Origin of the sequence: Asaia astilbis JCM 15831, from assembly GCF_000613845.1 — a bacterium.
GTDB classification, from domain to species: Bacteria; Pseudomonadota; Alphaproteobacteria; order Acetobacterales; family Acetobacteraceae; genus Asaia; species Asaia astilbis.
Window position 1 is genome coordinate 57672 of record NZ_BAJT01000008.1, and the last position, 89321, is coordinate 146992.

Consider the following 89321-nt stretch of genomic DNA (forward strand, 5'->3'; position numbering starts at 1 on the left):
AAGGGCGGGCGGAGGCCGTCATGGTCTCGTCCTTGAACAAGAAGGAAAAACTGAGCGAAAGGGTATAGCGCGCCAGATAAGGGACCGTTTCACTCCTTGTTTGCCCTGTCGGCGAACGGAAATCGAGTCCTGTCTCACATTCTTGTCAGAAGCCCCGTTAAGCGCGTGTTAGATTTCGGATGTTAGCGTCCGGCGTTCGATCTGGAGAGGGCGTCTCGAAGCCTGTTCCAGGATGTTTCCGAAGAGTGCCGGAAACGATGGAGCAGGAGCACCAGACTTTGCCGTCACAAGAGCGGAGAACCTCACGTCCAGACAATTTCGTGTTGGACGGGGAGAACGCGCCTTTTGCCTTTCGGTTGCGTCGCTCACGCTTACAGTCCGGCTCTACGTCCTGCCGGAAGTCCCAGCCTTTGCAATGGACAGCGCGTTTTGCTTGTCGCTCAGGGCAGACGCGCGTGATCGGCTGGGAGGCGGAGCTGGATCTTGCCGCCTCGATCAAGCGTGGCCGACGGAGCTTGGGCAATTCGTCCCCCCCTGCTTCAGAGGCACGTGACATAAGCCTGTTGCGAGAGATCTGTCTTCAGGCAGCGTCCAGGATTGGCTCGCATTCGGTCACGATGACCCTGTCCGATCCGATGGCGCCCGGCGAGACCTTTATCGCGGCGTTGCAAGAAATTCTCGCTGAGACGGGCTTTCCGCCAACCGGGCTCAGGCTGACCCTGCATGAGCGACGTCTTGCAGATAACGATCGCGAGCAGGCCTTCGTACTGGCTGTTCTGATCGACTGGGGTGTTCAGATATGGGTCGCGAGATTCGGGCAGGACCCGTCCAGCCTGAGGCTTCTCAGAGAATGTGCGGCCTCGGGACTGATATCGGGAATTGGCCTCGATGCCATCCTGCTCAAAATACCAACCGGATCGTGGCGGCCTGTGGAAGAAGCTGGTCGGGAGACTGACGAGTTGCTGGATCCGGTCGCGTCGCGCTTTTACGCCGCCTCCTGCACGGCAATGCAGCGCTGGGTCTCAAGACTCACCTCAGCCGAATCACGAATTCCACACAATATGCTTTCGCGCTCTCGGCAGGTTTCGATGAACTGGGAGGGGGGTGCCGAGAACTCGAAAGTATTGCGTCCCTGGAGGCGCTGCCCTGCCCCTAACGCAGGGCTCAAGGATCGATCCCTTCTCGAGACATGGTTTTCGATTGAATTTCCCGACAGACAACCGCATCGATAACATCAGTTTAACTTGCTCTACGCCGCGTGAAGCTGTTTTGCGCTAGGTCCCGATGAGAAGGAAAGAATATGGCGCAGGTGGATGCGGTCTATGACCGGTATTTTCAGACAGCCCTCGATGGTCTCAAGGCAGATGGAAGCTATCGGCACTTTGCTGAGCTTGAGCGTCGTGCCGGGCAGTTTCCTCACGCTTATCATCATGGCCTGGAACGCGAAATTACGGTCTGGTGCTCGAACGATTATCTCGGGATGGGTCAGCATCCTGACGTCCTCAAGGCGATGCATGAAAGCCTTGACCGCAGCGGGGCCGGCGCGGGTGGCACGCGCAATATTTCCGGCACCAATCACGAGCACGTAGCGCTCGAGCGCGAACTGGCCGATCTGCACGGCAAGGAAGCGGCGCTCCTCTTCAATTCAGGCTACTTGTCGAACTGGGCGACGCTCGGGACGATCGCAGCAAGGCTGAAAGGCTGTGTCGTCCTCTCGGACGCAGCCAATCACGCGTCGATGATTGAAGGCATACGCCACTCCCGTGCCGAGAAGATGATTTTCGCTCATAACGACGTCGTCGATCTGGAAGAGAAGCTCAAGAGCCTTCCGCTCGAGACGCCCAAGATCATTGCTTTCGAGTCAGTGTACTCGATGGACGGCGATATTGCGCCAATCGAAGCCATTTGCGATCTGGCCGACCGCTACAATGCCCTGACCTATCTTGATGAGGTCCATGCCGTTGGCCTGTATGGCCATCAGGGCGGGGGCGTTGCAGAAGAGCGCGGCATTGCTCATCGACTCTCTGTAATCGAAGGCACGCTGGGTAAGGGGTTCGGTGTGGTCGGTGGCTATATCACCGGCACCGCAGCCTTGTGTGATTTTGTTCGCTCCTTTGCGTCGGGATTCATCTTTTCAACAGCGCTTCCGCCAATGGTTGCAGCTGGAGCGCTCGCAAGCATCCGTCACCTGCGCCAGAGCCAGGAAGAACGTCTGGCGCATCGTCAGGCTGTCGCCTGGCTGCGTGAGAGCCTCGACCGTGCCCACATCCCGCATCTCCCTAATCCGTCGCACATCGTCCCGGTCATGGTGGGGGATGCCGTGCAGTGCCGCGCGCTCTCCGATGCGCTGCTGAAGCGTTTCGGCCATTATATCCAGCCGATCAACTATCCGACTGTTCCACGGGGAATGGAGCGTCTGCGTATCACACCAGGACCTCTGCATAGCCGGGAAGACGTCGACTCCCTTGTCTCGGCATTAGCTGTTTTGTGGCGTGAACACCGTCTATCAGAAGCAGCCTGAAGTAACGGGGTGGCTTCGGCCACCCGAAAAATCGCCTGAACGACATCGTCTCTTTTACCTGAATCGGGTCCTGAGACAGTCCACTTCCTCGTTACGATATCAAGACTTTGGTGGGTTTGCCTCGTTCTGGCCACCGTTATAGGGAAGAGGTCAGAACGCCTCACTTTTACCCTGCAAGGAAGTCTTGAATGTTGTCCTGCTCTCGAGCGTTGCTGCGCTACGCCCGGTTTCCAGCGTTTTTAGTCCTCTTCTTGGGCCTTTTAACCTCTGGCTCCGCGCCCACTCATGCGCAGACTGCTCCGGTCAGTAACGCCCTTCCTCACATCACAAGCGAGCAGGCAAAGCAGCTTGCCTCGGTTCTGAACGATGACGCCAAGCGCCGCGAATTTCTCACAACCTTACAAAATCTGACTCGCGCCCAGCAGGGGGGCGGTCAGGATGGTGGCGCGCAGACCCAACCCAAGCTGAAGCCGGACGGGCTTGGTGCTGAACTGTTGGGGAGCGTCTCCGATTGGGGGCGGGTTGCTGGCAATCAGGCGCATACCTTGCTGCGCACCGTGGTCGATGTGCGGGCAATCGGGCCCTGGTGGCGCCATATGCGCACGAACCCGGCGGATCGTCAGGAATCTCTGAAGCTTCTCCTGCGCGCCATTCTGCTGGCCGGGATCAGCACCGGCCTCTTCTATGGGCTGCGTTTTCTGCTGAGAGGGCCGCGAGATCGGGTCGAGACCATGGCGCGGGTTCGGGGCCGTGTTAATCTTGTGAAGGGCGAAGACGATAGGCAGGCGGCCGAAGAAGCCGTCGATCGTGAGGCCACTTCCGATCCAGCGACCGAAACCGAGGAAGATCAGGACAAGGAACGTGAAACGCGCCTGCGTCACCAAGGGGCGCTTGCACGCCTGATGCTGGTGCTGAAGCGTCTTCCTTTCAGCGCGCTATGTCTTGTTCTGGACAGTTTGCCAGTGCTGGTCGTGCCAGCGGTCGCGCTGCTGATGATCGTGCTCGATCCTGATGCAGACGATAATACCACGGGATTGCTGCGTGTTCTGAGTATCACGGCGTTGATTGCCGGAGGCCTGATCGTCGCAGCTCGTACGGTTCTTGCGCCTCAGCGCCCATGGCTGCGTCTGGCGTTGCTCTCGGACTCCGCTTCAGCGTTTCTCTTTCACTGGTTCCGCCTCCTTGTCGTGACAACCGGCATTTCTGCTGCAGCGCTTGAGACCCTGAATGATTGCGGTTTGCCCGATCGCGTGATCGAGGCCCTTTTGAAGATCCTGACGCTCGTCCTGCATCTGATGGTGGCCGTGATGATCATGCGGAGCCGTCCGCGGGTCATGCGGTTCTGTGACCGGGGTGACAAACGTGGCTTTGGCGCCAACGCGCTCCATCTGTTCGGGCGAGTCTGGTGGATCGTGGCCTTGTTCTTCGATATGGGGCTCTGGCTCGTCTGGGCTGCCGAGATCCATCATGGTTATGCTGCGATCTGGAAAGTATTCCTTCGTAGCGCCGTCGCCCTTGTTCTAGCTCGTCTGGTAAGCATCGTGCTCTATGGGGTGCTGGAACGCCTCTTCCGAACGGCTCCGGACTGGGTCGCGCTCAACGAGGATACCCAGACCCGCTTCACCCGCTATTACGGGCCTGCCCAGCGGATCACCTCGGTGATCATCATCGCCCTGACGGTGCTTGCTCTGGCGAGTGCATGGGCGCGCCCTCAAGCCCTGTTCGGCGTTGGCGGGTTGGGTTATCGCCTGATCTCCTCGTCCATGACCGTCCTGATCGCGCTTTTGTTCGGGGTCATCGTCTGGGAAGCGAGCAACATCATGCTCGAGCGCTACGCCCGCAAGGTTGGCTCGCAGGCGGAGGGCGCTGCGCGCGTTGCCCGTGTCCGCACGCTGCAGCCCATGCTGAGGATTGTTCTGATGGTTGTTCTGGTGACTGTCATCGGCCTGACCATTCTGAGCGAGATCGGGGTCAATGTCGCACCGCTTCTGGCAGGGGCATCGATCTTTGGTGTTGCGCTCGGCTTTGGCTCGCAAAAGCTGGTGCAGGATTTCATCAACGGGATTTTCCTGTTGATGGAGAATGCTCTGACTGTCGGGGATGCGGTGACACTGAACGGCACATACGGTGTCGTCGAGCACCTGTCCTTGCGTACGGTGCATGTAAGAGCCAATGACGGCTCGATGAATATTTTTCCCTTCAGCTCTCTGGGTCAGATCATCAATTTCAATCGCGATTTTGCGCGCGCCATTATCGTTGCGGAAGTCGGCTATGAAACCGACACCGACGATGTTGTTGCGACGATCAACGAGATCACGGCGGAGATGCGGGCGGATGAGCGCTTCAAGACGTTTATCATCGACGACTTCCAGATGTGGGGTGTCGATGCTCTGAATCAGACCTCCGTCACCGTACGCGGCACGCTGCCGACGACGACAGCGGGACGTTGGCCTGTTCAGCGCGAATTCTATCGCCGTATGAAAAAGGCTTTCGAGGCACGTGGCATCCATCTGCCTTATCCGACACGCTTCGTTGAGGTGACAGGCCTGGCCGGGTTGCAGACCGGGCAAGAGCATGACCGATCTGTGCAAGCGCCTGAAACGGGTACCGAGCCTTCCTAGAAGTTTCTCGGGAAGCCTCAGAGCCGTCAGGCAGCTGACAGCGTGGCTCTGAGTTTCTCCTCGAAATGAGGCGTGGTGAAGGGCTTGGGGAGAATGTGAATTTTCTCCCCGGGCATCCCGCCGCTGAAGACAGCTTGCTCGGCATAGCCTGTGATGAAGAGGACCGGGAGACCGGGTCTGAGCTCGCGGGCAGCATCAGCGAGCTGGCGCCCGTTCAGGCCACCCGGGAGGCCGACATCGGTAACCATGATGTCGAAGAGCAGTTCCTGATGGTTGAGCAGGGCAAGGGCTGCCGTGCTATCGCCAGCTTCGTGAACGACCGCCCCCCAGTCTTCCATCGTTTCACGCATGGTAAAGCGCAGCGTTTCCTCATCGTCGACGAGCAGGACCCTCAAATGCCGCAGAGACACGCCGCTTTGCTCGCGCTCGGGGAGTGCGGGCGCGACCGGGAGCGTGGCCGTATGGCTGGGGAGCCAGATATGCACCGATGTGCCAGCAGCGGGGGTCGAGACGATACTCACCCGTCCGCCAGACTGGCGAGCAAACCCATAGATCATGCTCAGACCGAGCCCGGTGCCTTGGCCTATGGGCTTGGTGGTGAAAAACGGGTCGAATGCGCGTGCCATGACGTCGGTGCTCATGCCAACGCCTGTGTCTGTGACTGACAGGACCAGATAGGGGCCGGGGCGGAGTCCCCATTCTTCGGCCTGGAGCGAACCAAGTATTGCACGAGACGTGGCGATACGAAGGATGCCGCCTTCCGGCATGGCGTCGCGTGCATTGATCGAGAGATTGAGCAGGGCGTTTTCGAGCTGATTCATATCGACCAAAGCCGGGCCGATTGTCTCATTAAGTTGAAGGTCGAGCGTTATTCCCGGTCCGACGGTCCCGTCTAGCAAGTCATTCATGCTGAGAATGAGGGCGTTAACGTCCGCTGCCTGAGGGTCGAGAGTCTGCCTGCGCGAGAAGGCAAGCAGACGATGGGTCAGGGCCGCAGCGCGGTCAGTAGCGCCTCTTGCTGCGGTGATGTAGCGGTCCAGCCCTTCCGTGCGTCCCTGTTCCAGGCGACGCGTGAGAAGATCGAGCGCGCCGCCAATGCCTCCCAGAATATTGTTGAAATCATGAGCAAGGCCGCCGGTGAGCTGCCCGACCGCTTCCATTTTCTGGGACTGGCGGAGCTGGTCTTCAAGGGCGATACGATCCGTGACATCCCGCCCGGTCAGATAGATGTCATCGCCTTCGATCGAGCCGGACCAGTTGAAGGTGTGCCATGCTCCGTCATGGCGCTGAAAACGGAGATCGACCCCATGCTCAAGCCGGCCTTCGCGTAAAAGCGCGAGAGCGTCCACCGCGCGGGTCATATCCTCGGGATGGACGAGGTGCTCCAGTTTGCTGTCCAGCCAGTGACGCGCCTTGTCACCGAAACTGTTCTGCCAGCTCGGGTTGAGGTAGCGCAGGCGGCCTTCGCGATCCATCAGAGCGAGAAGATCCGAGCTGATCGCCCAGAGGCGATCGCGTTCCTTCGTGCGACGAACGACCTGATCTTCGAGTGTCTCATTCAGACGGCGCAGAGCATCCTGAGCTCGCATCTGCCTTATGGCTGCCCAGCTTCGATCGGCCACTGTCCGGACGAAAGAGAGCGTAATCTCGTCCCAGCAATGGGGGTGTCTGAACTGAACGATCACGACAGCCTGCAGGACGTCGTTTTCCATAATCGGGACGTTGAGCAGGGCGCAGATCTGAAGCGGAATAAACGAGTCTGCCTGGTCAACTGTGAGAGGGTGAGTCCTTACATCGTCAATCGCGACAACCTCTCCCTTTTTGAGGCGTTCGATATACGAGCCGAAGCTGCGGAAGGCATAAAGGCCGGAAATGTTTGTGATCGACGGGTCTCGGCGCCAGCAATCGGTGACTTGAGCCAATTCCCTTTCATGATCGACATCGGCAAATCCCGAGCGATCGGCTTCGATCGTGACGCCGAGCGTGCGTGATGTCAGATCGAGGACATCGCTTGTGCTGGAGAGCGTTCGCAGCTCATCACCGAAAACAACAAGCGCTTCGCGTTTGAGGGTCTGCCGTTTGGGGGCGTCGATGTCGAGAAGAATACCTGGAAAATGGCTTACATTGCCCTCCTCATCGTAAGTGCACGACCCGTTCGCCTCGACCCAGCGGCTGGTCCTGGTCCCGTCATCCCGTAATCTGAATTCGCAGCGAAAGCGTTTTTTATCGCGCAGAGCTTCATCAAGGGCGGCTGCGATTGCGGGGCGGTCTTCAGGGGTTACGCCCTCGAGAATACGCTCCAGAGTCACGCCCGCCGTGAGTTGGGCAGACGGAAGATCGAGCGTTGCTGCCATGCGCTTGTCGCCCGTGATCAGTCGACGTTCTGCATCCCACAGCCACATGCCGATGATCGTGCCCGCCTCAAGCGCCAATTCGAGACGTTCATGCTCCTGATTCGCCACAGACATCTCTCGCGAGACGCCGAGGATACGTTCAGGTTTACCGTCAGCGCCGAGAATAGGGGCGATAATCACATCCCAGAGCCGGGTCCGACCGTCCGATGTCTCGATATAGTCCTGGAAATGGCTGGTTCTGCCGGCGCCCGCCGCTTCGATGGCATCGAGCGCGAGGTTTCGTCCACGTTCCTGCCAGACATCGGGCCAGTAGAGACCGATCATTTCCGAGGCCGTGCACAGGTTCAGAACGCGTATCGCCCCATGATTGATGAAGGTGACGACCCCGCTGAGGTCCAGAATCTTGACACAGTCATTGGCGCTGACCAGCATCGAGTTGATGAAGGCCTGGCTGGTTCTCAGCGCCAGACGGTCTTCATGGGTGATGTCGATGATTGTGCCCGTGCAGTCCTTCCCATGCGGTTGAGCACTGATATGCACGCGGATCATCTCGCCGGTAGCCGAGAACAGTCGCACACCCTGTTCAGGTGCGGTGATCAACCAGTCGATGGGCGACTGATCGGGGGGAGGGCGGTCTTCCTGATGGATACGCGTGAGAAGATCCGACCACGTGATTCCATATTTGAGCGCCTCGTCTGTCAGCCCGCAGAGTGTCGCCATGCGCGGGTCCCCGGTCAGACGTGATGATGCTGCGCACCACATGAAAAAACCGAGATGAATTTGAGAACGCAGTTCTTGTGCGGAGCTTACGCTGACACGGTTGGAGACCGAGGCGCTTTCTTTGAGCATTTGGAGGGGGATAGCCCCGAGAAGACGGGCATGGGCATGGATGGCACGATCACGGTGATCTTCGAGCATTGTGCGTCGCGTATCGACTGCGATGGCACCGTGAGCCGGATTGCCGAAGGGGTAGAAAGACCATCCGAAGAGTGAATGCACACCTTCTGTCGGCTGCGCGGCGCTCCAGTCGTGATCGGCCCATTCGGAAAGGTCGGGGGAGCCGATCCGAGTGGGGTCGACATGAGAGGGTCGACCGTGATCGATGTGAAGGAGTGCGAACCCCAGATCAGGAAAGCTGGCACGAAGAGGCTCGAGCGCATGGTGATGAAGACTCTGCCCGCTGGCGGGCAGGTCGGGAACCCTTTGCTTGGTAAGCCTCATCTTGACCGCCACCCACTTTCTGGCATCCCGCTCGGCGAAGGAGGATGGCGTCTCGAACACAGCACGGATGAGGCCGCTCAACCAGCCTGATTCATAGCGTCAGAATCGTGAATGCGTAAATACTCATTTACCGCTATGTCAGACGGAGGCCGTCAAACCTCCATCAACGGTGAGTATGTGACCGTTAACGAAGCTCGAGGCATCCGATGACAGAAAGACGGCAGCCCCGATGAGTTCATCGCTCTTTCCCCAGCGCGCCGCGGGCGTGCGTTGGCAGAGCCAGGTTGAGAAATCCTGATTGGCGACGAGGGCCGCATTCATCTCGGTTTCGAAATACCCCGGTGCAAGCCCGTTGATTTGCAGACCATGACGCGCCCAGTCTGTGGCCATGCCTTTCGTCAACATCTTGACCGCCCCTTTTGTGGCCGCATAGGGCGCGATCCCCGGCCGGGCCAGCTCGCTCTGGACCGAGCAGATATTGACGATTTTGCCGCGATTGCGGGGGATCATATAGCGTGACACGGCCTGGGCCACGAAGAAGACCGAACTGAGATTGGTAGAGATCAGCCGGTCCCATTCGTGACGGGGAAACTGATCGAGCGGTGACCGGAACTGGATACCCGCATTGTTGATCAGGATATCGATCGGCCCTTCCTGCTCGATGGCTGCGATCCCCGCCTCGACCTGATCCTGATCCGTGACGTCGAAAACGCTGGTCCGCGTCGTGATGCCCTCGGCCTCCAGCTTGGCCTGAGCGGTTTCGAGGGCCGCAGCCTGCCGTCCGTTGAGGATGATGTCGGCTCCGAAAGCGCCAAGGCCCTGGGCAAGTGTGAAACCGATGCCGCGTGACGCGCCGGTGATCAGGGCGCGTCGACCCTTCAGGGAAAACAAGGCTGGGTTCGACATTGCGTCATCCTTTTCGTCGCAGCTCAATTTGTGGGACCGTAACAGGCTTGAGCGGGCTGCCCAGCCGACATTTTCGTGTGGTTTCTTACAGGCCGGGCTCTCTTGGCGATTACGAGGACGCAGGTCATACAGATAGTATGAAGAATGAAGCGACCTATCTCCCATTGCGATGCGTCTCGATGATGCGCGTGCCCTTCTGATCGGTGGCGGTCAGGTGGCTGCGAACAAGCTGCGTCTGCTTTTGGGGCGGTGTCACGATATTGCGGTTCTGGGCGCTATCAGCGATCCCGAAATCACGCAGGCGGTCGCGTCGGGGCGTGTCACGCATCTGGGCGATGCGATCGAGCTCGAGTCCGTCAGAACGCTTCTTCCGCAGATGCGGCTGGTATTCGCCGCAACGGATGAATTTGATTTGAACCGCGAGATTGCAGCCCTTGCGAGAGCGGCTGGTGTGGCGATCTGCGTTGTGGACGATCAGGAACCCTCAACATTCATCACGCCTGCCATCATCGATCGCACGCCCGTACAGATCGCGATTTCGACCAATGGTGCGGCGCCGGTTCTGGCAAGGCGTCTCAGAACGCAGATCGAAGCGCTTCTTCCTGACGGGCTCTCGCGGCTTGCCCGTTTCATGCAGGCCCAGAGAAGCTGGATCAAGAAAACGCAACCCGACACGTTGATCCGCCGTCGCGCCTGGGAGAATTTTGTCGACGGACGTGGTGCGGAGCAGGCCCTTCGTGGTGAGGAAGGAGCCGCTCGAAAGAGTCTGGAAGACGCGCTCAACGCCGTACCGAGGCAGGGGGAAGTCTGGCTTGTCGGCGCAGGCCCCGGCGACCCGGATCTGCTGACGCTTGCGGCTTTACGTTTGATGTCCAATGCAGATTCCGTGCTCTACGACCAGCTGATCCCTCCCGCGATCATGGATCGGGTGCGGCGGGATGCCGAGCGTGTATTCGTCGGCAAGAAGCGCAGTCACCACATTCTGCCACAAGACAACATCAATGAAGAACTGATCCGGCGCGCCAAGGCAGGGGAGCGCGTGCTCCGTCTGAAAGGAGGAGACCCCTTTATTTTCGGGCGTGGCGGTGAGGAGATGGAAGCGCTCGTCGATGCGGGTGTGACGGTGAGGGTGATCCCCGGCATCACGGCAGCAAGCGGGTGCGGTGCGGCGTCCGGTATTCCGCTGACTCATCGCGATTGTGCCCAGAGCTGCATCTTTGTGACGGGCCACGCACGAGCGGACGGCACCCTCAATCTCGACTGGCCGAGCCTTGCCAAAAAAGGTCAGACTCTGGCCATCTATATGGGGCTGTCACCGATGGCCGATCTCTGTGCCCAGCTTCAGGCCCATGGTCTGCCTGCTGACTGGCCTGCGGCGGTCATCGAGCACGGCACGAGAGCCGATCAGCGGGTGCATGTCGCGACACTCGGCACATTGCCCGCTCTGGTGGCTGAACGGGGCGTTGTCAGTCCGGCACTCACTCTGGTGGGAGAAGTTGTCAATCATCGACGAGAAATCCACCAATTTTGATCGTGAGATTTGTAGGTCACCCATTGCACGGTAGGGTCTGAGGTATTATGTCGAGCATGTCATCGCAATAAGCGATTTTTAATAGTGGATTTATTCAGTCATGGCCTTGACCCAGACAGAACGCCAGATCCTCGAACAAACCCCTGAAGACCGCCTTTTGGGGCGGGCGATGGAGGTGCTGCACGGCCGTCTCGCGCTCGTCTCGTCGTTTGGAGCCGAATCTGCTCTGCTCCTCGCGATGATTGCCGAGATAGACCCGGAGTTTCCGGTTTTTTTCCTGGAAACCAGACGCCATTTTCCCGAAACGCTGACTTATCGCGACGAGCTCGCTGAGTTTCTGGGGCTGACCGGACTGCGCTCCATCGGGCCGAGCGACAAGGCAATCCACGATCGTGATCCGCAGGATCAGCTCGCGGATTTCGACCCGGATGCCTGCTGCGCGCTGCGTAAGGTCGAGCCGATGGACGATGCTTTAAACGATTTTGACGCGTGGATAACGGGGCGCAAACGTGGGCAGGCCGCGACGCGTGCCGCCATGAAAGCTTTTGAGCCGCTTGAAGATGGTCGCGCCAAGATCAATCCTCTCGCCTCCTGGACCCATGAGCGGATCGACAGTGAGATGACGCGTCGCCGTCTTCCGCGCCATCCTTTGACCAGCCTCGGCTTCAAGTCGATCGGCTGTGCGCCCTGCACGCGTGCTGTGGCCGAAGGCGAAGACCCCAGAGCCGGACGCTGGGCCGGACAGACCAAAACCGAATGCGGCATTCACCTGCCTGCGCGATAACGGAGCATAACATGAGTTTGGCGTCCCCCACTCTGGCGACACCGCGCGCCATGGACGATCTCGATCAGCTCGAGGCGCAGAGCATTTTCGTTTTGCGCGAAGCCTATCGTAAGCTTCGTCCGCTTTCGCTTCTCTGGTCGCTGGGCAAGGACAGCAATGTCATGGTCTGGTTGGCCCGCAAGGCGTTCATGGGCCGCGTACCGTTCCCGGTCATGCATGTCGATACGGGAAAGAAATTCCCCGAGATGTATGCCTTTCGCGAAGAATACGCGAAGAAATGGAATCTCGATCTGATGCTGGGCGACTGCCCTCCGGTTGAGGAAATCGACCCTTCTCTGCCGCCGGCAGCCCGTTCGGCTGCGCGCAAGACGGCAGGGCTTGCCAGCCTGATCGAGAAGCACAAGCTGCGTGGCGTGATCGCCGGTATCCGTCGTGATGAGCAGGCAACCCGGGCCAAGGAGCGCGTCTTCAGCCCGCGTGGTGCCGGCCATCGCTGGGATGTGCGTAACCAGCCGCCCGAATTCTGGGACCAGTACGCCACGCCTTATGAAGACGGCATGCATATCCGTGTGCATCCGCTGCTCTCATGGCGTGAGATCGATATCTGGCGCTATATCGAGCGCGAGAACATTCCTCTCGTCGATCTGTATTTCGCCAAGAACGGCAAGCGCTATCGCTCGCTGGGCGATCAGGACATCACGAGCCCGATCGACAGCAATGCCTCGACCCTGGCCGAAGTGATTGCCGAGCTGGAAAACAGCAAGACCTCCGAGCGCGCTGGACGCGCCATGGACCATGAATCCGAAGATGCTTTCGAGCGTCTCCGTGTTGCGGGTTATCTCTGAGCAATGGGCGATATCATGACCACCAACGACCTTCCCGCCTCGTTGCGCGCCGCCGCGACACCCATCGTGATTGTCGGCCATGTCGATCATGGCAAATCGACCCTGATTGGCCGCCTGCTTTACGACACGGATAGTTTACAGGACGGCAAGCTGGCCCAGATTGTCGAGAGCAGCCGTAAACGCGGTCTGACTGTCGAGTGGAGCTTCCTCCTCGACTCCCTTCAGATCGAACGCGATCAGGGTGTCACGGTCGACTCTACGCGTATCCCGTTCCATCTGGCGGCCGTGAGTTCGTGATCGTCGATGCACCGGGTCATCGCCAGTTCCTGCGGAACATGATCACGGGCGCTGCCGATGCCGAAGCCGCCGTTCTGGTGGTCGACGCGCTCGAAGGCGCGCAGGAGCAGACACGGCGTCATGCCATGTTGCTGCGTCTGATCGGCATCCGTCACGTCATCGTGCTGCTTAACAAATCCGATCTGCTCGACTTCGATCAGGCCAAAATCGATCAGGCCGAAATCGATGTGCGCGATCTGCTTGGGCGTCTCGAAATCAACGTGGAGGCTTTCGTTCCGGCCTCTGCCCGCGACGGAGACAATATCGCCAGCCGATCCGAGCGCGCGCCCTGGTATCAGGGCCCGACACTGGTCGAAGCACTGGCCGCTGTTCCGGCTCCGGCCTCGCGTCTGGCGCTCGATTTCCGGATGCCGGTCGAGGATGTCTATCGCTTCGATGACGTGCGCTATGTCGCGGGGCGCATCGAGCGTGGAGTGGTGCGCGAAGGCGATCGTATCGTGATCGGTTCGCAGGGGCAGCAGGCTACAGTCGCCGAAATCTGCCGCTGGCACGCACCCGCGCACCCGGTTGCCGGGGCGGGCGAGTCGATTGCACTGCGTCTGGAACCAGACCTCGTGCCTGATCGTGGGGATCTGCTTTTCCCTGCTATTGAGACAGGCAGAGAGCCCGTCCGCTCAGCGCGCATCCGGACGCGTCTCTTCTGGCTGCGCGGTGAGCCCCTGCGCGTGGGGGAAAGCTTCACCCTGCGTCTGGCGACCGCCGAACACGATGTGACGGTCGCCTCCATCGACGCAGTGGTCAATCTCGAGGATCTGACACTGTCGCTTGGTGACGAGGTGCCGCCCGATGCTTTGCCGAAATTACGCTGGCGACGTCTCATGCGATCCTGTTCGATCCGTTCTCACCGGGTTACAGCGACGGTCGCGGCGTTCTGGTCGATCGTTTCCAGCGCATTGTCGGAGGCGCACCGCTTCTCGCGCGGCCGAACTGCCTGACGGGGCTCATGCCATCCATCCGACGGCCAGCAAGGTCTCGGCGGGTGAACGTCGCGCTCTTCAGGGGCATGAAGGAGCCGTTTTCTGGCTGACCGGGCTCCCCGGTTCCGGAAAAAGCACGATCGCTCGTGCGGCTGAGGCCGATCTCGTGGCGCAGGGTCTGCGTACAACCGTGCTCGATGGCGACACGTTGCGGGCGGGACTGTGCAGCGATTTGGGGTTCTCGGCGCAGGATCGTCGCGAAAATATTCGACGCGCTGCGCATGTTGCGCGCATCCTGGCTGAGAGCGGACAGGTCGTTATCGTAGCGCTCGTCTCTCCTCTGATCGAGGATCGCGCTTTGGCGGCGCAGATCATCGGGCAGGGTTTCCATGAAGTTCATGTGGATGCGACGATCGAAGTGTGCGAAACGCGCGATCCGAAGGGACTTTACGCGGCTGCCCGTGCGGGCAAGATCGCGGAATTTACCGGCATAAGCGCGCCTTACGAAGCACCGGAGAGTCCGGCACTTCGTCTGGAAACGACAGGTGCCGTCGACGGGACAGTGCAAGGCTTCCGTCGCTTCATTCAGGGCGTGGTTGCTGGCTGACAAAGGTCAGGGAGAGGGGGCGGCGGCGCGTGAGTGCCTACGTCCCCTTTTTTAGGTCAGACGACTTTGTTCAGAAATCGCTGAACGGGGAGTGGGCCGCGGCGTCCGCCTCAACAGCACACACCTTGGGATCGGGTTGGACATTCGCCTGCTGCATGGCCAGCAATTCGGCACGTGCTTCCGGCAGAAGATCCCGGATTGCCGGATCTTGCAGAATCGCGACGGCGAAAGCGCCAGCGGCCTGATAACCGGCAGCGACATCAGAGGCCCAGTGCACGCCGCACACGATACGGCTTTCACCCATCACACGTCCGCGCTGAAGAAGCTGTGCCGATCTCTCCGGAAGCAGGGCGGAGAGGACGAGTGCCGTCGAATAGCCCGCAATCGTATGACCCGAAGGATAGGACGGGCTTTTCGTAAGCTCGGGAGAGCGTGCCACACAAAGCGGGGCGTCATTACCGATGAAGGGGCGCAGTCGGTTCCAGTGGTGTTTCTCCTCTGACGTGCGCACCGTTTCCGCCTTTGCGGCCAGTGTCATGATCTGCGCGAGGTGGGGCGCCTTGGCGAGATCGAGGGTAAAGCCTGCGGCACAGGAGTAATGGCTCAGGAAAGCCTGCGGGTGCAGATCGGCATCGCTGGTCGCCAGCGCCCAGCGCGGTGTGCCTGCAAGCAGGCGCGTCGCCTTGAAGATGCGGTCGTCATCAGCCTGAGCCGCACTGCCCAGCGCCGGAGGAGCCGCAAGCGACAGGCGGGCATCGGGCAGTGTCGGAGGGGCTACCTTGCCGCTTTCGGGTGCCGAACAGGAGGCAAGTGCCAGAAAGAACGAAAAGGATGCGGCTTGTAGCGTGGTCGGGGAGAGCTGCACGGAGACATTCCTTCGTGAGGGGGGGGCGGCGGGAAGCGGGGAGAATTCCATAACAGCGCGGGCCCGTCATCTATAGTTCTGCGTCGATCAGGATCGCGGGTCTCCGTCTCGCAGTGTCATCCGTCATGCATCGGGTCCCAATGGATATGAGGCGCGGGTTCTAGTCGAGAAGGATGGATGCGAACTGGGCACCGACATGACTTGATGAGAATTCGGGCTCTCGCGCCATCTCGTTCTCTTGGGCTTGAAGAGAGAGGATTTTTTCTGCCCTGCGCTTTTCCTGCAGCGTTGCAAAGCCATAGGTGACTTCACGGGCTTCGCGGGTCGAGGCAATCATGCCGGCGCGCCTCAATTCCCCGAGCTGTTGAGATAGGGCCGGTTGCCCGATCTGCGTCGCGTGCTCGATCTCCGAGACAGAGCAGGGCTTCACGCAAAGGCAGGAAAGAATCATCAGGCGTTGCGGTTGATTATAGAGGCGCAACCGCTCCAGCAGGGGGGCAAGGCTCGCACGCATCTCGGATTTCAAGCTTTGTCCTCCTTCAGACGATAAAACCAAAGCGGTGAATCCTGCTCGGCGACGTCATCGGAGGTAAGGGCGGAGGGCTCGAAACTCGGTGCTCCAGCTTGCCAGCCCTCAGGGATGAGCCTGTTGCTTTTCACCGAATGTTGCAGTGCTTTGACCGTGCGAAGGATCTCGTTCACCGAGCGCCCGATCGAAAGAGGGTAATTCAGAATGCACTGGATGAGCCCCTCGGGATCGATGATGAAGCAGGCTCGGACGGTGCTGCTGTTCGCTGCCGTTTGATCGAGCATGCCATAGGCCTGTGCGATCGCCATGGAAGGATCTTCGATTACCGGAAATCGAATGCTCGTTCCCAGATCGCGTCTGATCGCGTCCAGCCACGCCAGGTGTGACGGCAGGCTGTCGACGGACAGACCAAGAAGCTGGCAGTTGAGCGCCTCGAAGGTTTCCTGCGCGTGCGCGAAGGCAATGAACTCGCTTGTGCAGACGGGCGTGAAATCGGCAGGGTGGGAGAAGAGAACGACCCAGCGGCCAAGGAAGTCGCTGAGCCTGGTCATTCCCAGCGTTGTGCGGGCCTGAAAATTCGGTGCCTTCGAGCCAAGGCGCGGGGGCATGACGGGCGTCGTTTCCTGCACGGGATGACCTCTCTTTAAGAAAGTGTTGCTTGACCGCGGCTTCTAGCACGATTACAAAAACGAAGAAACATCAATTACAAGATATATGTAATGACGAGGAGCGGAACAATGGTTGACGCCCAGATCGCACACGCCACACAGCAGATACGCGCGGCCCAAGGGGGGACATCACCCAGGCCCGTGATCGAGAGCTTCTTCGACGAGCCCACTTATACGGCGTCTCATGTCGTCTATGATCCTGTCAGCCGGGAGGCGGCGGTGATCGATAGCGTGCTCAATTATGACGCAGCATCGGGGCGCACCTCATCAGACAGCGCGCAGGCCATTCTCGATTTCATAAAAAATGAAAACCTGACAATTGTCTGGCAGCTCGAAACCCATGCTCATGCGGATCATCTCTCCGCAGCACCCTGGCTGCAGGAGCAGCTCGGTGGGAAGCTGGCAATCGGTGCGGAGATTGTTCGCGTTCAGGAGGTGTTCGGCAAGATCTTCAATGCCGGAACGCGTTTCGCACGGGACGGCTCTCAATTCGATCACCTCTTCAAGGATGGAGACAGTTTCAGAATTGGTGAAATCGAGGCAATCGCCCTGCATGTTCCCGGCCACACTCCGGCGGATATGGCCTTTGTGATCGGCGATGCGGCCTTCATCGGCGATACACTTTTCATGCCCGATTTCGGGACTGCCCGAGCCGATTTCCCCGGCGGGGATGCGCGGCAGCTTCATCGCTCGATCAAGCGTCTGCTCTCCCTGCCACGCGAGACACGTCTGTTTCTGTGTCACGATTACAAGGCGCCGGGCCGCGATCATTACGCCTGGGAGACCACGATCGGTGCCCAGAGAGACAGCAATCTTCATGTTCATGACGGGATCAGCGAGGATGATTTCGTGGCGATGCGCACGAAACGTGATGCGACTTTATCCTTGCCCAATCTCATCATGCCCTCGGTCCAGATCAATATGCGCGGCGGCCGCCTGCCGGAACCCGAGGAGAATGGGACGCGCTACATCAAGATACCGCTCGACACGCTCTAGGCCCTGACCATTCTGGCCCTCACGACAGACTGACAAGAGAAAGGTACCGCCCATGTCCCTTCGTTTTCTGACGGCGCATTTCGCCGTATCGCCCCAGATCCGGGTGGAGGATCTGCCTGCACTCAAGGAGCAGGGCATTACCGGCATCATCTCCACCGGCCGGATGGCGAGGAGAAAGATCAGCCAGCGTTGCCGATCTCGGCGTTGCGGCAGAGAAATGCGGTCTGGCGTTTGCCTATATCCCGGTGCGGATGGGAGCGACCCCTGACGCGCATAGCGTTTCGGTCATGCGCCGCACCCTGAACGAAATGACGGGGCCTGACGGGACAGGCAAGGTTCTGGCCTATTGCCGCTCCGGCCGCCGGGCATCGGATCTGTTCGAGCTCGCTTCGTCCCAGAAGGAAGAGGAGGCTCCCAAAAGTCAGCGTTTCGATGTTGTTGTGGTTGGCGGAGGTGCAGGTGGTCTTGCTTGCGCTGCCAGCCTGTTGCGTCGTCGGCCTGAGCTGCATGTGGCTGTCATCGAACCCTCGACAGAGCATTATTATCAGCCAGGATGGACCCTCGTCGGCGGCGGTGTCTTTGACGCCAAGAGCACGCGCCGCTCCGAAGTCGGTCTCATTCCGTCGCGCGCAAGCTGGATCCGTCAGGCGGTCACGGCTTTTCACCCCGAACAAAACCGGGTTGAACTCGGCGATGGCAGTCAGATTACCTATGAGTCGCTCATCGTTGCGACCGGTCTCAAGCTCGACTGGGCCGCTATTCCGGGTCTGACCGAGACGCTCGGCAAGAACGGGGTAACCTCGAATTACCGGTACGATCTGGCTCCCTATACCTGGGAGCTGGTGAGCAAGCTCAATGAGGGTGTGGCGCTCTTCACCCAGCCTCCGATGCCCATCAAATGTGCAGGCGCTCCGCAAAAGGCACTCTATCTGGCCTGTGACGAATGGCGACGCAGAGGGGTGCTCGGACGGGTTCAGGCTTCCTTCGATACCGCAACGCCAAGCCTCTTTGGCGTTGCCGATTTCGTTCCGCCGCTGATGGACTACATCAAGGGGTACAGCATCGATCTGACGCTGAAATCCCGCCTCGTTGCGGTCGATGGCGAGAAGAAGATCGCTACTTTCGAGCGCACGACGGAATCCGGTGTGGAGCGCGTCGAGCGCAAATTCGACATGCTGCATGTCGTACCGCCCCAGACCGCGCCGGACGTGATCAAGACGTCACCGCTTGCCGGGAAAGATGGCTTCGTTTCCGTTCATCCGGACACGTTGCAGCACACTCAGTTCGCGAATGTCTTTGCGATCGGTGATGTGGCGGGCACGAGCAATGCCAAGACGGCCGCAGCGGCCCGGAAACAGGCCCCGGTCGTCGTCGAGAACCTGATTGCCCAGCTTTCAGGGCGCAAGCTCGATTACGCTTATGACGGGTATGGCGGCTGCCCGCTGACTGTCGAGCGCGGCAAGATCGTGCTGGCCGAATTCGGCTATGGCGGCAAGCTTCTGCCAACCCTGCCGGGCTGGGTGTTGAACGGCAAAAAGCCCACGCGTCTGGCCTGGTTCCTGAAAGAAAAGGTCATGCCGCGTCTTTATTGGGACTTCATGCTGCGCGGACGAGAAGTCTTTGTGAAGCCGGGTAAAAAACACGAGGGCTGAGTCACGTCGATGGTTCTCGCTGCTGCTTTCCCCGCCCTGACCTCAGGGAGTCTGGTCGGACTCGTTCTTGGTCTGATCGGTGGGGGAGGCTCCATTCTCGCCGTACCGCTGCTGATCTATCTGGTCGGGGTACGCAACCCGCATATGGCGATCGGCACCAGTGCCTTTGCCGTTGCGATCAATGCGTTGGCCGGGCTGGTAACCCATGCGCGGGAGCAGACGGTCAAGTGGCGCTGTGCCGGTTTCTTTGCCCCGACCGGGATGGTTGGCGCGGCTCTCGGTGCCCAGCTTGGCAAAGCCATGGACGGGCAACGCCTTTTGCTGCTGTTCGCCTGTCTCATGGTGCTCGTTGGCATTGCATGATCCGGGGGCGGCATGATGAGGGCATACCCGGCGCCGCCTGTAATCGGGAGAATGTCTGGAAGGTCGGGCTGTTCGGGCTCTGCACCGGAGGGCTCTCCGGTTTTTTCGGTATCGGAGGCGGCTTTCTGATTGTTCCCGCTTTGATGGTGGCAACACATATGCCGGTGCTGAATGCGGTGGGAACGTCTCTGGTCGCTGTCGCCGCGTTTGGTGTGACCACGGCGGTCAGCTACGCGCTTTCCGGTCTTGTCGATTGGGCGCTTGCAGGCTGGTTCATCATGGGAGGCGTGCTTGGCTGTCTGCTCGGAACCCGTCTGGGCCGGGTGATGGGGCAGGGTTCAGGCGCGACGCTCAAACTGGTTTTTGCAGGTCTCATTTTTGTCGTGGCGGGCTATATCGTCTTTCAGACAATCTGAAAGAGATCTCTCATGAGCGCCCCGGAAACCAAACTCACGCAAGACGATATTCTCTCAGCCGTAGAGGGGCTCGTCGGCGCCGAGACGGATTTGATTGCCAATATGGCCAATATCGCGGCCGTCCTGTTCGAGGCGCTGCCTCGCATCAACTGGGCAGGGTTTTACCTTTTCAAGGATAATCAGCTTGTTCTTGGGCCGTTTCAGGGGCGCGTTGCCTGCACGCGGATTGCGATGGGGCGCGGTGTCTGCGGCACCGCAGCTGCAGAGCGTCGTATCCAGCGTGTCGACGACGTGCATAGCTTTCCCGGTCATATTGCCTGTGACGCTGCGTCGGCTTCGGAAATTGTTCTTCCGGTGATCCGCGAGGGCGCGTTGCTTAGTGTGCTCGATATCGATAGCCCGGATCCGTCGCGGTTCGGTCCGGAAGAAGAAGAAATGCTGGCGCGTGTTGTCGGCCTCCTCGTGAAGGCCTAACCGCGCGCCAACCTGCAAAAGAGCGCCTCCCGGCAGGACGCGCTCACTCGCGCGTTTTGTGCCAGGCGATGATCGAGATCGGGAAGAAAAAACGGATGCCATTGTCGGCATGCCAGGCCTCCATGCCAAGACGGTTCTGACCTTCGGCGATGTCCCGGGCGAAGAGGGCGTGGAGGGCTGCTTCGTCTTCCGGGGCGACCTGATCGCTCAGGCATGATTCGAGCCGATAGCTCTGGCACAGGACTGGGGTGAGGCCGAGCTGAGATCCAAGAGTCAGGAGCTGCTCTCGTGTCAGCGCGCTTGTATGGGATGGGTCACGCAGCGTCTCAGCTTCATCGTATCCTTGCTGGGATTTCGGCGTGGGCGTGGCATCGATGACGACGAGGCGCCCGTCAGGCCGACAGACACGCGCCATTTCAGCCAGGCATCGTTGCGGCTCTTTCATGTGATGGAAGCTGTATCGGGTCACGACCCGATCGAATTGACTATCCTCGAACGGCAGCTGGCAGGCATTTCCGCATCTGAAACTGGCCTCGACGCCTTCACGCGAGGCCAGAAGCTGCGCCTGAGCGATCATGGCCGGGGTCAGATCGATGCCGGTAACCTCGGCACCTTTCTTTGCCAATGCACAGGCGACAATGCCGGGGCCGCAGGCGACATCGAGCACGCGGGTTCCCCGAGTCACGTCACAGGCCGAGACCGTCTGTGCCATGCTTTGTTCTTCTGCATGGATCGGGAGGTGAGCAAAATTCTCGGCCCATTGTGTGAACTGCTTGATGATCGTTGTGTCGTGGCTGGATGGCATCGTCTTTCCTTTCTCGATCTGGGCAGGATAAGAAAGACGTTTGTGGCCGTCTGACGGGATGCGGCCAGAAATAGACGGAAACCGGCCAGATGAAGATCCTGACAGTCGAGGAGACCCAGGCGGTTCTCACCCAAAGCGGGATCAATGATCCGCTCTCTGCCAATGTCGCCATCACCGAGTCCACCGAAGCGCTTCTCTACGCCTGGCACGATCATCCGTATCACCAGATTCTCTTCGCTCGAAAAGGGACAACACAGGTGGAAGGACCGGATGGACGTTATCTTCTGCCGGCGGGTCATGCCTTGTGGATTCCAGCGCGAACACGTCATCGCACGATGATCCGCGATCTCGAAGGACTGTCACTTTTTCTCGAACCTGCCACGATGGCGTCATGCAGCCCATCCATTCGGGCGTTTCCCGTCTCCGCCGTCATGGAGGAGATGATGTTTCATGCGCTGCGCTGGCCGGACGGAGCGCAGCACCCCGGCCCTCTGGCGCAGAGTTTCTTTCAGACCCTGACCCTGCTCTGTCAGGACGCGATTCAAGGGGAGGGAAGCAGTGATTTCATCCTGCCTCGAGCGACGCATCCCGCGCTGGTTAGAGCGATGGATGCGGCGTTGATGGATCCGGGACGCGCCTCTCTTGGTGGCACCCTGAAAGAGGCGGGGATGTCAGAGCGGAGTTTCCGCCGCCATTTCGGCAGGGAAACCGGTATGAGCTGGCAGCAATGGATCACTCAGGCGCGTCTGTTCCACGCGGCAACCTTGCTGGCGCGTGGGCAACGCGTCACCGATGTCGCGGCCGAAACCGGGTACGCGTCGCTCAGTGCCTTTGCTCAGGCGTTTTCCAGATTGCTCGGCACTTCTCCCGGCGTTTTTCGAAACCGCTCGCAGTGAGATGCGGTCTCGGCAAGGCCTATCTCTTCCTTGCCGAGAGAAGGGGATCAGGACCGAACGCCCCTCATTTTTGCGCGGCAGGAATGAACTTCTCGTAGCGATCCCAGTGTGTTGCGAGTTCGCGCACCACGACGCTGCCGACCTGATAGGCGGCTTCGACCGACGGAATAAACGCCGAATAGCCCTTTTCATTGGCTTCGTCAGACAGGAGCTGAGCTGCACTCTGGCCGGGTGGGGGCATATCGAAATTGCTCGATGTACGCAGCACGAGGGCTCGGTTCGGATCGACGCGTCCGGCCTTGGCCTGAAGGGCCAGTGCCTGACAGAAAGCCACATCTTCTTCGGCTGTGGTGGCCATCACGCCTGGTTATCGGTCCAGTAGCGCACCCAGCGCTCTGCCCAGCGGTTCATCAGCTTGCCGACCCAGAAGGTCTCACCCGAGATAGTGTCGCCGATCATCACGGAGGGCGGTTTCTGGGCAGGAGCATAGCCATGGTAGCGGGCACGGCTCTTCTTCATGCCGTCGCTATCGGGCAGGGAGATGGTTTTTGTCAGGTCGTAGGCCCAGTGCGTCAGACCGGGGTTGAGGGTGTACATCATGTCACCCGAGAGCGAATGCAGAGGCGGGCGCGGCGTTTCGTTGGGGTGGCTGCTGAACGGGGGTAAAGCCGTCCGGCCAGTCCTTGGGGATTTCGCGCGGGTCGACCAGATGGGAGAGTCCACCATTGATAACGTGCGGTGCCCAGACGGCTGAGCCGATCGTGCCGAAATTGGGATCGATCCCGGCAATGCCTGCCAGAACGAAATAGCTGTGGCGCAGGTCGAATCTCGGATCGAGCATGAGCGCTGTCATGGCGGAAGCCATATGTTCCGGCCCTTCGCCACTGGCGATGGCGAGCACCTGCAACTCCGGATTGTAATGCATCACGTCATGATCGGTGCCTGGAGCGGGCAGGGTCTGGGAGAGAGGGAATTTCTCGATCCAGTTCTGATATTCGCCCGGCGTGTCGCCCGTGTCCTTCCCGATTTCGAACGTCGTCACCACCACGACGCGGATCGGGAGTTTCGCTGCCGCAGGCGCTGTTTCAGCCGCGCGGACAGGCCCGGTGCCCATGACCGTAACGCCGGAGAGAGAGAGCGCCGTGAGGGCGAGAAGACGTTTCATCATGGGCAGGGGCTCTTTACTGGAAAAGGGGTTCATGACTGATGGCGTTCTCGAACGCTGCGAAGTTCTGCTCCAGCTGTAGCTGAAGGCGTGCCTTCTGGCTTTTCTTCAGAAAATCGGCACAGGCAAAGCTCTGAGGCGCCTTGCAAAGCGTGATGACATGATCGCCATCCCAAAGGCTCATGCCCGGGATAAAGGCATAGGTCAGGCTATTGCGCGACAGGGATTTGAGATCGGCATAGCTGAGAGGGGTGGTCGAGACGGCCTTAAGATAGTCGAGCGTCAGATTGCTGCGTGACACACCTTCATCGTCGGTCGAGAGCACAACCGGAACATGGGCATGGCGATAGACATTCAGAGGATGAGCGCCGCCGCTGACACCCAGTATCTGTGCGTTGCTTGTCAGATTGATCTCAACGGCGATGCGGCGCTGGGCCATTTCCTTCAAGAGGCGAAGGGCGTCCTTTTCCCAGAGAATATCCACGCCATGGCCGATGCGTTCAGCCCCTGCTATTTCGACCGCATCGCGAATATGGCTTTGCAGTCCGCTTGCCGGGACGAGCGCCGGGGTCAGTTCGCCAGCATGCAGGCTCAGGCGCACATCGGGGTAGAGCGCACCCAGCTTGGCAAACATCTGCATGTGAAGGCTGTAATCGCCCATAGCGACGGGATTGTCCTCAGGCGCGACAAAGTTCAGCCCGACAAAGCGCGGATCGTCATGGGCAAGCTGATAACCCGTATCGAGCTGAGTGAAGGCCTGAGCCGGGGTCATGGTGCGAATGGCCTGAAAGAGATAGCGCACCGTCACGGCGCAGCCCGGATGGGCGGCGGGCGTATCGCATTGCAGGATGTCGTGCGCTTCGTGCTCCATCTCATCGGTATTGCGACGCGCTTCGGCCACCAGACGAGGCCGTTCGTCCTTGAGCGCCTCATGAGCGGCGTCGAGATCCAGATCGTGGAGTGGATGCTGGTCGCCTGCCTTCACCATGGCGCCAAGACCGGGCGAGATCATGAGCTCGAGATAAACGACGTGATCGGCGGCAGCCTGATCGCGCGCCTGAGCCAGCATGGCGCCGGAATGGGCCGGAAGGACAGGCGCGAAGCGACCGAAAGTCGAGAAAAAGTGATCGTGTCCCGAGCGATCTGCAGGGGATGGCGTGAAGTCGTGCATCGAAAGAGAATCGATCATGACCTCTCTGGCGTCGTCTCGCGTCTTTAACTGGGCGGCTGGGATGTCACCGGGCGTCGCAAGGCGGCACTTGCCGGGAAGGATGCGCCCCTGCGAGAGCGACACGCATAATCCGTCCTCAGCGGCCCAATCCAGATAGCTCTCCGCCGAGATGGCTCCAGCCAGATGGTTGTGGAGGTCGCCGCCTTTCGGAAAGTTGCGCATGAACAGCGTCAGCCGGGCAGGGTCATTGCGGAGATGATCGAAGATGCGCGCTGTCGACTGGGCCTCAGGGGTTTCGGCCTGAGCAGAAAAAAGCGGAAAAGCGAGCGCGAGAGCAGGGAGAAGGCGAGGCAACATCCGGCGGAACGTGACGAAACGCGCCTGAATTTGCAAGCATCCCGGAGGGGAATGCTGATCTTTTTATGGGAGCTGCCAGTCTGGCAGACCATGCCTGTCTTCAAAGGAGAGGACAGGGCGACCGGATAAAGGGTCGCGGGGGATCTCAGGAAAGGGTCGGTCCGGGCGCGAGCGCACCAGCCAGACCCGATCCGGGGCGTCAGACGGGCAAGGGAACTCTGTCCCTTCCCCGATCTGGCGCCTGAAGCGGCTTACTTGCCGGTCAGAGCGTCCTTGACGTTCTTGGCCGGGGAGTAGCTGAGCTTCTTGGAAGCGGCGATCTCGATCGTCTCGCCCGTCTTCGGGTTGCGGCCCTGGCGTGCAGCCGTGGAGCGAACCTGAAACTTGCCGAAGCCCGGGATGGAAACTTCGTCACCCTTGGTGGCGGCATCGACGATGCTGGCCCAGACGGTGTCGAGAGCGGTCTTGGCGTCGGCCTTGGTGCCGCCGGTAGCGGCGGCGATGCGGTCGATCAGATCAGTGGACTTCATTGTGATCCTCTTGCGTTTGGAATGGCCGTGGAGCCTTAGGCGCAGTTCGAAGCGAGAACAAGGCAGGAAATGCAATATTCCCGATTGTCCTCTGCCGTCGAATCTCCCAATCATACAGGAGTTTCAGGAAAGGACGAAAGGGCTGACCCCGCTCATTCGATCAGTTTCTGGGGAAGTACGGGGGTTTTTATGCGTGAGTCGATACGGTTCTACCTCGGGGAACGCCTCGTCACGCTGACCGAGGTGGCGCCCGATCAGACCCTGCTCGACTGGCTGCGCCATGAGGGACGCACAGGCACCAAAGAGGGATGTAACGAGGGCGATTGCGGTGCCTGCACGGTCATCGTCGTACGTCTGCGCCACGGAAAACCGATGGTGAAAGCCGTCAATGCGTGCATCCAGCTCCTGCCGATGCTCGATGGAGCGGCGGTGTTCACCATCGAGGATATCGCGGTCGGCAACGCGCTCCATCCGGTTCAGGAGGCGATGATCGGGCTGAATGGTGCCCAATGCGGGTTCTGTACGCCGGGTTTTGTGATGTCGATGGTCGCCTATCGCAATGCCGAGCAGCCTTCCGATGACGATACCGCGATCAATACGGCCCTGTCAGGAAATCTCTGTCGCTGCACGGGGTATGCGCCGATCGTGCGCGCCATGAAGCAGGCTTTGGCGGCGCCGGACAGCGCTTTTGAAACGGCACTTCCCGCCCTCAAGGCGAAGCTACTGACCTTGCAGGACGGTCAGGATGTTCAGTTTGAGACGACGCGCGGCGCTGTCTTTCTGCCCTCCAGCACCGAAGCACTGGCGCAGTATCTTCAGGCTCATCCCGAGACGCTGATCGTGGCCGGAGCAACCGATGTCGGCCTTTGGGTGACCAAAGCCATGCGTCCCTTGCCACGCGTGGCTTTCATCGGACAATGCCCGGATCTCATGCTTATCGAACGGAGCGCTGACGGACTGTCTATCGGCGCAGGTGTCACTTATGACGCGGCAAGCGAAGCTCTTTCAGGCTGGCTTCCGGATTTCGGGAGGTTGATCGGACGCATCGGGTCAACGCCGATCCGCAACAGCGCAACGCTTTGCGGCAACATCGCCAATGGGTCGCCCATCGGCGACGGCCCCCCGGCCCTGATTGCTGCGGGAGCTTTGTTGCATCTGAGAAGCGGCGACCAGAAACGCACTTTGCCGCTCGAGGCTTATTTTCTGGCTTACGGCGAACAGGACCGGCGCGACGGGGAGTTTGTCGAAGGGGTCACGATACCGCCGCTGGCCGAGGGAACCTTCTATCGTAGTTACAAGATATCGAAGCGTTTCGATCAGGATATCTCCGCTGTTCTCGGGGCTTTTGCGGTGCGTCTCGACGAGACAGGGAGCGTTCTGGAGGCGCGTCTTGCCTTCGGGGGCATGGCCGCCACGCCTTGTCGGGCGTCGCGCGCAGAAGCGGCGCTTGTCGGGTCACGCTGGGATGCCGCGTCGCTCGACCGGGCGCGTCTGGCTCTCGCCGATGATTTCTCGCCATTGAGCGATATGCGAGCGAGTGCCTGGTATCGCCAAACCGTTGCAGCCAATCTCCTGACACGTTTTTTTGAGGAGAGTCGTGGAGAAACGTCTCGCCTCGAAAAGGCAGGAGGGCTTGTCCATGTCTGAGCCGGTCAAGCCTGTTCAAGTGTGTGACCGTGATGCGGCTGCAGCCCCTGACAGGTCACGTGACATGAAGCATGAAAGCGCGTTGCTACATGTCACCGGTCGGGCGCTCTACATTGACGACCTGCCAGAGCCCAAGGGGCTGTTGCATGTCGTGCCGGGATTGAGCGAGAAGGCTCATGCCCGTCTCGTTTCGGTCGATCTCTCCGCTATTCGTGCCGTGCCGGGTGTCGTGCGTGTTCTGACTGCAACCGATATTCCCGGCGAGAATCAGACAAGTCCGGTCCACGCCAATGATGAACCCCTTCTGGCGGTGGATCTGGTGCAGCATGTCGGCCAGCCGATCTTTGCCATTGTGGCGACCGAACGTGCGATTGCCAGAAGGGCGGTCAAACTGGCGCGGATCGTTTATGAAGAGCGCCCTGCCATTCTCGATATTCAGTCAGCAAAAGCCAATGGAAGCGCTGTGGTCTGGCGACCGCTCATCATGGAGCGCGGCGCCGTCGAGCCTGCCCTGAGAGAGGCTCCGAGAACGATCAGAGGCAGTCTGACGATCGGCGGTCAGGAGCATTTCTATCTCGAAGGACAGGTGGCGCTGGCTCAACCGGGCGAGGCGGGCGAAATGCGGGTCTGGTCGTCGACCCAGCATCCGTCGGAAACCCAGCATCTCGTGGCGAGTGTGCTGGGTCGTCCGCATCACCTTGTGACAACCGAAATCAGGCGTATGGGAGGCGGCTTCGGTGGCAAGGAATCACAGGCCAATGGTTGCGCCTGCCTTGCCGCGCTCGCGGCTGACATCACGGGACAGGCCGCCAAGATGCGCCTCGATCGTGATGACGACATGGTCATCACGGGCAAGCGTCACGATTTCAAGGTCGAGTACGAGGTAGGATTTACCGATCAGGGCGATATTCTTGCGGTGGATATGGAGCTTGCTGCGCGCTGCGGCTGGTCGGCCGATCTGTCCGGCCCGGTGACCGATCGCGCGCTGTTTCACGCCGATAATGCCTATTTCTATCCTGATGTGCGGTTTCGGTCTCTGGCGCTGAAAACCAATACGCAATCCAATACCGCGTTTCGAGGCTTTGGGGGCCCGCAGGGCATTGTCGCAGCAGAACGCGTGATCGAGGAAATTGCCTTTGCCACGGGGCTGGATCCGCTCGATGTGCGGCTGCGGAACGTCTATGGCACGGGCGAGCGCGACGTCACGCCGTATCACATGGTGGTTGAAGACTCGATCAGCGAGTTGATCATGACCCAGCTTGCCGACCAATGCGCCTATCGCGAGAGGCGGGAGACGTTGCGCGCGTTCAATGCGACGAGCCGCACCCTACGCAAGGGCATCGCGCTTGTTCCCGTCAAATTCGGCATCTCTTTTACGGCGACCCATTACAATCAGGCTGGTGCTCTCGTTCATGTCTATACCGATGGCTCGGTGCAGGTGAATCACGGCGGGACCGAGATGGGGCAGGGTCTGCACACGAAAATGGTGCAGATCGTGATGCGTGAGTTTGCCCTTCCCGCCGATAAGGTGCGGATCACCGCAACGACGACGGGAAAGGTGCCCAACACCTCCGCAACGGCGGCTTCTTCAGGCGCCGATCTCAACGGCATGGCCGTTCTCGATGCCGTGACCCAGATCAAGAATCGTATGATCGCTTTTGCCTCAGAGAAATGGCAGGTGCCCGAAGATCAGATCGTGTTCGGTCCGCAAGGCGTGCTTATCGGAGAGGAGCGCGTGGCGTTCCGTGATCTGGTCTGGCAGGTCTATTTCGCGCGGATTTCTCTCTCGGCCAGTGGCTTTTACAAAACGCCCAAGATCTCCTGGGATGCGACGACAGGGCGCGGTCGTCCCTTTTACTATTTCGCCTATGGTGCGGCCTGTGCGGAGATAACGCTCGATCTGCTGACGGGGGAGAACACGATCGATCGCGTCGATATCCTTCACGATGCGGGAGAGTCGCTCAATCCTGAGATCGATATCGGTCAGATCGAAGGCGCTTTCGTTCAGGGCGCCGGATGGCTGACAACTGAAGAGCTGGTCTGGGACGGGCAGGGGCGACTGCGTACCCATGCCCCCAGCACCTACAAGATCCCGGCCTGCTCCGACCGGCCGCGGATCTTCAACGTGGAGCTGCTGAAGAACGCTCCGAACCGTGAAGCGACCATCTACCGCTCCAAGGCCGTGGGCGAGCCGCCTCTCGTTCACGGCGTGGCTGTGCTGCATGCCCTTTCAGACGCGATTGCGAGTCTTGATGACTATCGATCCTGTCCGAGGCTCGATGCGCCTGCGACGCCCGAGACGCTGCTGAGGACGATCATGGCTCTCCAGGCAAAAAGCGGTCATGGAGGCCCGATCTGATCGATCTGGAGCTACTTCGCGTCTGGCAACGCCAGGCCAGGCCCGTGCTGCGTGTCATCGTGGCTGAAACCAGAGGATCGACCCCGCGCGAAGCGGCGCCTTCATGCTCGTTACCGAAGCGGCGCAGACAGGCACCATCGGTGGGGGACAGCTCGAATGGGACTGTCTCGATCGCGCACGGCAGATTTTGAGGGGCGAAACCGGATGCGAAGAGAGCCGTTTCGTCCTCGGGCCGCAGATCAATCAGTGCTGCGGCGGGGCGGTTATTGTGCGCTACGAGCGGGTTGACGATCTGGACCATGAAACCCGTCTGCTCAGCCAAGCGCGATATGCTTGGCCGGGTCTGACTGTTTTCGGTGCCGGTCATGTCGGTCGGGCTGTCGTCCGTGCGGCAAACCTGTTGCCCCTTGCGGTGCGTTGGGTCGATCCGCGGGACGATGAATTTGGCTTGGTCCCTGAAGGGGTGATCTTGTGCGTCACGAATGATTGGGAAGACGAGATCGTCCGATTGAAGTCAGGGGACGGTGTTCTGGTCATGACGCCGAGCCACACGCTCGATGCGCTCATCGTGGCTGCAGCTCTTGAGCGCGATGATCTGGCTTATGTCGGGCTGATTGGCTCACAGAGCAAAAGGCGTCGCTTTGAAGCTGGGTTCAGGGCGGTAGGTCTCGCTCAGGCGCAGATCGACCGTCTCGTTTGTCCGATTGGCGCGGACGGGCTGGGGGATAAACGACCTGAGATCATCGCTGCCTTTGTGGCGGCAGAGCTCGCGGCACGATTGGTTCAACGTCCTGGCTAGGGCATTTAAATGACGCGACTGGGACAACGAATTTTTTTCGGTTTCCGGTCGCACAAGGAGGCAGGCAATGAGCGGATCAGAACCGATACGGGGTATTCTTTTCGATATGGATGGCGTGCTGCTCGATAGCGAGACGCTGTCGCTCGACGCCTTCGTGATGGGAGCCAAGGATCTGGGGCACGATATGCCCCTCGAGTTCGCAAGACAGATGATCGGGCTTCCCGGCGACGCGTGTGCCCGTCTGGTGATTGAGACATACGGGTCCGACATCGATCTCAAGCGTCTTTTTCAGGCTCAGGACAAGCGCCTGCACGACCTTGTCGAAGCCGGTGCTCTGGTCATGAAGGAAGGGGTTGTGCCGCTTCTGAATTATCTCGACTCAAAGAAGCTGCCGCGTGCAATCGCGACTTCTTCAAGCCGTGCCCGTGCGGATGCTCATTTGCGTCATGTTGGCATTTTCGAGAGGTTCGATGCGATCGTTACGCGGGATGATGTCACACGTGGGAAGCCGGACCCAGAGCCGTATCTACGGGCTGCTCAGGCTATCGGTGTCGATCCGAAGTCGTGCCTTGCGGTCGAGGATTCCCATAACGGCGCTCGCGCAGCCCATGCTGCCGGTATCAGAGTGCTCGTCGTGCCGGATCTAATGGAGCCCAATGACGAGATTATCGGCAAGGCCCATGCGATCATGGAAAATCTGCATCAGGTACGCGACTTTATCGAGCGCTCAGCAGAAAGCACCTGACAGCGCCAGGTGGGGCGGGGCCAACCTGCTCCGTCGATCCGGATGATCGGATCAGTGGCAGTCGCCACCCTTGCAGCCGGAACAGCTGCCGCAGCCTTTTTTGGCATCGATCTGGGCCGTCTTCTTCGTGATGCCGAGCTGTCGTTTGAGACGCGTAGCGTGAGCGGGGAAGAGCCTGTTGAGCCAGAACAGCAGGGCCACGGCAACAAGGGCGAGAACGATCAGGCTTTGAATCATCAGGGAGCTCCGGTCAGGGCGCGAGTGACGTGATAGGTAAGGAGCGCAGCTATATAGGCAAGCCCGAAGAGATAGGCAGCGGCGCCTAAAACCACCTTGATCGATCCGGTCTCGCGACGCATCACGGCAAGGGTCGAGATGCATTGCGGTGCGTAAACATACCAGGCGAGCAGGGCGAAAGCTGTTGCCATGCTCCAATGCGCGCTGAGCAGGGGCATGAGCTGGCTTGCGGCATTGTCGTCCGTCGCACTCAACGCGTAGACGGTGGCCAGCGAACTGACTGCGACCTCGCGGGCGGCCAATCCCGGAATGAGAGACACGCAGATCTGCCAGTTGAAGCCGATCGGTGCAAAGATCGGCAGCATCCAATGACCGATCCGGCCCGCGAGGCTGTAGTCGATCGGCGCTCCGGCTGCGCCCGGAGGCGGAGCAGGGAAGCTCGAAAGTGCCCAGAGCAGCACGTTCAGGGAGACGATGATGGTGCCCACGCGTGAGAGAAACATGACCGCGCGCTGCCACAGGCCCAGCCCAATGCTTTTCAGATTCGGCCGGCGATAGGGCGGCAATTCGAGGAGCAGGGGGTGCTCGTTGGATGCCACACCGCGCGTCATGAGACGGGCAGCGAGGATGCCACTTACAATGGCGACAAGGTAGAACCCGAACAGGACCAGCCCCTGAAGGCCCAGAAACCCGAAGACGGTACGACGGGGCACAAACGCTGCGATCAGCAGGGTGTAGACGGGCAGCCGCGCCGAGCATGTCATGAGCGGGGTGATCAGGATCGTGACCAGTCTGTCCCGCGGATTCTGGATTGTACGTGTGGCCATCAAGCCGGGAATGGCGCAGGCAAAGCTTGAGAGCAGGGGGATGAACGACCGTCCGCTCAGCCCGGCCAGAGCCATGATTCTGTCCAGAAGAAAGGCCGCCCGCGGCAGATACCCTGTTTCTTCGAGCGTCAGAATCCAGAGAAACAGGATGAGAATCTGGGGCAGGAAAACGATGACTGTCCCGGCACCCGCGATGACGCCGTCTGTCAGGAGGCTACGGAGCGTCCCTTCAGGTAGCGGTGAGACAAGCGCCTGCCCGAGAGCCGCAACTCCCGTTTCCAGGGCGCTCATCAACGGCTGAGCCCAGGCGAAGACCGTCTGGAACATGAAGAAGAGCACGACCAGTAGGATGATCGGCCCCCAGACCGGATGCAGAAACCAGCGATCGAGTCTGTCGGCCAGCCGATCGCCCTTCAGGGCTCCTTCATTGGTAAAGCGCGCGATGAGCGCGCCCGCCTGTGCGTGCAGGTTGGCGCCGTCGGGCAAGGCCGAAGGAACTGCAAATTCGGGTTTATCCAGAGCCTCCAGCAGATTGGTAACACCGCTCTTTCGAAGGCTGATCGTCGGAATGATCGGGACACCGATTGCGGAGGCAAGACCCGGGACGTCGATTGTGAGCCCAAGGTGGCCTGCCTCGTCCATCATGTTCAGAACGATGAGCATCGGCCGACCGAGCTGAACCAGTTCGAGCATAAAGCGCAGATGAAGACGCAGGTTACTGGCCGACACCACACAGATCATGAGGTCTGGTTGTTTTTCGACAGCATGGCGTCCCATGCAGACATCGCGCGTCACATCTTCGTCGGGGCTGGTCGCTCCCAGACTATAGGCGCCGGGAAGATCGAGCAGTCTGACGCTGCGTCCCTGCGGGGTCGTCAGGCTTCCTTCCTTACGTTCGACCGTGACGCCTGCGTAATTTGCAACCTTCTGGCGGCTTCCCGTGAGCTGGTTGAAAAGGGAGGTCTTGCCACAATTGGGATTGCCGACGAGGGCAGCCCTTAACGGCCGGTTGGCCGTTTCCGGCATAGTTACGGCATCCATCAGAAATCAGAGTTCGTTTTGAAGCGCAATGCGCGAGGCTTCGCCGCGGCGCAGGGCGAAGCAGGTAGAGCCAAGACGCACGGCAATCGGATCGTGTCCGACCGGACCTGTCGCGACAATCTGAACCTGGGCGCCCGGGATGAAGCCGAGTTCTCCGAGGCGCACGGCGATCGGATCGTCTGTCATGCGTGCGATGACCTGACTGATCACCGCGTGAGCCCCCTTGGGAAGGGTGTCGAGTGTCATTGGTAAAACCACCTGAGCAAAAGCTGGCGCCTCTGAGAACGCGTCTTAATTGCCTAGATAGGGCTTAGCCAAATCTTAGGGAAGGGGTAAGCGCAAGCAAATAGCCCGCGCCCGAGAGAAGGCGTCGCTCGTCTCAAGGTTGAGCCGATAAGGCCCCTCGATAAGCACGGGCAATATCGATGGCGCTCGTGAGGGCCGCTCGTGCTTGTGGGCTGTTACGCCAGCATGATGCTTTGAGGTTCAGGCTGATCCGAGTGCAAAGCTCTGTCGCGTCGAATTTTGCTAGAGCACATAGAGACTCGATGCCGTTCTGTTCGAGGTGCTGGATGACCTTCGGGCCTATGCCCTTCGCGGAGAGGAGGATCTCACTCTCGGTATAGGAAAAGCTCATGATGTCTCTGTCTGTCTTGCAGCGGTATTGTTGTTTCGGAACTCAAGGTCACGAGCGACGATTCCAATCGGGCATAAGTGACAAGGTTACGCGCACTTTTCGTCCTATGGTGCGTTAGGCTCGCAGTCACTGAGTAAGCACTATGTTAATGTTGTAACGGAGTTGTGTTCTTGCGTCAGAAGGCCAGCATAACTAGGTAGTCGTTCCCGTTCGGTGTCGGTCTGAACGGTATCCCGAAATAAATACCTCATCCGAGGACGGTGTGTTGTCTGAAAACGAGTCGAATACAAACCATGACGTGCTGATTATCGGCGGTGGTCTGGCTGGTCTCACTCTGGCAAAGCAGTTGTTGATAGCGGATCCAGGTCTCGGGATCTGCATTGTCCATAACCGCAAATTTCCGAACCCGGAGCGGATCCACAAGGTCGGTGAGTCAACAGTTGAGATCGGGGCATTTTATCTCTCTAATGTCGTGGGGTGCGCCTTACACCTTCAGACGGATCATCTCCGGAAGATGGGATTGCGATTCATCCAGACGCTGGGGCAGTCAGATGAGGCAGCTCCCTATCGTGAACTCGGTCTGACTCACTACGCGCATCATGCCACTTATCAGATCGATCGTGGCAAGCTCGAAAATCATCTGCATGACGAGCTGGGTCGATCAGTTACTTTGATCGAGAACAGCAAAGTACTGGATTTCGAACGTCAGGGCGACCGCAACGAGGTGTCGATCCGCGACCATGCGGGCAAGGTCAACACGCGCTCCGCCCGATGGGTAGTCGATGCCTCGGGTCGAGGCCGCGTTCTGATGAAGAAGTTCGATCTCAAGAAAGACGCCGGGATCACACATTCGTCTGTATGGTTTCGTGTGGCTGGCAAGGTCGATATCAACGAGTTTCTCGCATCTTCCGACCCAGAGAACCCGTTTCTCAATGTCGAGGAGAGATGGCGCAGCACAACCCAGTTGGTTGGTAAGGGCTATTGGGTCTGGATTATCCCGATCGACGAGCAGACGACCAGTGTCGGTATCGTGTTCGATAATTCGATCCACGACCTCTCGACCATGAGCGCTTATCCAATGGCGATGACCTGGTTAAAGCACCATGAACCGCGCTTTCATGGATACATGGAAGGAAAAGGGTTCGAGGTGCTCGATTTCGCGATGATGCGAAATTATTCCTATCTCTCGGGACAATTCCTCTCAGCCGATGGTTGGGCACTCACGGGAGAGGCTGCCGGATTTGTCGATCCAATGTATTCAAACGGGACCGATATGATCGGTCTGGCAAATACAATGATTACGAACGCCATTACCAAGTCTGATAGTGAAGATCAGATCACCTGGATGAATGGTGTGCTGAGTGAGACCTATGCCGGGTTTGTTGACACTCATCGTGACTCATTCAAAAGGTTCGATGACTGGAACTATATATTCGTCAAATCGAGCTGGGACACGACCTTCTATTTTCTCTTCATGTGTGTCCTGTTCATGAACAGAAAGTTTGAAGATCTCGAGTACATCCATACGATCCACGATCGGATTACAGCGTTTTATGCCCTGCATCACGATGTCATGGTGCATCTCCGTCAGGCCGATACGGTGACGAGCGACTATGTGATCCCTGATTTCGTCAACCTCGTTGGGTCGATACAGGATTATGCCAATCGGACGATCATCGCCAAGAACCAGTCTGATGAAGCCATCACGGCCCTTCTTGATTACAATATGGGAATCCTGAAGGAGCTCGCGGCGTCTATCCTGGAGACGAAAACCTTCGATCAAAACTTCTATCACATGAAAGAGCGTCTGGACGCGGCCAGCCCGTCCTTCTGACGCATCACGTCTCGTCGGTCATGTCGGTTGGGAGTGGTTTGTAAGCACTGAGCACCCGTCCTATAAGTTGGGGCCACACCGGGCGGGAGCACATCATGCGTGAGACGATCGAACAGCGGATTCAACAAGGCGTCGGTAACAGCCTGCCGATCTTGTAATCCGCAATGTCGGGCTCTTCGATCTGGTGACGGGCGAGATTTTGCCCGGAGATATCGCTATCTGCGGCGACCGAGTGGTTGGTACGCTGGACCGTTACGAGGGCAAGCGCGAGATCGATGGAACAGGCAAGATTGCTGTGCCGGGCTTCATTGACACGCATCTTCATGTCGAATCCTCGTTGATCACCCCTTTCGAGTTCGACCGCTGTGTTCTGCCGCATGGAGTCACAACAGCGATCTGCGATCCGCATGAGATGGCGAATGTCATGGGGACTGCGGCATTCGACTATTTCCTGGAGTGTGCCAGCCGCACCATCATGGACCTCAGGGTCAATCTGTCGAGCTGTGTCCCTGCAACACCCATGGAGACCTCAGGTGCTGTTCTCGATGCAGCGGCTCTGGCTCGATATCGGGATCATGCCAAAGTCATCGGCCTTGCCGAATTCATGAACTTCCCCGGTGTGCTGTCCGGTCAGTCCGACTGTGTCGACAAGCTGGTGACCTTCGCCGAAGGCCATATCGACGGTCATGCCCCTTTGCTTCGGGGCAAGCCGCTCAATGGTTACATCGCTGCAGGGATTTCAACCGATCACGAGGCGACCGCGGCAGAAGAGGCGCTTGAGAAAATCCGCAAGGGGATGACGATCCTTATCCGCGAGGGATCGGTCTGTAAGGATCTTGAGGCGCTTGCACCGCTCCTGACCCCGGAAACCTCGCAGTTTTTCGCCTTTTGCACCGATGATCGCAATCCGCTCGAAATTGCCCATGAAGGGCATATCGATTTTCTCATTCGCAAGGCGATCAGCCTCGGCGTCGCGCCACTCGCGGCTTACCGGGCAGCGTCCCTTTCGGCGGCACGAGCCTTCGGGTTGAGAGATCGCGGGCAGATCGCCCCCGGCCTGCGTGCAGATATTGTTCTTCTGGATGATCTGCAAACCTGCCAGATCGCTCAGGTTTTCTCGGCGGGCCGTCCGGTCGACGAGGCCATCTTTGAGGCGCGTGAGGTGATAGCTCCCGTCGGCTATGGCTCCGTCAAGCTTGCGGCACCGGTCGTGGTGGATGATTTCGCCGTTCCGGGAACCGGTCAGCACCAGGCCGTGATCGGGATCATTCCGGGTCAGATCATCACCGAGTTTCTCCGTTGCGATTTGCCAGCCGCGGATGGGAAGGTGCTGGCCGATAAAACGCAGGATGTCGCCAAGATCTGCGTGATCGCGCGCCATGGCAAAAATGGAAATATCGGCCGTGGTTTTGTCAGAGGGTTCGGACTGACAAGAGGGGCGCTCGCGTCCTCGGTCGGACATGACAGTCACAATCTCTGCGTTGTGGGGATGAGCGACGAGGATATGGCTCAGGCAAGTGCCCGTCTGGAGGAGTTGGGGGGCGGCTTTGTGGCCGTTGAAGACGGTAAGGTCATTGCGGAGCTTAGCCTGCCGATCGCAGGCCTGATGAGCGATCAGCCTTTTGAGACGGTGCAAGCAGATCTCGAAGCTCTGCGCGCGGCGGTGTCCCGGATGGGCGGCAAGCTGGAAGAACCCTTCCTGCAGCTTGCATTCCTTCCGCTACCGGTCATTCCCCATCTCAAGATCACCGATCTGGGCCTTATCGATGTGAACACGATGAGCCTCGTTTCCTGATTGTGTCTCCCTCTCGCCTCAGCTGATTTGATGCAAAAGGGCGGCAGGTTCTGGCGGATCAGAAATTCGTTGTGATCTGTCCACCCAGGATCGCTGCGTCTTTGAACGTGTTTGTGGCACCGGGATTTTGCAGGTACTGAAAATCGAACTGCAAAGACGTCGCGGTCATGAGATGGACGCTGTAAAACGCCTCGTAGACCTGTTCCCAGTTCTGCACACCGTAGACGTTGCCCCACTGGTTGGACACGAAGGGCAGGCCGAGGGCTGCTGATGATTCCTGCTGCAGGCGGATGGATCGGCTCATATTCATGTGCTGGAACATGATGCCGATTTCGTCCAACGGTCTGTTCCAGGGAGTGCCGCTTTGCAGCAATCCGATCCACTCATGGTCGCGCATGGCCACGACGTTGCCTTGAGCGTAGCCGGCTCCCCCGATCACGATCAGACCGTTGGAAAGGCCTTTGCCGCTTCTGACAAGCATCTGATCGAACATCAGCCAGCTTGACCACATGCCCGACTGGGTGCGCGCTTCCAGCCCGCTCGCCTGATAGGAACCGCCATAACGGTCCTCGTAGAGATGGGGATAGCGCGAATTATCGTAGTAGAATCCGATCTTGTAATGACCGGGCAGCTTGTCCGTGCCGAAAGCCGGGTCCCACCCTGCTTCGAATTGCGAGCTGAGCTTCCCGAGCCCGTCCTGGGCGAGAGCCCAGCCTGAGATACCACCATTGAAAGCGTGCGGGCTCACCGCAAACAGCCCGCCCATGATATAGGTGCGTTCTGTCGGTCTGACGCGCAGAACCGCACCGATATTGGCTGAAGGCCAGTCGCGGCCTCCTGGCGCATATTTTCCTGGCGCGAAATTGCCGCAGACACTGACATTCATGAAGTTACAGGCAAGCGGATCGAAATCGAAAAAGGTCCCGGTCGGAATGACACCAGCGGACAGAATGACGCGGTCATTCAGGAAAGTCTTGTCGGCGTACATCGAGACGAGATGAGCGACGACATTGCCGCGTGATCCATAGATCTGCTCAGGATTGGAAACATAATCGCCAAGTGTCGAACTGAAATTGCGACCATGGCCGTTGACGACCAGAAGATGGGTCCAGAACCCGTTGATCCCAGCCAGCTTCTGCCAGTCGATATCGAGTTCGGCAGCAACCTGACCGGCGAAGACGTTATCCCGGGTGCGGCCGCCAGTCACATTCCCCATATATTCTTCGTTGAGCGCGATATTGAGAAAGATGCCTCTCTTCTGCATCCAGCTCTGGGCACCGCCCCAGTCACCCAGCAGATGCGGGTTCCCATAAAGTGAGGGGACGAGGGGGCCGATTGGCACGGCTCCCTGTCCGGCTATGGGAAAGCCGATAGCGGTATAATGATCGCTATCGAGCGTTTTAGCGGTCTCCGTCTGGGCCTGTGCCGAAGAAGAAAGCAGACCGAACACCAGACAGGTCAGCGCCAAAGTACACATCCATCCCAGCCGTGACGGCTGACGCGGTGCGCGCGCAGACGTTTCGGCGTGGTCTGCATGAGGGGCAGGTCTTGATCTTACTTTGTCTGTCACTTTTCCTGATCCGGTTAATCGTCCTGTCGAGGGGGCAACCTCTTTGGGATGGACGCATTACCAGAAAGTCATGAAAGACGGACACAGTAGGGCAGTACAAGATTTCGTGTCACTCTATTGCGGGATGGTGACGTATTGCGTCTCTAAGGGGCGCTTTTCTGCGTGTTTTCAAAAGTTTTGCGTCCGCCGACCCAGACCTCACGAATTTGAAGTGCGTGATCGAGCACGACCACGTCGGCCATTTTTTGAAGGGCAAGACTCCCACGATCTGCGAGTCCCAGATACTTGGCTGGATTACTGCTCACCAACCGGCTTGCTCGATAAGCGACTTTCCGTGGGTGACGGCATTTCGCAAGGCCTGATCGAGCGTGAGCACACTTCCGGCCAGCGACCCGTTAGGCAGGCGCACAACGCCCCCCTCAATCAGAACATCCTGACCGCCCAGTGTGCTCGGCCCATCGGCTTGCCCGGCGCCGCGCATGGCATCGGTCACAAAGAGAAGCCGGTTCTGCATCAACTTCGACGCCAGCTTGAAACTTGCGGGATGGACATGATGCGTATCGAAAATCATCTCGGCATAGCTTGCCTCGTGACACATCAGAGCGGTGACCGGGCCGGGCTTGCGTCCCTCAATCGGAAGCATCGCGTTGAAAAGATGCGTGCCGCCCGGCACACCACCGCAGGCACAGATTTTATCGAGCGCGGAGAGCGCGGTGTCGTAATCAGCCGTTGTGTGGCCGAGGCTCACTCTGATGCCCGCTTTCGCGAAGCTGGTAATCGCGCTTTCTGCGTGTTCGATCTCGGGTGCCAGGGTAACGACACGTACGCAGCCAATGGCCATCATCTCTGCGAGCTTGTCGGGAGACGGGGCAATCGTGAAAGGGGGCTGCGCGCCGAGTTTGTGAGGGCTGACAAAGGGGCCTTCGAGATGAGCGCCGTGAATATGTGGCCCGTCCGGATCGGGATGCCTCATGGCTTCCGCAACGGCGTGCAGCGCAAAAATCACGTCGCTCCACGGACGTGTAATCGTTGTCGGTAAAAGTGTGGTCGTGCCGTGTCGCATATGAAAGCGGGCGAGGTGCCTGATCGCATCGACACCATCCATTGTATCTGCCCCGTCACCACCATGGACATGGCCGTCGATAAAACCCGGCAGGATATAGGTCTGGTCGCAGGCCGTGCCGGGCTCGATGCTCTGGATGTGACGGTCGAAATGAAGCGTGCCGGGGAGGATGCGGTCGGGTAAAACGATCTGCCCGGAGAGTGACTGGATCATGGTCTTACTCTCTAGCAGTCAGACCGACGCGGCCATAGCGCCATGCATAAGTCAGGATAACGAGATAGGAAGGAACGACAATGGCTGCGAACAAGCCCTGAAAGCCGAAGGTCGGTTTGAGCCAGACGTAGAATTGAGGAACGATCGCGCCGCCACTATAAGCCATGACCATGAGTGCCGAGGCGAGTGCCGTCATATGCCTGCACCTCGTATGGCGATGGGAAACACAGTGGGCATGACCATCGCATTGGTCACGCCCAGCAGGGCGACGCAGAAGACGGAAGCGTATCCCTGAGTGAGATACGCCATCACCGTCAAGAAGCAGCCTGTGAGGCAGGAGAGCTGAACGTAGCTCTCCTGCTTGATAAAGCGCGGTACGATAATGAAGCCCATCAGATATCCGATTAGCATGCCGCTGAGAGTGAGAGCTGTGAAGAACTTCGTCTCGTCCAGTGGCAGGCCAAAACCCTGACCATACGTACCGATGGCATCTGCAGCCATGACCTCGACGCCCACATAAAGGAACATTGCGATAAACCCGACGAGAAGATGGGGCTTGAAAAAACGCTGCTGCGATCCCCTTCCTGCGAGGATAACCGGAGCCTCGAGATTAGGGAGGGGCGCCACTGTGACAATCAGCGCGATCATCACCAGAATGCCCGCCATAGCGAGATACGGCACATAGAGCGCCTGAACAAAATGGTTGAGCAGGGCTTCACGAATGGCCGGATTTTTTTCTGTCTGGGCCTGTTCTGCCACAGCACCGATATTGTGCATGACGAGAATACCCAGAACGATGGGGGCCGTGATCCCGGCCATTTTGTTGCAGATGCCCATGACTGCGATCCTCTGGGCGGCTCGGTCGGAGGGGCCAAGAAGGCTGACCAGAGGGTTGATGACCACCTGCATCAGAGAAATCCCCGCGCCAAGGACAAGCAACCCTGTGAGCGCACCGGCATAAATGCGCCACGCGACAAATTGTCCGAAAATGGCGATGCCCAGCGCAGAGAGGAGAACCGAAAGGGCCAATCCCTGCTTGAGCCCCAGCCGACGTGCGAGCAGGGACGTGGGTAACGAAAACAGGAAAAACGAAAAGTAAAACGTCAGAGGAATGAAAAAGGAGCTGAACTCACTCAAGGAGAAAGCGACACGCACGAACGAGATGAGCGGGCCATTCAACCAGGTAACAAAACCCATGGCGAAAAAGATCAGGGCTGCGATCGCCAGCACGCTGTAGCCATGATCACCGACCAGCCGTTCTTTCAGCACGGGGAGATCTGTCATTTTGCCGATCCTCAAACGGGACGAGGGAAAGATTCATTTCGTCATATGAACCAACCAAACCATAGGAAGGATCGGATGATCGAACCAGCACTTATTCCTGATTACGATGTCACAATAATGGGCGTCTGTCATAACCACGCTCGCCAAGTTTAAAGTGTGAAGACTCTGTGAGTGACCTGTCTGTGAAAAACGGCTGACGAGATGAAGCGGTATAGTGCTGTCGTCCCGCTGCTGGAGAGTTGGTGCGGTGAGGTATTCCGTTCGGACGTGAGTGAGTGGCTGTGAAATGCGATCAACGCATGGGCGCTACATCGGTGTCAGCGCGCGGAGAGGTTGAAAATTGCGTTCCCTCCGACCTCAGAATGAAAGGCTTTGGAATAAATCTTATGAGCAGGATAACTTGTGGTTTACTTATTAACGTAAAGTTAATTGTAAGTTGCAACGTTATTTTATGAATATATATCAGGGTTTACTTTCTTCTGTGTCTTGCGAAAGAATCCCCTTTTTCTCGAAATTGAGGACATATTAACTACCAGGTTATTATTATTATTTATGTCTCCTGAACCTGCCTCGGTCCTGATCGTTCAGAAGTTTGCGAGCTTCAAGAGGTTTAGCGGAGCATGTGTGTCACGTTTTATTTTAGAAAATGAAATAAGTTATGTTCTCGACAGGCCATCACCGTATTTTGAGCGTGCTCAGCCGATCCGGTCCCCGAAGCCGGACAGATCTCGCGCGCGTCCTTAATTTGAGCAAGGCCAGCGTCACAGCGCTGGTTCGTGAGTTGATCGAACAGGGCATTCTGGATGAGCGCGAACGTGTGTTTGGGTTCGGGCGGCCCGCGATCATGCTGGGTCTTCGTCAGGACGCTGCAAGCTTTATCGGTATCTCCCTACAGTCTGATCCAGCCCAGATCGTTCTGACCGATGCCCTAGGGCAGGTGCATCTCCGCAAATCGATACCGCGTTTGACCGATGTCGATGCCTGCCTCGGCGTCATGATCGACGCGATTGAGGAAATTCAGTCGGCCTATCCAATGGGGATCGGTGTGCTGGCTGGGATAGGTATCGTTATTGCCGGTATTGTATCGCGCGATCGCAAGGTTTGTCTGACATCGACCTCGCTAGGTTGGAAAGATGTCGATATCGGCCAGCGCCTTGCGGCTCTGACGGGTTTGCCGGTTTTTGTCGAAAATGATGCCAATGCATTGATTATCAGCGAGCAGCTTTTTGGCCAGTCGGGCGGCGTGTCGGATTTCAGCCTCGTCTTCGTCGGTGAGGGCATTGGTGGCGCTCATATCGTCGACCGGCGCCTGCATCGGGGTCATCATGGTGGGGCAGGCGAAATGTCGCACTCTCCGATCACTCTTGGTGAAGGGGCGTCGCTTTGTCGTTGCGGCAACCGGGGCTGTCTTGAAACCGTTGCTGCGCTCCCTGCCATTCTCGGCGCGGCGCGGCGCGCAGGTTTGCCGGGCGAGATGGGTAAACTGCTCGAATTGGCAGCTGAGGGACAAGCAGATGCAATCGCTATATTGCGCCAAGCTGGTACAGCGCTGGGTGCAGCCCTGACCCAGCTTATCCAGTTCGCAGATCCGGCTCGAATTGTGGTCCGATTGGATCCCCTTCTCCTGCAAAGCACCTTTTCGGAGGCGCTCAAACAGACTGTCGATACCCATCTGCAACGCCGGAAAGGCTATGAGACCGAGTTGGTCCTAGGAGCCCTCCATTCGGGCGATTTCGCCACAGGAGCGGCCAGCCTTGCCGCACAGGAGTTTCTGTTCGGTGCCTCTTTTCTCTAAACGTTGGACGTTCTGAGCAGGCCGGATCTTCTGCATCCGGGTGAAGATCATTTCTCATGAGTGGCAAAAATTTTCGGTTGTTTCGAGTGACCTTGCCGTAAGCCCTTGCTCTCCGAGCAGACAGGTGGATGATCGGGATCTAAACATTCGCGTGTTGTTCGCTGTCAGAGGTCGTGTATTTCGTCACCGTTGCGGCCGCCTATTTCGGAACAGGACGTTGCTTGAGCTCAAGAAGACGGTGCTGAGGTAGAGGACGAGGCTCGATGGTTTCATTCAGGAAGGCGGGGCGCCAGGTCTCGGTCATCGCTGTCTGCACTCTCATGCTGTCAAGCATCTGGTAGGGCAGGCGGGCGCAGCGCCTTTGTCGCCAGTTTTCATGCCTCAACCTGCGCAGGTGAGGCTCACTGGAAAAGTAACGCCGCTGACCTCCTTTCCTGAGGTGATTTGGGCTCAGGCTCCTTCTCCCCTGCTTGAGAAAGCACTCGCTCGCTTTAACGCCCGTCTCGGTCTTATTGGTCTTGGGCCCGCGTCCCCTGAAAGTCAGAGAGTGGGTCTCAAGATCTCGGTGGGTAAGGACCCAGGCTATCTCACCCTTGCGGCCCGCGAGGCCTATACCCTCGACGTCTCATCGAATGAGATTGTTCTGAAAGCCGATGGTCCGACCGGTGTGTTGCGCGGGCTCGCGACGTTGCTGCAGATGATCGACACGCGAGGCACCATCCCGGTTCTGGTGCAGGGAAAGATTACGGATGCGCCACGCTTCAATTGGCGTGGGCTCATGATCGATGTGTCGCGACACTTCCTGTCCGTTTACACGATCGAGCGTCAGCTCGATGCGATGGAGCTGACGAAGCTCAATGTGCTGCACTGGCATCTGAGTGACGGCACAGGGTTTCGTGTCGAGAGCCGAAAACTGCCGCGTCTGCAGCAATTCGGCGCGCACAGCCAATATTATACGCAGGATCAGATCAGGGAGGTCGTCGCGTATGCGGGAGATCGGGGGATAAGAATTGTCCCCGAATTTGATGTGCCTGGGCACACTTTCGCCATTCTCAGCGCCTATCCCGAGCTTGCCGCCCAGTCTCCCGGTTCGGTCGTGAAAAATTGGGAGCGGGACTGCAAGACTGCGACAGGAGAGGCTGAGGTGACAACGCAATGTAAGCGTCACCCCGATCTCAACAAGCCAGCCATGGATCCGACAGCTCCTGACGCATTGCGCTTCGTTCGAACGCTTTTTGGTGAAATGACGAGCCTTTTTCCGGATCGTTATGTCCATACGGGGGGCGACGAGGTGATGTCGGACCAGTGGACGACCAATCCGCGTATCGTCGCCTATATGCAAACTCATGGCTTCAGGGATACTGCTGCGCTGCAGGCGGCTTTTACCGCTGACGTGGAGAGGATTCTCTCGTCACAGAACAAGACCATGATGGGATGGGACGAGGTCAGCGAAGCGCCGATCCCGAAAAGCGTCGTGGTCGAAGCCTGGCGTGGGTCCAAATGGATCGGAAGCTCGGCCCGTCTGGGGCACCCGGTCGTGGTCTCTGCCGGCTACTATCTCGATCTGCTGAACCCCTCGACCACTCATTATGCAGTCGATCCTCTCGACACGCGAGCTGTCGGGCTCGCACCCCAGCCAGCGGCGAAAAGCGTTGGGCCCTTTGTGCAGGCCTTTACGCTCGATCCCAATGCGCCACCGCTTAGTGAAGCGCAGGAAAAACTTGTTCTCGGTGGTGAAGCGCCGCTCTGGACCGAACTTGTCTCGGACGAAATGGTCGATGCACGGCTCTGGCCGCGTTCCGCAGCGATTGCGGAGAGGTTCTGGTCTCCGGGAGCAGTCACGGACTCGGCGTCGCTCAATGAACGACTTCCGGTCGTTCAGAATATGCTGGAGACTTTCGGTCTGAATGCCTCGGAAAATCAGGCGCGCATGATCGCGCGGCTCACACCTGACAACATTACGCCGCTCACGCAGTTCGTGGCGTTGACCGTGCCGGTGCGCAATTACGGACTGAACCGTCTTGCTGATCATACTGGTGATGAGATCCTTTTGACACCGGCGGCCATCGCGGCACCGGATAGTTTCGAAGCGAACGCATTCAATTCGGCAGCAAAGCGCTATGCTGCCGGGGATCAGTCGCTCAAGGCCTCTTTGCAGGAAAAGCTTGGTCGCTATGGTGCGAATGACGCAGCATTTCAGGCGCTGTCAGGCCCTGCCTCGATCGAAGAGGTTAAACCTCTCTCCCATCAGATCGCGGCATTGTCGGCTTTGGGACTGGAGGCATTGCAGTCCGGGCCGAGGGGAAAGAAGTGGCGTGATCGGGCTCAGGTCCTTCTGGCTGAGCAGGACAAAGCTTACACCGCGAGTGTCGATTTTCGAGCCTCGCGTCAATTGAAGCAGCCTCGGGGAGGACTCTTGATCGCGATCGCTCCGGGAATAAAAGCGCTCGTCTCACAAGCGCGATAAGCGTGTTGCTTGTCAGGCATGCCGCGTTCGTACAGGGGCGTCATTCGGTATTGGCTTTGCCGCCAGGCCGCTGTCATGAACCGCGATGGATTTTGGCGCTCTCAAGCGTTTCGGGACTGAGGAGCGAAGCGCTTGCCTCGTCGAGGATAACCGTGCATCGGGCATGAAGTCTGATGGCCGAGGCACTGATTTCTGGCCCTACCTCGCCTTCAAGGGCTCGGGCGACAATCGCTGCCTTACCGTCACCAAGTGCGAGAAGCAGGAGCTGGCGCGCTTCCAGGATGGTCCCGACCCCCATTGTCAGCGCATGCTCAGGCACTTTTGCCGGATCGCCGCCGAACATTGCCGCATTTTGCTGGCGCGTTGTTGGCGTGAGGGTGACGCATCGTGTGCGGGTGTCGAAAGCGGAGGGAGGTTCGTTGAAGCCGATATGTCCCGTCTCGCCAATGCCCAGGAGTTGAAGATCAATCCCGCCGCTTCTGGCAATAGCGGCTTCATAGGAGGCGCATTCGGCGTCGAGATTTTCAGCTGTGCCATCAGGGAGATGGGTTGCGTCGGGCGCGATATTAACGTGATCGAACAGGTGATCCTGCATGTAATGACGGTAAGACTCAGGATCTGACGATGAGAGACCAACATATTCATCGAGATTGAATGTTGTTGTCTTTGAAAAATCGATCTCGTCTCGATCATGGCTTTTGCAAAGATCGCGATACACCCCCTCCATCGTGCGCCCTGTCGCCAGACCGAGAACAGGGCGGTCACGGGACGATAAGAGAGACATGACAGCACTGGCGGCGAGTTGAGTTGCCGAGGTGGGGTCTGGCATAATGACGAGGCGCATAGATGGCACGATCCTGAGAAAAGCGGCGTAAAACCGTTCGCAACAAAGTCCTGAGACAGGAAGCAGAACTCTGATTATCGTCCAGGATTTAGGAATAACGGAAAAGAATATATCGGGTTTTTCGACGAAAACTCATTCGGCACAAGAGCGGAAAACATTTTCTCGCGATCTTGCTTAAGATCATCGGCGAATGAACCAAAAGTTTGTTGTCCCCACGCTGGGTTATGCCACGTTTATGATCGTGGATTGCCGAATGAGGGGATGGCTGTGGTTATCTCCTGCTGGTTGCTGGAGCTTGTTGATCGTGTCCCGCGAAGCCGGGTTTTCTTCTGGTTCATTTCGCTTGGTTGTCGCCTTTCACGTCGCGAGCGCGGCTCATTGCCCAAAATAGTGCGTGTCTTGTTTCGATAACTGTGAGTAGAGATTGCTGAAGACGGAGTGAGAACGCCTTGAGCTTGGCTCGATGCCAGATGGGCGCCCAAGAACCTTAATGGACGCGTTCAATCGCGGTGAGGACGAGACCGGCGTGCAGACAAAAGACATCATCGCGATCGATGGCGGCGGTACGAAAACCCTTTTGCTGCGCGTTGCATCTGACGGCTCTGTCGTGACCGCTCGCCGCGCGGGCGGGTCCAACCCTTTCGACGTGCCCGACTGGCGTAAGGTGATTGCGGGGCTGATGGAAGGGCAACAGTCACAACTTGCTGCAGCGGCTTTCGGCATGGCGGGGTTTGGCGAGAGCGAAAGACTGAATGCCGAACTTGCAGCGGCCTACCGGCAGCTCTGCCCGGTGCAGCATAGTCTCCATAATGACGCAGACATGGCCTGTCGCGGTGCCTTCATGAACCGAGCGGGTGTGCTCCTGCTTTCGGGGACTGGGTCCATGGCTTGGGGTATGGCCGCAGACGGACAGACAACGCGTATCGGGGGGTGGGGCAGCCTGTTTGGCGATGAGGGCAGTGGATACTGGATCGGTCGGCTCGCTCTGTCTATTCTGTCGCAAATGATCGATGGCCGTCATGAAAGGCGTGATGACTTCCTAATACGCTTTGCCGCGGCAAGACGGTGGCCAGAGGACAGTACGCTTTGGGCCTCCAGTCTTTACGAGTGGTACGCAAGTCTCACAGAGCAGCGACCTGCCGTGGCAGCACTTACTGCCGAGATCAGTCGGTTTGCCGAGCAGGGATGCGAGACGTCACGTGACATTCTCAGGCACGCCGCCGAGGCGCTTTCCAGGCATGTTGTTGCTGCGCGACACGCATTAGGTGCCAGCGACCTGCCCTGGAGTTATGGAGGTGGGACGCTGCGCAGCCCGATTTTGCGCGAAAATCTGAGTCAGCTCCTTGGCGCGCCGCTCGTCCCGCGGCTGCCCCCCATCGGCGGTGCGGTGCTGGTCGCCGCGCAGCTTGCCGGATGGCATATCGATGAGGGCTTCGTAGACACGCTTTCATTGGCGCTGGAGCGTCAGATTTAACCACTCTCACGAAGCAGATCAGCTTTGGTAGCAAGATGCCTTGGCTTCGCGAGAGAAAGAACTCGTGCCGAATAGCCCGGTTTAGAAGCTTTCCGGCACCTTTCAAATGATTATCAAAGGGAAGACAGGCTCTGCCTTACCCTTTACTGCCGTCAATCGTGGTTCCCTTAAGGAGGATTGTCCCCGTCAATCCTTTATCTGTTGCCGAGGGGGCAACGCGGAGCTGATAGTTACCCGGCGTGACGTGCCAGCGGTTATCGTGCTGCGAGAAGCGGGCAATGGTTTGTAGATCGACGGGAATGGAGACGTCGCGTTTTTGATGAGCAGGAACGTCGACACGTTGCCAGCCGACGAGACGAGGGCCCGTGCCCTGGCCTTCGGCATAGAGCTGAACGACATCGCTGCCATCGCGACCGCTGTCGTTCTGGACCGTCACCTGAGCAGAAGGCTGGTCGTCCGCTTTGACGACAAGGTTGTCATAGGTGAACCTGGAGTAGGAGAGTCCGTAGCCAAAGGGGAAGAGCACTTCCTTGTTGCTCCTGGCAAACCACCGATACCCCACATCGGCACCCTCATTGAAGATCAGCTTGAAACTCTCGGGACGCCCTTCTGTCAGAGGCGGTGCGACCGGGAGCTTGGGGCGCGGTAGGTCATTCACCGAAAGAGGAAAGCTGAGGGGCAGATGGCCTGACGGATTGACGTCGCCGAGGAGGATCTGGGCGATAGCCTCGCCGCCAGCAACACCGGGGTACCAGGCCTGAACGACGGCTTTTACCTTATCGAGCCAAGGCATTGCGACCGGCCCTTCGGTCTCGAGCACGACGGTGACATTGGGATTGGCCTGCGCCACCGTCGCAATCAGCCGGTTTTGCGCCTCGGTCAGGGAGAGGGAGGCGCGATCTCGTCCTTCAGTGGACCATTGAGCGATAAACAGAACCACCGCATCGGCCTTGCGGGCTGAGGCTTCGGCCTGCTTCAGATCGGCTTCGTCGGTAAAGGAAATATCCGCTTTTGGAGCAAGGCGCTTCAGATAAGCGAGGGGAGAGGAGGGGACCCAGACCTGCTGGGACATGATCTCCGAGCCTTTTTGCGGAATCGCGTTGCCGCCGAAAGGCAGGACAGTGGGAGAGCCGCCGCCTGAGATCACGCCTTTATCGGCATGGCCGCCAATGACTGCGATTGTCTTGAGGGACTTTGAGAGAGGCAGAGCGGCCTTGTCGTTCTTGAGAAGGACAATCCCCTGCTGTGCTGCTTCCAGAGCGGTTTTGTATCCCGCGTCGCGGTCGACCGGTTTTGTCTGGATTGGCTGCTCGGCACCGTTGGCCAGCAATCCATAGAGGATAGGGCGCACCATGGTTCTGAGTGTCTCATCGGAGACCCCCTGCTTAAGCTGAGCAGGGGCGTAGAATGCTCTGGCAAACAGGGTGCCCTTGGTTTTGGCGTCGGCAATTCGTTTGAGCGCTGCTGCTGAAGCGGAGGAGGCCTGCAGCATGGCTGTGCCGCCAAATCCGATTGCTGTGTCGAATTCGGCCCCGGACTCCTGATTGAGCCCGGCTTCGATCGAGGCCTTTGTGCTGTGTACCGCGCCCCAATCGGACATGACGTAGCCGGGGTAATGCCATTGCTTGCGTAGAATATCATGCAGCAATGGCTTGCTCTCGCAGCTATGGGAGCCCCAAACCATATTATAGGCGCACATCACGGCACCGGGTTTGCCGAGATGAAGCGCAATGTTGAATGCGAGAAGATCGGACTCCATCGCAGCGTCACGCGGGATCGACACATCATATTGCGTACGCCCGGTTTCGTAAGGATTGAGCGCGAAATGCTTGATTGTAGCAACGATGTGGTTCGACTGAACCCCACGCGTATAATAGCCGGCGAGACGCCCGGCCAGAAGCGGATCTTCGCCCAGATATTCGAAGTTACGGCCACCACGCGGATCGCGTGTCAAATTGGCACCACCGGAGAGCAGGACGTTGAAGCCTCGGTCGCGGGCATCCCGCCCGACCGAGTGACCCAGAGCCTCCAGCAGCGTCGGGTTCCAGGAAGCCGCGCTGGCGAGGGCTGCAGGATAAGCTGTGCTTTCATATCGTGCGTCCTGAGTGCGAGCCCCTACGCCGATCGTGCCATCGGTCTCGGTGATGGCGGCGATGCCATGTTCGGGCATGGCAGGTGACCAGGCGGCGGAATGTTGCGCCTCCCCTGCGACAGAGGGTCCTGCATCAATTCGGGGATATGAGTGACGATGAGTGCCTCGAGCTGAGGACGCCCGAGCTTGGCGAGTGCCTCATCCACCCGCGCATCAAGAGGAGACGCCGCATCGGCAAACGTTGAGATGGGGAGGGTACACAGTGCCGTGGCGAGGAGGCCTGCTTTCAAGCGCGCGGACATGGTTGTTCTTCTCCTGAAGCGACGAGGAAACGCGTTTTTTCAGAATGCAATTGGTAGAGACCGACCATCATCGTATCGATGAGTGGGCAATATTCAAGCATTCAGAAATCTATATCGAGATAATTATTGCTTCGGTTTCTTACATCACGGTTAGTTTTTCGGATTCCTCTGTAAAAATGACTGAGGATATGATCCCTGCCCGAGGAAATGATGGTTTTCTCAAAGATGAGTGTGATCATCTATTACGGATGAAAAATGATTGTCCTGGCTGCAAGTCACCTTTATCCTCAATGAGGTTTCAGCGAGAGAGTGATAATCATGCGCGTGGCGCTCGGACAGTTTGCGGTATCGACGTCATGGGAGGAAAATCTCGCAACATGTCGATCTCTCATCGAAAGAGCGAGGAAGGGTGGAGCCAGACTGGTTGTTCTGCCTGAGGGGATTATGGCTCGGGACGCCACCGACCCCGACCATATCCTGCACACAGCACAGCCTCTGGAAGGCCCTTTCGTTACCGGACTTCTCGCCGAGACAGCCGGGATCATGCTGGTCTTCTGTGTCAATGTTCCGAATGGCCAAGGCCGTTTCCATAATACGCTGGTCGTGATGCAGGACGGAGAGATTGTTGCGCGTTATGTGAAGCTGCACCTTTACGACGCTTTTGCCATGCAAGAATCCCGTCTGATCGCACCCGGGAACGAACTGCCGCCGGTCCTGTCATTCGATGGCGTAAAAATCGGGTTCATGACCTGTTACGATGTCCGTTTTCCCGAGCTGGCTCGACATCTGGCGCTCTCTGGCGCCGGCATACTGGTCGTGCCAGCCGCGTGGTTACGCGGACCTGGCAAGGAACGCCACTGGGAGTTGATGCTGGCGGCGCGTGCGCTGGAAAATACTTGCTTCGTGCTCGGAGCCGGTGAGTGTGGTCCCCAGAATATCGGCAACAGCATGGTCGTTGATCCGCTCGGCACGGTCATCGCCGCTCGCAGCGCGCAGCCCGGATTGATTATCGAGACTCTCGATCTGGCCTTTCTTGCAAAAGCACGGCGTGATCTGCCGGTTTTGCAGAACAGACGGTTTGAAGCGCCAAGGCTTTCGTCAGTTTCGTGAAGACTGGAGCAAGAGGCGCTTACCTCACGATATTCGTCTCTTGACGTTTGAGCTTTTTCACTCTGGCATCGTGTTGGAACGGTAGGGTGTCAGGCACGCGACGTGATCTGTCATATCGAGGCTGAAACGGGCGTGACGTAAAATCGTTGGGAATCAGATCGTCCTGCATCGGGGACTGGACATATTTGATGTAGTCCTGAGCGGTGAACCGGGCAAAGTGTACGGTGGCAGGGGTCGTCGCTGTGCGATAACTGACCTTACCGGCTGTAGTGACAAGTTTTTTGATTCTAGCGCTTGCCTGCAGAGCGGCAGGGAGCGTTCTGGTTCGGATCGCAAGCACTGACGGTGTATTATCGCCTGTATCGAGCACCGCAGTTTTTTCCCGTCCCTCCAGATTGTAGGGAAAAAGAAGACGAAATTCCACACCTGCGATGGCCGACGCTGCATGGATTGGGTCTTGGCAGTCGAATGGTGCGTGAGGACCGAAACGCAACGTATGAGCATCAATAGTAAGATGACGTAGCTGGCTCATTTGTAGCAGACCAAGGACAGGAAACGGGATGGGCGCGACGGAGAAAAGCTGATTTCTCAATACTGTTCTGCCGAGCCGGATTTCGGGGACGACGACGTAGTGTCATGCATATTGCGATTGAAGCCGTCCGATCCTCGCTCGGAACTGGCGATAATGCGGAGATGATGGCGTGCGATATACTCAGCCGGGAGCACACCAGTCAGGCTCCTGTGTCGAAAAGTACCCAGTCGGTTTCACCCAGAATGCTCGCCTGCACCCTCACATCGAGTGGAAGTTGCCCATCAATTCGCTCGTGGTCGACGCGTAACGGCAGTTGCTCGATATCCGAAGCGATGACCGACGGGTTGCTGATCGACGCCGCCGGGACAAGTGGCTTGATCAGAGTCAGATTAGGAAATTGCAGGTTCGGTAATTGATAGAAGCTACGGATCGGCGAGAAATAGACATTCTCGAGCCAGGTTGTGCGTTTGATCCAGCCAGCAAGATCATTGGCCAAAAACAGATTGCCGTAGCGGATCGATTCATCCAGCAGCAGCAACGCATTGAGTTCATGGTTTGTGTCGGCATGCCGCCCGACAACCTCCAAGCCCCGATCAAGAGCCCTGTTCGATGCCGCGAAATCGCCGTTGATCCGCGCGAGGCCTGCTGAGACCAGAGACAGCAAGTACTGATCGATCTCCGGAACCGTGGGGTTGGCGGCAATCTCGCCACGAATCTCCACAAGCCTCTGCTTGTTGCCAGCCTCTATGGCCTTGATGATACCTTGCTTATCAACAGGGTCGATTATGGGAGTATTGACAGGGGCGACCCGGGAATAGTCCACGGAGAACCCTTGCACGCGCGGTACAGCTTGCCCCTGCTGGCATACCAGAAGCATTGCGATACTGCCTGGAGCAATAAGAGCGCGGATCAGAATACGGATAACGAGGCTCCCCCAAAGAGGTCATGATATTGTCTTGTCGGCGGTACATTCTGGATGCGTTGCCTGCTTCCTCGAACAATTCCATAATTAAGCAGTTCTGCGCGATGAAGAGGCAATCAGCCTTACCGGACTCTTCATACGGTTCATACCATTTTTGAGCCGAGAATTATTGACAGATCACCCTGGATTTCCTTTCAGGATAGCCATGAGAACGAAATGTTCCGGTTTTTGACATTATTGTGAACGGGGCATTGCCATGGGTCCTGGCTAATTCACGACGCAGCGCAAGCTAGCCTGGGTTGGTGGTTTGGTGTCGATTCTACCTTTATGAGGCAATAGGTCTGCCTGATGATGCCTTAGTTCTACCCGGTTCCTGCCTAGGTGGCCTGCCCGAAAGCCTTTCACGGCAGCAAGAGCTTCGGCTCTCGATTTGCTGCTGCGTATCGAGAACCTGGCAGGCCTTGTGAGCGTAGCTCATGTTGGGTGTGCTCTGCGTGATCTCACCGTTTACGAGGCACGATATTCCGGAGCGACGCTATCGATGAAGATGACGATCGGATCGTCGAGTACGGGGCTGTCCAGAGGAATGAGAGCTTTTTCCGTCGTCCAGCGTTGCGTGGTTGAGTCGATATCGTGCCAGCCACATCTTGCGCCGCTGATGGCGTTCGGATGAATCTTGAGGCTTGTGTTCGGGGTGTAGACATGGATGCCGGTCACCTGAAGGCCAAGCTCCCGTCTGTCGTCAATGAACGGACCAACGGTATCGATGGGCCTGCGCGTTTTCACCCGCAGAAAGATGTCCTCGCCTTTCGGGTTAATCCGGAACATAAGTCCGCCCTGACCAGATCGGCTCGGCAGAATCTTTTGCCCGCCACTTGTCTGAAGAAAGATCTCTGGAGCGGGGTCGACTAACGCTTGTGAGCAGGGAGGAACAGCGACACGTCCCGCGAGCTTGTGCCAGATGGGTTCCACGAAAAGTCGATCGGTTCGGAGAGGGGCGGCAGCATCACGCTCCCAGCACAGAGTCTTCGACCGAAGCGGGATGACGGGATGACGAGACTGATGATGGGTGAAAATACAGCGGTTACCGGTATCGAGATAGGTCTCGCTCAGGATGCCATTAGCGAAAATAAGCCCGTGGGTTTGGAGCTCGATGTGATGATAGAAGTAGCTCTCGAGTGTGTTCTCATACGCGATCGATTCATCGTTGACGAGCATGCGTGCCGGGATGAGGGCGCCCTCGAGAAAGAGACAATGCTCCGATGTGACGAGGAGATCCGTTGAAGGAAGCCCCTCTCCAAGAGCCCCTTTCCGTACCCTGATAGGGTAGCTCGACAGATCCTGATGCGGCGACTTGCGCGACGAGCAAAACCCGGTGCCTGTCCAGATAATCTCTTCAATGGTCTTTTGTCCGTTGCGAAGGACGAAAATCTCATCTCCCGCTTTCAGCGTTTCGATTTCGCGATCACCAAGGGGGGTGCTGATAAGAGTACCGGGAAGATAGCAGACTTCCGGAACGGCTGTGCCGTATTTACGTTCGTCGTACCAGAGGTCAGAAGAGCCTCGCCCGACTGTCTGCACGGAGCCACTGCCCGAAGCTGGTGCGGAGACGACAGTCAAATATCCGTTGCTTGAAGGGATGTAACTCCACCTCGAATTGGCGCTGGGAAGATTTTCCGAAAAGACCCAGAGCCTTCCCTGTTCATCGGTGAAGGCGAGGGTTCCGCCTCCGAGCGACATCTTCTCGATGCTCGGTAATGAGAAGGTTTTGTCGATTTTTCCTGTAGTGACGGTGCCGTCTGCGGCCTCATAGGAAAATGAGCGATCAGCGTAATTGACGTAGAGTTTTCCTGCTTCCGTCCCATTCAGGCTCCCTCGCTGTGCATCGAGTGGAGTAGGTCCTCCTGCGAGATAACCTGACCATTTGATTATCTGGATTGGAGGAGGCTGCACGGCGTATTTTTGTTCGCGGTACCAAAGATCGGAAGAGGGTGTTCCGACAGTATAGACCGACCCGGTGCCCAATCCATTCGGAGTATTGACGGTTAGGTAGCCCCCTCCGGAGGTGGAGTAATTCCAGTAGGAATTTTTGGAAGCGGCATTTTGGGAAAAAATCCAGAGTCTGCCCTCTTTATCGGTAAATGCTAATGTCCCGCCTCCGAGAGGCACGTTCTCGACGCCACCCAACGAGAACGTCTTGTCGATTTTCCCCGTTGTAATTGTCCCGTCTGCTGCCTCATAGACGAAGCTCCTGTCTGTATAATTGACGGACAACCGGCCTTTTTCGCTGCTGGCGAGCGACCCAGAGCTTGAACCACTTCCTGTCAGATCGACGGGACCTGCGGACAGATAGCCGTCCCAGATGCCATTATTGTCATCGGGAGCAGCGGAGCTTGTTGTTTTGTACGAGGTATCGGCCTGCATTTCTTCTGCCTTTTGCAAAACAGCGCACAGTGATCCGATCGTCTTCTGGTTATCGATGCGGTGCTTCGTTACTCAGCGTATCCGTATCGCGAGCCGAAGAATTCGATAGCCAAATAGACCTGAGTATTTTTGTCTTCTCGGGATCTGCGTTGTTTGTCGCTTATTAACTTTCCTCGCTTCCTTTGAGATGAAGATGCGCCGTTGAAAACCGAAATCTGGTTAAGGATCTTCAACCAAATTTTGAAGATTGAGTAAGTATCCCGTCCTGTCTTGGTTTTATCGATCCGCCGAGAATACTGCACAAAAATTTGTGCGTCTTGCCGCGATATTTAAATGGAAAAATCCAGAAAAACGAAGGAGCTATCCCCGGAATTCAGGGGCCAGCGCTTCATTCCGGGCGTGGGTCTCCATTGAGTACTCAAGATCTCTTCAACGAAACATGCCCTGAACGAGGGTGGGCTTCTTGCGGGTGGCTGGCGCAGGAAAATACAAAATCATGTGCAATCACAATCATTTGATAAGCGTTAGCTCTCCGTGAAATCGGAGCAGGTCGGCTGCGCGGTGTGACGGGAGGAGGCGGCATTGGGTGGTGCGACCGATTGGTCTGTTTTCAAGGGGGAGCGCGACTTCTGAGTAAGGGGCTCGGCAACAGGAGAAGCGAGCGCGCGGAATCTATTTGTTACGACTACGCAATACCTTCGCTGCTGCACGAAAATGAAGAAATGAATGGGAGACTTTCGTGAAGAGCGTGAATGAGCAGGTCATCAGGAAAATAAAGCTCAGATATCTGCACTTCATTGATGTGATTTGTGAGACACAATCGCTCGTTGCCGCTGCTGCCAAGCTGAACCTGACACCCGCCGCGCTCTCGAAGTCCTGTCTGGAGATCGAGAGGATCTTGGACGTGCAGCTTTTTGTTCGGTCTCATCAGGGGATGAAACCAACACAAATTTGCTCTCTCATCGTGGAGTCGAGCAGGGCCATCGGTCATGAACTGGATAAGCTCATCAAGACAGTAAACGAATACAAGCAGGCGGAACTCGGTACGCTCAATATCGGTATGCAGGCGATGGGTCTGGAGAGACGTGTCATGCAGGGCATTGCTGAAATCAGGCGAAAAGAGAAGGGGCGCAATATCAGGATAACGCATCGAGAGCGGAATGTTCTGATAGATATGCTCAACAGGCGTGAGCTCGATATTATCTTTATCGACTCATTTCAGATCGATCGTCACAGCCTGATCGAATTCGTGCCCATGTTGCGTGCGGGCTGCGTCGCAATCTCTCATGAAGGTGTCCGGTCTATGAGAGATATTGTCGATCAATGGGAGCTGTATCGGAAGGATCTCTGGATCCTGCCGCAAAAGGGCATTGCCATGCGGGATCGTTTCGATGCCGTGCTTTATGCGCGTGATCTGGAACAGCCGCTGGAAACCATCGAGTATAATTCCTATTCCGGCTTGCTCGAGCTTTTTCTGAATTGCAATGGATGGGGTATTATCCCGTCTTACGCACTGCCATTGGCGACTGAATATATCGACGTCGCAACTTCTTACGAAACGATGGAGGAGATGCAGCTCGAAAGCGGCCTGGCGTGGCTCGGAGGGTTGCCTCAGAAGAAATATGTCGAGGAAGCCATCAAGGTGTTTTCGTCTGACATGTCAGGATCGCCGCCTGTTTTCGACAAGAGCTTTGTCGCCCCGCGTTTCAGATGAGGGCGTGTTTCACGCGGTCTGATGTTCGAAGCGCGCCCCTTAAACATAACGAGGCGACTGAGCAGCGACGCCCGTCGGGTTTGAACCAACGGGCGCCGTTTTCGGGTTTTACTTCGACGTTTCGGTGTAGAACGCACCGACATCGCGCGTGAGTGCGGCGCGGCTGGCTGGGCGGGTGTAGAGCATGTGGCCGCCTTCATAGAGGTGGAGCGAAATGCGATCGGCACCGACTGGAATGTGGTCCTTGGTCCAGCGTGTGGTGCCGAACGGGCAGGCCATGTCGAAATAGCCATTGGCGATGAAGATATGCAGGCTGGGGTCGAGCGCCAGCATCTTGCGCAGAATGCCGACCTGATCGGTCAGCTGCGAGCCAGAGCTGGTGAACTTCCAGGCGCCGTTCACTTCCATGCTCAGCAGGTCATAGGTGAGTTCGGTTTTATACCCGAGCTCATTGGCCAGATATCCGGCGTACGCATTGCCAAAGGCTTGTCCGAAGCCGGAAAGCGTCATTTCCGGGCTCTGGCCGTTCTCGATGCCATCGGCATAGGGGTCCGGGATTGACTGGGTGAAGTCGTAAATGCCGTAAAGACGACCCTCGCGGCTGCGCACGTCATGAGCAAACGGGTTGGGCTCTCCCATCTCCTTGGTGATGACCTCAACCGGCAGGCCGGTGCGAGCGGCGAGATCGGCGTAGAACTTCTTCGCGTCATCGCCCTTCGGCGGGGCGTTGGCAAGCGTGCTCAGATAAGGGCCGAGCGCATAGTGATAGGCTTCATCCACCGCCTGCGGCGTCAGCTTGCCGGTTTGCGACAGATGCGACGCGATGAAGGTCGGCAGCGCCATGGCCGAGGCCATCGGGTTGTTGGTGTTGTCCAGAAACTGCATCTGAATGGCTGGCGAGATCATCACGATGCCATTGACGATCAGGCTCTGCTGCTGCTGCAACGCATCGGCCACCTGTGCCGAACGAATGCCGCCATAGCTCTCACCCACCAGATAATGCGGCGAGGCCTGACGTCCGTTCTGCCCGACCCAAAGCTGAATGGCCTTGGCAAAGGCTTCACCGTCCTTCGTCACGCTATAGAAGGCATCTGCCGCCTTCTTCGGGTCGATCGGCTGCGAATAGCCCGTGCCCACGGCGTCGATGAACACCATATCGGTGGCAGGCAGCCAGCTATCCGGGTTATCCGCCAGATGGGCGCGCGCGCCATCTTCCGGATGATCGGCCGGGAATTGCAGTACGCGCGGGCCAGCCGCACCGAGATTCAGATAGGCCGTGCCCGCGCCGGGGCCGCCATTGAAGAAGAACGAGACCGGGCGCGTCTGAGCATTCGCCCCGTCCTTCGTATAGGCCACATAGAAGACCTTGGCGGAGGGCTTGCCCTCCTTGTCACGCAGCGTGACCGTGCCTGCATGGGCGGTATAGGCAATGCTCTGCCCGCCTGCGGTCAGATGATGCTTGGTGATGGAATCCGCAGGCAGCAGCGCCGCCAATCCCTCCTTCGGCGCCTCGCTCTTAGCAGGCTCAGCCGCGTGAGCGACGGGGAGAAGGGGCAGGGCGAAGCAGGCCGAAGCCAGCAACGCCGCAACAAGAGTCTTGCGCGACATGCAAAGTCCTTTCGAGTTTGGAACAGTATAACAGTCTCGAAAGGGGGTGCAATGCGGGAATCGATGCAATTGGAATGTGTATATGACGCGCCCAGCTATACCATTTTCAGGCGAGCTGCCGTCTCTTTATATTGAATGTGTGAGTATTTCAATAATTACTTATAATGCAGCGGTTTATCGGGTAAAAGAGGTTTCCGAGCGTCGTTTCGTGATGGCCTGATACTGCAGGGCAATAGAATTTGGAGTCTGGATTTGAGCGATAATTTTTTGATCGGGGATCTTGTCAGACCAAAGAGGTCAGTGGCCGAACAGGCAACAGCGGACGAGCAGAGATGGATTTTGGGGCCTGACTTTATGCGTGGCCGACCGGCATTGATCCTGGATTTCGGCGAGCTGGATCCGGGCACCAGGGAGGAGGACAGATTGCTTATAGACGGAAAAACGGGAAGTGGTTTGAACATGGGTGGTCAGTCAATTTTGATCAATTTGAGCTCGTTGCCAGGCCAAAAGAGAGTGCGGTGCTCAATCGATTTGAGGCATGGAAAAAGATAGATCGGCGACGGAGCATTCAACTAAAAAGAACGAAGAAGTGTTTCATTAGCATTCAGTCGGCGTCTGATACATCGACTAGTGATCCTGATACGCCCGTAATGTATGTCGATCTTCCACTGTCAGTATCGGGTTTGGGTGCCTATATTCGCGAAGCTCTCTCGAAAACCAGCGATTACAGCAGTCGACGCATCAATGGGTCTTTTCCTGATGGATACCTTGACGAGATTAGGAGGCGATCTGCTGAAAACTCAATGGTCGTCTACGACGAATTATTCCGCAAGCATAAGCTCGAGCGAATGAAGCTGGCTTCGATCAGAAGTCAATTGCACATTGATCAACTCGCTGGTTGCTACAGAATTCATCCGTGTGTTTCATATCGAGGTTCTGACGCGCACGTCTTACTATCCGATGGCGATGAACAACTGGGAAAAGTTGTTTCAGACCTTTTCGACAGGCCGTATATGGCCGAGAAGAAATACTGCGAGACGTATTCCTATCTCTCGAAAATTATGCCTTATCTAGAACAGGCGATTATTGAGGCAGAGTTTTAGCACCCGTTACGTCTCGATCTTCTGCGGCTACTAGCCATTTCTTGTAACGTGTGAAGAGGGGCCCAATCAGATGGCCGAGACAATACGTTCGTCTTAGGCAGGCAGCCGCCTTCACGTTGCGTTCGTGCGGAGTGAGTTACCGAGATCGTCTGGACTAGGACTTTTGCTGGAAGCATCAGAGGCGTGACTTCGGTCAGGGACCGGGCAACGTGGTATGCAGGGTGGTGACCCGAGAAACTTTTCACCAAATAACCACTGATATTGTTTGCCGTAGATTTCGTGGCAGTCTCTTGCTTTCCGGGCACACCGACCCGGTCAGCAACGCTCATGCCCGACGTCCATTGTTAGACATCACATCTTACACCATGCTCAATCGTGATCATAAAACAAATGCATACGGTCAACCTGTGATTTCACATGTGTTCAGATGGTTTGGGAACATAATTAGGCTTTTCGTGGTTAGTATTGGCCAAGTAGGTTGCTGTTGCTTCATGCAATTAACGCAGGAGGAAAAGGATGTTGACTTTGTGAAGTATGAAAAGAATACCGGCGCCGGTTGAGTTGATCGCTGCTTCCACATGGGATCCGATCGGCGCTATACTGAAACTTTTTACGATTGATGGCGTCGCTGTAGGTGCCCGAGAAGCATTGAAACGCCGATGTGAGACGGAGGATTGCCGGTCTCTCATTCTGTTCGATTATCTGACGCGTGAGGTTGGTCTTTATGGGGTAGGCACTGCCAATGGGCTCAACAGCTTGTATATGGGAAATCTGTCGATTGTCGCTGGAAGGAGGCTGGATGCTCATCTGCTCAATCACCCAAACGTTTATCTCGGCTTATGCGCTTATGGCGTCAAATTATTCTCGCAGCTGCATTTAGCGCAGACGCATTATCACGCTGGGACTGTTTGTTGAGATGTTTCTAGAGGCGGCAGATATGGATACCAGATCTGGGGGGGGGCGTGCACCCGACCGCTTTCAGAAGCGCTACGCGATACGCCGTCCGGGCGATTGATCCGTGAAAATGCGTATCAGGGCTGTCAGTGTGGCTCCGAAAATTATAGACGCCCAATAATTGTTTGCGAGGCAATCAGGGGAAAGCCGCTCCACTAACTGAAAACCCATGGCGTTCGGTGGGCTTTTTCATCAAGGGAATCAGATCGGTCGTTATTTAAGGCATCACCTGAGATGCGGGTGATGTCGCCTCGAAGTAATCCTCAGCATAAACAAAGCGACGGGCAAAAACGCGATGAAAGGGGCTTCTGCCCCTCTCCGGGGGCGGGGCAGAGCCCCGCTTTCTCTTACTTCCCCTTCAAATTCGGTGCCAGCATGGTGCGCGGGTCGACCAGGCGGTCGAAATCGGCTTCGCTGACTGCATTCAGGGCCAGGGCGGCCTCTTTCAGCGTGCAGTCATGGTCCATGGCGTGATGCGCGACTTTTGAGGCCGTGTCGTAGCCGATGGTGGGGGCGAGGGCCGTCACCAGCATGACGGATTCTGCCACATAGCGCTCGATGCGGGCGAGGTTCGGCGTGGTGCCTTCAATCAGGAAGGTGCGGAAGTTCTCGCTGCCGTCATGCAGCAGGGTGATGCTCTGCATGATGTTCTGAATGATGAGCGGCTTGTAGACGTTCATTTCCAGCAGGCCCCCGGCGCCGCCGAAACCAACCGCTACGTCATTGGCCATGACTTGTACGGCCAGCATGGCCAGAGCTTCGGCTTGGGTCGGGTTGACTTTGCCGGGCATGATGGACGAGCCGGGCTCGTTCTCGGGCAGATGCAGCTCGGCAAAGCCAGCGCGCGGGCCGCAGGAGAGCAGGCGAATATCATTGGCGATCTTGTAGAGCGCGCCTGCCGTGGTACGGAGTGCACCCGAGAAATGCACGAGCGCATCATGAGCGCCTTGCAGGGCGAATTTGTTCTCACCGCTGATAAAGGCCGCGTCACTCAGGCGGGCGATCTCGGCGCAGGCGCGATCAGCAAAGGGGGCATCGGTGTTGATGCCGGTGCCGAGCGCGGTGCCACCGAGGGCGAGGGGGTAGAGACCCTTTTCGGCTTCCTGCAGACGGGCGATATTCTCGCGCAGCATTCCGGCATAGCCGTGCCATGTCTGGCCGAGCGTGACCGGCACCGCATCCTGCATATGGGTGCGACCGATCTTGACGATGTCTTTCCATTCCTCGGCCTTGGCCTCGATGGATTCCGCCAGACGGGTGAGGGCAGGGATCAGCCGGCGACGACTGCCCAGCACGACGGCCACATGCATGGCGGTGGGGAAATTGTCGTTGGAAGATTGCGACATGTTGACGTGGTCATTGGGGTGAACCGGGCGCTTGCTGCCCAGAGCCTCGCCGGAAATCTGGCAGGCGCGGTTCGAGATGACCTCGTTGATGTTCATGTTGAACTGGGTGCCCGAGCCGGTCATCCAGACATGCAGCGGGAACATGTCGGCATGCTGACCGGCCAGAATTTCATCGCAGACCGAGGTGATGAGGCTGTGCTGGGTCTCGCCGAGACGGCCGCTCTGATGGTTGGCGCTCGCACAGGCGCGCTTGACGATGGCATAGGCCTCGATCATCTCGCGCGGCATCAGCTCGCGGCCGATGCTGAAATAATGGAGCGAGCGCTGCGTCTGCGCGCCCCAAAGCTTGTCAGCCTGAATCTCAATCTCGCCGAGGCCGTCGCTCTCGATCCGTGTGTCTGTCATGTCAGATCTTCTCATAAGCACAATAGTCGGGCGTCCTGATGAGAGACTGACTGTATTCATGCAGTCTCTCATCGCTCAGATCAGGACATACGCCATCTTCGCGCCTCTGTCTGGCCGAAGCGTCGCACATTGCCTGCACTGGCTTTCGCTTTTGCGTGACCGGGTGGTCGAGAGTCAGTGCGAAGCCGAGGGCGCACCCGGCAGGCCGGACCAGAGAGGGGCCGACATGCCGGGGGGGCTGTGTGGCGCTATAGACTCCGCGCGCCACGGCGCGGGCGAGCACATCGGCGGCGATGCTGCCCAGACGGGCGACCAGCAAGGCGCGTCCCTCTGCGGGCACAGTCTTGCGTCCGGTGGCGAGTGAGAAAATCGTGTCGCCGTCAAAGGGGGAGTGAACGGGGTGAATGGCGCGCGCCAGCCCGTCCTGCGCCATCATCGCGATGCGTTTGAGTTCGTCCTGAGTCAGGGCAGCGTCGGTCGCAATACAGGCGAGTGTCGTATTCGCACGGGGCTTCGGGTCGAGCTTGGTACCGCTCCAGTCTTCCGGGGCGATCCGCGACGATGACACGCCGAGTCCGCCAAATTCGCTGCCCTGCTCGTAGGGGGCTGCCCAGAAACGCTTTTCATTGGGCAGTGTCACCGAGCCGAGGCTGTTGGTCGCAACAATGGCCCCCACGGTTAGCCCATCGCCGGTCGTCCAGGACGCCGTGCCGATCCCGCCTTTGAGACGCCCCGCCATCGCGCCGTAGCCCGCGCCGATCGTGCCGAGAGTAACACTCCGGCCCGCCTGACGGACGGCCTCCATGCCGAGAGCGCGGTAGGGTGGCTTTTCACCCCAGGCTTTGTCACCGCCATTATCGAGATCGTAAAGAATGGCCGCCGGAACGATCGGCGAGGGGGGCACGCCCGCAACCTGACGCATGGCGAATCCCCGTCCCCGCGCGCCCAGCCATGCGGCAACGCCATCTGCTGCGGCGAGGCCGTAAACCGAGCCGCCCGAGAGCGTCAGGGCGTCGATTCGATGGACCAGATTCCAGCCATTGAGGCGTCGGTCTCACGGGTGCCCGGCCCGCCGCCCCGCACATCGACGGCGCAGGGTGCGGGTGTGTCAGGCAGGATTACCGTCACGCCCGTGCGTGTCTTAGGATCCTGCGCCTGTCCGACCGTCAGACCCTCGACATCGGTCAGGCTGTTCGTTCGGCCGACATGACCTTTGGAGGCAGCGCGCGCGGATGAGACGCTCTGCGTCAGACCGATCCCCGTTGCGAGGCTGGAGAGCAGAAAAATACGACGTCTCATGGCGCGGCCTGTCAGCTAAAGGAGAGAAGCCGAGATGTAACGCTCGCAGAGCGGAAGGAAAATCCCCGTTCTGGTGTCGGGAAGTCGACAGCAGACGCGCGCGCCGAACCTGATGAAACAGAAAAGGCGCCACGCACCGGATTTCTCCGGATGCGGGCGCCTTTTTGTTCTGATCGCAACGCCTCGGGAAGAGGCGGGGTCTTCAGGCTTAGATGTAGTGCTCACCCAGCGGCGCGAAGCCGTTGAATCCGGTCGAGCAATAGGTGGTCACATAAGCGCCCGTGGTCAGCAATTCGATACGGTCGCCAGAGGTGAGGGCGTGCGGCAGCTGCACGCGGTTCTTCTCGTACATGATGTCCACGCCATCGCAGCTCGGTCCAGCTACAACCGTGTCGCCTGTCGGCAGGCCATCATGCGGGGTGCGAAAGCGATAGCGGATGGCTTCGCCTTCGGTCTCGGCAAGGCCGCCGTAACGACCGATATCGAGATAAACCCAGCGCGGATCGCTCTCCTTGCCACCACGACGGCTTATCAGGACGACTTCGGTCGAGACGACACCGGCTTCTGCAACCATGAAGCGGCCCGGCTCGATCAGCATCTGCGGCAGCGCATTGCCGAAATGCTCGGTCATGGCGCGACCGATGGCGAGACCGAACTGATCGATCTCAGGAATGTCGTCGCGATAGCGCACCGGGAAGCCTCCGCCGAGATTGAGCATCTTGAGCTCGATCCCTGCTTCGGAGAGGTCGGTGAACAGCATGGCGACCTTGGCGATGGCGGCTTCGTGCGCTGCGGTGCTGGTCTGCTGGCTGCCGACATGGAAGGACAGACCATAAGGGTCGAGACCCAGCTCGGCTGCCTGAAGCATCAGGTCTTTCGCATGAGCGACCGTCGTGCCGAATTTGCGCGAAAGCGGCCAGTCAGCGCCGTCATTCTCAACCGCAAGGCGGCAGAAGACGCGCGAGCCCGGTGCATTTTCGGCGAGCTTCTTCAGTTCTTCTTCGCTGTCGAACACGAAAAGGTCGACACCAAGGCCGAAAGCCTCACGGATGGACGACACCTTCTTGACGGTGTTGCCGAAGGAGATGCGGCTGGGCGATGCGCCAGCTGCCAGGCACTGGCGAACTTCACCGATCGAGCTGCGTCAAAAGACGAGCCAAGATTTACCAGGCGCTCCAGGATCGGAGCAGCCGGGTTGGCCTTTACGGCGTAATAGACATGCGCCAGTGGAAGGGCGTCACGCAGGGCGTGATAGCGCTCTTCGACGTGGTCGACGTCGACAATGAGGCAAGGAGTAGCCGGCTGTTGCTCGGCAAGATAACGGACGATTTTCGGAGTCATGAGTCACTCCTCCCGAAATCCGCCCGATACTGCACGGGCGGAATTGTTGCGAAACGGTCGAACGGACCGGCGATCAGGACGAGGCTGGGTGCTCGAAAGAGAGCAGGATCAGCCCGATTGCCAGAACGCTTGACGTCGTTGCGTAACCTACAGAGGGCCAGTGGCACGTGCGTTGCTGCGTGGGGGGCGTATGGGACCAAACCCCCCTTCGGTGCAACAAAAAAATGGGCCTCCTGTCGTTTTTTCTCGACCGTCAAGCCGTGTCAGACCCCCGTAACGCGAAGTTGCGGTGCAACGTTTCTGACGCCGATGCGTCATGCTGGTGCCAGGATCTCTCGTGACTATAAGGAGAGAACGAAAAGCGCTCCTGAAAACAGGCGCAAATGGACCGGTTTTGGCGGCAGGCGTCGAACCACCGAAGGAGAGGAAAGCCGCGTGACTGAAACGCCGACCCGACGAAGCCAGACAGAAGAGGCCGCCGAAGCATCGGGGAGCGCGGTCACCGCGTCGCAGACCTCAGGCGATCACGCCGAGTCAGAGTCCTCTGAAGACGCGTTGGGCATGGAGGCTCCCGGCACGGGCGCTAAGAGCCCGATCCACATGCCTTTTGGGGGGTGGAAGCTCGTCCTGCGCCAGACATTCAGCAATCTGGGATCGAGCCAGACCAGCCTTTCGGCTGCTGGCTGCGCGTTCTACGCCACGCTTTCGCTCTTCCCGGCGATCACGTCGTTGATCTCTGTCTATGGTCTGATCTTCGATCTGCAGACAGTCGAGCCGCAGCTTGATGTTTTGCGCAGTCTGCTGCCGCCCACGGCGTTTGAGTTGATCGCCTCCCAGATCCACACGCTGATCGGTCAGCCTCATTCCTCTCTTACGGCCGGGCTGATTTTTTCAATCGCGGTGGCTCTCTGGTCGGCTTCAGCAAGCACGAAGTCGGTGCTGGCTGCCCTCAACCTTGCCTATGATGTGCTCGAAACGCGCGGGTTTTTCCGCTTTCAGTTGCTCGCGCTCGGGGTGACGTTTGGTGCCGTTGTCGGTGCGTGCCTGACGCTCGCGCTTATGGTCGCCTTCCCGGCGCTGATCGACTATCTGCCTGATCTGCTCAACCGTTTTGGATTGCGCAATCTTCCGCCAGAGATCCTCTACATCACCGATTACCTGATGAGCTACAGCACCCGGTATATCGTGCATTTCGGTGCTCCGGCTCTCATGCTGCTCTTCGTCTTTGTGGCTGTGACGCTATTGTTCCGTTACGGTCCCTCCCGTGAGAAAGCCGACTGGCGCTGGATCGTGCCGGGCTCACTGGTTGCAACCCTTCTTTGGGTGCTGACCTCACTCGCTTTCTCTTATTACGTCAGCCATTTTGCGAGCTATGGCTCGACCTACGGACCCTTGGGTGCTGTGGCAGCGATCATGATGTGGTTCTTCGTGGGCACCTACGTTGTTCTGTTCGGCGCAGAGCTGAATGCAGGGCTTGAGGATCGCATGAAGGGGTTCAACCCGAAGCTGCCCGGTGCAACGCGCTTTCAGGAAGTGCCTGAGCCTACAGGCACTGTAGCGACCGAAAGCTGAAAGCGATCAGCAAGCGAGCATGAAAAAGGCGCGATGCTAATGCACCGCGCCTTTTCTTTTTTATTCTGACCTCTGCTCAAAAGAGACGGACGCCAGACCCTTATTTGTGATGACGGTGATGTCTCGCTGAAGAAGCTTTTGCGGCGTGAGGCTTGGTGGCGGGCGACACGGCGTCGAGCGCCTCTTCATTGGTGTCGTCGGCTTCAGCCTCGGCAACTTCGAGCGGCTCGTCCGCCTTGATCGTCGTGTCAGAAGGAATGGGCGCCAGTTTGACATGGGCTGTCCCGCTGCCAAGCATGCCCAGTTCTGCGGCCGCTGCATGGGAGAGATCGATGATACGGCTGTTAAAAGGGCCGCGATCGTTGACCGTCACAATCACCGAGCGCCCGGTATCTTCGTTCTGCACCAGAACTTTCGATCCCATGGGGAGCGTGGGATGGGCGGCTGTCAGCGCCTGACCGCTCAACCGTTCTCCGCTGCTGGTGCGGTGCCCGATGAGACCCCGACCGTACCAGCTGGCAACGCCATGCTGGGACCAGGCCAGAACATTATGACTGGCAAGGGCAATTCGGTGTGCGCGTTTGGCAAGAGCCATCCTGACTGAAGACGCCCAGGCGGCGTGTCCACTCGGGGCATCGGCCGACGGTGCCGTGCTGGCCGCATGAGCGCTGTGTCTAGGTGCGAGGACTGCACAAAGCAGGGTCAAACTCCCGATTCGGGCGCAGAGACGCAAGGTTGCGCGCTCTCTCGATCCGTTAGTGTGTTTTCTGCTCTTCAAGGTCATGATGACAGCACTTAGCCTTTGTGTCAGGGAACTCCAAACCAACGAATGCTTCGACAAGCCGAAGCGGCGAGCGTCGTTCCTAGCATAGTGAGAGCAGAACGCGAAATCGTGATGTGGAATCCATAAATTTTCGTGGATGTTGCCTTGCAAACCGCGTTCTTCTGTTCCTCATCCATCACACAAGCGTGGAAACGCGGCAGGATTGAGGCGTAATAGGCCTGTCACATGCAGGAAGGCTTTTACGCCTCAGACGAAAGTGCTACGGGCTGCTCTCATGATTCGCCCGATGATTGCCGTGCTTAACGGCCCTAACCTCAACATGCTCGGAATGCGCCAGCCGGAAATCTACGGCCATGCGACCTTGGACGACCTTGAACAGGTCTGTATCCAGGCCGCCGAGCAGCTCGACGTCGCCATCGATTTTCGTCAGACGAACATCGAAGGCGAACTCGTTTCCTGGATCCAGGAATGTCGGGGCAGGGCGCGCGGCATTGTCATCAACCCGGCGGCTTATGGCCATACTTCCATCGCTCTTCTGGACGCTCTGCTTGCGACAGGATTGCCGACGGTCGAGGTGCATATCTCAAACATTCATCGCCGCGATGCCTTTCGCCACCATACCTATACCTCGCAGGCCGCCATCGGCGTAATCTGCGGGTTTGGCGTGCGTGGCTATGCTATGGCATTGCGTGCACTCTATGACATGATCGAAGACGAGGACGAACGATGAGCCGTATGCTCGTGGACGCAGATGCCATCCGGGCATTGGCTGATATCCTGACTGAAACCGGACTGACCGAGATTGAGGTTGCCGAAAAGGACAACCGTATCCGTGTCGTTCGCAGTGCGGGCGGACAGGTGGTTCAGGCCGTAGCGCCGGCTCCGGCTGCTGCTCCGGTGGTTGCAGCGGCTGCTGCGCCCGTCGATGCTGCCAACCACCCCGGAGCGGTCAATAGCCCGATGGTCGGTATTGCGTATCTGACACCCGACCCGTCAGCGCCGCAATTTGCGCAGGAAGGTCAGGCCGTGACGGCCGGTCAGACACTGCTTCTGATCGAAGCCATGAAGACCTTCAACCAGATCAAGGCGCCTCGCAGCGGTACGCTGAAGCGTTTCCTCGTCGCAAGCGGCGATCCGGTGGAATTCGGCGAAGCACTCGCCATCATCGAATAAGCATTATTGACTGAGTCTGGGGCCAGATGTTTTCCAAGATCCTGATCGCCAATCGCGGCGAAATCGCGCTTCGTATCCTGCGCGCCTGCCGTGAACTGGGCATTGCAACCGTTGCCGTGCATTCCACGGCTGACGCCGATGCCATGCATGTCCGACTGGCGGATGAGGCGGTCTGCATCGGCCCGCCGTCATCGCGTGAGTCCTACCTTAACGTTGCGGCCATTCTTTCGGCGGCGACCATTACCGGTGCAGAAGCGATTCACCCCGGCTATGGCTTCTTGTCGGAAAATGCCGATTTCGCGGAGACCGTCGAAGAGCACGGTTTCGTGTTTATCGGCCCGACCGCTCATCATATCCGTACGATGGGCGACAAGATCATGGCCAAGACGACCATGCGCGAGCTTGGCGTGCCACTGGTTCCGGGCTCCGACGGTGCCCTGCGTGACCTTGACGCCGCCCGTGAAGTGGCAGCTCAGGTGGGCTATCCCGTCCTGATCAAGGCTGCTGCCGGCGGTGGCGGCCGCGGCATGAAGGTTGCCCAGAGCGCTGACGAGATCGAAGAAGCTTGGTCTGTTGCCCGAACCGAGGCACGCGCTGCCTTTGGGAATGACGAGGTCTATCTCGAGAAATATCTCGATAAGCCGCGTCATATCGAACTGCAGATCATGGCCGACACACACGGCAACGTCGTGCATTTCGGTGAGCGTGATTGCTCGCTCCAGCGTCGTCACCAGAAGCTGCTCGAAGAGGCTGGCTCGCCTGTGCTGAGCGCTGAAGAGCGTGACGCTATCGGTGCGACAGCCACGGCAGCTCTGAAGAAAATGGGCTATCGCAATGCCGGAACGCTGGAATTCCTTTATCAGGACGGTCAGTTCTGCTTCATCGAGATGAATACCCGTCTGCAGGTGGAACATCCGGTGACCGAAATGGTCTGCGATGTCGACCTCGTGCGTGAGCAGATCCGTGTCGCAGCCGGTCAGGCGCTCGGATACGAGCAGTCGGATATCAAGTTCAGCGGTCACGCGATCGAGTGCCGTATCAATGCTGAAGACCCGGAAACCTTCATGCCCAATCCGGGTACAATCAAGGTTTTCCATGCGCCGGGTGGTCTGGGTGTGCGTATCGACAGCGCCATCTACGCGGGCTACCGCGTTCCCCCCTATTATGACAGCATGATCGCCAAGCTGATCGTTCATGCGCCGACGCGCGCGGAAGCGATTGCGCGTATGCAGCGCGCCCTTGACGAATGTGTTGTGGATGGCGTGAAGACGGTCATTCCGCTCCATCGCAAAATTCTTGCCGATCCGCAGTTCCAGAAGGGTGATTACACGATCCACTGGCTGGAAAAATTCGTGGACTCGCTCAAGAAGTAATCTCGTTCCACCCCCAACACTGCGGGAAGAGCCCTGATGTCGGACAGTCTGGAAACCATCGTTCTGACCTGCCGCTCAGGGACTGTTCCCCGGGTGGTTGCGGCGCTCAAAGGTCTCTTTGGGAGGCGTGACGACGTTTTGGGGTGTTGGACGACTGACATCGGCAGCCTCAACGAAATCGTGCTGCTCGCACGGGACAGTCTCTTTGAGGTTTTGACGTCTGCAGTCCTGCCCGAGCTGGAGCGCATCGACCGGACACTCTGGACTCTTCATGGAGACCTCGTGCCGCAACTTGAAGGCGCTTGCACGGTCTGGGAATGGCGTGTCTACGAGATCCTTCCTGGTCGTGAGGAGGAGGCGGTGCAGATCATGCAGTCGGCCTTGTCGAAGCGGATCACGATCTCCCCCCTCTACGCCCTGATGACGTCGCAGACCGGTCGGTCTCGGCTATGCCATATCTGGCCTTATGCCGATGCGACAGACCGCACCGAGCGTCGTAAAGACGCTCTGGCAACGGGGTGCTGGCCGCCGGGCGACATTTACCAGACCATCGGTACGATGCGTAACGCGATCCTTTCGCCGGTGGTGCTGTCCTCCTAGAGAAGGAAAGAGACCCTTCAGGCTCAAAGGGTCTCGGGGTGCTCTCGCATCACTCTTAAAGGCTGATCAGCCGCTTTCTTTTCCTCAGCACCATAAGTCCGCGACGATTTCAGATCGAATGCGGCGTAAGCCAGCACGATGAGGAAGCAGAGTGTCGGCACGATCAGAGCCATGGCACTGCCATAAAGATCGGTCATGTAGCCCTGCATCCCCGGAAAAACCGCACCGCCGATAATCGCCATCACGAGCCCGGATGCACCAAGCTTGGTGTCTGCGTTGAGGCCGTGCAGAGCAATGCCATAGATCGTCGGGAACATCAGGCACATCGATGAGGAAACGCCGACGAGCGCCCAGGCCCCCCAGATTCCAGGATAGAAGAGGGCGTAAAGGCTCAGGCCGATTGCGGTCACAGCCATGGCGGCCATGAGGCGGCGGGACGAAAATATCCCATCAGCCAGGTCATGACGAAACGCATGATGCCGTAACCTATAAGTCCGAGTTGAAGAAACCAGGCGCCCTGCACCTTGTCCCCGCCCGGAACAAGTTTTTCGACATAGATGACGATGAAGGTCCAGGTGCAAACCTGTGCGCCAACATAAGCAAACTGCGCGCCGACACCGAGGCTGTAATGGCGGTTGGCAAGGAGACGGCGCAGCGCGGCCATCGTGCTGCCGCTTGCGGTGCTCTTTTGTGGCGTCGCGTCACGCAGATGAGGGGTACGTAAAAAGAAGATGCTCAGGCCGATCAGGAGCAAGAGTCCCGCAAAAGCCAGATAAGGCCCATGATCGCGAGGAGTTCGCTCTTCTGAATCGCATGCAGCGCGTCCAGAGGCATCGCGTTGCGCTGCTCATCGGTCGCCGGGTTCATCCGAGGAAGGATCAGGGTTGCCGCGATCAGAACGCCGAGATTGGTCCGATCGGATTGAAGGACTGAGCGAGATTGAGGCGCCGTGTGCTTGTCTCTTCCGACCCCATGGCCATGACGAAGGGGCTGGCAGAGGTTTCAAGGATCGAGAGCCCGGCCGCCATAACGAACAGGGCGATCAGGAAGAAGGAAAAAGTGAGAGAGTTCGCCGCTGGAAGGAAGAGAAAGGCGCCGACTGCGGCAAGAACGATGCCGGTCAGCACGCCAACCTTGTAGCCCCAGCGCTGGTTGATCAGCGCCGCGGGCACGGCGAGAAGGAAATAGGCACCGTAAAAGGCAAACTGCACGAAGGACGCGGCAAAAGTGCTCATTGTGAACACGCTTCTGAAGCCTGCGACCAGAGGGGTCGTAAGGTCCTGCGCGAGGCCCCATGCGGCGAAACAGCTCGCGAGCAGCGCGAAGGAGAGCCCTGTACCTTTGTACCAGAGGCCGGGTTTTGCCCGGTCCGAAGGGAAGTCTGACATTGTAACTACTAACTTTTCTGACTGGGGTAAGGGTTACTCGAGGTTGGTGTGACGTCCCCGCATGATGATGGCGTCTTCGTGCCGACCGGCACGGACCCTGTTCGTGACGAGATCGACCATGACCAGAAGAGCGATCTCGAAAGCGCTTCCCATCGGGAGGGCGGCCTGAGAGCCTGATCCGACGCCATGGTCTGTGCCTTGATTTCAATGACCTGATCGAACAGGTCAGAGCTGACTTTTTCGGGTTGAGCGGTGATGCAGATGATCGTTGCGCCCGCGTCCCGGGCAATCGTCGCATAGGTCTCCACGCTGCGGAGCGTACCCGGACCGATGGCAACCACCAGAAGGTCTCCCTGACCGAGAGCCGGGCAGGTCATGTCCGCGATGTAATTCGCGGTGATTCCGGCGTGGAACAGGCGCATCGTGAAGCCTCGCATCATGAGACCTTCACGGCCTGCCCCGAAACAGACCACGTTGCGGGCTTTGAGAATGTTCCCGGCGAGCCCGACGATATCGGCATCTGCGATGCTGTCGACCGCCTGGGCGAGCTCCTGAATGGCGATCGCTTTCTGGCTGTTCTGGGTCATTGTCATCGAGCATATCTCCGGTTGAGGCCGCTAAACTGCCAGAACGACCGGATTTTGGTAGCGTCGTTAAATCACTTATGCTCGAGCATAGGCGCAGAGGACACCGTTACTTCACTGTCTCACTCATGAGATATCAGTAACGGTGTGAAATAATACTATTGTGGATTATCGCACGACTCTATTTTTATTGTTGAAGATCTGGAAGTAGGGGGCTATTCAATTGAACAGACCCGGAAAAGACTTCCTCCAAAGAGCGTTTACTCAATCAGGCGATATGGCCTGATTTGTTTCATCGAACGGGCGAGGAACGAGCGCCGGGATAGGATGGGTCCTGAGGCGGGTGCTCAGGATCTCAAGGGCTTTATCCAGCTGTGCGTCTTCGCCCTTAAACGTGGCAACGGGCAAATTTTCGACAGGGATTACAGGGTCGACGCCATGATTCTCGACGAGCCACTGGCCTTTCAGGTCGAAAAAAGGACGTCCGGCTGTACGGGGCATGCCGTTATCGACAAGAAGATCATCATCATTGAGCCAAACGCCGGCACCTGAGGTGCGAGTACCGATGAGCGGTCCAATGCCCAGAGCTTTGACACCCTGGGAAAAGGTCTCGCCGTCCGAATAGGTCAATTCGTCGCAGAGAATGGCGAGATGACCGCGGAAGGTCTGTTGCATGTTGCCAATCGGGGCACTGCCGTGGTCGGACCAGAACATCCAGACTTTGTGAAGCAGTTCTGAAAGCACCCATGAGTCGATGTTGCCTCCGAAATTTCGACGGACATCGATGATGAGCCCATCTTTCTCGGTCTGTGAGAAGAAGTCGCGTGTGAAACGTTCCATGTCGCCGCTGCCCATGGCCCGCAGATGCAAATAGCCGATCCGGCCATGGCTGGCGGTCGCGACACGCTGGGCTCTCTCTTCTTCCCAGGCACGCAGACGCAGCGTGGCGTCCTGTCGGGCATCGATTGGCGTCACAACAACCTGAAAGACGCGGTCTTTGCGTTTTAGTGTCAGGAGCACCTGCTTGTCTGCCTGATTGGCGAGCAGGGTAGACAGATCAGGGAGATCGGCCAGGGTCTGGCCGTTGAGGGCGGTGATCAGATCGCCCGGTTGCACGTCAAGGCCGGGAGCGACGAGAGGCGAGCGATCCTTCGGGAGGTCTGGATCGCCCTCATAGAGGCGGTCGATCAGGAACCCGCCAGGTTGACGAGTCAGATGGGCGCCGAGGCTCGCAATCAGGGTTTTGTTGTCGCGCGTTGAGGTCTCTGCTGGCTGCAGTTGCGAGTGCAGCGCGTTGAGGTCACCAACCATCTGACCGAGGAGATCATCGAGGTCAGAGCGATCGCCGATACGCGACAGAAGGGGGCGGTATTGCTCGCGTGCTGCGCTCCAGTCCACGCCATGCAAGGCAGGATCGTAGAAGTGGTCGCGATGCAGCCGCCAGGCATCGTTGAACATGCCCACCCACTCCGCTCCGGGGTCAATTCGTAGCCGCAAGCCATTCAGTCTTATTGTCGTGTCAGAGGCATTGACCCCTGCCATATCCGTTGCAGCCGGTACGAGCTGGATCTTGGGGGGCTGTTCGCCGTTCCCCGCCAGGAGCATGAGGGTTTTGGCATCCGGTGTTAGAGCGACGTCGTGTAGGCCCGTCGCAAAATCGGTGAGTTTAACGTCCCCGGGCGCGATCTTGACTGCTTTCAGGACAAGATCGTCATCCTTGCTCGCAGGTTGCTCGGCTTTGTGGGTCAGGAGATAGAGGGTATCCGAACCGACCTCGATCTTGCGGATTTCTGCAGCGGGGATCGGCAGTTGATACAGACGACTGCCAAGGTCGGTCAGGTCGATCGCCGAGCGGTTCTGAGGCTGGGTCGTCGTTTTGGGGGATATTCTGGTCAGAGAGGGCTGGTCAAGCTCCGTTGGCGGCGCGAATGGAAAATGCGTGTCTTTTCGCAATGAGAGAGCGAAGACGCCTGTTCTCGGACCGTAGACCGGGGCGGTATTCCGGTCTCCCCACGGGCCGCCGTTCTTCAGGTTGAAAACGCGGTCTGAGAGAAACCAGAGAAATGAGCCATCAGGGCTGAAGCAGGGAGCGAAGGACTCGTAATCCGGAGTCGTGACCCAGACGGTTTTTCCCGTATCGAGTGTATAGAGGGCGATCTGTCGGCGAATGGACTCGCTACGGGCTCTGACGAAGGCAAGTGTTCGTCCGTTCGGCGCCCAGGTGAGAGAGGCGTACTCGGTGCGTCCTTCCAGCCTGGCATCGTCGATCATCGTGTCGACCGGGTGCCCACGTCATACAGAAAGAGCCGTCCAACAAGATCCGTATGAGCGATATGGCTGCCATCGGGAGAGATCCAGAGACCCATGGGCTCACTTTTGGATCCACGCGTCAGCTGTGTCCCTTCCGCGCTGCCCGTTGTCGGGAAGGCCCAGAGTTCGGACTCGCCCCCCTTGTCGCTGAAGGCATAAAGCGTCTTGCCGTCTGGTGAGATCGTCGCATGACGAAGGCGGGTCGTCGCGTTACTGGCGAGCATGATCTGTCGCAGCGGGCCGGGAGTTGCCAGAACGACATGGCCTCGAAGCGTCAGCGCGACCGACCTGCCGCTGGGGGCAAGTGTGACTTCCGTTAGATAAGGAAAGGGATTGTCCAGCCAGAGAGGACGGCGCGCTGCGTGATCGCTGACCACATCGATCGGCATCAGGCCGTCTTGAGCTCCTTGTAGATCGAGATGGTGAAGATCGGCCCCTAGCTGATAGACCACATGGTTATCGCTCAGGCTGGCTTGTCTGACACCGAAATCACGGTGATGGGTCAGTTGATGCCCATCCGTTCCGTCGAGCGCGTAGCTCCAGAGATTGTCTCGACCGTCCTTGTCGCTGACAATGATGAGGCGATCGTTCCAGAGCATCGGGCGACGCAGGTTGACGTCTTGCGGGCCGATGCGCTGGGCCTCGACGCCCCCTTTCAGGCGATAGCGCCAGAGTTGTGCCATTGCTCCACCACGGTAGAGGCGTAAATGATCGCGGTTCACTGCGGCGCCAAAGCGGACGAAATAGATCCATTGTCCGTCCGCGCTCAGAGCTGCGTCATTCGCGTCGGCCAGCGGATAGACATGGCGCGTACGCTGACGGGATAGATGGCCACAACGACGCGGCTCTGACTTGGGCCAACTGCCGGCGCCGTGCTGTAGAGAATGCCCGCCTTCTTGTCCCAGCCGATCGGGATCACGTCCTGGTTTTCAAAGGTGATCCGCCGAGCGTCCCACCTTCAATGGACATGACATAAATCTCTGTCGGCCCGTCGTAATCGGCGAGAAACGCGATCTGCTTGCCGTCGGGCGACAGAACAGGGTGTGGGTCGATGCCGATTGGCGCAGTCAGCCGGCTTGCACTCCCTCCGCTTAGCGGCACGCGCCAGACGGATTGCTCAGCGTCGAAAACGACCGTTTCTCCAGAGATGGCAGGGTCACGAAGATAGCCCTGGGCCGCTTCGGCTTGAAAAGGAGCAAGGCTCAACAGGGCGACGCTGGCGAGGAGCGGGGAGAAACGCATGGAAACCTTCCGAGGGAGTAGATGCCTTTGTCAAAAACCGTGGCACGCCGGAAAAGGCAAGTTTTTGAAGAGCCTATGACGTCGCTGCTCGCAACCCGCTGCCAGCCGCGAGGGGGCAAAGCACCAGAGCCAGTGCCAGAAAGGCGCCGAGAAGATCGAGTTCAGGTCCGAAGCTTCGACCGTTCGTCGCTGCATCAGCAGCCGATGCCCCGAAAATGAGCACAGGCGTTGCCAGTGGCAGGACGAGCAATGGCAGGAGGACACCCCCGCGACGCGCACCCAACACGAGAGCGGCTGCCATGCCGCCCAGAAGCGACAGAAGGAGCGTCCCCAGTATCAGCCGGCAAGAAGGGGCAAGATGTCATGCGCTGTAGCACCAAGCATGAAAGCAAGAGGCACAGAGGCAATGAGAAGGGGGACACCTGTCGTCAGCCAGTGAGACAGGATCTTGGCCAGCGCAACGACAGCGGGAGACAGACCGAGCAGAAGGAGATGATCGAGGCTTCCATCCTCCAGCTCTGCCCCGAAAAGGCGGTCCAGGGGCAGGAGACTCGCCAGAAGGGCACACACCCAGATGATGCCGGGAGCCAGACGGTGGAGCAGCTCTGGAGAGGGGCCGAGCGACAGTGGGAAAAGGCTGCCACACAGAATGAAGAAAAGCACAGAGGCAAACGTGTCGGCGCCGTGACGTAAAGCGAGGCGCAGCTCACGCCGACGAGTGCAAAAAACAGCCCTAGCTCCATGAGAGAAGCTCCCGCTCAGGAAGATCGAGGGAGCGGGCGTCGGGGAGAGGGAGCGTCACATGGGTCGTTGCGATGATGAGTCCTCCTGCCGCCCGGTGTGCTGCCATGAGTGTGCCGAGTCTTGCGAGTGCCTGCGTATCGAGTCCAAGGCTGGGCTCATCGAGTAGCCAGAGCGGCGCGCGGCGCAAAAGCACGCGAGCGAAGGCACCGCGCCGCTTCTGTCCGGCAGAGAGCAGGCGGCACGGCAGCTCGGCCTGTTGCGACAAGTCGAGCTGTTCGAGAGCCTCGTCGCAGGAAGTGTTTCCAGAACGCGCGTCGAGCGCCAAATTTTCGCGCAGGCTGAGGCCGGGCTTGAGGGCTTCCTGATGGCCAAGATAGGCGATGTTGAGCCCCTGACCGACAGCATGGCCCGGTGCGTCATTAAAGAAGAAGGAGCCGCCCATGAAAGGGCATAGACCGGCGAGAACGCGGAGCAGGGTGGACTTGCCCGAGCCGTTCGGTCCGGTCAGAAGCAAAGCCCCTCCACGACCCAGTGAAAAGCTGATTTCATCGAGCACCAGGCGACCGCCGCGCATCACGGTTATGTCATGCACACGCAGCCAAGCTGCCAAAGGCGAGAGAAAACCTGACATTGTGCTGAAATAACATCTTCCTGAGAGGGTTTCATTCGACTCTGTGCGAATGAGGGTCGAGACTGTATAGAGAGGCCAGCCCAGAAGGGCCAGTTGACAAGGCAGGAGGACAAGCCATGAGAACCGTCGGACGGGATTCCCTGGGCGTGATGCGGGATCTGGAGGTTGATGGCCGAAAGTACCACATTTTCTCTCTGCCGGATGCGGCGGCCAAGCTGGGCAATCTGTCCCGCCTGCCGGTCAGCCTCAAGGTTCTGCTCGAAAACGTGCTGCGTTTCGAAGATGGATTAAGCTACCGCACTGAGGATGCTCAGGCGATCGTTGACTGGACCGCCAAGGGACACTCCGATCAGGAGGTGCCGTTCAAACCGGCGCGTATCCTGATGCAGGATTTCACAGGCGTACCCGCCGTGGTCGATCTGGCTGCAATGCGTGATGGGATTATTGCGCTTGAGGGGGATCCGGAGAAGGTGAACCCGCTGGTGCCAGTCGATCTGGTGATCGATCACTCGGTCATGGTCGATGTTGCAGGCAGCGCCGACGCGCTTGAGCGCAATGTCGAGATCGAGTTCGAGCGTAATGGCGAGCGTTATGCGTTCCTGCGCTGGGGTCAGGAGGCATTCGAGAATTTCCGTGTGGTGCCGCCGGGTGCCGGCATCTGCCATCAGGTCAATCTTGAATATCTGGCCCAGGCCGTCTGGACCGGAAAGGTCGACGGCAAGGATTATGCCTATCCCGATACGCTGTATGGTACTGACAGCCACACAACGATGGTGAACGGCATGGGCGTTCTCGGCTGGGGCGTCGGTGGTATCGAGGCCGAAGCAGCCATGCTCGGCCAGCCGATCGCCATGCTGATCCCCGATGTGATCGGGGTGCGTCTGGACGGCGTCTTGCCAGAGGGCGCGACAGCAACCGATCTCGTCCTGACCATTACCGAAATGCTGCGTGCCGAGGGTGTGGTCGGCAAGTTCGTTGAGTTCTACGGTCCGGCGCTCGATTATCTGCCGGTTGCCGATCGCGCGACCATCGCAAACATGGCGCCTGAATATGGTGCCACCTGCGGTTTCTTCCCCGTCGATGCGCTGACGCTCGATTACCTGCATCAGACAGGCCGTGACGAGCATCGGATCCGTTTGACCGAAGCCTATCTTCGCGCGCAGGGCATGTTCCGCGACGCGAACACTCCCGAGCCGGTCTTCTCCAAGACATTGTCGCTCGATCTTTCGACCATCATTCCGTCTCTCGCCGGTCCCAAGCGTCCGCAGGACCGCGTGGCGCTGATCGATGCGACGTCGGCATTTGAAGACGCGCTGACCAGCACATTGGGCGTCAAGCCCGACGACGTGCGCAAACGTGCGATTGTGGCGGGCTCGGATTACGATATCGGCCATGGAGATGTGGTGATCGCTGCGATCACCTCTTGCACCAATACTTCCAACCCTGCGGTTCTCGTCGCGGCTGGGCTCGTTGCGCGCAAGGCGCGGGCGCTTGGTTTGAAGCCCAAGCCCTGGGTGAAGACATCGCTTGCGCCGGGGTCTCAGGTCGTGACCGACTATCTCGACAAGGCCGGTCTCAGTGCTGACCTCGATGCGCTCGGTTTCGAGACCGTTGGTTATGGCTGCACTACCTGTATCGGTAATTCGGGTCCGATCGCTCAGCCGATTGTGGACGCGATTGAAGGCAACGGACTGGTCGCGACGTCAGTGTTGTCCGGTAACCGCAACTTCGAAGGGCGCATTTCGCCCAACGTGCGTGCGAATTATCTCGCGAGCCCCCCTCTGGTTGTGGCTTACGCCCTGCTCGGGACACTGCGCAAAGACATCACGAAAGAGCCTCTGGGCATCGCGCATGACGGGCGTGAGATCTTCCTTCGTGACATCTGGCCGACCAATGAAGAAATTGCGTCGCTCATCAAGTCTTCCGTCACGCGCGAGAGCTTTGTCGAGCGTTATGGCAGCATCTCCAGGGGCACCAGCCAGTGGCAGGCTCTGGCCGTGGCGAGCGACGCTCGGACCTTCGCCTGGTCTGACAGCTCGACCTATATCCAGAAGCCCACTTATTTCGAGGGGCTGACCAAGGAGCCGGGTCAGACGCATGACATCGAGAACGCGCGTATCCTCGCGCTTTTAGGTGACAACATCACCACCGACCATATTTCTCCCGCCGGGGCGATCAAGCCGTCATCACCTGCGGGGCAGTTCCTGAGCGAGCATCAGGTCTCGGTGGCCGATTACAACTCTTATGGCTCGCGTCGCGGGAATGACCGCGTGATGGTGCGTGGCACCTTCGCTAATATCCGGATTCGCAACGAAATGCTGCCGGGTGTTGAGGGCGGTATGTCGAAATATCTGCCTGATGGTACGGTCGCGTCGATCTATGACGTGTCGCATCGCTATCAGCAGGATGGCACGCCGCTGGTCGTGTTTGGCGGGCGCGAATACGGCATGGGCTCCTCCCGTGACTGGGCCGCCAAGGGCACGAATCTGCTGGGCATCAAGGCCGTCATTGCCGAGAGCTTCGAGCGTATTCACCGCTCCAATCTAGTTGGTATGGGCGTGTTGCCGCTGACCTTTCAGGAAGGTGTCTCGCGCAAGACACTCGGGCTGGACGGCAGCGAAACGATTTCGCTCGGCGGACTTGAGGCAATCACGCCGCGCATGACCGTGCCGATGACAATTAGACGTACAAATGGTGAAACCGAGCAGGTTGAGCTTCTTTGTCGCATCGATACGCTTGATGAAGTCGCTTATTACAGGCATGGAGGAATCCTGCCTTATGTCTTGCGTGGGATGACCGAAGCTGACTGATATCGCCGAGCCCGTCCTCGACGCTAAAAACATCACGAAAAGTTTTGGGCGACATGTCGTGCTTCACGACATGTCGCTTTGCGTTGAGAGGGGCGAACTGATCTCGATTATCGGGCCTTCAGGCTGCGGAAAATCGACGTTTCTCCGTTGTCTGAACTTTCTGGAAATCCCTGACTCGGGCTCGATCCGCGTCGAGGATGTCGAGATCCAGAAAGCGTCCGGGCAAGGCTGGAATCGTGCTCAGGAGCACAGGCCCATGCGCTTCGCGCGCATGTCGGTATGGTGTTTCAGTCTTTCAATCTGTTTGCTCATCGTACCGTTCTGGATAACGTCATGCTGGCGCCCCGTTCGGTGAAGGGGCAAGCCCATAAGGAAATCGAACCCCAGGCCCGTGCGCTTCTGGCCAAGGTCGGGCTGGACGGCATGGCCGAGCGCTATCCCGCCACTCTTTCCGGCGGTCAGCAGCAGCGCGCGGCCATTGCGCGCGCTCTGGCGATGAAGCCTGCTGTGATGCTGTACGATGAGCCCACGTCGGCTCTCGATCCTGAACTTGCTGAAGAAGTTTTGCAGGTGATGCGTACCCTCGACGATGAGGGCATGACCCAGATTGTTGTCACCCATGACATGCGCTTTGCGCGCGCAGCCTCCGATCGCGTTCTTTACGTTGAAAAAGGACAGATCGTTGAGAGCGGCGAATCAGAAACTCTTTTTTCCGCGCCGGAAGATCCCAGAACGCGCCGCTTCCTGAGGACATTGCTTTGAGCCTTCATCTGCCTGCGCGACTCAGGCTGCTGACGCGTTTATCCGGCCGTGTTCCGGTTGCTCTGTTCGTTCTCCTTCTGATGCCGCTATGCGCGCTCGGCCCTGCGATGGCCTCCGAGCCCGTCGGCGCAGCTGCCCCGGCCACGCAAAGCGTTCCGTCTGCTCCTGAACAGCAGAAGAAGGTGCTGAGCTGGGCGTCGGATGGCGAAGCCAACGTTCCTTTCGTCTTTCACGATCCGGCAAATCCGAACCGCCTGGAGGGATTTGAGTACGATCTGGTTCAGGAGATCGCGCATCGTCTCAACCAGAACGCAAGATTCGTGCAAAATGACTGGGATGGACTGATCCCGGGCCTGCAACGCGGCATGTATCAGATGGTCGTCGATGGCATCGAGATGACGCCCGACCATCTGCAGGCGGCGCTCTTCTCGCGTCCCTATTACGTGACCAGCGATCGGATCGTGGTAAGGCGCGATCGCATGGAGCTTAACAGCTTTGCGGCCCTGCACGGTCACACCGTCGGGACGATCAAGGACACCTTGGCAGAACGCCTTCTTGAGCGTGATACGAGTATTGCCGTGCGCTCTTACGAAGAGGAAACCTACGCCTTTTCCGATCTGCGGAACGGCAGGCTCGATGCTCTTCTTCTTGATGGTCCGATCGCTCTTTATTACGCCGGAATCACCGATGATCTTGTGATCGTCGGCGACCCCGTGGGCCAGACTCATTACGGCATCGCTTTCAAGCAGGGCGACACAGAGCTGCACGATGCGGTCGATCGCGTCCTCGGCGACATGATGAAGGATGGCAGCCTGCAGGTTCTTCTTGGTCGCTGGAGTCTCTGGACGCCTGATCTGGCCCAGATGACGGGCGATCATGTGACGCGCACAGTTGAGCCTGTCGAATGGCAGCGCTACCGCGATACCATGCGGTCTCAGACCGGCTGGATGGGTAAGCTCAAGCGATATATCGGGTTCTTGCCCGCCATTGGTGAGGCGGCGCTTCTAACCTTGGTGGTTTCAGCTCTGGCAATGGTGTTGGCGGTAAGCCTTGGCCTCGTTCTCGCGCTTTGTCGCCATTACGGTCCTGCATGGCTGCGCTGGGTCACAGGGCTATATATTGAGATCGTGCGCGGGACACCGCTCCTCATCCAGATCCTGTTCATTTTCTACGGTCTGCCGGGACTAGGGATCAAGCTCTCTCCCTTTTTTGCCGGGGTTTTGGCCCTGGGCCTGAACTACGCAGCGTATGAAGCCGAAAACTACCGGGCGGGTCTCTCCTCGGTGCCGCGCGGTCAGATGGAAGCAGCGATTGCACTCAACATGACGCAGCGTCAGGCTCTGCGCCTTGTCATTGTGCCTCAGGCGCTTCGGACCGTATTGCCAGTGATGACCAACGACTTCATTTCGCTGCTCAAGGACTCGTCGCTGGTGAGCGTGATCACCCTCACGGAGCTCACCAAGACTTATATCCGCCTGTCCTCGACCTATTACGACTATATCGGCACCGGGCTTCTGATTGGCGGCGCTTATCTGCTTCTAGGCCTGCCGTTCGTACGCTTTGCTCGCTATGTCGAGGGAAGACTGGGCCGTAGCCTCAGACAGACCGGTCACCACTGAGAGGTGACCGGGTTCCGGTCAGCGCTACCTGAACCCGAAGAAGTCAGGGCGCGGCAGGGTCTCTCGATAGTTCTGCCGGAACAGCGCTGATATTTGTGTCTGTTGTCATTCCTTTTCGTAGAAAGGGAACCCAATGCGTCAGCCAGTGGTCGGTTTTCCGCACGAACTCAGACGCGACAGGAACCTGATCAAGGGTTGCCTTGTCCCAATAAGGCTGCGGGGCGAGCAGCTGGATTGTACCTGTCTTTGTCGGGGCGAACAGATAGGTAATTCCTGAACTTCCTTTGGTCGCATCCGTGGTGCCGCTACTTTGTATCCAGTTTGCGATGACAAAGATCGATGGCATTGGGAAGCCAAGCGCCGTCAGGCGTTTGAAGGCAAGCTGAATCAATTCGTCAGAGGATATCGCCCCGTTAGGGCCCATGACGGCATTGGCGACGAAAGCACATTCGTTTCTGCCGTCGATCCGGTCAGCATAGATATGCGACACGTAGTTTCGATCATCGTGACAATGTTCGGTTGCAGCATGGACAACGTCGATGGGTAACTGTTCCGTTGCTGTCCGCGCAATCATCACGCCTGTGACCACACCTCTGTCAGTACGAACCATGATATTGATGAGGATGAGTCCGTTTGGGCCGAATTGCCCGCTCAATACCGGATGCCAAACCCCTGCAGGGAGAGGAAGAGTGTGGCCGCCGAAGGGGATCGAGCCGGTCAGAGCCGTTGTGATGTCCGGTGTCATCAGCCTGTTCGTGCCGTCTGGGGTATCTCCCTGTGATGGGGGCGCCTGGTCAGATGTGCTCGCTTGCCCTGAGGAACCGTCATGTTGCGCTGCAGGTCTTTGCACTCCGGGCACGCGCCCGAGCCAGGGTGCTTTGGCTAGCATCCACGGCATTGGGAATAGCACACCCATGATTGTGAAGAAAAACGTCACATAGATCGTCAGGCGCCATAATGATGCGCGACGCCACAAGCGGGAAAATGCTGACACTTTGAGACGTTCCGATTTGGTTTAGGGGCTCAGACGCGCATTGAGTGACTTGGAGTCATCGGCAATTTCTGCCTTGACGCTATCGTTACTCATGACGAGGCGGACAAGCTTGGCGCTGTTTTGACGGGCGAGGATAAGACTCTCGCTCACCATGTCTTCAATCGAACGCACGAGATCACGGGCTGAAGCGCCTGCACCCAGTTTTTGTTGGCGTTGCATGAGTTGGAACAGAAGATAGGGGTCGATACCACCCGCTTCAACGTTCAGCCATATCCCTTAATCATGGACTCGATCTCGAGCGCGGCCACACGGGCGAGATCGAGATCGCGCAGCTGACGGAAGACGAAGATCCGGTCGAGGCGGTTCAGCACTTCAGGAGCAAATCCTGCTTTGCGCAGCGCTTCGGTGGACTCTGCCCTCATCTTGTCGGCGTCATTATGCAGACGGTCCGCAATCTCGGTCAAAGCTTCTGTTGCAATATTCGATGTCAGTACGAAGATCGCGCGTGTCGTCGATATCTGGGCACCGGTTGATGCTTCTGTGATGTGCCCGTCATTCCAGGCTGTCAGAAACTTCTTGAAAACGTCTGGATGGGCCTTTTCGATCTCGTCGAGCAGAACGATGGCATCTGGCTTTTCCTGTAGTCCGCCTGTCAATTTGCCAAAGCTGTCTGAGCCTACATAACCTTTCGGTGATCCGAAGAGCATCGTTGCAGCATGCGGACTCGACATCTGGGTCATGTCGAAATGAAGCAGAGGGCGATCCATCTGGCGGGAAATCTGCTTGGCAAGATAGGTTTTTCCGGTGCCCGGTGGCCCCGCAAGCAGAAAAATCCCAACCGGTTTGTTGCGGACGGTAAGGGCTAGTCTGCGGCGCAATTGCTGGGCGATGTCTTCGCAGACCTGATCCTGACCGACGACCTTCGCCCGCAATCCTGCAGCGAGTTCGTCAGCGTTGATCGCGACGTCCTTATGTTCCTGGGCGAGCAGCTCTTCCAGGGCAACGCGGTTTGTCAGGCGAGCGAGGATATCCATAACGAAACCTTTGCGGCGACGGAGCCCCTTGCGGGCGAGTCTGGTTGAGCGGATTTCATAGAAGAATCCGGAAACGGAGAGGAAAGCAGCGAGTCCTGCTATCGGAAGATAGGCGTCCCTGGACCAGGAGAGGAAGCGAATCAGCATCCCGCCGGAAAGATGGAGCGAGACGGCAGCTTGGATGCTGGCGAGAATGAGGAAGATCACCATCATGACTGGCATGAGGCGATTGAGCGCTGGCAGCAAAGCTTTCATTGTACGATGACGTCCAGAACGACCTGTTGGTTCAGAGTGGCTAGAACCGGAAGAATGAGCGGGCCGAGCGCCGTCAGAACTCCTGCCTGCAACCCACCGGTTGGGGGAGGGGTGGCGGGCGTAACAGTCACTTCGCCCGCGATGTAGATTGGCAGGACGACGGCCTGCAGAGACGGTTTAAGCCGTAGGCTTTGGGTCATCCCGCCAGAGGTGATCGTCAGAACTTGCCCAGGTAATCCGGCGACTTGCGCAATCGGCATGCGCACGAGACGCACGCGGCGGTTTTTTATGGCAGCGAGAATCTGTGTCTTTTGTTCCTGACTGAAGTCTGTTTTTGCCAGCGCCGACGGGGCCTGAGAGGCCGATATCAAGGCAAGCTGGACGCCGAGATGTGTTGCGTCCGCGCGAATTTGGGGCTCAGCCTGTCCGCCGCCCGCCGCGGAAGGCGATACGGCAGTTTCAGGCCCGCTCCCATTCGAGAGAGATGTAGACTGATGCCATAGTGCCCCACCGAGGCAGGCAACAACAATCGCAGAAGCAATGACAAGCTTTGAGGTCAGCCCATTGGGGCCGCGGCCGTGCTGCGAGGTACGCTCTTCATTGCCACTGATAAGCGGCTTTAACTGTGGCTCGGGCACATCGTTCATAGCGTCTTACACTGACAGCAACGAAAGCGGCTCGGCAAGGGGGCTCACCCGCGGTGAGTGTAATCAATAGTTACGGAGCTTGCTTACATAATGCCTCCGTTAGCACGGATCGCCCTGAAACCTCCTGGAGCCGAGTCTTGCATCTGTGGCCGTGTTGGCCTAGATAGATCCCATTCCTTTCATCTTTCGTCTTATCGGGGGGTGGCCTTGACGGGCCGCCTTTTTTGTCTTGGCCATTGAAATTCCCAGCCTGAACGGTCTAGAGGCGCGCATCGCGCAGCAGATCGAGCCTACCCTGAGTGACCTTGGGTATGAGATCGTGCGTCTCAGCGTTCTCGGTCGTGAGACACCAACAATCCAGATCATGGCTGACCGCGCAGACGGTTCCCTGATCGGGATCGAGGATTGCGAGCAGATCAGCCATGCTGTGGGTGCTGTGCTTGACGTTGACGACCCCATCCCGGGTGCCTGGACGCTCGAGGTGTCATCGGCGGGGATTGATCGTCCCCTGACGCGTCTGAAGGACTGGGACCGTTTTGCGGGCCATCTGGTCAAGGCAGAGCTCGATCTTCCCCTGAACGGGCGCAAGCGTTTCTCCGGGATCATCACAGGAACGCGTGAGAACGCGGCAGTTATCCGTCTGGATGATGGCGAAGAAGCTGTGCTGCCGATCGATGCCATCCGCAAAGCACGTCTTGTGCTGACCGATGCGCTGATCGAAGCCAGTGCTGCCATGCTGGGTATTTCGTCGGAAGAGGAAGGGGTAGAAGAGGAAGCTCCGCGCCGCAAAACGCCGAAGCTGAGCCCTGCCAAGCCCGGCAAGGGGTCCAAGCCCGGACGAAAGACACACTGAGTTTCTCGCCTACTTCGTTTTTGCTGGTCTGCGCGCTCTCGCGCTCCGAATTTGAGGATTTCGTCTGATGGACACCTCCGTTACCCGTCCTGAGCTGCTCTTGGTGGCTGACGCCGTTTCGCGTGAAAAGAATATCGATCGTGAAGAAGTGCTGGAAGCGATGGAGCAGGCCATCCAGAAGGCCGGGCGCGCAAAATACGGTCATGAGAAAGATATTCGTGCGACAATCGACCGTCGCTCCGGTGAAGTGCGCCTGTCGCGCTGGACCGAAGTGGTTGAGGTGGTTGAAAACGAAGACACCCAGATTCCTCACCTGATCGCGCTGAAATTCCAGCCCGAGATCAAGATTGGTGAACATCTGGTCGATCCTCTGCCGCCGATCGATTTCGGGCGTATCGCTGCCCAGACGGCCAAGCAGGTCATCGTACAGCGCGTGCGTGAATACGAGCGCAAGAAGCAGTATAATGAGTTCAAGGACCGCGTCGGCGAGATCGTCAACGGCACGGTCAAGCGCACCGAGTACGGCAACCTTATGGTTGAGATCGGCCATACCGAAGCGCTGTTGCGTCGTGATGAGCTGATCCCTCGCGAGTCTTTCCGCAACTCCGATCGCGTTCGTGCCTATATCTACGACGTGCGTGACGAGACGCGGGGTCCTCAGATCTTCCTGAGCCGCACGCATCCGGCATTTCTTGCGAAGCTTTTCGCGCAGGAAGTCCCCGAGATCTATGACGGCATCATTGAGATCAAGGCAGTGGCCCGTGACCCGGGGTCGCGAGCAAAGATGGCTGTAATTTCCAAGGATGCCTCCATCGATCCCGTTGGTGCGTGCGTAGGTATGCGTGGTTCACGCGTTCAGGCCGTGGTTGCCGAGCTTCAGGGTGAGAAGATCGACATCATTCCCTGGAGCCCACAGGCTGCAACTTTTGTTGTGAACGCGCTGGCTCCTGCAGAAGTGACCAAGGTGGTCATGGATGAGGAAGCGGGTCGTGTGGAAGTGGTTGTTCCGAACGAGCAGCTCTCCCTTGCGATCGGTCGTCGTGGTCAGAATGTCCGTCTCGCGAGCCAGTTGACGCGGTGGGATATCGATATCCTGACCGAAGCAGAAGAATCGGAGCGTCGTCAGGAAGAGTTCCGCAAGCGTACCCAGCTCTTCGTTGATGCACTCGATGTCGATGACGTGATTGCTGGTCTGCTCGTGACGGAAGGTTTCCACACGATTGAGGAACTGGCTTACGCCGATCCTGATGAACTGCACGCGATCGAAGGTTTCGACGAAAGCGTTGCAGAAGAACTGATGCGCCGTGCCGAGGAGTTCCTCGTGCAGAAGGAACAGGCTCTGGACGACACGCGTCGTGGTCTCGGTGTTGAGGATTCGATTGCCGAGCTCGGCGTGTTCACCAATGCGATGCTGGTCACGCTGGGCGAGAAGGGCGTAAAAAGCCTCGACGATCTGGCAGATCTTGCGGGTGATGAGCTTGTCGAACTGCTTGGCAGTGACGATATAGATGAAGATGCCGCTAATGAGATCATCATGGCAGCACGTGCCCATTGGTTCGATGGAGAGCAGGACGCAGAAGCCCCCAAGGAAGGGGAGGCTTCCGACGTCTGAGCTCCACGAAACAGAAGCACAAAACACCGTCTCGCCTGAAGAGCTCGATGATTTGATCGAGCTCGATGACGAGAAGGGGCCCCAGAGGCGTTGCATCGTGACTCGCAAGAGTGGAAACCCCGATGCGATGCTGCGTTTTGTCATTTCCCCCGACGGCGTGGTCGTTCCCGATCTGGCAGGTCGTCTGCCAGGGCGGGGAATCTGGTTGAGCGCTGTCAGGGATGTGCTAGACACGGCGCGGACGCGCCATCTCTTTTCCAGAGCCGCGCGTCAGCCGGTAAAAGTGCCCGAAGATATTGCGCGGGTGCTGGTTTCAGGAATAGAAGCGCGGCTGGTGCAGGGGCTTGGACTCGCGCGTCGGGCCGGTCAGGCCCTTTGCGGGTTTGTTAAGTGTCGCGAATGGATTGCCGCCGGCAAGGCTGGGCTGGTGATCCAGGGATCGGGCGGAAGTCCGGATGAGTTGCGGCGTCTGATATCGGGACATAACAAGCTCCCGGTACTGACGTTACCGGCCCAAATGCTCGCGACGGCATTCGGGCGGGAACATGCGGTCTATGTTGTGATAGCGCCTGGAGCGCTGGCGCAACGTCTGATGGCTGAGCATGAACGATTTTTGGGGCTGACCGATGGGTTGGTTCCTGAGCCGCGTAATGAGCGGCTCGCACGGGAACAGGCAGGTATATGAGCGAAGGCAACGAACGGAACCAGGGCACTCAGGCTCAGGGCGGCCAGACAGATGGCCAGAATGTCCAGGATCAGGGCGCCCAGGCTCAGGGTGACCAGGGTAAGGGACGTCTGTCCCTGCGTCCGGGCGGGCGCATGGAACTCGGGCGGACGGTAGACGCAGGCTCTGTGCGTCAGAGCTTCAGCCATGGACGCTCGAAAGTAGTCCAGGTGGAAGTCCGCAAGAAGCGCGAAAACAACGAGCGTAAGGACGGACGTGGTTCGGCGGGTGGCCGTGGCGGCCGCGCCGGAGCTGGTCGCGCCCTGACGCCGGCTG

The 89321-nt window shown here is 58.2% G+C and carries 70 protein-coding genes and 9 pseudogenes (1 of these 79 only partly in view); 36 read left to right on the forward strand and 43 right to left on the reverse strand.

Annotated features, from left to right (window positions below):
* Window positions 1–22: the 5' end (the start) of an MFS transporter gene (locus tag JCM15831_RS07360; RefSeq protein ID WP_025823797.1), read on the reverse strand. 1247 nt of this gene lie to the left of the window's left edge; only the first 22 of its 1269 coding nucleotides appear in the window; it begins with the start codon at window positions 20–22; its stop codon lies beyond the left edge, outside the window.
* Window positions 23–455: 433 nt separating this feature from the next.
* On the opposite strand from JCM15831_RS07360, the gene JCM15831_RS07365 reads away from it, so the two are divergent.
* The 3 genes from JCM15831_RS07365 to JCM15831_RS07375 all read left to right on the forward strand — a co-directional run bounded on the left by JCM15831_RS07365 (window position 456) and on the right by JCM15831_RS07375 (window position 5142).
* A complete protein-coding gene (locus tag JCM15831_RS07365; protein ID WP_156938787.1) occupies window positions 456–1232 on the forward strand; it encodes an EAL domain-containing protein in 777 nt (258 codons plus the stop codon).
* A gap of 68 nt (window positions 1233–1300) precedes the next feature.
* Window positions 1301–2521 (forward strand): 5-aminolevulinate synthase, encoded by a 1221-nt coding sequence (gene hemA / locus JCM15831_RS07370; RefSeq protein WP_025823799.1) that lies wholly within the window; start codon window positions 1301–1303, stop codon window positions 2519–2521.
* A 188-nt stretch (window positions 2522–2709) separates the two neighbouring features.
* Window positions 2710–5142 carry a mechanosensitive ion channel family protein gene (locus JCM15831_RS07375; protein ID WP_084490603.1) on the forward strand — a complete coding sequence of 811 codons (2433 nt, stop codon included), beginning with the start codon at window positions 2710–2712 and terminating at the stop codon, window positions 5140–5142.
* 26 nt (window positions 5143–5168) lie between these two features.
* Here the strand turns inward: JCM15831_RS07375 and JCM15831_RS17360 are convergent, their stop codons facing one another.
* Entirely contained in the window at window positions 5169–8798 is a 3630-nt protein-coding gene (locus JCM15831_RS17360; RefSeq protein ID WP_025823801.1) for a PAS domain-containing protein, read from the reverse strand.
* A 57-nt stretch (window positions 8799–8855) separates the two neighbouring features.
* Window positions 8856–9623 carry an SDR family NAD(P)-dependent oxidoreductase gene (locus JCM15831_RS07385; protein WP_025823802.1) on the reverse strand — a complete coding sequence of 256 codons (768 nt, stop codon included), beginning with the start codon at window positions 9621–9623 and terminating at the stop codon, window positions 8856–8858.
* Between the two features lie 169 nt (window positions 9624–9792).
* Between JCM15831_RS07385 and cysG the strand changes: the two genes are divergently transcribed.
* The 4 genes and pseudogenes from cysG to cysC all read left to right on the forward strand — a co-directional run bounded on the left by cysG (window position 9793) and on the right by cysC (window position 14664).
* Window positions 9793–11154 (forward strand): siroheme synthase CysG, encoded by a 1362-nt coding sequence (gene cysG, locus JCM15831_RS07390; RefSeq protein ID WP_025823803.1) that lies wholly within the window; start codon window positions 9793–9795, stop codon window positions 11152–11154.
* A gap of 100 nt (window positions 11155–11254) precedes the next feature.
* Window positions 11255–11938 (forward strand): phosphoadenylyl-sulfate reductase, encoded by a 684-nt coding sequence (locus tag JCM15831_RS07395; protein WP_025823804.1) that lies wholly within the window; start codon window positions 11255–11257, stop codon window positions 11936–11938.
* Window positions 11939–11988: 50 nt separating this feature from the next.
* Entirely contained in the window at window positions 11989–12783 is a 795-nt protein-coding gene (gene cysD, locus JCM15831_RS07400) for a sulfate adenylyltransferase subunit CysD (RefSeq protein WP_025823805.1), read from the forward strand.
* A 3-nt stretch (window positions 12784–12786) separates the two neighbouring features.
* Window positions 12787–14664: pseudogene (gene cysC, locus JCM15831_RS17365) on the forward strand (adenylyl-sulfate kinase).
* A 70-nt stretch (window positions 14665–14734) separates the two neighbouring features.
* On the opposite strand, the gene JCM15831_RS07410 reads toward cysC, so the two are convergent.
* The 3 genes from JCM15831_RS07410 to JCM15831_RS07420 all read right to left on the reverse strand — a co-directional run bounded on the left by JCM15831_RS07410 (window position 14735) and on the right by JCM15831_RS07420 (window position 16666).
* Window positions 14735–15529 carry an acid phosphatase gene (locus JCM15831_RS07410; RefSeq protein ID WP_232228045.1) on the reverse strand — a complete coding sequence of 265 codons (795 nt, stop codon included), beginning with the start codon at window positions 15527–15529 and terminating at the stop codon, window positions 14735–14737.
* Window positions 15530–15689: 160 nt separating this feature from the next.
* Window positions 15690–16055, reverse strand: a complete 366-nt coding sequence (locus JCM15831_RS07415) for an ArsR/SmtB family transcription factor (protein WP_025823807.1) — start codon at window positions 16053–16055, stop codon at window positions 15690–15692.
* The gene (locus JCM15831_RS07420; protein WP_025823808.1) at window positions 16052–16666 is read right to left on the reverse strand and encodes a peroxiredoxin; all 615 of its coding nucleotides are present in this window, start codon (window positions 16664–16666) and stop codon (window positions 16052–16054) included. The genes JCM15831_RS07415 and JCM15831_RS07420 overlap by 4 nt, the downstream gene beginning before the upstream one ends.
* A 129-nt stretch (window positions 16667–16795) precedes the next feature.
* Between JCM15831_RS07420 and JCM15831_RS07425 the strand changes: the two genes are divergently transcribed.
* From JCM15831_RS07425 to JCM15831_RS17385, 5 genes and pseudogenes are all read left to right on the forward strand, one after another.
* Entirely contained in the window at window positions 16796–17722 is a 927-nt protein-coding gene (locus tag JCM15831_RS07425; RefSeq protein WP_025823809.1) for an MBL fold metallo-hydrolase, read from the forward strand.
* 52 nt (window positions 17723–17774) lie between these two features.
* Window positions 17775–17990 carry a hypothetical protein gene (locus JCM15831_RS24175; RefSeq protein WP_035774037.1) on the forward strand — a complete coding sequence of 72 codons (216 nt, stop codon included), beginning with the start codon at window positions 17775–17777 and terminating at the stop codon, window positions 17988–17990.
* Window positions 17962–19374 (forward strand): FAD-dependent oxidoreductase, encoded by a 1413-nt coding sequence (locus JCM15831_RS17375; RefSeq protein ID WP_456303430.1) that lies wholly within the window; start codon window positions 17962–17964, stop codon window positions 19372–19374. Before JCM15831_RS24175 ends, JCM15831_RS17375 begins: the two co-directional genes overlap by 29 nt.
* Before the next feature lie 9 nt (window positions 19375–19383).
* Window positions 19384–20153: pseudogene (locus JCM15831_RS17380) on the forward strand (sulfite exporter TauE/SafE family protein).
* Between the two features lie 12 nt (window positions 20154–20165).
* Window positions 20166–20627 carry a GAF domain-containing protein gene (locus JCM15831_RS17385; protein ID WP_035774038.1) on the forward strand — a complete coding sequence of 154 codons (462 nt, stop codon included), beginning with the start codon at window positions 20166–20168 and terminating at the stop codon, window positions 20625–20627.
* Between the two features lie 43 nt (window positions 20628–20670).
* Here the strand turns inward: JCM15831_RS17385 and JCM15831_RS07445 are convergent, their stop codons facing one another.
* Window positions 20671–21432 carry a class I SAM-dependent methyltransferase gene (locus JCM15831_RS07445; protein WP_025823810.1) on the reverse strand — a complete coding sequence of 254 codons (762 nt, stop codon included), beginning with the start codon at window positions 21430–21432 and terminating at the stop codon, window positions 20671–20673.
* Window positions 21433–21521: 89 nt separating this feature from the next.
* Between JCM15831_RS07445 and JCM15831_RS07450 the strand changes: the two genes are divergently transcribed.
* Window positions 21522–22328 (forward strand): AraC family transcriptional regulator, encoded by an 807-nt coding sequence (locus JCM15831_RS07450; RefSeq protein ID WP_025823811.1) that lies wholly within the window; start codon window positions 21522–21524, stop codon window positions 22326–22328.
* 64 nt (window positions 22329–22392) lie between these two features.
* On the opposite strand, the pseudogene JCM15831_RS17390 reads toward JCM15831_RS07450, so the two are convergent.
* From JCM15831_RS17390 to JCM15831_RS07465, 3 genes and pseudogenes are all read right to left on the reverse strand, one after another.
* Window positions 22393–23442: pseudogene (locus tag JCM15831_RS17390) on the reverse strand (purine nucleoside permease).
* 67 nt (window positions 23443–23509) lie between these two features.
* On the reverse strand, window positions 23510–25057 hold the full coding sequence (locus JCM15831_RS07460) for an adenosine deaminase family protein (protein ID WP_025823812.1): 1548 nt from the start codon (window positions 25055–25057) through the stop codon (window positions 23510–23512).
* A gap of 215 nt (window positions 25058–25272) precedes the next feature.
* The gene (locus JCM15831_RS07465; protein ID WP_025823813.1) at window positions 25273–25551 is read right to left on the reverse strand and encodes an HU family DNA-binding protein; all 279 of its coding nucleotides are present in this window, start codon (window positions 25549–25551) and stop codon (window positions 25273–25275) included.
* Window positions 25552–25740: 189 nt separating this feature from the next.
* Here JCM15831_RS07465 and xdhA point away from each other — a divergent pair, with 189 nt between their 5' ends.
* The 4 genes from xdhA to JCM15831_RS07485 all read left to right on the forward strand — a co-directional run bounded on the left by xdhA (window position 25741) and on the right by JCM15831_RS07485 (window position 31101).
* Complete coding sequence (gene xdhA / locus JCM15831_RS07470; protein WP_025823814.1) at window positions 25741–27198, forward strand: xanthine dehydrogenase small subunit; 1458 nt, start codon at window positions 25741–25743, stop codon at window positions 27196–27198.
* A gap of 64 nt (window positions 27199–27262) precedes the next feature.
* Window positions 27263–29557, forward strand: coding sequence for a xanthine dehydrogenase molybdopterin binding subunit (gene xdhB / locus JCM15831_RS07475; protein WP_156938791.1), 2295 nt, complete (start codon window positions 27263–27265; stop codon window positions 29555–29557).
* A gap of 103 nt (window positions 29558–29660) precedes the next feature.
* Entirely contained in the window at window positions 29661–30356 is a 696-nt protein-coding gene (xdhC, locus tag JCM15831_RS17395; protein WP_198024268.1) for a xanthine dehydrogenase accessory protein XdhC, read from the forward strand.
* A gap of 67 nt (window positions 30357–30423) precedes the next feature.
* Window positions 30424–31101: an HAD family hydrolase gene (locus JCM15831_RS07485; RefSeq protein ID WP_025823816.1), complete on the forward strand. Its 678-nt coding sequence runs from the start codon at window positions 30424–30426 to the stop codon at window positions 31099–31101.
* A 51-nt stretch (window positions 31102–31152) separates the two neighbouring features.
* Here the strand turns inward: JCM15831_RS07485 and JCM15831_RS21445 are convergent, their stop codons facing one another.
* The 4 genes from JCM15831_RS21445 to JCM15831_RS07505 form a co-directional block, all read right to left on the reverse strand.
* Window positions 31153–31338 (reverse strand): hypothetical protein, encoded by a 186-nt coding sequence (locus tag JCM15831_RS21445; RefSeq protein WP_025823817.1) that lies wholly within the window; start codon window positions 31336–31338, stop codon window positions 31153–31155.
* Entirely contained in the window at window positions 31338–33206 is a 1869-nt protein-coding gene (gene feoB, locus JCM15831_RS07495) for a ferrous iron transporter B (RefSeq protein WP_025823818.1), read from the reverse strand. Before feoB ends, JCM15831_RS21445 begins: the two co-directional genes overlap by 1 nt.
* A gap of 6 nt (window positions 33207–33212) precedes the next feature.
* Window positions 33213–33452: a FeoA family protein gene (locus JCM15831_RS07500; protein WP_025823819.1), complete on the reverse strand. Its 240-nt coding sequence runs from the start codon at window positions 33450–33452 to the stop codon at window positions 33213–33215.
* A 133-nt stretch (window positions 33453–33585) separates the two neighbouring features.
* The gene (locus JCM15831_RS07505; RefSeq protein WP_025823820.1) at window positions 33586–33843 is read right to left on the reverse strand and encodes a helix-hairpin-helix domain-containing protein; all 258 of its coding nucleotides are present in this window, start codon (window positions 33841–33843) and stop codon (window positions 33586–33588) included.
* Between the two features lie 265 nt (window positions 33844–34108).
* Between JCM15831_RS07505 and JCM15831_RS17400 the strand changes: the two genes are divergently transcribed.
* Both JCM15831_RS17400 and ade read left to right on the forward strand, forming a co-directional pair.
* Window positions 34109–35677: an NAD(P)/FAD-dependent oxidoreductase gene (locus JCM15831_RS17400; protein ID WP_025823821.1), complete on the forward strand. Its 1569-nt coding sequence runs from the start codon at window positions 34109–34111 to the stop codon at window positions 35675–35677.
* A 95-nt stretch (window positions 35678–35772) separates the two neighbouring features.
* A pseudogene (ade, locus tag JCM15831_RS17405) lies at window positions 35773–37472 on the forward strand (adenine deaminase).
* A 58-nt stretch (window positions 37473–37530) separates the two neighbouring features.
* On the opposite strand, the gene JCM15831_RS07520 reads toward ade, so the two are convergent.
* The 4 genes and pseudogenes from JCM15831_RS07520 to gluP all read right to left on the reverse strand — a co-directional run bounded on the left by JCM15831_RS07520 (window position 37531) and on the right by gluP (window position 41602).
* Window positions 37531–38949 (reverse strand): carbohydrate porin, encoded by a 1419-nt coding sequence (locus JCM15831_RS07520; protein ID WP_035774059.1) that lies wholly within the window; start codon window positions 38947–38949, stop codon window positions 37531–37533.
* Window positions 38950–39185: 236 nt separating this feature from the next.
* Window positions 39186–40318 (reverse strand): annotated as a pseudogene (nagA, locus tag JCM15831_RS17410) (N-acetylglucosamine-6-phosphate deacetylase).
* Window positions 40319–40322: 4 nt separating this feature from the next.
* Window positions 40323–40514 (reverse strand): hypothetical protein, encoded by a 192-nt coding sequence (locus JCM15831_RS22560; RefSeq protein ID WP_232228046.1) that lies wholly within the window; start codon window positions 40512–40514, stop codon window positions 40323–40325.
* Window positions 40511–41602, reverse strand: coding sequence for a glucose/galactose MFS transporter (gluP, locus tag JCM15831_RS17415; RefSeq protein WP_232228047.1), 1092 nt, complete (start codon window positions 41600–41602; stop codon window positions 40511–40513). Before gluP ends, JCM15831_RS22560 begins: the two co-directional genes overlap by 4 nt.
* 658 nt (window positions 41603–42260) lie before the next feature.
* Between gluP and JCM15831_RS07535 the strand changes: the two genes are divergently transcribed.
* Window positions 42261–43397, forward strand: coding sequence for an ROK family transcriptional regulator (locus JCM15831_RS07535; RefSeq protein WP_025823823.1), 1137 nt, complete (start codon window positions 42261–42263; stop codon window positions 43395–43397).
* 376 nt (window positions 43398–43773) lie between these two features.
* Window positions 43774–45864 (forward strand): beta-N-acetylhexosaminidase, encoded by a 2091-nt coding sequence (locus tag JCM15831_RS07545; protein WP_025823824.1) that lies wholly within the window; start codon window positions 43774–43776, stop codon window positions 45862–45864.
* A 73-nt stretch (window positions 45865–45937) separates the two neighbouring features.
* On the opposite strand, the gene nagB is transcribed toward JCM15831_RS07545, so the two are convergent.
* Window positions 45938–46708 carry a glucosamine-6-phosphate deaminase gene (nagB, locus tag JCM15831_RS07550; protein WP_025823825.1) on the reverse strand — a complete coding sequence of 257 codons (771 nt, stop codon included), beginning with the start codon at window positions 46706–46708 and terminating at the stop codon, window positions 45938–45940.
* Window positions 46709–47198: 490 nt separating this feature from the next.
* Between nagB and JCM15831_RS07555 the strand changes: the two genes are divergently transcribed.
* Window positions 47199–48182 (forward strand): N-acetylglucosamine kinase, encoded by a 984-nt coding sequence (locus tag JCM15831_RS07555; protein ID WP_025823826.1) that lies wholly within the window; start codon window positions 47199–47201, stop codon window positions 48180–48182.
* A 136-nt stretch (window positions 48183–48318) separates the two neighbouring features.
* Here the strand turns inward: JCM15831_RS07555 and JCM15831_RS17420 are convergent, their stop codons facing one another.
* Both JCM15831_RS17420 and JCM15831_RS17425 read right to left on the reverse strand, forming a co-directional pair.
* Complete coding sequence (locus JCM15831_RS17420) at window positions 48319–50352, reverse strand: glycoside hydrolase family 3 C-terminal domain-containing protein (RefSeq protein ID WP_051528382.1); 2034 nt, start codon at window positions 50350–50352, stop codon at window positions 48319–48321.
* A complete protein-coding gene (locus tag JCM15831_RS17425) occupies window positions 50298–50576 on the reverse strand; it encodes a hypothetical protein (protein ID WP_035774039.1) in 279 nt (92 codons plus the stop codon). The genes JCM15831_RS17420 and JCM15831_RS17425 overlap by 55 nt, the downstream gene beginning before the upstream one ends.
* A 318-nt stretch (window positions 50577–50894) precedes the next feature.
* Between JCM15831_RS17425 and JCM15831_RS07565 the strand changes: the two genes are divergently transcribed.
* The gene (locus tag JCM15831_RS07565) at window positions 50895–51686 is read left to right on the forward strand and encodes a deaminated glutathione amidase (protein WP_025823827.1); all 792 of its coding nucleotides are present in this window, start codon (window positions 50895–50897) and stop codon (window positions 51684–51686) included.
* A gap of 19 nt (window positions 51687–51705) precedes the next feature.
* Here JCM15831_RS07565 and JCM15831_RS07570 read toward each other — a convergent pair whose 3' ends face one another.
* The 3 genes from JCM15831_RS07570 to JCM15831_RS20135 form a co-directional block, all read right to left on the reverse strand.
* Window positions 51706–52218 carry a hypothetical protein gene (locus tag JCM15831_RS07570; protein ID WP_156938790.1) on the reverse strand — a complete coding sequence of 171 codons (513 nt, stop codon included), beginning with the start codon at window positions 52216–52218 and terminating at the stop codon, window positions 51706–51708.
* Window positions 52219–52417: 199 nt separating this feature from the next.
* Complete coding sequence (locus tag JCM15831_RS07575; protein ID WP_025823829.1) at window positions 52418–53095, reverse strand: hypothetical protein; 678 nt, start codon at window positions 53093–53095, stop codon at window positions 52418–52420.
* Window positions 53096–53647: 552 nt separating this feature from the next.
* Window positions 53648–55564: a Hint domain-containing protein gene (locus JCM15831_RS20135; protein ID WP_025823830.1), complete on the reverse strand. Its 1917-nt coding sequence runs from the start codon at window positions 55562–55564 to the stop codon at window positions 53648–53650.
* Window positions 55565–56303: 739 nt separating this feature from the next.
* Here JCM15831_RS20135 and JCM15831_RS07585 point away from each other — a divergent pair.
* The gene (locus tag JCM15831_RS07585) at window positions 56304–57278 is read left to right on the forward strand and encodes a LysR family transcriptional regulator (RefSeq protein ID WP_025823831.1); all 975 of its coding nucleotides are present in this window, start codon (window positions 56304–56306) and stop codon (window positions 57276–57278) included.
* A 108-nt stretch (window positions 57279–57386) separates the two neighbouring features.
* On the opposite strand, the gene JCM15831_RS07590 is transcribed toward JCM15831_RS07585, so the two are convergent.
* The 5 genes and pseudogenes from JCM15831_RS07590 to JCM15831_RS17440 all read right to left on the reverse strand — a co-directional run bounded on the left by JCM15831_RS07590 (window position 57387) and on the right by JCM15831_RS17440 (window position 65334).
* A complete protein-coding gene (locus JCM15831_RS07590) occupies window positions 57387–58886 on the reverse strand; it encodes a S10 family peptidase (RefSeq protein WP_025823832.1) in 1500 nt (499 codons plus the stop codon).
* Between the two features lie 2404 nt (window positions 58887–61290).
* Entirely contained in the window at window positions 61291–62694 is a 1404-nt protein-coding gene (locus JCM15831_RS07610; protein ID WP_025823836.1) for a class II fumarate hydratase, read from the reverse strand.
* 1 nt (window position 62695) lies between these two features.
* Window positions 62696–63724 carry a P1 family peptidase gene (locus tag JCM15831_RS17435; protein ID WP_306301830.1) on the reverse strand — a complete coding sequence of 343 codons (1029 nt, stop codon included), beginning with the start codon at window positions 63722–63724 and terminating at the stop codon, window positions 62696–62698.
* Window positions 63700–63993, reverse strand: a complete 294-nt coding sequence (locus tag JCM15831_RS23330) for a P1 family peptidase (protein WP_269530387.1) — start codon at window positions 63991–63993, stop codon at window positions 63700–63702. Before JCM15831_RS23330 ends, JCM15831_RS17435 begins: the two co-directional genes overlap by 25 nt.
* Window positions 63994–64201: 208 nt before the next feature.
* Window positions 64202–65334 (reverse strand): annotated as a pseudogene (locus JCM15831_RS17440) (type III PLP-dependent enzyme).
* A gap of 561 nt (window positions 65335–65895) precedes the next feature.
* On the opposite strand from JCM15831_RS17440, the gene JCM15831_RS17445 reads away from it, so the two are divergent.
* On the forward strand, window positions 65896–66906 hold the full coding sequence (locus tag JCM15831_RS17445; protein ID WP_084490612.1) for a YihY/virulence factor BrkB family protein: 1011 nt from the start codon (window positions 65896–65898) through the stop codon (window positions 66904–66906).
* 100 nt (window positions 66907–67006) lie between these two features.
* On the opposite strand, the gene JCM15831_RS17450 is transcribed toward JCM15831_RS17445, so the two are convergent.
* Entirely contained in the window at window positions 67007–67690 is a 684-nt protein-coding gene (locus tag JCM15831_RS17450; protein ID WP_084490606.1) for a septal ring lytic transglycosylase RlpA family protein, read from the reverse strand.
* Between the two features lie 274 nt (window positions 67691–67964).
* Here JCM15831_RS17450 and aroQ point away from each other — a divergent pair, with 274 nt between their 5' ends.
* The 4 genes from aroQ to JCM15831_RS07650 are packed head-to-tail and all read left to right on the forward strand — an operon-like array spanning window position 67965 to window position 70836.
* On the forward strand, window positions 67965–68420 hold the full coding sequence (gene aroQ / locus JCM15831_RS07635) for a type II 3-dehydroquinate dehydratase (RefSeq protein ID WP_023979560.1): 456 nt from the start codon (window positions 67965–67967) through the stop codon (window positions 68418–68420).
* On the forward strand, window positions 68417–68863 hold the full coding sequence (locus JCM15831_RS07640) for an acetyl-CoA carboxylase biotin carboxyl carrier protein (RefSeq protein WP_025823840.1): 447 nt from the start codon (window positions 68417–68419) through the stop codon (window positions 68861–68863). Before aroQ ends, JCM15831_RS07640 begins: the two co-directional genes overlap by 4 nt.
* A gap of 26 nt (window positions 68864–68889) precedes the next feature.
* Window positions 68890–70236, forward strand: a complete 1347-nt coding sequence (accC, locus tag JCM15831_RS07645) for an acetyl-CoA carboxylase biotin carboxylase subunit (protein WP_025823841.1) — start codon at window positions 68890–68892, stop codon at window positions 70234–70236.
* Between the two features lie 36 nt (window positions 70237–70272).
* Window positions 70273–70836, forward strand: coding sequence for an NIPSNAP family protein (locus JCM15831_RS07650; RefSeq protein ID WP_025823842.1), 564 nt, complete (start codon window positions 70273–70275; stop codon window positions 70834–70836).
* Between the two features lie 23 nt (window positions 70837–70859).
* Here the strand turns inward: JCM15831_RS07650 and JCM15831_RS21870 are convergent, their stop codons facing one another.
* The 10 genes and pseudogenes from JCM15831_RS21870 to ccmA form a co-directional block, all read right to left on the reverse strand.
* Window positions 70860–71252: an MFS transporter gene (locus JCM15831_RS21870; protein WP_198024269.1), complete on the reverse strand. Its 393-nt coding sequence runs from the start codon at window positions 71250–71252 to the stop codon at window positions 70860–70862.
* Complete coding sequence (locus tag JCM15831_RS21875; RefSeq protein WP_025823844.1) at window positions 71243–71590, reverse strand: MFS transporter; 348 nt, start codon at window positions 71588–71590, stop codon at window positions 71243–71245. Before JCM15831_RS21875 ends, JCM15831_RS21870 begins: the two co-directional genes overlap by 10 nt.
* A gap of 139 nt (window positions 71591–71729) precedes the next feature.
* Entirely contained in the window at window positions 71730–72224 is a 495-nt protein-coding gene (locus JCM15831_RS21880; RefSeq protein ID WP_025823845.1) for an MFS transporter, read from the reverse strand.
* Between the two features lie 8 nt (window positions 72225–72232).
* Window positions 72233–72817 carry a phosphoheptose isomerase family protein gene (locus tag JCM15831_RS17460; protein WP_051528383.1) on the reverse strand — a complete coding sequence of 195 codons (585 nt, stop codon included), beginning with the start codon at window positions 72815–72817 and terminating at the stop codon, window positions 72233–72235.
* Window positions 72818–73072: 255 nt separating this feature from the next.
* The gene (locus JCM15831_RS22565; protein WP_232228048.1) at window positions 73073–75079 is read right to left on the reverse strand and encodes a S41 family peptidase; all 2007 of its coding nucleotides are present in this window, start codon (window positions 75077–75079) and stop codon (window positions 73073–73075) included.
* On the reverse strand, window positions 75076–75801 hold the full coding sequence (locus JCM15831_RS22570) for a hypothetical protein (protein ID WP_232228049.1): 726 nt from the start codon (window positions 75799–75801) through the stop codon (window positions 75076–75078). Before JCM15831_RS22570 ends, JCM15831_RS22565 begins: the two co-directional genes overlap by 4 nt.
* An 83-nt stretch (window positions 75802–75884) precedes the next feature.
* Window positions 75885–76037: a hypothetical protein gene (locus JCM15831_RS22575; RefSeq protein WP_232228050.1), complete on the reverse strand. Its 153-nt coding sequence runs from the start codon at window positions 76035–76037 to the stop codon at window positions 75885–75887.
* Window positions 76034–76360 carry a hypothetical protein gene (locus JCM15831_RS22580; protein WP_232228051.1) on the reverse strand — a complete coding sequence of 109 codons (327 nt, stop codon included), beginning with the start codon at window positions 76358–76360 and terminating at the stop codon, window positions 76034–76036. The genes JCM15831_RS22575 and JCM15831_RS22580 overlap by 4 nt, the downstream gene beginning before the upstream one ends.
* A 73-nt stretch (window positions 76361–76433) precedes the next feature.
* Window positions 76434–77122, reverse strand: a pseudogene (gene ccmB / locus JCM15831_RS17470) (heme exporter protein CcmB).
* Window positions 77094–77735: a heme ABC exporter ATP-binding protein CcmA gene (gene ccmA, locus JCM15831_RS07690; protein WP_051528384.1), complete on the reverse strand. Its 642-nt coding sequence runs from the start codon at window positions 77733–77735 to the stop codon at window positions 77094–77096. The pseudogene ccmB and the gene ccmA overlap by 29 nt, the downstream one beginning before the upstream one ends.
* Window positions 77736–77851: 116 nt before the next feature.
* Between ccmA and acnA the strand changes: the two genes are divergently transcribed.
* The 3 genes and pseudogenes from acnA to JCM15831_RS07705 all read left to right on the forward strand — a co-directional run bounded on the left by acnA (window position 77852) and on the right by JCM15831_RS07705 (window position 82926).
* Complete coding sequence (gene acnA / locus JCM15831_RS07695) at window positions 77852–80545, forward strand: aconitate hydratase AcnA (protein ID WP_025823847.1); 2694 nt, start codon at window positions 77852–77854, stop codon at window positions 80543–80545.
* Window position 80546: 1 nt separating this feature from the next.
* Window positions 80547–81307 (forward strand): annotated as a pseudogene (locus JCM15831_RS17475) (amino acid ABC transporter ATP-binding protein).
* A gap of 107 nt (window positions 81308–81414) precedes the next feature.
* The gene (locus JCM15831_RS07705) at window positions 81415–82926 is read left to right on the forward strand and encodes an ABC transporter substrate-binding protein/permease (protein WP_232228056.1); all 1512 of its coding nucleotides are present in this window, start codon (window positions 81415–81417) and stop codon (window positions 82924–82926) included.
* Window positions 82927–82969: 43 nt separating this feature from the next.
* Here the strand turns inward: JCM15831_RS07705 and JCM15831_RS20140 are convergent, their stop codons facing one another.
* The 3 genes and pseudogenes from JCM15831_RS20140 to JCM15831_RS20145 all read right to left on the reverse strand — a co-directional run bounded on the left by JCM15831_RS20140 (window position 82970) and on the right by JCM15831_RS20145 (window position 85856).
* Entirely contained in the window at window positions 82970–83671 is a 702-nt protein-coding gene (locus JCM15831_RS20140; RefSeq protein ID WP_051528385.1) for a hypothetical protein, read from the reverse strand.
* A 270-nt stretch (window positions 83672–83941) separates the two neighbouring features.
* Window positions 83942–85209: pseudogene (locus JCM15831_RS17485) on the reverse strand (AAA family ATPase).
* Complete coding sequence (locus JCM15831_RS20145; protein ID WP_025823850.1) at window positions 85206–85856, reverse strand: hypothetical protein; 651 nt, start codon at window positions 85854–85856, stop codon at window positions 85206–85208. Before JCM15831_RS20145 ends, JCM15831_RS17485 begins: the two are co-directional and overlap by 4 nt.
* Before the next feature lie 229 nt (window positions 85857–86085).
* On the opposite strand from JCM15831_RS20145, the gene rimP reads away from it, so the two are divergent.
* From rimP to JCM15831_RS07740, 4 genes are all read left to right on the forward strand, one after another.
* Window positions 86086–86709, forward strand: coding sequence for a ribosome maturation factor RimP (gene rimP / locus JCM15831_RS07725; protein WP_035774042.1), 624 nt, complete (start codon window positions 86086–86088; stop codon window positions 86707–86709).
* A gap of 67 nt (window positions 86710–86776) precedes the next feature.
* Window positions 86777–88321, forward strand: coding sequence for a transcription termination factor NusA (gene nusA, locus JCM15831_RS07730; protein ID WP_025823852.1), 1545 nt, complete (start codon window positions 86777–86779; stop codon window positions 88319–88321).
* A complete protein-coding gene (locus JCM15831_RS07735; protein WP_084490607.1) occupies window positions 88269–89006 on the forward strand; it encodes an RNA-binding protein in 738 nt (245 codons plus the stop codon). Before nusA ends, JCM15831_RS07735 begins: the two co-directional genes overlap by 53 nt.
* A partial coding sequence (locus JCM15831_RS07740; RefSeq protein WP_025823854.1) for a translation initiation factor IF-2 associated domain-containing protein occupies window positions 89003–89321 on the forward strand: 319 nt, incomplete at its 3' end. The genes JCM15831_RS07735 and JCM15831_RS07740, both read left to right, overlap by 4 nt.

Excerpts from the sequence above, each read along its gene's own strand:
- JCM15831_RS07705 (WP_232228056.1), top strand. The coding sequence starts at position 81,415 with ATGGCCTCCGAGCCCGTCGGCGCAGCTGCCCCGGCCACGCAAAGCGTT.
- ccmA (WP_051528384.1), bottom strand. The coding sequence starts at position 77,735 with ATGTCAGGTTTTCTCTCGCCTTTGGCAGCTTGGCTGCGTGTGCATGAC.
- JCM15831_RS22580 (WP_232228051.1), bottom strand. The coding sequence starts at position 76,360 with ATGCGTTTCTCCCCGCTCCTCGCCAGCGTCGCCCTGTTGAGCCTTGCT.
- JCM15831_RS17385 (WP_035774038.1), top strand. The coding sequence starts at position 20,166 with ATGAGCGCCCCGGAAACCAAACTCACGCAAGACGATATTCTCTCAGCC.
- JCM15831_RS07450 (WP_025823811.1), top strand. The coding sequence starts at position 21,522 with ATGAAGATCCTGACAGTCGAGGAGACCCAGGCGGTTCTCACCCAAAGC.
- nusA (WP_025823852.1), top strand. The coding sequence starts at position 86,777 with ATGGACACCTCCGTTACCCGTCCTGAGCTGCTCTTGGTGGCTGACGCC.
- hemA (WP_025823799.1), top strand. The coding sequence starts at position 1,301 with ATGGCGCAGGTGGATGCGGTCTATGACCGGTATTTTCAGACAGCCCTC.
- JCM15831_RS07735 (WP_084490607.1), top strand. The coding sequence starts at position 88,269 with ATGGAGAGCAGGACGCAGAAGCCCCCAAGGAAGGGGAGGCTTCCGACG.
- JCM15831_RS07570 (WP_156938790.1), bottom strand. The coding sequence starts at position 52,218 with ATGAGCCAGCTACGTCATCTTACTATTGATGCTCATACGTTGCGTTTC.
- nagB (WP_025823825.1), bottom strand. The coding sequence starts at position 46,708 with ATGCGCCTCGTCATTATGCCAGACCCCACCTCGGCAACTCAACTCGCC.
- JCM15831_RS07565 (WP_025823827.1), top strand. The coding sequence starts at position 50,895 with ATGCGCGTGGCGCTCGGACAGTTTGCGGTATCGACGTCATGGGAGGAA.
- JCM15831_RS17450 (WP_084490606.1), bottom strand. The coding sequence starts at position 67,690 with ATGACCTTGAAGAGCAGAAAACACACTAACGGATCGAGAGAGCGCGCA.
- JCM15831_RS17420 (WP_051528382.1), bottom strand. The coding sequence starts at position 50,352 with ATGCCCGAACATGGCATCGCCGCCATCACCGAGACCGATGGCACGATC.
- aroQ (WP_023979560.1), top strand. The coding sequence starts at position 67,965 with ATGATTCGCCCGATGATTGCCGTGCTTAACGGCCCTAACCTCAACATG.
- JCM15831_RS07610 (WP_025823836.1), bottom strand. The coding sequence starts at position 62,694 with ATGACAGACACACGGATCGAGAGCGACGGCCTCGGCGAGATTGAGATT.
- cysG (WP_025823803.1), top strand. The coding sequence starts at position 9,793 with ATGCGTCTCGATGATGCGCGTGCCCTTCTGATCGGTGGCGGTCAGGTG.
- gluP (WP_232228047.1), bottom strand. The coding sequence starts at position 41,602 with ATGACAGATCTCCCCGTGCTGAAAGAACGGCTGGTCGGTGATCATGGC.
- JCM15831_RS07520 (WP_035774059.1), bottom strand. The coding sequence starts at position 38,949 with ATGTGTACTTTGGCGCTGACCTGTCTGGTGTTCGGTCTGCTTTCTTCT.
- JCM15831_RS17445 (WP_084490612.1), top strand. The coding sequence starts at position 65,896 with ATGGAGGCTCCCGGCACGGGCGCTAAGAGCCCGATCCACATGCCTTTT.
- JCM15831_RS07395 (WP_025823804.1), top strand. The coding sequence starts at position 11,255 with ATGGCCTTGACCCAGACAGAACGCCAGATCCTCGAACAAACCCCTGAA.
- feoB (WP_025823818.1), bottom strand. The coding sequence starts at position 33,206 with ATGGATGCCGTAACTATGCCGGAAACGGCCAACCGGCCGTTAAGGGCT.
- JCM15831_RS07500 (WP_025823819.1), bottom strand. The coding sequence starts at position 33,452 with ATGACACTCGACACCCTTCCCAAGGGGGCTCACGCGGTGATCAGTCAG.
- JCM15831_RS22570 (WP_232228049.1), bottom strand. The coding sequence starts at position 75,801 with ATGGCACAACTCTGGCGCTATCGCCTGAAAGGGGGCGTCGAGGCCCAG.
- cysD (WP_025823805.1), top strand. The coding sequence starts at position 11,989 with ATGGACGATCTCGATCAGCTCGAGGCGCAGAGCATTTTCGTTTTGCGC.
- JCM15831_RS21880 (WP_025823845.1), bottom strand. The coding sequence starts at position 72,224 with ATGTCAGACTTCCCTTCGGACCGGGCAAAACCCGGCCTCTGGTACAAA.
- JCM15831_RS21870 (WP_198024269.1), bottom strand. The coding sequence starts at position 71,252 with ATGGCTGTGACCGCAATCGGCCTGAGCCTTTACGCCCTCTTCTATCCT.
- JCM15831_RS07425 (WP_025823809.1), top strand. The coding sequence starts at position 16,796 with ATGGTTGACGCCCAGATCGCACACGCCACACAGCAGATACGCGCGGCC.
- JCM15831_RS07590 (WP_025823832.1), bottom strand. The coding sequence starts at position 58,886 with ATGTCGCGCAAGACTCTTGTTGCGGCGTTGCTGGCTTCGGCCTGCTTC.
- accC (WP_025823841.1), top strand. The coding sequence starts at position 68,890 with ATGTTTTCCAAGATCCTGATCGCCAATCGCGGCGAAATCGCGCTTCGT.
- xdhB (WP_156938791.1), top strand. The coding sequence starts at position 27,263 with ATGAAGCATGAAAGCGCGTTGCTACATGTCACCGGTCGGGCGCTCTAC.
- JCM15831_RS22560 (WP_232228046.1), bottom strand. The coding sequence starts at position 40,514 with ATGACGGCACTCGCCTCGGCACTCATGGTCATGGCTTATAGTGGCGGC.
- JCM15831_RS07485 (WP_025823816.1), top strand. The coding sequence starts at position 30,424 with ATGAGCGGATCAGAACCGATACGGGGTATTCTTTTCGATATGGATGGC.
- JCM15831_RS07445 (WP_025823810.1), bottom strand. The coding sequence starts at position 21,432 with ATGCCATCCAGCCACGACACAACGATCATCAAGCAGTTCACACAATGG.
- JCM15831_RS21445 (WP_025823817.1), bottom strand. The coding sequence starts at position 31,338 with ATGATTCAAAGCCTGATCGTTCTCGCCCTTGTTGCCGTGGCCCTGCTG.
- JCM15831_RS20140 (WP_051528385.1), bottom strand. The coding sequence starts at position 83,671 with ATGACACCGGACATCACAACGGCTCTGACCGGCTCGATCCCCTTCGGC.
- JCM15831_RS07505 (WP_025823820.1), bottom strand. The coding sequence starts at position 33,843 with ATGAGCTTTTCCTATACCGAGAGTGAGATCCTCCTCTCCGCGAAGGGC.
- JCM15831_RS07535 (WP_025823823.1), top strand. The coding sequence starts at position 42,261 with ATGTTCTCGACAGGCCATCACCGTATTTTGAGCGTGCTCAGCCGATCC.
- JCM15831_RS07575 (WP_025823829.1), bottom strand. The coding sequence starts at position 53,095 with ATGCTTCTGGTATGCCAGCAGGGGCAAGCTGTACCGCGCGTGCAAGGG.
- JCM15831_RS24175 (WP_035774037.1), top strand. The coding sequence starts at position 17,775 with ATGTCCCTTCGTTTTCTGACGGCGCATTTCGCCGTATCGCCCCAGATC.
- JCM15831_RS23330 (WP_269530387.1), bottom strand. The coding sequence starts at position 63,993 with ATGAGACGTCGTATTTTTCTGCTCTCCAGCCTCGCAACGGGGATCGGT.
- JCM15831_RS20145 (WP_025823850.1), bottom strand. The coding sequence starts at position 85,856 with ATGAACGATGTGCCCGAGCCACAGTTAAAGCCGCTTATCAGTGGCAAT.
- JCM15831_RS07375 (WP_084490603.1), top strand. The coding sequence starts at position 2,710 with ATGTTGTCCTGCTCTCGAGCGTTGCTGCGCTACGCCCGGTTTCCAGCG.
- JCM15831_RS07640 (WP_025823840.1), top strand. The coding sequence starts at position 68,417 with ATGAGCCGTATGCTCGTGGACGCAGATGCCATCCGGGCATTGGCTGAT.
- JCM15831_RS07420 (WP_025823808.1), bottom strand. The coding sequence starts at position 16,666 with ATGCCCCCGCGCCTTGGCTCGAAGGCACCGAATTTTCAGGCCCGCACA.
- JCM15831_RS07385 (WP_025823802.1), bottom strand. The coding sequence starts at position 9,623 with ATGTCGAACCCAGCCTTGTTTTCCCTGAAGGGTCGACGCGCCCTGATC.
- JCM15831_RS17460 (WP_051528383.1), bottom strand. The coding sequence starts at position 72,817 with ATGACAATGACCCAGAACAGCCAGAAAGCGATCGCCATTCAGGAGCTC.
- JCM15831_RS07545 (WP_025823824.1), top strand. The coding sequence starts at position 43,774 with ATGCCTCAACCTGCGCAGGTGAGGCTCACTGGAAAAGTAACGCCGCTG.
- JCM15831_RS07650 (WP_025823842.1), top strand. The coding sequence starts at position 70,273 with ATGTCGGACAGTCTGGAAACCATCGTTCTGACCTGCCGCTCAGGGACT.
- xdhC (WP_198024268.1), top strand. The coding sequence starts at position 29,661 with ATGCTCGTTACCGAAGCGGCGCAGACAGGCACCATCGGTGGGGGACAG.
- JCM15831_RS17425 (WP_035774039.1), bottom strand. The coding sequence starts at position 50,576 with ATGTCCGCGCGCTTGAAAGCAGGCCTCCTCGCCACGGCACTGTGTACC.
- JCM15831_RS07555 (WP_025823826.1), top strand. The coding sequence starts at position 47,199 with ATGGACGCGTTCAATCGCGGTGAGGACGAGACCGGCGTGCAGACAAAA.
- JCM15831_RS22565 (WP_232228048.1), bottom strand. The coding sequence starts at position 75,079 with ATGATCGACGATGCCAGGCTGGAAGGACGCACCGAGTACGCCTCTCTC.
- JCM15831_RS07465 (WP_025823813.1), bottom strand. The coding sequence starts at position 25,551 with ATGAAGTCCACTGATCTGATCGACCGCATCGCCGCCGCTACCGGCGGC.
- JCM15831_RS20135 (WP_025823830.1), bottom strand. The coding sequence starts at position 55,564 with ATGCAGGCCGATACCTCGTACAAAACAACAAGCTCCGCTGCTCCCGAT.
- acnA (WP_025823847.1), top strand. The coding sequence starts at position 77,852 with ATGAGAACCGTCGGACGGGATTCCCTGGGCGTGATGCGGGATCTGGAG.
- xdhA (WP_025823814.1), top strand. The coding sequence starts at position 25,741 with ATGCGTGAGTCGATACGGTTCTACCTCGGGGAACGCCTCGTCACGCTG.